This window comes from Shewanella inventionis (assembly GCF_014641855.1).
Taxonomy (GTDB): domain Bacteria; phylum Pseudomonadota; class Gammaproteobacteria; order Enterobacterales; family Shewanellaceae; genus Shewanella; species Shewanella inventionis.
On record NZ_BMII01000010.1, the window covers coordinates 1 to 115343 of the forward strand.

At 43.2% G+C, this 115343-nt stretch carries 100 protein-coding genes, 1 pseudogene and 1 riboswitch; of the genes and pseudogenes, 51 read left to right on the top strand and 50 right to left on the bottom strand.

The annotated features are described in order from the left end of the window. Positions 1-218, top strand: a 218-nt coding sequence (locus IEW93_RS07085) for a transposase (RefSeq protein ID WP_373284890.1), incomplete at its 5' end; no start/stop codon positions are given. Positions 219-329: 111 nt separating this feature from the next. Here IEW93_RS07085 and IEW93_RS07090 read toward each other — a convergent pair. Together IEW93_RS07090 and pbpG are read right to left on the bottom strand one after the other, a co-directional pair. Then, a complete protein-coding gene (locus IEW93_RS07090; RefSeq protein ID WP_188738413.1) occupies positions 330-974 on the bottom strand; it encodes a cupin domain-containing protein in 645 nt (214 codons plus the stop codon). Positions 975-1154: 180 nt separating this feature from the next. Beyond that, a complete protein-coding gene (gene pbpG, locus IEW93_RS07095) occupies positions 1155-2063 on the bottom strand; it encodes a D-alanyl-D-alanine endopeptidase (protein ID WP_188738415.1) in 909 nt (302 codons plus the stop codon). A 290-nt stretch (positions 2064-2353) separates the two neighbouring features. On the opposite strand from pbpG, the gene IEW93_RS07100 reads away from it, so the two are divergent. From IEW93_RS07100 to IEW93_RS07125, 6 genes are all read left to right on the top strand, one after another. Continuing rightward, a complete protein-coding gene (locus tag IEW93_RS07100) occupies positions 2354-3694 on the top strand; it encodes a P-loop NTPase family protein (RefSeq protein ID WP_188738417.1) in 1341 nt (446 codons plus the stop codon). Between the two features lie 11 nt (positions 3695-3705). Continuing rightward, positions 3706-4500, top strand: coding sequence for a mechanosensitive ion channel family protein (locus IEW93_RS07105; RefSeq protein WP_188738420.1), 795 nt, complete (start codon positions 3706-3708; stop codon positions 4498-4500). 81 nt (positions 4501-4581) lie between these two features. Beyond that, entirely contained in the window at positions 4582-5241 is a 660-nt protein-coding gene (gene rpiA / locus IEW93_RS07110; protein ID WP_188738421.1) for a ribose-5-phosphate isomerase RpiA, read from the top strand. Positions 5242-5518: 277 nt separating this feature from the next. Then, entirely contained in the window at positions 5519-6073 is a 555-nt protein-coding gene (locus tag IEW93_RS07115) for an RNA polymerase sigma factor (protein WP_188738613.1), read from the top strand. Continuing rightward, positions 6070-6666: a hypothetical protein gene (locus tag IEW93_RS07120; RefSeq protein ID WP_188738423.1), complete on the top strand. Its 597-nt coding sequence runs from the start codon at positions 6070-6072 to the stop codon at positions 6664-6666. Before IEW93_RS07115 ends, IEW93_RS07120 begins: the two co-directional genes overlap by 4 nt. After that, on the top strand, positions 6663-7598 hold the full coding sequence (locus IEW93_RS07125; protein WP_188738425.1) for a DUF4097 family beta strand repeat-containing protein: 936 nt from the start codon (positions 6663-6665) through the stop codon (positions 7596-7598). Before IEW93_RS07120 ends, IEW93_RS07125 begins: the two co-directional genes overlap by 4 nt. A gap of 164 nt (positions 7599-7762) precedes the next feature. Here the strand turns inward: IEW93_RS07125 and rsuA are convergent, their stop codons facing one another. Next, positions 7763-8455: a 16S rRNA pseudouridine(516) synthase RsuA gene (gene rsuA / locus IEW93_RS07130; protein WP_188738427.1), complete on the bottom strand. Its 693-nt coding sequence runs from the start codon at positions 8453-8455 to the stop codon at positions 7763-7765. A 328-nt stretch (positions 8456-8783) separates the two neighbouring features. Between rsuA and IEW93_RS07135 the strand changes: the two genes are divergently transcribed. From IEW93_RS07135 to IEW93_RS07150, 4 genes are all read left to right on the top strand, one after another. Then, on the top strand, positions 8784-10871 hold the full coding sequence (locus IEW93_RS07135; protein WP_188738429.1) for a M13 family metallopeptidase: 2088 nt from the start codon (positions 8784-8786) through the stop codon (positions 10869-10871). Positions 10872-11090: 219 nt separating this feature from the next. Then, a complete protein-coding gene (locus IEW93_RS07140) occupies positions 11091-11867 on the top strand; it encodes a nucleotidyltransferase family protein (protein WP_188738431.1) in 777 nt (258 codons plus the stop codon). A 124-nt stretch (positions 11868-11991) separates the two neighbouring features. After that, a complete protein-coding gene (locus tag IEW93_RS07145; RefSeq protein ID WP_188738433.1) occupies positions 11992-12393 on the top strand; it encodes an SMI1/KNR4 family protein in 402 nt (133 codons plus the stop codon). Between the two features lie 54 nt (positions 12394-12447). Then, positions 12448-12951, top strand: a complete 504-nt coding sequence (locus IEW93_RS07150) for a DUF4447 family protein (protein WP_188738435.1) — start codon at positions 12448-12450, stop codon at positions 12949-12951. An 81-nt stretch (positions 12952-13032) separates the two neighbouring features. On the opposite strand, the gene IEW93_RS07155 is transcribed toward IEW93_RS07150, so the two are convergent. Then, positions 13033-14514, bottom strand: coding sequence for a hypothetical protein (locus IEW93_RS07155; protein ID WP_188738436.1), 1482 nt, complete (start codon positions 14512-14514; stop codon positions 13033-13035). 228 nt (positions 14515-14742) lie between these two features. After that, positions 14743-17307 (bottom strand): TonB-dependent receptor, encoded by a 2565-nt coding sequence (locus IEW93_RS07160; protein WP_188738437.1) that lies wholly within the window; start codon positions 17305-17307, stop codon positions 14743-14745. 235 nt (positions 17308-17542) lie between these two features. Here IEW93_RS07160 and IEW93_RS07165 point away from each other — a divergent pair, with 235 nt between their 5' ends. The 5 genes from IEW93_RS07165 (at position 17543) to IEW93_RS07185 (ending at position 22897) form a co-directional block, all read left to right on the top strand. Then, the gene (locus IEW93_RS07165) at positions 17543-18082 is read left to right on the top strand and encodes a PH domain-containing protein (RefSeq protein WP_188738439.1); all 540 of its coding nucleotides are present in this window, start codon (positions 17543-17545) and stop codon (positions 18080-18082) included. A gap of 16 nt (positions 18083-18098) precedes the next feature. Further along, positions 18099-19358 (top strand): Nramp family divalent metal transporter, encoded by a 1260-nt coding sequence (locus IEW93_RS07170; protein WP_188738441.1) that lies wholly within the window; start codon positions 18099-18101, stop codon positions 19356-19358. Between the two features lie 10 nt (positions 19359-19368). Continuing rightward, the gene (locus IEW93_RS07175) at positions 19369-20412 is read left to right on the top strand and encodes a serine hydrolase domain-containing protein (protein ID WP_188738443.1); all 1044 of its coding nucleotides are present in this window, start codon (positions 19369-19371) and stop codon (positions 20410-20412) included. An 84-nt stretch (positions 20413-20496) separates the two neighbouring features. Next, complete coding sequence (locus tag IEW93_RS07180; RefSeq protein ID WP_188738445.1) at positions 20497-20961, top strand: YehS family protein; 465 nt, start codon at positions 20497-20499, stop codon at positions 20959-20961. A 247-nt stretch (positions 20962-21208) separates the two neighbouring features. Continuing rightward, positions 21209-22897 (top strand): NAD-dependent malic enzyme, encoded by a 1689-nt coding sequence (locus IEW93_RS07185; RefSeq protein ID WP_188738447.1) that lies wholly within the window; start codon positions 21209-21211, stop codon positions 22895-22897. A 94-nt stretch (positions 22898-22991) separates the two neighbouring features. Here IEW93_RS07185 and IEW93_RS07190 read toward each other — a convergent pair whose 3' ends face one another. Next, on the bottom strand, positions 22992-23411 hold the full coding sequence (locus IEW93_RS07190) for a DUF3069 domain-containing protein (protein ID WP_188738449.1): 420 nt from the start codon (positions 23409-23411) through the stop codon (positions 22992-22994). A gap of 401 nt (positions 23412-23812) precedes the next feature. On the opposite strand from IEW93_RS07190, the gene IEW93_RS07195 reads away from it, so the two are divergent. Both IEW93_RS07195 and queG read left to right on the top strand, forming a co-directional pair. Then, positions 23813-25651, top strand: coding sequence for a tetratricopeptide repeat-containing diguanylate cyclase (locus IEW93_RS07195; protein ID WP_188738451.1), 1839 nt, complete (start codon positions 23813-23815; stop codon positions 25649-25651). A 41-nt stretch (positions 25652-25692) separates the two neighbouring features. Next, on the top strand, positions 25693-26907 hold the full coding sequence (queG, locus tag IEW93_RS07200) for a tRNA epoxyqueuosine(34) reductase QueG (protein WP_188738453.1): 1215 nt from the start codon (positions 25693-25695) through the stop codon (positions 26905-26907). A 56-nt stretch (positions 26908-26963) separates the two neighbouring features. Here the strand turns inward: queG and IEW93_RS07205 are convergent, their stop codons facing one another. After that, positions 26964-27170: a dodecin gene (locus IEW93_RS07205; protein WP_188738455.1), complete on the bottom strand. Its 207-nt coding sequence runs from the start codon at positions 27168-27170 to the stop codon at positions 26964-26966. A gap of 328 nt (positions 27171-27498) precedes the next feature. On the opposite strand from IEW93_RS07205, the gene IEW93_RS07210 reads away from it, so the two are divergent. Next, positions 27499-28404, top strand: coding sequence for a LysR family transcriptional regulator (locus IEW93_RS07210; RefSeq protein WP_188738457.1), 906 nt, complete (start codon positions 27499-27501; stop codon positions 28402-28404). On the opposite strand, the gene IEW93_RS07215 is transcribed toward IEW93_RS07210, so the two are convergent. From IEW93_RS07215 to IEW93_RS07240, 6 genes are all read right to left on the bottom strand, one after another. Then, a complete protein-coding gene (locus IEW93_RS07215; RefSeq protein WP_188738615.1) occupies positions 28384-29124 on the bottom strand; it encodes an HDOD domain-containing protein in 741 nt (246 codons plus the stop codon). The two genes, IEW93_RS07210 and IEW93_RS07215, sit on opposite strands and share 21 nt — an antisense overlap. Positions 29125-29229: 105 nt before the next feature. Beyond that, positions 29230-31206: a TonB-dependent receptor gene (locus IEW93_RS07220; protein WP_188738459.1), complete on the bottom strand. Its 1977-nt coding sequence runs from the start codon at positions 31204-31206 to the stop codon at positions 29230-29232. A gap of 131 nt (positions 31207-31337) precedes the next feature. Beyond that, positions 31338-31529, bottom strand: a riboswitch (cobalamin riboswitch). A 129-nt stretch (positions 31530-31658) separates the two neighbouring features. Next, complete coding sequence (locus tag IEW93_RS07225; protein WP_188738462.1) at positions 31659-32324, bottom strand: hypothetical protein; 666 nt, start codon at positions 32322-32324, stop codon at positions 31659-31661. Between the two features lie 151 nt (positions 32325-32475). Next, positions 32476-32781: a DUF3622 domain-containing protein gene (locus IEW93_RS07230; RefSeq protein ID WP_188738464.1), complete on the bottom strand. Its 306-nt coding sequence runs from the start codon at positions 32779-32781 to the stop codon at positions 32476-32478. Between the two features lie 126 nt (positions 32782-32907). After that, the gene (locus IEW93_RS07235; RefSeq protein ID WP_188738617.1) at positions 32908-34824 is read right to left on the bottom strand and encodes a peptidase U32 family protein; all 1917 of its coding nucleotides are present in this window, start codon (positions 34822-34824) and stop codon (positions 32908-32910) included. Between the two features lie 176 nt (positions 34825-35000). Then, positions 35001-35567: a phosphoribosyltransferase gene (locus IEW93_RS07240; RefSeq protein WP_188738466.1), complete on the bottom strand. Its 567-nt coding sequence runs from the start codon at positions 35565-35567 to the stop codon at positions 35001-35003. A gap of 246 nt (positions 35568-35813) precedes the next feature. Here IEW93_RS07240 and IEW93_RS07245 point away from each other — a divergent pair, with 246 nt between their 5' ends. After that, positions 35814-36473, top strand: coding sequence for a DNA-J related domain-containing protein (locus IEW93_RS07245; RefSeq protein ID WP_188738468.1), 660 nt, complete (start codon positions 35814-35816; stop codon positions 36471-36473). Between the two features lie 127 nt (positions 36474-36600). Continuing rightward, positions 36601-37257 (top strand): thiol:disulfide interchange protein DsbA/DsbL, encoded by a 657-nt coding sequence (locus IEW93_RS07250; protein ID WP_188738470.1) that lies wholly within the window; start codon positions 36601-36603, stop codon positions 37255-37257. A 101-nt stretch (positions 37258-37358) separates the two neighbouring features. Here the strand turns inward: IEW93_RS07250 and IEW93_RS07255 are convergent, their stop codons facing one another. After that, positions 37359-39164 carry an alpha-amylase family glycosyl hydrolase gene (locus IEW93_RS07255; RefSeq protein ID WP_188738472.1) on the bottom strand — a complete coding sequence of 602 codons (1806 nt, stop codon included), beginning with the start codon at positions 39162-39164 and terminating at the stop codon, positions 37359-37361. Between the two features lie 63 nt (positions 39165-39227). After that, a complete protein-coding gene (locus IEW93_RS07260) occupies positions 39228-40199 on the bottom strand; it encodes an aldo/keto reductase (RefSeq protein WP_188738474.1) in 972 nt (323 codons plus the stop codon). 145 nt (positions 40200-40344) lie between these two features. On the opposite strand from IEW93_RS07260, the gene IEW93_RS07265 reads away from it, so the two are divergent. After that, positions 40345-41223 (top strand): LysR family transcriptional regulator, encoded by an 879-nt coding sequence (locus IEW93_RS07265; protein ID WP_188738476.1) that lies wholly within the window; start codon positions 40345-40347, stop codon positions 41221-41223. Between the two features lies 1 nt (position 41224). Here the strand turns inward: IEW93_RS07265 and IEW93_RS07270 are convergent, their stop codons facing one another. Together IEW93_RS07270 and hemG are read right to left on the bottom strand one after the other, a co-directional pair. Then, a complete protein-coding gene (locus tag IEW93_RS07270) occupies positions 41225-41740 on the bottom strand; it encodes a cytochrome b/b6 domain-containing protein (RefSeq protein ID WP_188738478.1) in 516 nt (171 codons plus the stop codon). Next, on the bottom strand, positions 41737-42264 hold the full coding sequence (gene hemG / locus IEW93_RS07275) for a menaquinone-dependent protoporphyrinogen IX dehydrogenase (RefSeq protein ID WP_188738480.1): 528 nt from the start codon (positions 42262-42264) through the stop codon (positions 41737-41739). Before hemG ends, IEW93_RS07270 begins: the two co-directional genes overlap by 4 nt. A gap of 567 nt (positions 42265-42831) precedes the next feature. Between hemG and IEW93_RS07280 the strand changes: the two genes are divergently transcribed. Beyond that, positions 42832-43665 (top strand): TIGR03899 family protein, encoded by an 834-nt coding sequence (locus IEW93_RS07280; RefSeq protein ID WP_188738482.1) that lies wholly within the window; start codon positions 42832-42834, stop codon positions 43663-43665. Here IEW93_RS07280 and IEW93_RS07285 read toward each other — a convergent pair. From IEW93_RS07285 to IEW93_RS07295, 3 genes are all read right to left on the bottom strand, one after another. After that, complete coding sequence (locus tag IEW93_RS07285; RefSeq protein ID WP_188738484.1) at positions 43655-44260, bottom strand: hypothetical protein; 606 nt, start codon at positions 44258-44260, stop codon at positions 43655-43657. The two genes, IEW93_RS07280 and IEW93_RS07285, sit on opposite strands and share 11 nt — an antisense overlap. Before the next feature lie 181 nt (positions 44261-44441). After that, the gene (locus tag IEW93_RS07290; RefSeq protein WP_188738486.1) at positions 44442-45056 is read right to left on the bottom strand and encodes a glutathione S-transferase family protein; all 615 of its coding nucleotides are present in this window, start codon (positions 45054-45056) and stop codon (positions 44442-44444) included. 153 nt (positions 45057-45209) lie between these two features. Next, positions 45210-45887, bottom strand: coding sequence for a type 1 glutamine amidotransferase domain-containing protein (locus IEW93_RS07295; protein WP_188738488.1), 678 nt, complete (start codon positions 45885-45887; stop codon positions 45210-45212). 304 nt (positions 45888-46191) lie between these two features. Here IEW93_RS07295 and IEW93_RS07300 point away from each other — a divergent pair, with 304 nt between their 5' ends. After that, the gene (locus tag IEW93_RS07300; RefSeq protein ID WP_188738490.1) at positions 46192-46638 is read left to right on the top strand and encodes a MarR family winged helix-turn-helix transcriptional regulator; all 447 of its coding nucleotides are present in this window, start codon (positions 46192-46194) and stop codon (positions 46636-46638) included. 109 nt (positions 46639-46747) lie between these two features. Here IEW93_RS07300 and IEW93_RS07305 read toward each other — a convergent pair whose 3' ends face one another. Together IEW93_RS07305 and IEW93_RS07310 are read right to left on the bottom strand one after the other, a co-directional pair. Further along, positions 46748-47719, bottom strand: coding sequence for a sensor domain-containing diguanylate cyclase (locus IEW93_RS07305; RefSeq protein ID WP_188738493.1), 972 nt, complete (start codon positions 47717-47719; stop codon positions 46748-46750). A gap of 226 nt (positions 47720-47945) precedes the next feature. Next, positions 47946-49250 (bottom strand): metal-dependent hydrolase family protein, encoded by a 1305-nt coding sequence (locus IEW93_RS07310; protein ID WP_188738495.1) that lies wholly within the window; start codon positions 49248-49250, stop codon positions 47946-47948. 142 nt (positions 49251-49392) lie between these two features. Between IEW93_RS07310 and IEW93_RS07315 the strand changes: the two genes are divergently transcribed. Next, positions 49393-50358, top strand: coding sequence for a 2-dehydropantoate 2-reductase (locus IEW93_RS07315; RefSeq protein ID WP_188738497.1), 966 nt, complete (start codon positions 49393-49395; stop codon positions 50356-50358). Between the two features lie 92 nt (positions 50359-50450). Here IEW93_RS07315 and IEW93_RS07320 read toward each other — a convergent pair whose 3' ends face one another. After that, positions 50451-51341 (bottom strand): bile acid:sodium symporter family protein, encoded by an 891-nt coding sequence (locus IEW93_RS07320; protein ID WP_188738500.1) that lies wholly within the window; start codon positions 51339-51341, stop codon positions 50451-50453. A gap of 65 nt (positions 51342-51406) precedes the next feature. Beyond that, on the bottom strand, positions 51407-52216 hold the full coding sequence (locus tag IEW93_RS07325) for a class II aldolase/adducin family protein (RefSeq protein ID WP_188738503.1): 810 nt from the start codon (positions 52214-52216) through the stop codon (positions 51407-51409). 91 nt (positions 52217-52307) lie between these two features. On the opposite strand from IEW93_RS07325, the gene IEW93_RS07330 reads away from it, so the two are divergent. The 3 genes from IEW93_RS07330 (at position 52308) to fdhF (ending at position 58680) form a co-directional block, all read left to right on the top strand. Then, positions 52308-53216, top strand: coding sequence for a LysR family transcriptional regulator (locus tag IEW93_RS07330; protein WP_188738505.1), 909 nt, complete (start codon positions 52308-52310; stop codon positions 53214-53216). 111 nt (positions 53217-53327) lie between these two features. Further along, positions 53328-54044: an oxidative stress defense protein gene (locus tag IEW93_RS07335; protein WP_188738507.1), complete on the top strand. Its 717-nt coding sequence runs from the start codon at positions 53328-53330 to the stop codon at positions 54042-54044. 412 nt (positions 54045-54456) lie between these two features. Beyond that, positions 54457-58680 (top strand): formate dehydrogenase subunit alpha, encoded by a 4224-nt coding sequence (gene fdhF / locus IEW93_RS07340; RefSeq protein ID WP_188738508.1) that lies wholly within the window; start codon positions 54457-54459, stop codon positions 58678-58680. 124 nt (positions 58681-58804) lie between these two features. Here the strand turns inward: fdhF and IEW93_RS07345 are convergent, their stop codons facing one another. After that, positions 58805-59026, bottom strand: coding sequence for a hypothetical protein (locus tag IEW93_RS07345; RefSeq protein ID WP_188738510.1), 222 nt, complete (start codon positions 59024-59026; stop codon positions 58805-58807). Between the two features lie 238 nt (positions 59027-59264). Between IEW93_RS07345 and IEW93_RS07350 the strand changes: the two genes are divergently transcribed. Then, positions 59265-60107, top strand: a complete 843-nt coding sequence (locus IEW93_RS07350) for a sulfotransferase domain-containing protein (RefSeq protein ID WP_188738512.1) — start codon at positions 59265-59267, stop codon at positions 60105-60107. Positions 60108-60180: 73 nt separating this feature from the next. Here IEW93_RS07350 and lgt read toward each other — a convergent pair whose 3' ends face one another. Beyond that, positions 60181-60957: a prolipoprotein diacylglyceryl transferase gene (gene lgt / locus IEW93_RS07355; RefSeq protein WP_188738514.1), complete on the bottom strand. Its 777-nt coding sequence runs from the start codon at positions 60955-60957 to the stop codon at positions 60181-60183. 187 nt (positions 60958-61144) lie between these two features. Between lgt and IEW93_RS07360 the strand changes: the two genes are divergently transcribed. Next, entirely contained in the window at positions 61145-61984 is an 840-nt protein-coding gene (locus IEW93_RS07360; protein WP_188738516.1) for a pseudouridine synthase family protein, read from the top strand. A gap of 47 nt (positions 61985-62031) precedes the next feature. Continuing rightward, positions 62032-62691: a DUF2057 domain-containing protein gene (locus tag IEW93_RS07365; protein ID WP_188738518.1), complete on the top strand. Its 660-nt coding sequence runs from the start codon at positions 62032-62034 to the stop codon at positions 62689-62691. Positions 62692-62734: 43 nt separating this feature from the next. Here IEW93_RS07365 and ybaK read toward each other — a convergent pair whose 3' ends face one another. Further along, positions 62735-63202, bottom strand: coding sequence for a Cys-tRNA(Pro) deacylase (gene ybaK / locus IEW93_RS07370; RefSeq protein ID WP_188738520.1), 468 nt, complete (start codon positions 63200-63202; stop codon positions 62735-62737). A 10-nt stretch (positions 63203-63212) separates the two neighbouring features. Further along, positions 63213-64175 carry a TDT family transporter gene (locus IEW93_RS07375; RefSeq protein ID WP_188738522.1) on the bottom strand — a complete coding sequence of 321 codons (963 nt, stop codon included), beginning with the start codon at positions 64173-64175 and terminating at the stop codon, positions 63213-63215. Between the two features lie 135 nt (positions 64176-64310). On the opposite strand from IEW93_RS07375, the gene IEW93_RS07380 reads away from it, so the two are divergent. Both IEW93_RS07380 and IEW93_RS07385 read left to right on the top strand, forming a co-directional pair. Then, positions 64311-65213 (top strand): LysR substrate-binding domain-containing protein, encoded by a 903-nt coding sequence (locus IEW93_RS07380; RefSeq protein WP_188738523.1) that lies wholly within the window; start codon positions 64311-64313, stop codon positions 65211-65213. Positions 65214-65561: 348 nt separating this feature from the next. Next, positions 65562-67412, top strand: coding sequence for an SLC13 family permease (locus tag IEW93_RS07385; protein WP_229706635.1), 1851 nt, complete (start codon positions 65562-65564; stop codon positions 67410-67412). A 204-nt stretch (positions 67413-67616) separates the two neighbouring features. Here the strand turns inward: IEW93_RS07385 and IEW93_RS07390 are convergent, their stop codons facing one another. The 3 genes from IEW93_RS07390 to IEW93_RS07400 form a co-directional block, all read right to left on the bottom strand. Then, positions 67617-68126 carry a hypothetical protein gene (locus tag IEW93_RS07390; protein ID WP_188738528.1) on the bottom strand — a complete coding sequence of 170 codons (510 nt, stop codon included), beginning with the start codon at positions 68124-68126 and terminating at the stop codon, positions 67617-67619. Between the two features lie 299 nt (positions 68127-68425). Then, positions 68426-69151, bottom strand: a complete 726-nt coding sequence (locus IEW93_RS07395; RefSeq protein ID WP_188738530.1) for a hypothetical protein — start codon at positions 69149-69151, stop codon at positions 68426-68428. Positions 69152-69225: 74 nt separating this feature from the next. Continuing rightward, entirely contained in the window at positions 69226-69924 is a 699-nt protein-coding gene (locus tag IEW93_RS07400) for a hypothetical protein (protein ID WP_188738532.1), read from the bottom strand. A 216-nt stretch (positions 69925-70140) separates the two neighbouring features. Here IEW93_RS07400 and IEW93_RS07405 point away from each other — a divergent pair, with 216 nt between their 5' ends. Further along, entirely contained in the window at positions 70141-71031 is an 891-nt protein-coding gene (locus tag IEW93_RS07405) for a tyrosine-type recombinase/integrase (RefSeq protein ID WP_188738534.1), read from the top strand. Continuing rightward, positions 71028-72095 (top strand): IS91 family transposase, encoded by a 1068-nt coding sequence (locus tag IEW93_RS07410; RefSeq protein ID WP_188738536.1) that lies wholly within the window; start codon positions 71028-71030, stop codon positions 72093-72095. Before IEW93_RS07405 ends, IEW93_RS07410 begins: the two co-directional genes overlap by 4 nt. Before the next feature lie 267 nt (positions 72096-72362). Here IEW93_RS07410 and IEW93_RS07415 read toward each other — a convergent pair whose 3' ends face one another. The 6 genes from IEW93_RS07415 to IEW93_RS07440 form a co-directional block, all read right to left on the bottom strand. Further along, positions 72363-72605 (bottom strand): hypothetical protein, encoded by a 243-nt coding sequence (locus IEW93_RS07415; RefSeq protein ID WP_188738538.1) that lies wholly within the window; start codon positions 72603-72605, stop codon positions 72363-72365. 198 nt (positions 72606-72803) lie between these two features. Next, positions 72804-73136, bottom strand: coding sequence for a hypothetical protein (locus IEW93_RS07420; RefSeq protein ID WP_188738541.1), 333 nt, complete (start codon positions 73134-73136; stop codon positions 72804-72806). Between the two features lie 1373 nt (positions 73137-74509). Continuing rightward, entirely contained in the window at positions 74510-75421 is a 912-nt protein-coding gene (locus IEW93_RS07425) for a 2OG-Fe(II) oxygenase family protein (RefSeq protein ID WP_188738543.1), read from the bottom strand. Positions 75422-75926: 505 nt separating this feature from the next. Then, positions 75927-76229: a hypothetical protein gene (locus tag IEW93_RS07430; RefSeq protein ID WP_188738545.1), complete on the bottom strand. Its 303-nt coding sequence runs from the start codon at positions 76227-76229 to the stop codon at positions 75927-75929. A gap of 75 nt (positions 76230-76304) precedes the next feature. Continuing rightward, positions 76305-77006, bottom strand: a complete 702-nt coding sequence (locus tag IEW93_RS07435; protein ID WP_229706636.1) for a fibrobacter succinogenes major paralogous domain-containing protein — start codon at positions 77004-77006, stop codon at positions 76305-76307. A 94-nt stretch (positions 77007-77100) separates the two neighbouring features. Further along, positions 77101-78000, bottom strand: coding sequence for an AraC family transcriptional regulator (locus tag IEW93_RS07440; protein ID WP_283104354.1), 900 nt, complete (start codon positions 77998-78000; stop codon positions 77101-77103). Positions 78001-78175: 175 nt separating this feature from the next. Here IEW93_RS07440 and IEW93_RS07445 point away from each other — a divergent pair, with 175 nt between their 5' ends. Further along, positions 78176-79129 (top strand): SDR family oxidoreductase, encoded by a 954-nt coding sequence (locus IEW93_RS07445; protein WP_229706637.1) that lies wholly within the window; start codon positions 78176-78178, stop codon positions 79127-79129. A gap of 44 nt (positions 79130-79173) precedes the next feature. Further along, positions 79174-80061 carry a patatin-like phospholipase family protein gene (locus IEW93_RS07450; protein ID WP_229706638.1) on the top strand — a complete coding sequence of 296 codons (888 nt, stop codon included), beginning with the start codon at positions 79174-79176 and terminating at the stop codon, positions 80059-80061. Between the two features lie 153 nt (positions 80062-80214). Here IEW93_RS07450 and IEW93_RS07455 read toward each other — a convergent pair. Further along, positions 80215-80531: pseudogene (locus tag IEW93_RS07455) on the bottom strand (amidase); the annotation flags it as partial. A gap of 231 nt (positions 80532-80762) precedes the next feature. After that, positions 80763-83852, bottom strand: coding sequence for a choice-of-anchor O protein (locus IEW93_RS07460; RefSeq protein WP_188738549.1), 3090 nt, complete (start codon positions 83850-83852; stop codon positions 80763-80765). Between the two features lie 245 nt (positions 83853-84097). Here IEW93_RS07460 and IEW93_RS07465 point away from each other — a divergent pair, with 245 nt between their 5' ends. Then, positions 84098-85393, top strand: a complete 1296-nt coding sequence (locus IEW93_RS07465) for a sigma-54 interaction domain-containing protein (RefSeq protein ID WP_229706641.1) — start codon at positions 84098-84100, stop codon at positions 85391-85393. A gap of 56 nt (positions 85394-85449) precedes the next feature. On the opposite strand, the gene IEW93_RS07470 is transcribed toward IEW93_RS07465, so the two are convergent. Further along, positions 85450-86088, bottom strand: a complete 639-nt coding sequence (locus tag IEW93_RS07470) for an NAD(P)-dependent oxidoreductase (RefSeq protein ID WP_188738552.1) — start codon at positions 86086-86088, stop codon at positions 85450-85452. 191 nt (positions 86089-86279) lie between these two features. Between IEW93_RS07470 and IEW93_RS07475 the strand changes: the two genes are divergently transcribed. From IEW93_RS07475 to IEW93_RS07490, 4 genes are read left to right on the top strand one after another with little or no spacing between them, the layout of a single operon-like run. Further along, a complete protein-coding gene (locus IEW93_RS07475; protein WP_188738554.1) occupies positions 86280-87794 on the top strand; it encodes a cryptochrome/deoxyribodipyrimidine photo-lyase family protein in 1515 nt (504 codons plus the stop codon). After that, the gene (locus tag IEW93_RS07480) at positions 87784-87918 is read left to right on the top strand and encodes a DUF2256 domain-containing protein (RefSeq protein ID WP_188738556.1); all 135 of its coding nucleotides are present in this window, start codon (positions 87784-87786) and stop codon (positions 87916-87918) included. Before IEW93_RS07475 ends, IEW93_RS07480 begins: the two co-directional genes overlap by 11 nt. A 15-nt stretch (positions 87919-87933) precedes the next feature. Next, positions 87934-89520 (top strand): cryptochrome/photolyase family protein, encoded by a 1587-nt coding sequence (locus IEW93_RS07485; protein WP_188738558.1) that lies wholly within the window; start codon positions 87934-87936, stop codon positions 89518-89520. A 28-nt stretch (positions 89521-89548) separates the two neighbouring features. Further along, positions 89549-90454: a LysR family transcriptional regulator gene (locus tag IEW93_RS07490; RefSeq protein WP_188738560.1), complete on the top strand. Its 906-nt coding sequence runs from the start codon at positions 89549-89551 to the stop codon at positions 90452-90454. On the opposite strand, the gene IEW93_RS07495 is transcribed toward IEW93_RS07490, so the two are convergent. Together IEW93_RS07495 and IEW93_RS07500 are read right to left on the bottom strand one after the other, a co-directional pair. Beyond that, positions 90451-91257, bottom strand: coding sequence for an alpha/beta fold hydrolase (locus IEW93_RS07495; RefSeq protein ID WP_188738562.1), 807 nt, complete (start codon positions 91255-91257; stop codon positions 90451-90453). The genes IEW93_RS07490 and IEW93_RS07495 overlap by 4 nt on opposite strands. Before the next feature lie 3 nt (positions 91258-91260). Beyond that, positions 91261-92280 (bottom strand): DUF2817 domain-containing protein, encoded by a 1020-nt coding sequence (locus tag IEW93_RS07500; protein WP_188738564.1) that lies wholly within the window; start codon positions 92278-92280, stop codon positions 91261-91263. Between the two features lie 241 nt (positions 92281-92521). On the opposite strand from IEW93_RS07500, the gene IEW93_RS07505 reads away from it, so the two are divergent. Continuing rightward, on the top strand, positions 92522-93736 hold the full coding sequence (locus tag IEW93_RS07505) for a 4Fe-4S binding protein (protein WP_188738565.1): 1215 nt from the start codon (positions 92522-92524) through the stop codon (positions 93734-93736). Between the two features lie 87 nt (positions 93737-93823). Here IEW93_RS07505 and IEW93_RS07510 read toward each other — a convergent pair whose 3' ends face one another. Continuing rightward, entirely contained in the window at positions 93824-95293 is a 1470-nt protein-coding gene (locus IEW93_RS07510) for a carbon starvation CstA family protein (protein WP_188738568.1), read from the bottom strand. 225 nt (positions 95294-95518) lie between these two features. Next, a complete protein-coding gene (locus tag IEW93_RS07515; RefSeq protein ID WP_188738571.1) occupies positions 95519-98107 on the bottom strand; it encodes an acylase in 2589 nt (862 codons plus the stop codon). Positions 98108-98568: 461 nt separating this feature from the next. Between IEW93_RS07515 and IEW93_RS07520 the strand changes: the two genes are divergently transcribed. The 3 genes from IEW93_RS07520 to IEW93_RS07530 are packed head-to-tail and all read left to right on the top strand — an operon-like array spanning position 98569 to position 103233. Continuing rightward, positions 98569-100632, top strand: a complete 2064-nt coding sequence (locus tag IEW93_RS07520) for a TonB-dependent receptor plug domain-containing protein (RefSeq protein WP_373284892.1) — start codon at positions 98569-98571, stop codon at positions 100630-100632. 17 nt (positions 100633-100649) lie between these two features. Continuing rightward, positions 100650-101171, top strand: coding sequence for a YfiR family protein (locus IEW93_RS07525; RefSeq protein ID WP_487250664.1), 522 nt, complete (start codon positions 100650-100652; stop codon positions 101169-101171). A 4-nt stretch (positions 101172-101175) separates the two neighbouring features. Next, positions 101176-103233: an EAL domain-containing protein gene (locus IEW93_RS07530; RefSeq protein ID WP_188738575.1), complete on the top strand. Its 2058-nt coding sequence runs from the start codon at positions 101176-101178 to the stop codon at positions 103231-103233. On the opposite strand, the gene acuI is transcribed toward IEW93_RS07530, so the two are convergent. Together acuI and acuR are read right to left on the bottom strand one after the other, a co-directional pair. Continuing rightward, the gene (acuI, locus tag IEW93_RS07535) at positions 103223-104206 is read right to left on the bottom strand and encodes an acrylyl-CoA reductase (NADPH) (protein ID WP_188738577.1); all 984 of its coding nucleotides are present in this window, start codon (positions 104204-104206) and stop codon (positions 103223-103225) included. The two genes, IEW93_RS07530 and acuI, sit on opposite strands and share 11 nt — an antisense overlap. 108 nt (positions 104207-104314) lie before the next feature. Beyond that, positions 104315-104947: an acrylate utilization transcriptional regulator AcuR gene (acuR, locus tag IEW93_RS07540; RefSeq protein ID WP_188738579.1), complete on the bottom strand. Its 633-nt coding sequence runs from the start codon at positions 104945-104947 to the stop codon at positions 104315-104317. A 589-nt stretch (positions 104948-105536) separates the two neighbouring features. On the opposite strand from acuR, the gene IEW93_RS07545 reads away from it, so the two are divergent. The 4 genes from IEW93_RS07545 to IEW93_RS07560 are packed head-to-tail and all read left to right on the top strand — an operon-like array spanning position 105537 to position 109577. Continuing rightward, entirely contained in the window at positions 105537-105713 is a 177-nt protein-coding gene (locus tag IEW93_RS07545; protein WP_188738581.1) for a hypothetical protein, read from the top strand. 3 nt (positions 105714-105716) lie between these two features. Beyond that, positions 105717-107213 (top strand): sodium/proline symporter PutP, encoded by a 1497-nt coding sequence (gene putP / locus IEW93_RS07550; RefSeq protein ID WP_188738583.1) that lies wholly within the window; start codon positions 105717-105719, stop codon positions 107211-107213. Positions 107214-107226: 13 nt separating this feature from the next. Next, a complete protein-coding gene (gene proB, locus IEW93_RS07555; RefSeq protein ID WP_188738585.1) occupies positions 107227-108333 on the top strand; it encodes a glutamate 5-kinase in 1107 nt (368 codons plus the stop codon). Further along, entirely contained in the window at positions 108330-109577 is a 1248-nt protein-coding gene (locus IEW93_RS07560; protein WP_188738587.1) for a glutamate-5-semialdehyde dehydrogenase, read from the top strand. Before proB ends, IEW93_RS07560 begins: the two co-directional genes overlap by 4 nt. Before the next feature lie 58 nt (positions 109578-109635). Here the strand turns inward: IEW93_RS07560 and IEW93_RS07565 are convergent, their stop codons facing one another. The 3 genes from IEW93_RS07565 to IEW93_RS07575 form a co-directional block, all read right to left on the bottom strand. After that, positions 109636-110166, bottom strand: coding sequence for an NUDIX hydrolase (locus IEW93_RS07565; protein ID WP_188738588.1), 531 nt, complete (start codon positions 110164-110166; stop codon positions 109636-109638). Positions 110167-110476: 310 nt separating this feature from the next. Then, positions 110477-111691 (bottom strand): dicarboxylate/amino acid:cation symporter, encoded by a 1215-nt coding sequence (locus tag IEW93_RS07570; RefSeq protein WP_188738589.1) that lies wholly within the window; start codon positions 111689-111691, stop codon positions 110477-110479. Between the two features lie 290 nt (positions 111692-111981). Beyond that, positions 111982-112527, bottom strand: a complete 546-nt coding sequence (locus IEW93_RS07575; protein ID WP_188738630.1) for a carboxymuconolactone decarboxylase family protein — start codon at positions 112525-112527, stop codon at positions 111982-111984. A 360-nt stretch (positions 112528-112887) separates the two neighbouring features. Here IEW93_RS07575 and IEW93_RS07580 point away from each other — a divergent pair, with 360 nt between their 5' ends. After that, on the top strand, positions 112888-113982 hold the full coding sequence (locus IEW93_RS07580; RefSeq protein WP_188738591.1) for a PepSY-associated TM helix domain-containing protein: 1095 nt from the start codon (positions 112888-112890) through the stop codon (positions 113980-113982). A gap of 87 nt (positions 113983-114069) precedes the next feature. Here the strand turns inward: IEW93_RS07580 and IEW93_RS07585 are convergent, their stop codons facing one another. Next, entirely contained in the window at positions 114070-115239 is a 1170-nt protein-coding gene (locus IEW93_RS07585) for a lipid-transfer protein (protein ID WP_188738592.1), read from the bottom strand. Between the last annotated feature and the right edge of the window lie 104 nt (positions 115240-115343).

A 115343-nucleotide genomic window follows, 5' to 3' on the forward strand; every position in this document is an offset into this window, starting at 1 on the left:
ACTGGGTTTTGGATGCTTCAATGGGTGAAGACCATTGCCAGATTTATCAAAATCATGCAGCAGAGAATTGGTCATTATTACGCAAACTATCGTTAAATATGCTCCGCTCAGAATCATCTAAGGGAAGCATCCCGATGAAACAAAAACGAGCATGGATGAAACCTGAGTATTTAGAAGAAGTGTTAAGGGCAGGATTTACCAGTTTGCTTGAAATTTAATCACTCATGCGGTCGCCCTGTGTTAAGTACCCATTGATGCATTAATCGCATAAAAATAAATAACATTGAGCCGCGCCAAATAGGGCGTATTAACAATATTAACGCGTAAAATTACAAATGCCCGACTTTCACTAAAATCAGCGTGTCTTGTTCAACATACGGGTTATGCTGACTTAAATGCGGGCTGCGGATCCAGGTACCTGCAGGATAGCGGCCAAACTCATCAATAAACTCACCGCTGATGACGTAAATTTCTTCACCACCAAAATGACGATGCGGTTGAAAATGAGTTCCAGCAGGCCACATTACTAGTGCGGTCGACTCTGTACCATGCTGATGCAATGGCATTACCTTTAATTGACCATGCCCAGGCAGCCATTTGGCGCTATGAGTATCAATGTTCACTTGTTGCGAGTCAGTAGGTTGAAACTGATGCAACTTAACCAATAATGTACAACCGCCTACACTAAATGGCGCATGGACAACCCCCTCTGGATTACGTAAATACGTACCGACACCGTAATCGCCCGTTTCATCCGAAAACACCCCATCGAGCACTAAAATCTCTTCACCTAATGGGTGAGGATGAGAGTTAAACTTAGCGCCAGCCTCATATTTAACAATACTGGTCGCATGGCCTCGCTCGGCCTCTTCACGCGCAAGGCGTTTACGAAACACACCTGGTGCGGGGCTTTTTTGCCACTCAAGCTCATGAGTGTTTATCACCACTCGCTGACTAAAATCCATGTTTAACATGTTAACCTCCCACTCTTTCAATCGTTGCAGTGTAAGGCTTTCACTATCAATAAAAAAGTAGGTACTTTTCTGTAGTTTGCCGGCCTAATCATTGATATTGGCCATATCAGCAAGTTGACGGGATTGTTAATAAAAAAAAGCCCAGTCAGTAAAATGACTGGGCTTTTTTGCTAATCGTCGTTAAATTCTGTTTTGTTGCGCGGCTTGACGCTGTTTTTTGTACGCTTTTGCCGACTCAGGGATTGGCGTTGTTCGTCCTGTTTCTAGCCAATTTTTTAATCGGCTCGCATCTGCCATATGGGTGTACTTACCAAATGAGTCCAACACCACAAACGCCACTTTACGTTTATTCATTTCAGTTAGCATAACTAAACAGTGCCCAGCTTTGTTAGTAAAGCCTGTTTTGGTTAAGGCAATATTCCAATTGTTTTTAAACACCAGCTTATTGGTATTTTGAAAATCTAACGCATAGCGAGGCGACTCAAAAATCACATGCTTTTTTGGGGTAGAACTAAGCTTGCCTAACATGGGGTAAGTTTGGCTTTCTTTTAATAATATAATCAGGTCATTGGCACTTGATACGTTATCAGGAGATAAACCTGTTGGCTCGACATAATGGGTTTGTTTCATTCCAAGTGCTGCCGCTTTGTCATTCATTGCGCGCACAAATGCTTTAAATCCACCAGGATAATGATGAGCAAGCGAAGTCGCAGCACGGTTTTCAGACGACATTAACGTCAATAACAGCATTGTCTCTCGAGTCACTACACTGCCTAAACGCACTCGCGAATACACATTGCGCATTACAGGTGAGTCGGTGATCTTAACCGATATTTTTTCATTTAAGGGTAATTTGGCATCTAACGTCACCATTGCTGCCATTAATTTTGTAACCGAAGCAATTGGGACCGGTTGATGAGGATTACTGGCATATAACACTTCGTTGGTGGCTAAATCAACTAACATAGCGCTACTTGAGGCTAATTCTTGTTGTGGGCTACCTTGTACTGCTGTGGCTGCAAAAGATGCAGAACTGCTTAACGTAGTTGAACACAATAAAGCACAGGCTAAAAAGAAACGGAGCTTCATGACTCTCACTTGAAAAAAACAAACCTTATAATGCATTGAGTATACGATAAAGGCTTAGCTCAACAATAGATAAATAGTCATTATGAATGGGTTTTTAGTAATTTTTTTGCAAGTTATTAACACAGATCAAAGCAAAAGCATTAGCTATGGCTAATATTTATTCGTTTCAGCAACCACAGCTTGTTCGACAACGTTAATTGATACATGACTTAATTCCATTATCGCCACACATAACGCTTTTTGTTTACTTCATGTTAAGATTAAATCACGCGATAAAAAAGAGAGTGTAAATGGATATTAACTTACGTTTTTTAAATAAATTGAGCCAATGGTTCAATACACTTCGCGCCCCAAAAGCAAGCCTTAAAACTGAGTCAGATGACGCACAAAATGGGCTGATTTCACTGTTAACTATCGCCAATCAATATCAAGGGCAAGCAACCCCAAAAAACCTTGATAGCACAGTGTCATCCATGCCTGTGTTCACAGAGCAAGGCTTCATTGGCCGCAGTTCCCAAATAGCACAACTCACTGACGTGATTAATTTATGGCGTAATCATCACGGTGAAATAAGTGCCATTGTAGCGCCCTCAGGCGCAGGGTTGTCTACATTATTAGGTCAATTACCTAGCCTAGTGCAATCTAACAGTGTTGAGCCCGAAAACCCAGAATCAACAGCGAAACCCTTGCCTAAAAATGGGCTAATCATGAGCTTTTATCTTGCTCCACTAACGGCAAGCGACGCAATTGCAAATGTGTGTTATTGCTTTGGTATAAAGCCCCCCACAACACTAACAGACACCAGTATTACCGATATTATTTTCGCCATCAACCAGCTACCTGCACAGTTAATTGTTATCGATGATTTACACAAGCTGATGCTGAGGATGATGGGCAATGCGCAAGCATTAGTGACCTTTGCCACCATAGTAATGGAAACACGCAAACATCACTGTTGGATTTTGGGTTGTGAAAAATTTGCCTGGCAACGACTCAGTGCGCAATATCAAATAACCCAATTTATTAAGCACGTTATCACTGTCGACTATTTCAGCGCCAAAGAACTGGCCAGCATACAAACAAAACAGTTGGTCAACCTAGGGTTAATTAGCAAAGACGATACACAAGTCGCTCCCCCTGCAGAGCATCGTCTTGCTAAAACATCATCTAAAAACTCTCACACAGCACATGAAACAGATGAAGCCATGAATCCGTTTGATGATCAACTAAAGCAGTTGCACACCATCAGTCAGGGACATCCGACGCTCGCAATATTATTATTGCAATATTCGTTTCAACAACAAACCAATACTGAGTCGAGTAACGGCGACAGCAGTACACACTGTATTTGTAAAATCAATTCATCGGCATTGCAGTTGTGTCAAGACAATGACTTGTTTTCATTGGCTGAGATATACGTTCATGGCGGATTGCGGGTCGCACAACACGCGCATATTTTTGCCCAAACAATTGAACAAAGCAGTTTACAACTGGCTTACCTGGCACGTCAGGGCTTAATTATTGCTCAATATTCACAACAAGACTTTGCCCAGCACTTTTATTTTATTACACCTGCATTATCAAAAATTATCGCCAGTCACCTAGTCAATAACAATAAACTGTTTAATTAAACGAGGCCAACATGGACGACTCACGCGAAGCTCTACAAGCATTTCTAGCCATCATATCGTTTGACCGAATTGCCAGCATTATCTTGTTGTGTCTGTTTGCCTGGTTATTGTTAGTTGCTATCGAGTTTTTATTAAACCAATTAAGCAAAGCACTGCCTAAATACCGCTTAATTTGGAATAGAGCTTACCCATTTGTGCGTTTATTTGTGTGGTTGTCGGTAATTATTTACTCCATTGTTGGCATCATAAACCCTCACGAAAACCTTATTCTCGCCGTGGTTGGCTCTATTAGTATTGTGGTGGGATTAGCTACTCAAGAACCCGCTAAAAATATGATTGCGGGCTTTATTATTATGATTAATCCGCCTTATCGGGTGGGCGATATGGTAACTCTAGCAGGCCATTACGGCGAAGTAATAAAACTAGAATGGAGCGTCACATGGCTACGTACATTTGACGACAACACCATTATGGTTCCTAACGCTGAAGCGTTAAAAACAGCCGTGTCTAATGCAAATAGCGGTGCCCTAGATGAAATGGTCGTGGTTAAATTTACCCTGCCTATCCTTGTTGATCACAAAAAAGCCATTGCACTTGCAAGGGAGGCAACCCAATGCTCTCCTTATACTTTTTTAAATAAGCCCATCATAGTTAATTTAGGCAATGACTTCTCGTTTGGCCAATACCAACAAACCATTACCGTTAAGGCTTATGTAATGGATGTAAGGTTAGAAAAAAAATTCATCAGCGACATTAACATAAGGGTATTAAGCGCATACAAAAATGCACATTTTTATGATGCATAGCAAATGCCTAAACACTAATGTGCGCTATAATCGCGCCAATTCAATTAAGATTTCTGACTATCAAGCAACAGGAACCACATAATGACACAAGATGAAATGAAAAAAGCAGCAGGCTGGGCAGCGTTGCAATATGTCAAACCAGACACCATCGTCGGTGTTGGCACAGGCTCAACCGTAAATCACTTCATTGATGCGCTTGCCACGATGAAAGACGACATCGAAGGCGCAGTATCAAGCTCAGAAGCATCAACCAAAAAACTCAAAGAACTCGGCATTGAAGTGTTCGACCTAAACAGTGTTGACTCTATTGACGTATACGTAGACGGCGCAGATGAAATTAACGACCGCATGGACATGATTAAAGGCGGTGGAGCGGCATTAACTCGCGAAAAAATTGTTGCAGCCGTGGCTAAACAATTTATTTGTATTGTTGATAACACCAAACAGGTGCCTATTTTAGGCAACTTCCCTTTACCTGTTGAGGTTATCCCTATGGCTCGCTCTTATGTGGCACGCGAGTTAGTTAAGCTAGGTGGCGACCCAGTCTACCGCCAAGGCGTTATTACCGATAACGGTAACGTGATTTTAGATGTTTACAACATGCAAATTTTAGATCCAAAAGTGATGGAAACTAAAATTAACGCCATTGTTGGTGTAGTAACAAACGGCTTATTTGCAAACCGCGGCGCAGACGTATTACTCGTTGGCACACCAGATGGTGTAAATACCGTTACCTTGTAATTACCCCGCATACTTTCAAATAGCCTCTGCTATTACTTAAGAATGGTGAAAAATGGTGAAAAATGGCCTCGCAAATTTGCTAGGCCATTTTTTTAACTGCTATAAGCCTTAAATCACCATCTCTTCAAGGTTGTTCACGGTGTCAAAAAATTCTGGCATTCGCTATATATCCACACTGAAGAAAAAACTTTACCTCCATATAAACCTTTTACCGACTTGCACCTGTCAAATAACTACACAATCATAATCGACAGTTTGGAACATTAAGGATGCCGGTATCAATCAGCACAATTCACAGCCAATAAATCACCTTGCGCAGCTAGACGACAATCAACTTGTCGCCATTGCAACTACCGGGTGTCAGCAGGCCTTTGAACAACTGTATCGCCGGCACCACCAGCGAGTGTACGCCATTTGTTTTCGGCTCAGTGGCCAATCCAGTTTGGCTGACGATATGACCCAGGCATGTTTTATTCGCTTATGGAAAAAGTTGGCGCAATTTAACGGCGATAGCCAATTTACCACCTGGCTGCATCGATTATGTGTTCGCCAGGCGATTAATGATCTCAAGGCACAACAATCGTTATGGCGACGCTTTTTACCTGCAGAAGATGTCGCCCATCTAGACGTGCCCATCGTCGAGTTAACCGATCATCATTTGCTCGACAAATGTATCGCCAGATTACCGCAACGAACCCGCATTGTGTTTGTGTTATGTGCCATTGAAGGTTATCAACACAACGAAATAGCAGCACTATTGAACATTGCCGTCGGCACCAGTAAGGCGCAATATCACAATGCCAAACATTTACTACAGGAGATGCTTGCATGAGCGCTAAAAAGCATGACCTAGACCATTTAATTGGCACGTTACCACCTGAGATTGCGCCAACCACTGACTTATGGAATGGCATACAGCCACACTTAACGCCGCCACAAACGCATCATAACAGTGTCGTTCGCCCCTTATGGGCCATAGCTGCAACACTGGTAGTGTGTTCAATATTATGGTTAACGCAATGGCGCGACCATACAGAGCCAACTCAGGTGCAAACGGCAAATGTCAGCATGGCGACAACAGGCACCGCTGCATCAGTTGAAGTCGATAATCACTTAATAGACTTGATAAACCAAATTGCCCAAACTCATCAAAGTCAGTTAGATGGCTTTATAAGCAATCAATATACCGTGAGCTGGCAGTTATCAGCAGACCAAAATGAACATATTCAAACTGACATTGCCAAGGCGCTTGCAGAGCTAGAAAGTGCCTCAGTTCAAGTGCAAGCAGCCTTAATCCAACAGCCGACTAACCAACAACTTTGGCAATTATGGCGCTGGATAATGCAGCGTCAAATCACCTTATTACAACAAGGGCAAAAATTGCCTTTTACCCACACACGCCCATCACAAGGAAATACCCTATGAGCAGCATTAAATACGCATTGTTAGCGCCACTAATGGCCATAAGCGCTTTAACGATTGCAGCAGAGCCGGTCGACCAACAGCAAGATGTTTCAGCTAACCCCAACGTCAGTATCAAAGTACAACGTGGCAATGTGGCGTTTGTGAGTTGGGACAAAAACAGCATCCAAGTTAAAGGCGAACTTGATGAACTAAGCGAAGGCTTTATATTTGATGTAAAAGACAATTCAGTCGTGATTGAAGACAAGCTGCCGCGCAGTTATCAAGGCAATAATAAACCAGGCTCACAATTAACCATCTATTTGCCCGCACAGCTAAATTTAGACGCACAAGGCGTATCTGCCGACTTTACCCTGTCTAAACTCAGCGGCCAAATCGCCATCGCATTAGTCAGCGGTAATATCGAGGCCAAACAACTGAGTGGCAGCAACAAGTTGACCACGGTATCGGGCAACATTAATAGCGAACAATTAAGCGGAAAAATCAATCTAGAAACCGTATCAGGGGATATAAACGACAACAAAAGCCAGGGAGAGGCAGAATTTAGACTAGTCAGTGGCGAATTAGAGACTCACAGCGACTTTACACAAGTGAGCATTGATCAGGTTTCTGGCGATATCGAGGCGACGCTAAAGCAATTAAACCAGATTAATCTGGTCACCATCAGTGGCGATGCAAATCTCAACCTCGGCGCACAGCTCAGTAAAGGCAGTCTCGAAACCATTAGCGGCAACGTTACAATGGCTTTTAACGCAGCTCCCAATATTCATTTTATGATAGACGGCGGCCCAGGCGGCAAAATTGACAATCAATTAACAGACGACAAACCATTAAAACAAAAATACTCTTCAAGCCAAAGTTTACAATTTAAAAGCTTATCAGGAGACGGCCAGGTCAATATCAACACCATCAGCGGCCGCATTAGCGTGAAGTAATACCATTACATCCGTTGACTAATGCCATACAGTAAAATGCCCAGTGACATCGCTATCGCTGGGCATCGCTCTCGCAGGGCATAGTACATGACACTAATATCGCTGAGCAACGCTGTTACAGATTAAGATTAACCTTAACGAGAGTTCGCTTAACCAGGCTAGCATTACTTTACTGAACTCACTTCATCATCGGTTAAATAACGCCATTCTCCGGGCGCTAAATCAGCATCTAATTCAATACTGCCTACCGCTTCACGGTGCAGGTTAACCACTTTATTGCCAACGGCAGCAAACATGCGTTTTACTTGGTGATACTTACCCTCACTAATGGTTAAACGCACCTGAGTCGGCGTAATAATATCAAGCAATGCAGGCTTAGTGAGTCCTTCTTCATTACGCAGTTCAATGCCGTTCGCAAACACCGAAACTAAACTGTTATCGATAGGATCGGCAAGCTCCACTAAATACCGTTTACCACAGTCTTTCTTGGGCGAAGTAATTTTATGCGACCATTGGCCGTCACTGGTAATAAGCACCAACCCCGTGGTATCGGCATCAAGTCGCCCCGCAATATGTAATGTGTCGACTTTTTCAATGTCCATCAAACTTAATACCGATGGGTATTGCTCATCAATGGTTGAGCAAATGGTATCCACGGGTTTATTCATCATCACATAACGCTCACCCACAATGCTAATAGACTGCCCCTCTAAGCGCACATCCATATGTGGTGACACCTTAAAACCAGAATCTTTAACCACCTCGCCATCACAGGTTACATCACCACGATGCAGGGCTCTTTTGGCCAATGAACGGGTTAACTCGGTACTTTCACAGATAAATTTGTCTAAACGCACAATACACACTCACTTTTTGATAATGGCGCTATTATGCGGCCTATTAAGGTTAAATAGAAATCAATCCACGCTTTTTTTGCCCTATACGTAATTTTTAGTTACACATCCCCTTACCATATCAGGCAAAAACGACCAAAAGTGCCTTGTTTTATAGGCAAGTATGGCCGTAACATAGTCTTCACAAAAAATCGTCAGCGATATAGGTGACAAAATCACCACAAAAAATGGTAAGCACAAATCCCCATTTTAAAGCTAACGACATAATAAAAATACAATATGCTCACACGCCTGAACCCGAGGCGCCTAAATTTAAAGCAAAGGAAACACAATGAAAAAATTAGTAATTGGAGGTTTATGTGCCTCGTTAATTGCAGGCCTAAGTGCTTGTAGTGATGACAAAGCCGTAGTCGCCCCAGCAGCAGACGTGGCCAAAACAGCTGCAGCCGTTGCCGTTGAAAAAGCACTTACCTCAGGCATTACTTTTGACAACATCGACAAGTCAGTTCGCCCTCAAGACGACTTTTACATGTATGTAAACGGCGCATGGATGAAGAATGCTGAAATCCCAGGCGATCGCACTAACATTGGTGCATTTTATGACTTACGTGAACACGCTCGTGATGATGTTAAAGCTATTATCGAAGATTTAAGTGCAACCCCTGATTTAGCAGACGGCACTGATGAGCAAAAAGTGGCTGACTTATATCGCTCATTTATGGACGTTGAAACCTTAAATAAACTAGGTATTGCACCAATCCAGGCAGAGTTAGACAAAATTGCTGCATTAAAAGACAAAAACGAATTAACCGCATTTTTTGGTGAAAACCAAGCCAACGGCGGCGGCACTCCATTAGCATTCTATGTTGAAGTCGATGCCAAAAATTCTAGCCGTTATGCCACTCACATCTGGCAATATGGTTTAAGCCTGCCTGAAAAAGACTACTATTTTAACCAAGAAGAGCGCTTTGTTAGCATCCGTAAAGCCTACGTTGAACACATTGAAAAAATGTACAACCTAGCAGGTTTACCTAACGCTAAGGCTAATGCAGAAGCCATTCTTGCACTCGAAACCCAAATTGCTGAAAAACATTGGGACGTAGTTGAAACCCGCGACAGCACCAAAACCTATAACCTATACCAGGTTAAAGACTTGCCTACATTGGCACCAGAGATTAACTGGGATGGCTATTTAGCAGCTGTGGGTGGTGATAAGCAAACAGATATCATTATTAACCAACCAAGCTATGTTCAAGGGTTAAGCGAAGTGATCAAGAACAACAGTCTTGATAGCTGGAAAAACTACCTAACCTGGATGACCTTAACTCACAATGCGAGCAACATGTCTGAAGCATTAGACAATGAAAACTTTTCCTTTTTCTCTAAAACCTTAAATGGTCAAGCAGAACAAGAGCCGCGTTGGAAGCGTGGTGTGAGCACAGTAAGTGACACCCTAGGCGAAGTAGTAGGTAAAGTGTACGTCAAGCGTCACTTTGCTCCAGAAGCAAAAGTTCGCATGGAGCAGTTAGTTGAAAATCTTCGTAGCGCTTATGGTTCAAGCATTGACTCACTAGACTGGATGAGCGCTGACACCAAAGTAGCTGCAAAAGACAAATTAGCTAAGTTTAACCCAAAAATTGGTTACCCAAACAAATGGGATGACTACAGCAAACTCAGCATTAAAGCAGATGATTTAGTGGGTAACGCTAAACGTGCAGCTATATTTGAGCACAACAAAAACCTCGCTAAATTGGGTCAACCAATTGATAAAGACGAGTGGCACATGACGCCACAAACCGTAAACGCTTACTACAACCCAACCATGAACGAAATCGTGTTCCCTGCTGCGATTTTACAACCGCCATTCTTTAACCTAGAAGCGGATGACGCAGTAAACTACGGTGGTATTGGTGCGGTGATCGGTCACGAAATGGGCCACGGTTTTGACGACCAAGGTGCTAAGTTTGACGGCGAAGGCAACTTACGCGACTGGTGGACTGAGTCTGATTTAAAAGCATTTGAATCAAAAGGCAAAGCCCTAATTGAACAATACAACGGCTACCAAGTATTTGACGATCTACACGTTAACGGAAGCCTAACATTAGGTGAAAACATTGGTGACTTATCAGGCGTAACCATCGCTTATAAAGCTTACAAAATGTCACTTAACGGTAAAGAAGCACCAGTAATTGATGGCTTAACTGGCGACCAACGTTTCTTTATGGGCTTTACTCAAATTTGGCGAGTAAAAATGAAAGAAGAAGCCATGCGTAACCGCGTAGCGACTGATCCGCACTCACCAGGCCACTTCCGTGCACTTGGCGCATTGTCAAATATGCCTGAGTTCTATACCACTTACGACGTGAAAGAAGGCGACAAGATGTACATCGCTCCAGAAAACCGCGTTAAAATCTGGTAATCAACCATGTAAAAGCTGACCTAGGTCACACTTACACACAACAAGGGCATCGTTTGATGCCCTTTTTTTATAACAAAATAAATTAAACCACTGATATATATGTACATACACCCATAATCGCTAACCATATCCTCGGTATAATTAAACCTTGTTCATTTAGCCCCTATTCAGCCAAAAAACGGTAAAGTGGTTCCACAGACATTACGCTGGAGCTATTCAATGAATAAGTTATTTCGTACTTTTTTTATCTTCTTAATTTTACTGTCTACCCGCGGCGCAATTGCTCAACCCAATGAGATTAAATATAACAAGCTCGCCGAGCCCTCAGACTTCAGCCAAAAATCACACAATGACATTGAGCAATTAATTAACCTAAGCGAGCAAACCACCGGGCTTGCACAACAAGACACTCAAAACTTAGACAGCTTAATGGCACGGGCTCCAGCAGCCCAGCAAGAACTAATCGAACTGCTCACGCATATCAACCAAACCAGCTATACCTCTGCGATTATTCCTGCAACCAAAAGTTATGCTCGCGCAGCCCAAAAAGTGCAATTAAAGTTTAACGGCGATGCCAGCCTATTAACCGATATCGCACGTGCAAGTGTGATCGCCAATGATGTCAATAGCTTACTAACCAGTTACCAACAATTGCGCAAATCGACCGATGTCGTGCAGTTAAAAAACCGTTTTGCTGAGCCAAAAACCTCAGGGTATCGCGACTTAAACGTGCTGGTAAAACTCCCAAAAAGCCAAATGGTGGTTGAGGTACAGTTTCATTTAAATGATATCGCCGAGATTAAAAGTGGCCCAGAGCACCAGGTATATGAGCAAATTCAAGCCATTGAACTACAGGCCAAAACAGAGCAAAGAGCATTAAACGACATTGAGCATGCCAGTATTGCTAAATTGCGCCAAGATTCACATAAGCAATATCATAAAGCCTGGTTGTACTATAAACGCCAAAGCGCTGCTCCATCGACTCAAGCAGCTTAACCACCCCCATGGCTTACCGTTTCCACCCTTTAGCGCTCATTGAGCGCTTTTTTTTATCCGAAAAAACTCAGTGTCTTCCACATCTGCTATACTCGCGCAAAAGAGCTTCCTGCCGGACATAGACATGAACGAAATTATTGATCAATTGCAAGAATTAAGCGAAACCGTACCCGTTCCGCTTGAGCTGCCCACATTTGAACAAATTGTTGAAGTTGAAGAACAAATTCTTATTGGCCTACCCAATGATTTAAAAGAATACCTGCTATACGCCAGTGACGTAATTTACGGCACCCTAGAGCCCGTCACCGTTGCCGATCCATACTCACACACCTACCTACCAGAGGTCACCAGTTATGCCTGGTCAATTGGTATGCCGCGCGACCAAATCGCCATTTGTCAGGTTGGCGAAAGTTTTTATTGCATCAATGAAGAAGGTGAAGTGCAGTTTTGGGAAGATGGCGACTTTAGCGAAGAAGGCTGGGAGTCACTGTGGGATTGGATAGAAGATGTTTGGCTAGAACAATAACCAAACGGCCACCACGCCAAAAACATACACAATATAATGAATACGAGAATAAACATGTCTAAAAATACTGGCCTGAACGCCATTGAAATGCAATATTTACGCTTATCTTTGGGCCTAACCACTGAGCAAGTTGCTAGCATCACAAGTACCACTCACCAAGACGTATTAGCATGGGAAGCCGGTGAAACAGACACGCCAGTACCTGTGCAAAAAAAGCTACTCGACATAGATGACATCATCGAAATGCAAGTACTCAACACCACAGACGGCATTGAAGAGCTGTTCAAAAAAGAGCCTAAACGCCGTTTAGCCTTTGTGGTATACCCAACTCAAGCGGTTTACACCCAGTATAATCCTGAGTTTTTAAGCACACTGCCATTAACAGAGCTCTATAGCACAGCTGCATGGCGCATTAAAAAAGAGTGTAAATTAGTACTTGAGGTTGACGTAAGTTTAGTGGCACTTGATGCCGAAGCCTATAAAGCTTACCGCGCAGACAACGGCATGAGCGAGAGTCGTGAAAGCCGTGCAAAATGGGCTGCAACTCAATTAGTGTAACGTTTAGCTACGCCATAAAATAAAAAAGGAAACCATAGGTTTTCCTTTTTTATTGGCCGCTAAATATTGGATGTAATCCGCTTAATGTAATCCAAAGGTCTCACGTAAAATACCTGCTATTTCAATAGCATCTGCAGGTTCTCCCCAAGCATTACCATTAACCGAATTATTGCCTGCACTACCATCTACATTGACATCAAAAAACACAGGGATACAGCTAGGTTGTATATCAATACTGCCTAAATGTGCGCCCCAATCTTCTATATCCAATAGGATTATTGCAATCTGTTGCATCACACTTTGCGCACCTTGTTGATGCAATACAACAAACATATCTTGGCAAGGTTCACACCAAGGTGCTGATAAACAAATCAATGGTATTCTGCCTAACGCTAAAGCATTGTTAGCTTGTTCTGCCACGCTATTTTTCAACGATGTTTTACTTACCTCAAGAGGAATAATCATCACGCCAGATTGAGCAGTATCTTGTTTTAAAATTGGGTAATCTGTCGGAAATTCACTAATTAATCCCTTCTCAGTCGCCATCGCTTTGGCTTCATCAAGCGACTTTTTCACCGCTGCGGCATAATCATCGGCTATGTGCCGAATAGCTTGTCCATTCAACGATAGTCGCTTAAATAACCCGAGCGTATTGTCGACATCTTCATCAGCTACGACAAAACCGAAATAGGTATCGCCATTTTCAATCAAAATAAATGATCGCCCAAATTGGCTCAGCCATAAATCAAATCCAGACAAGGCATGCAAACAGGCAGAGTCGGCCAGCAAATCATTTTTACCGCGCTCATCATCAATGAACTCGCCTAAATCTAACGTTTTTGCAATAGCCTTGGCTTGCCATAACACTTCATTATGATCGCGCACATCTACTTGTAACCATACCCACTGCTTTTGGCCATTTAACTGCGCATCTAATGATGACAACACATCATGAAAAGCATCCTCAACGCCATGCTCAACTAACTTAGGCTGAATTTTGGCCCAAAGCTGCTGACGTAACATTAACGGTAGTGGTGCAACAATCAGTTCGAATAAACACTTGCTGTCATCAATAAGCTGAGAGTTACCCCTGCCGATAACTTGATCGCGATAACGCTGCCAAGCAGTAAACGAGGTAGATAAGTAATCGTATAGCATGACTTTATTTTCAAGTACGCAACGCGGTGAATGATAATCACTAGGAAGGTGTTCAACGTCTGCTTGAGACAGCACAAAGATAATTGGGTGTTCATCTTCATTATTTGATGTTTTAACATCACCTTGTACATCAATCAGCACTAATTGCCATTGTTGTTGTAGCTCAAATAAGTAATCGGTTAACCCTTTAGTCAGCTGAAAAACAGTAACATCAATACTCGACACGTTTTCGTCGGCCGCGATGCTAAATAAAGCACGGCCGCCGTCTTCATGCTGATAGTCAAAACGCCTTGCTTCAACGATATTAATATTTTCATGCGCCGACAGCGTACTGGCTAACTCGTCACCATTGCGATAATCAACTTGATGATGTTTAAAGGCAAATAGATACAAACTAAAACGCATTGCACGACTCCTCCATGATTAAGCTCAAGACCATGTTCTACAAGTTTGACTATGGAAAATAATGTGTCACTTGAACTCACAATCATACTCGCCTGAAAGTTAAGTGCTGCACAAGTAATACCACTGCAAATGATGGTGTTATTTTTAATTCAACAGATTAAAACCAATAAAAAAGCCACATTACACGGCATGTGTTATGTGGCTTTTATCAGTAAAGTGGTTTTACATTTAGAAGTTCATCGAGACTTTAGTATAAATGAAACGTCCTAGTGGGTTATGTACACCCATTGCATAACCGTAAAGGTCAGCATCACCATCGCCGATAGCAAATGATGGGTCTTCATCAAACACGTTGTTAACACCCACGGTCAACTTAACCATGTCACTAAAGCGATACGAACCAGACATATCCACTAACAATTGCGAGTCAACGGTACGAGTTTGGTTGTAGTCTTCAAACTCACCAATGTAACTTAGGTTTAGGTTGGCGGCAAAGTCATCCATCATCCAGTTAGTTGTTGCTAACCAACGGTGCTCTGGGTACTCATACTCGCCAGTGTAATCAATCGTTGTGCCATCGACTTCTTTTTCGAAGCTGATTAAATAGCTGTACTCTAAACCAAACTTAACATCACCATAGCTATTTAACTCAAGGCCATAATGAGTTGATAAATCAAGGCCTTGAACCTCTTGCGAACCAATGTTAACAAAGCCTGAGTTGATTACATCAATCGTACCAAAGGTTTCACCTGCTTGTGGAGCATTACGCACACAAACAGTACTGTTTTGGTCACCACAGTGCTCATCATAAATATCTTGGTTTTGCAGTGAGTCAATTTTGTTATCTTGAACAATATTGAATAAATCAAACCCAATATCAAATTGCTGACTTGGTGCCCAAATCATACCCACGTTCCAAGTTTCAGACTCTTCAGCCTCAAGATCGGGGTTTCCAGCAAAGATAAAGTTGTAATCTAATAACTCACAATCAACGTTGTCAGCGGCACAGCGATAGCTATCAACTAAAAAATCACTCTTTTCAGATGGGCCTAAACCGATTTGCGCAAGTGAAGGAGCACGGAATCCAGTTGACCAAGAACCACGAGCGGTTAACTCGTCACTAATACCCCATTGGAAAGCAATTTTAGGGTTAGTCGTTGAGCCAAAGTCACTGTAACTGTCGTAACGGCCAGCAAGTTGTAACTCAAAGTTATCAGCAACAGGGATAGATAACTCAACATAAGCTGCATGTTGATCGCGTGAACCAAACGCCGAAATGGCCTCAGTACCAAAAATCAAACCACGTTGGAACTGCTCATCCGGAATATCGCTAACGCTTTCTTCACGGTATTCAGCACCAGCGGCCATCATAATATCGCGATCGCCAATAGAAAATGCATGACCAGAAATGCTGGCATCATAAGAGGTAATGTTCGACTCACCTTGTCTAACTAGGCTGGTTGTAATACGGTCAATCACATCTTGTGAGTTAATGGTGCCGCCAAATGGGTTGTAGTTACCAGCATCAATCTCAGCTTGTAGGTAATCTGTTCTTATCCAGCCTTGTGAACGGTCACCTGTTTGGGTTGATTCGCTGCGGCCACGTTGAGCTGACACTTCCCAGTCCCAATCGTTTACCACACCGCGAAGACCAGCAACAATACGCATAGTATCTGACTCGATATCCCAACGACGTGCGCCAGCATCTACCGTACGATAACGGCCAATATCAATATCTTGTCCAAATGGGTTATCTGGGTGGGTACCTGGAACGGTTAAACCGGCATCTTCATCTAACGGCGTTGGTGCACCGCCCGCTTCAGAGGTATTGTGCTGTACCGACAACTCTAAAAATGCCGTTAAATCTTCACCCAACATATAATCAAATTGACCAATAGCTCCAACACGCTCAGCCGTTGGGATGGTTAAATTGTATGGGCCGTAATCAAACAAACAACTACCACTTGCCGTTGCGCTGTCGGCTGGGCAATCAGGGTCAATGGTTTTTACGCCATTTACATAAAAATACCCAGGGAATCCGCGTGATGAACGGTAATCTTCACCACCATAAGGTGATTGATTAGCGGTACCAAAACGGCCCATGTCTTCGGCAGACAAAGTACCGTTAGTAAAATAATCTAAAATAACTGATGCACTACCTTTATCAGCTTTTACGCCCCATACAAGGCTTGCTGTGGTTTCGTCATAACCTGTGCCGCTGTCATCGCCGTAGCCTAGGTTAACTTCAAGACCTTCAATGTCTTTTTTCAATACAATGTTAACCACACCGGCAATAGCGTCAGAACCATAAATAGCTGACGCACCATCTTTTAAAATATCGATACGCTCAATGGCAGACACTGGAATGTTGTTAATATCAACAAACGAGTTTGAAATACCTTCAGCAAAGGCACTTGCACCAACTCGGCGACCATTAATTAATACCAATGTCGCATCAGGCCCTAAGCCACGTAAACTGATAGACGCGCCACCGTTTGCGGTAGAGTCTTGGCTGTTACCACGAGTAGAAAATGCGCCAGAGCCGTTAGCAGGCATGCGCTCAAGTAATTGCTGTAGGTTGTCAAAGCCCATGTTAGCAATGTCTTCTTTGTTTAACGATTGTACTGGCGAAGGGCCTTCAATATCAGTCCGTTTGATACGAGATCCCGTCACTTCGATACGTTCAACTTTTGCCTGAGCTTCATCAGCAGCTTGTGCAACAAGTGAAATAGGGGCTAAAGAAAGTGAAACAGCGATAGCGCAAGCGCTGCGTAATAGGTTAGGTTTTTTCATGATCATCCTTAACGTTAATTTATTGTTTTATATCCATGACTACTGCAAACTGCGGTATCTAAATTACCGCATACGACTTTGTTGGATTTTTTTATTTGCATATTCATGTTAAGTTATATTTTAACAATGTCAACACATTGTCAAAACAAGGCTGTAATGTAAATGTAACCAAATACTTAATCAAGAATATTTAAGTAAAAAAAGTGAATTTTAATTCTTACCTCAAGAAGGCTTTATGGCAGACGAACAGCAAGTTAGTGCACACTTTCATGCAAACCTAGGCCTATACTGGCTGGTGTCTGGTGCAGTGTTTTTTACCGTCAGTATTGTTGGCATTCCCTTGTTATTATTGTGGTTTCCTTTGGGTTTATGGGCGGTCAGACGGTATATTGCCAACATGAGCGCCGAATTAACCGAACAAAAACTCATTGTGCGCAAAGGTTTATTAACCCGAACTGAAAACACCATACCCTTGGATAAAATCACCGACATGGCGCTGATTCAAGGCCCTTTAATGCGCTTATTTGGCATACACAAGTTAACCGTTGAAACCGCAGGGCAATCTGGCCATGGTGCATTAATTAATCTGGTAGGTGTGGTTGATGTGCAGGCATTTAGAGAGCGGGTGTTATATCAAAAATCATTATTAAATCAGCGCAAAGAAAACGTTTCGCAGCCACCCGCTTTAGATGCTTTATTAGTGGAAAATCTACAACAAATAAACGCCACTCTATTGCGAATTGAACAAGCATTAACACCTAAAAACCGACAATAGGCATTTGCTATTAATCATGAATCACAACAAAAATTCCCTTTCATTTTTTGCACAAATGCAGAGTCTTTTGCAAGCAACCGGCCCTGGTATTTTAATGGCAGCAGCCGCCATTGGGGCATCACATCTAGTCGCATCGACACGTGCAGGGGCTGAGTTTGGCTGGCAATTAGCCTGGCTAATATTGTTGGTCAACATTCTAAAATATCCCTTTTTTGCCGCAGGCGCTCGCTATACCGCCGCAACAGGGGAAAGCTTACTCCAGGGTTACCAAAAACAAGGCCGAGGGTATTTAATGCTGTTTACTGGGTTAAACATCATAGCCGCTATCGCCAGCACAGCAGGGGTATGCATGCTCACGGCCGCCATGCTAACTCAGTTTATTCCGCTCTCAATTGATGTATTAGCCCTAATCGTATTGCTAAGTTCGCTGGCGTTACTGATATTTGGCCATTACAAACTGCTCGATAAACTCACAAAAGTGATTATGCTTGCCCTCACGCTCACCACACTCATCGCCGTTGCATTAGCATTTAATCACCAAACCGGCTTTGCTACGCCATCGGTCAGTGAGTCTCCCTGGCAATGGGCTTATGTCGGTTTTTTAGTGGCAATGATGGGCTGGATGCCAGCCCCAATTGAAGTCAGTGCTTGGAACTCCTTATGGCTAGTTGAAAAACGCAAAAGCCAAACCGTAACAGCAAAACAGGCAATTTTCGACTTCAACCTAGGGTATGTCACCACCGCAATATTGGCGATTGTGTTTTTAGCCCTGGGCGCATTAGTGATGCACGGCAGTGGCGAGCGCTTCTCAGATTCTGGGGCGGTATTTGCCTCACAACTCATCACCCTCTATAGCCAGGTGATGGGCAACGAAACCCGCTACTTGATTGGAATTGTGGCGTTTTTATGTATTTTTAGCACCACAGTCACTGTTATCGATGGCTACAGCCGCACCCTGGATATGGGGTGGAAATTGCTATCTAATAGCCAATCGCCACGCAACTACTTAACCCCAGTCATGCTAGCGGTGAGTGCTTTAGGCTTGTTACTGATTTTATTTTTTAAAGGCGCGTTACTGCCACTGCTTGAGTTTGTGATGATCCTAGCCTTTATGACCACAGTGATTTTTGCCTGGTTAAACTTCCGCTTAATGGTGAGTGATAACCTCCCAAAACAACATCGCTATGGCTCAGCAATGGTGGCACTATCCTGGCTTGGCCTAGTGTATTTAGTCGGTTTTGCCTTACTGTTTATTTATTGGTATTTAACAAAGTGATGTTTTTAAAATGATGGTTATAAACCGCGTCAAACAAAGGTTAAAGCAAGCTGCGGTATTACTCAGCCTAAACCTGTTACCTTTATCTGCTTTGGGGTTAACCCTAACTAATGCCGATGTGCAAACAATAGTCGATCAGGGCTCAAGACCCTTTACAGGCAATATATTAATCCGCGACAGCCAGCAAACTTATGTCGACTTGGCCAAAGGAGATGGCATTCGCGCTGACAGCCGCTTTCTCATTGGCTCCATCTCTAAAACCATTACTGCCACGCTAATTATGCGCGCGGTTGATCAACAAAAATTATCATTAAGCGATAACATTAGCGATCACCTTAATATCACCACCAAACAACCGATCACTGTCGCGCAATTACTTAATCACACCTCAGGCATACTCCCGCCAACATCTGCGGAGCAACATGCACAATTGCAATTTACACCAGGCAGCCAGTTTAGTTACTCAAATTACGGCTACAAACTGCTTGGCGATATACTGAGCCAGCGCTATCAAATGCCCTACTCTGACCTGGTAAACCAATTTGCTAAGCAATATCAGCTCGATATAAGCGCTGACGTAGGTGAAATCACTGAACTATATGCAAAGCAGCCACGACTCGTGCCCGGATTGATGGAGCAGCAACAGCAACAAGTGCTGTTAGATGAGCTCACCATAGATAATGGCTTAATTGCTTTTGGCGCCATGCAGGCCACTAGCCAAGGGATTGCTGCATTTATTTCAGGCTTACCCCAGTTTTTATCTTCTGCCAGCATAAAAGCAATGACATCACCTAGTGCCAAAAGGCCACATCGATGGGGCGAACTTGGTTACGGGTATGGTTTACAAATTAGCCAGAATGCAGGCCTGGTTGAATACAGCCATACAGGTTACCTGCCCGGCTACATTAGCCTGATGCTCTACTACCCACAAACGCAATTAAGCGTAGTGATTTTAGAAAACACCTCATGGGACCTAAACAACATGGAGCGCGTATTTGGTTTGCATGACAAAATCCGCTTTGCCATAAGAAATCAATTAAAAACTGACGAATAATCTGACGCTTCGCGCATAACTCGTTATAATAGTCATTCGTCACTTGACCTAAACCAAACATGCGCAGCCGCGCCAGAGAACCTTATGATTAACAATGATATTCTTCGCCGTATTCGTTTTGTGTTTGACTACTCAAACGCCAAAATGATTAACATTTTCAGCCAAGCTAATACCGAAATCACCTCAGATCAAATTATTGCCTTACTGAAAAAAGAGGACGAAGAAGGTTATCAAGCGTGTAATGACAAATTAATGTGTCAGTTTTTAGATGGATTGATTATCAATAATCGTGGTCTAAAACCCGGTACTGAAGTGCCAGCACCATTAAAGCAATTAACCAATAACTTAATATTTAAAAAATTACGCGTTGCCCTAGAAATGCGTGAAGAAGACATCATAGCCACCTTAGCCCTAGCCGATTTTGCCATGTCAAAATCTGAGCTTGGCGCACTATTTCGTAACCCTGACCACAAAAACTATAAAACCTGCGGCGATCAAGTGTTACGTAATTTTGTAAAAGGGTTATCGATTAAACATCGTGGTAAGTAATATACAGTAACCTTATTATATTAATGCGTAGCTTAGGCTGCGCATTTTTGTTTCTGATATTTGTCACTCATATTTGTCCCTAGGGATATGCATTCAAACAACACACTTGAGTCAACTGAATAAAAGTACAAGATAAAAAAGGTGATTTTAGTCACTTAACAGACCACAAAAAATACCAGACGTGATAATCTATAATGATAAATATTTTAATAACGATCAAATACGATCTCACACATTAAGGTTCCCCATGGACGATAATAAACGCCCCCTATATCTTCCTTTCGCTGGCCCTGCGATCCTTGAATCACCACTGCTTAACAAAGGCACTGCATTTAGTGAAGAAGAACGCATTTACTTTAACCTCGAAGGCCTATTGCCTTGGGTGATTGAAACCATCGACGAGCAAGCATCACGCGCTTACGATCAATTCAAAAGTTTCAACAACGACCTTGATAAGCATATTTATTTACGCAACATCCAGGACACCAACGAAACCTTATTTTACCGTTTACTGCGTAATCACATCAGCGAAATGATGCCGATTATCTACACCCCAACAGTAGGCTTAGCCTGTGAGCGTTTCTCTAAAAACTATCGCCGTAACCGTGGGTTATTTATTTCTTACCCAAACAAAGACCGCATTGACGACATTTTAAATAACTCTACTCGTCATAAAGTGAAGGTGATTGTTGTTACCGACGGCGAGCGTATTTTAGGCCTTGGCGATCAGGGTATTGGCGGCATGGGGATCCCCATTGGTAAATTATCGCTTTATACCAGCTGTGGTGGTATCAGCCCTGCATACTGTTTAGCTGTTACCCTAGACGTGGGCACAGATAACCCGCACTTACTCGAAGACCCAATGTACATGGGCTGGCGCCACCAGCGTATTGGTGGCGACGAATACGCAGAATTTGTTGAAGAATTTATGCAAGCGGTGAATCGTCGCTGGCCAGATGCGTTAATCCAATTTGAAGATTTTGCACAAAAAAATGCCATGCCATTGCTTGAGCGTTACAAAGATCAATATTGCAGCTTTAATGACGATATTCAGGGCACTGCAGCCGTTACCGTTGGGTCATTGCTAGCCGCTTGTAAAGCCGCTAACAGCAAATTAAGCCAGCAGCGAGTCACCTTTTTAGGTGCCGGTAGTGCCGGTTGTGGTATAGCCGAAGCCATTGTGGCGCAAATGGTTGCAGAGGGCATTAGCGACGAACAAGCTCGCTCGCAAGTCTTTATGGTAGACCGTTGGGGCTTACTACTGGACAACATGCCTAACCTATTGCCATTTCAGCAAAAGTTAGCTCAGCAAAGCAAACGTGTAAACACTTGGGACAACTACAGCGATAACATTTCATTACTCGATGTTGTCAACAATGCCAAACCAACCGTATTAATTGGCGTGTCTGGTGCACCTGGGCTGTTTACCGAAGAAATCATTCGCGCCATGCACAGCCACTGTGAACGCCCGATTGTGTTTCCATTATCAAACCCAACAAGCCGTGTTGAAGCAACACCAAAAGACATTTTGCACTGGACATCTGGCCAAGCATTAGTGGCAACAGGTAGCCCATTTGAGCCCGTTGTGGTTAATGGTCAAACCTATGAAATTGCCCAATGTAATAACAGCTTTATTTTCCCGGGTATTGGTTTAGGCGTACTCTCATGTGGCGCCAAACGCGTGTCAGATGAAATGCTTATGGCGTCTAGCCAAGCATTATCAGAATGCTCGCCATTGGGTAAAAGTGGTACAGGCTCGTTACTGCCAAAACTTGAAGATATTCAAGAAGTCAGCAAATACATTGCCTTTGCAGTAGCCCGAACCGCAATTGACCAAGGGTTAGCACTGCCATGTACCGATGAGCTGCTAAAACAATCGATAGAGGCCAACTTCTGGGAACCAGAATATCGCCGCTATAGACGCACCTCGTTTTAATTAATATTAAGCGCCTTAAAACAAAAAATCCCAGCTAGGCTGGGATTTTTTATGTTTGCTTACAATGGTTGAGTAAACATTAAGCCGACATTACCTACTTAAAACTGTTAAACATTGAGCGATCTGTACGGGCTTTTTTAAGCTTGCGAATGCACTCTTTAAGCGACTGCTCAGCTAAACGGCCAAATACGCCATCGTATTCATTGTTTTGCATTTCTTCTTCAGAATCGGCACTGTCTGCAATTTCTTGCGCAACGCGGCTAAGTTGCATCCACGCATTGGCAATATAAAAACCATGAAACTCAGCTTTAGTCATTAACTTTTGTGCACTACCTGGTAAAGCATCCCAAGCTTGAGCAAACACATTGGCATTGTCTGCTACCAACTCATTAAATAAGCCTTCGTAAGCCTCTAATAGTGTTTCAGGTAATTTGTCCATGGGTAACACTTTATTAGCCACATTATATGAAATTTGCTTTGCTACTTTTTCATATTCTTGATCAACTTTGCTCATGATACTCTCTCTACTTTAGCAATAATTTACATGATGTTTGGCCAACGCTCAGGCGCTTGTCTGCCAACTCTGCAAGGCTAAGTGAATAAAGCCAAGTGTATATACCCAAACAACCTGAACACGCAGAACCTCGTATCATCAAGTTGATTGGGTATACAAACCAACATCACAAAGGCGTCTTTATACCCGGGTGTTAAACCGAATGCAAACATGCTTTAGCGTCACAATGACTGCCCAGCTAAGGTGTAACAAAAAATCAACATCCATGGTTGCATTGCATTGTTTGTATACAAGACATTTGTTTAAAAAAACGCTAATCTAAACAATAATAATTAAAATGAGACTCAGTCGCTTTGTTTAAATCAATATTCTCAACAATCATTTATTGCCTAATAGTGCTGTTGTTAATAACAATAACTGGCAAAGCAAATGCCACCCCTAGCGACAACCCGCGGGCGGATGAAATTTATCGATTGTTTGACAGTGGTGAATTTTTACCCGAAGAAAGAGTAAACAAGCTACTAGCAGAGTATAAAAGTACATTAGCTGCCAACGATTCAATTAGGCAACAATTACACATTAGATTAACTTGCTGGAACTTACCCGCAGAGACCCCAGAGCAACTCAACGCAGCGGTAGATTATGCCAATGAGTACCTCAAGATTTACAGCCAACCTAGCCCATCACTCATTCAGGTAGACTTACAATATTGCAAAGCGTGGTACTTGCATTACCTTAACAAAAACAATGTGCTTTTTGACGATTTAAACACCGCTATCGAAAATGCCTATTTACTAGAAGACCCACGCCTAATTGCCGATGGCCGCAGTATCCGAGGCACCATTTTATCTTATAAAGGGCACTTTTCTGCCGCACTAGAAGATCTCATCAAAGCACAAAATCTGTATGACACGCTCAATACCCCTTATTGGGCCAACGTCAATTTGGGCGAGCTGGCTAACACTTACCGACGCTTTGGCGATGCCAAAACAGCGCTAAAATACCAATTAAAAATTGAACAGTACTACCGTAAAAATAAGCAACTCTTTGCCGCTACACAAATTAATACCGACATTGCTTATTCACTTGAAGAGCTAGGCCAATATCAGCAAGCCATTGACAGATTTAAACAAAGTCATGCATTTTGGCTTAACGAAAAAGAACCCGCAGCCGCGGCAAACATGTCTGTAAACATTGGCGGTAACTTAATTAAATTACGCCGCTTTACACAGGCACAAAAACAACTCGAACAAGCCGAAAAGTTCATCACATCAAACAATAATGGCAGTTACGGCTACTTAAATTTATATCTGGCTGAAGTTCATCATCAACTTGGTCAGCACAAAATCGCGTTAACATACACCCAAAAAGCACAAAGCGCATTTAGAGAAAGCGAAAACACTCGGGGCCTTAATCAAGCCTTAATGCTAACAAGCACAATCTATGAAGCGTTAGCGCAATGGTCCGACGCATACTACTCGTTATCTGCCTATGTTGACTCACACCTAGCACTCGACAAACAATCCATTTCAGATCGCAACGCAGAAATGCAAACTCGATTTGACACAAACAAAATACAATCAGAAAACGAATGGTTAGTACAACGAGACAAAGACAAAGAGCAGCAACTACAAATACTGCAACGCAATGAACAAATGCAAATTATTATTATTGTTCTCGTGGCCATTATTTTAGCCATTGTATCGGTATTTGCATACAGACAAGTTATGCGAAAACAACAATTTAAAGCTTTAGCATTAACCGACGAACTAACCAACCTATCAAACCGTCGCGACACCTACACACAAGGCCAGCGCTTTTTAAAAACGGCCAAACAGTCTGGTAAACCCTTTTCTATCATTTCATTTGATGCAGACCACTTTAAAAAAGTGAATGACAATTTAGGCCACGAAATCGGCGACAAAGTACTAATCAAATTAGCCTCAATTTGCTCAAGTATGATGCGCGAAACCGATGTGGTAGGCCGAGTAGGCGGCGAAGAGTTTTTAATTTTGCTTCCTAATATCGACAAGCAACAGGCAATCGACATCGCGACTCGTTTAATTGACACCATCGCCAATTATGATTGGTGCCAAATTTCGCCTAACTTAGTGCAAACCGTCAGTGCCGGAGTGGCAAGCTACAGTAACGAAACAGAATTATCCCCCTTATTACTCAAAGCCGATAAAGCACTCTATTCAGCTAAGGCTGCCGGCAGAAACTGTGTCAAAGCCGAGTAAAATGCGTATAATTTGCGGTGAGTTTACTAAATGACAACACCATGACAGCCACAACCCCAGCACCAAACACCGCCGCTACGACTATAACAACTGAGCCATGCCCATTAACACAGGCCCAGCTTGATGCGCTTAGCAGACAAATAAAACACTGGGGAAAAGCACTTGGCTTTGCTCATATCGGCGTGGCCGATATTGATTTAAGCCAACACGAAGCTGATTTACAAAACTGGTTAAACAAAGGCTACCACGGCGAAATGAATTACATGGCCAGCCATGGGATGATGCGAGCTAGACCTCACGAACTCCACCCCGGCACCTTAAGAGTCATTTGTGCCCGAATGGATTACCTGCCACCAGATGCAGGTTTTGCCAGTAACTTAACCGACCCCAACCTAGCCTACATCTCGCGATATGCTGGCGGCCGTGATTACCATAAAATGATCCGCCAACGGCTCAAAAAGCTTGGCGATCAAATCACCGAACACTGTAAAACCTTAGGGTTTAATGACACAGACTTTAGGCCATTTGTCGACTCAGCCCCCGTACTAGAGCGGCCATTAGCCGACAAAGCAGGCATAGGCTGGACAGGTAAACACTCGCTGATTTTACATCCAGATGCAGGCAGCTGGTTTTTTTTAGGTGAGTTACTCGTAAACTTGCCACTGCCTTTAGACATCCCAATCAAAGAAGGCTGCAACACCTGTGTAGCCTGCATAAAATCGTGCCCAACCAATGCCATAGTCGAGCCTTACGTGGTCGACGCGCGCCGCTGTATATCGTATTTAACCATCGAACTACAAGGCGCCATTCCTGAAGAATTTAGGCCGTTAATAGGCAACCGCATATACGGCTGCGACGACTGCCAACTCGTTTGCCCAGTTAACAGCCAGGCACCAGTAACAGCCGAAACCGACTTTCATACCCGCCCAGCACTGTTCCAGCCAGAACTCATCACGTTATTTAACTGGTCAGAAGCGCTTTTTTTGCGCCAAACTGAAGGCAGCGCCATTAGGCGAATAGGCCACAAACGCTGGCTACGCAATATCGCCATAGCATTAGGCAATGCCCCAGCAAACCCAAATATCATCAACGCACTCGAGCAACGTAAACACAGCGACGAAGTCGACGACATGGTACTCGAACATATCGACTGGGCCATAACCCAACAAAAGCAAAAAGCGCCACAAGAAGCACTTTCACGCAAAACCCAACGGGTTATAAGAGCAATACAAAAAGGCCTACCAAGAGATGCATAATGGCGATAAATCGTAAGACTAAACATAACTAGTCATCACAATTCATATCACTCGTGTTACTTATCTAAAGTAAACCCCACTTTTATGGTGACTTGCCAATGTGCAACCAACCCTTCTTCTAGATGACCGCGAGTTTCTACAACTTCAAACCAGCGTAAATGCTTTAGGGTTTTATTGGCTGACGCTATGGCATTTTTAACGGCGTCATCTGAGCTAATGGGTGATGACCCTACAAGTTCGATAATTTTGTATGTGTGGCTCATGCTCGGCTCCTGTTATTTATCTGTTAGCACCTATTCTCAGTATAGTATTAATACCATTGCGCGTTAGTAATTGATCTCTCAGCGATTTATTTTTTGCCTATTAAACGTAACCTCATGTTTAACCTAGTAAAGCCTTTGCCTGACGATAATTCAATAACTGTCAATCTTTAAGATTCACCCACCCCTTTCATTAACTAAAATTAATAGTTAAATATGTAAAAAAACTCATACAGGCGTCTGGACGTCTAGAAGTTTATTGTGGTACTCTGCTGCTATGCAACAGAATTGATTTCATCAGCTAGTTGAGCAAGATTCATGTGGAGAGAAAATGATAGAGCTTAGACACCTTCGCACCTTGATGGCGTTAAAAGAGAGTGGCAGTTTGGCTGGTGCGGCTAAAAAGCGGTTTGTAACCCAGTCGGCGCTTTCTCATCAAATTAAAGAGTTAGAGACTCGTATTAACTCGGCTATTTTTGTGCGTAAAAGTAAACCGTTAACTTTCACTCACGAAGGTGCGCGACTACTGAATTTAGCAGAAGAAATCTTACCTAAGGTGATAGCCACTGAGTCAGATCTTAAACGGGGTCTTGAAGGGGAAAGCCAACAGCTTAAATTGGGCATTGAGTGCCATAGCTGTTTTCGTTGGTTAATGCCGGTGATTGAGCAGTTTAAGCAACATGCTCCTGCGGCGCAGATTGATATTTCAAGCCGTCATTTGTTTGATTCGCTTAATGCATTAGAAACGGGCGGATTAGACATAGTGTTGACCTCAGATCCTGTGCCTGGTCACAGTGTGGCATATCAACATTTGTTTGATTTTGAAGTTAAATTAGTCACAGCAAGTGAGAGCCCATTAGCTAAAAAGGCTTATGTCACCCCAACTGATTTAGCAAAACAAACGTTAATTAGTTACCCTGTACCCTTAGCTCGATTAGACATCTACAAGCACTTTTTAGAACCCGCAGGTGTTGAGCCTGGTGAGCAAAAACAGTGTGAGTTAACCTCAATGTTACTGCAACGAGTGGCCTGTAATGATGGCGTTGCAACACTACCGACTTGGTCAATTCGTGAAAGTCAGGGGTTAAGTTTAACGGCAGTAAAATTAGGTGCAGAAGGACTAAAGCGCCCGTTATTTGGCGCTTATCGCCGCGATGCCACCAATGCTAATTTGATCCAAAAGTGGCTTGAGCTTGTTGCAAGCGAAGGCTTAGCGTTACAGCGGATTAATCAATAAATTGCGTTTAGATAACACACGTCGAAGCACAAGTCCTGCTGAGTCAGGATTTTGTGTTTGACGTAAGTTATGCGCAACCATGAACTCTACTCGTAAATCATCGTCTAGCCCTAGCGATTCAAACGCCTCTAAAGACAGTTTTTGTTGCTGCTGTTCAATTAACGATTTAAGCACTTTTAACGACACAGGTCTGGGCAACTCAGCGTTTAAATAGGCAAATGCTGTTAATGCAATAACCTGCCCAAACACACTAAAAAGCGCTAAGGTTTGCACTTCATCTGCGTCAACGTTTGTGCCTGCGCCTGCGTCGTTATCTTGGCGTAGTAATTCTATACAATCTTGGGCAATTGCTTCATTTAACGCCCAGTAACCTTGCACTAGCTTTTTGTAGGGTTCGGCTAGCTCATCTAGGCGCTCTTTTAAGTAAAACGAAAAAGCGTAACGGTAAATGTTCACCTGCCCTAGGCGGATTAAGGCATCTTTAACACTGCGGCTTTTGGTAGACACCACACCGGCTGCTTGAGCCGTATTGCTGCGCTGCAACAGGTGCGCTGCAAGGGCTGGGTCGGCTGAAACTGTATCAATTACAATACGAATATCGGCTTCGTTAATTAGCGCCTTTTTTAATGGGATCAAAATACCACGACGACCAATGACTTGTTCTTCATTGCCAATAATAGCTTGAACTTGAGTCAGTACTTGTTGTTCAAGGTTTGTCATATGCATCAGTTACCTTAGGTGAATGATTCATTAATTTAACGATATATCAAAATGAAAGCCAGTAATAGTTACTGGCTTTAATGTGCATACCGTTGGCTTTACCTTTTAAAAGCGGTAACCGGCAGTGATCCTAAATGAGCGACCCGTACCTGAGTAATAACCGTTGCCATATAAAGAGTAATAGCCTGTTCCAACATAGTCTTCATCGGCGACATTGTCTACACGCACGCTCGCGGTCCATGCATCACGATGATAAGTTAATGCTAGATTAGTCAGTACATAGCTGTCGAGTTTATCACCGGCATTACTATTATCACCTTCCATATAACGCTCACCTGTGTATACGGCTTCTACAAAGGTTTGCCAATTATCGGCAAAGTCGTAGCTAATAAACGCTTTGCCTGAGTGCTCAGCCACCCATGACAATGCTTTACCATCGTTTTCGCCTTGGGTAAATTCAGCGTCGATATAGTCATACGATGCCCCCATTAACCAATCTTTAGATAACTGCACTTCGTAACTGGTATTGACACCAAAACGGCGAGACTCGTCGGCGTTAATGTTAGCACCACCACCATATGGGCCGTCGGTGAGGCTAGCGTCATAAACGATTTCGTCTTCTAATTCGAGTTGATATGCATTTATTTTTAACATTTGGGTGGCTGTGGTGTAATCCCAGCCGGCCTCGTATGAGCGACCTGTTTGTGGGTCTAATCCTTGCACATCTAATGGCGTGTATGCTTGCTCATCGACTTTAGCAAAACGGAAGTTATCACTAGCGCGAACATAAAAACGATGCTCAGCACTTGGGCGATAATTAAGCCCAAGTTCAAGTGCGTGAGCGTCGTTGTCGAGCTCTATGCCATTGCTGTACAGCAGTTGATCCGTTAAATCATCGCTGACCTCAGAATAACGGCCACCAACAACATAAAATAAGCTCGATGTTAACGGCACACTGGCCTGTACATAGGCGCTTTGCATGGTTTGTTGGTTATTGCGTTGTAGATACAGGGTGTCAAAATCGGCTTCGCCGCGGCTCACATCAATCCCTGTTACTAGGGCAAGTTCGCCATTAGGTAGTTGATAGTGTGCGGTTGCTTTTGGTGAAAAACTCAATAAATCACGCTCAATGCGCCCTGCACTGCCATACAAAAAACTGTTTGTTGCGCTATCTGAGTAAGTTAAATCAGCACCAAGCGCCCATACATTGGTGAGCTGGTATTGGTAGCCACTGCGCAGCGCTGTGGTGATTTCATGCGCGTATTCGCCCGCAGAAAACGAGGCCACCTGGCGAGGGTTATCTTGATATTGTGCAAGGGTTAATGCACCTGGTGTTTGGCGATCATTATCATAATGGTTTACCTCAATGAAAAAGTCTTCAACGTCTGTTTGGTACTGAATACGGCCTAAAATTGAGCCGGTTTCATTTTCATTGTTGTCACGATAATTATCGCTTTTGTTATAGCTACCCGCTAAAAAGTAGCGCCAAGCCTCATTTATTGAACCAGAAACATCGCCTTTGGCTTCATAGGTATCAAAACTGCCGCCACTGACTTGCAAGCCGCCTGCGGTTTCGGTTGGCGCTTTGGTGATAATGTTAATCACTCCGCCTACGGCTTGATCGCCATATAATACCCCTGCACTACCAGATAAAATTTCAACGCGTTCAATTAAGTTAAGCGGAATAGACTCAACGCTTGGTGCTGAAATATCGATATTATTGAGTCGACGACCATCAACCAAAATTAAGGTGTTGTTGACCGCTTGTGAGGCCGAAAAACCGCGCATTGAAAAAACTGCACCAGAATTGTTATCAGAAACTTGTATCCCTGACTGGCCACGGAGTAAATCGGTTAAATTATTGGCGCCGCTCATTTCAATGTCGGCTGCATCAATAACGTTTACATTGGCAGCAATATTAAGCGGATTGGTTTGATTACGACCGATAACCACTATGGTTTCATCCATGGTTACGCCAGACGCGGAAGATTTTACTGATGTAGGTGCGGCATTAGCATTAACGCTAGTGGCACAAAAAATTGCACTTAATAATAGTGCGATTGTAGTTGGTTTAGTACCCATTTACCTTTAACTCCTAAAAGGAAAAATGGGGCAGTAGCGCCGCAATATTGAGCACCACTTTAGGGGGAACACTCTGTTTGAGCACCCTAAAACGGCATAACATCACATCTCGAGATCTGCCCACCGAAATCTTCGAAATCACCTTTATGGCCGGTCTCCGGACTGAGGTTGCGGTACTTAACTGTACACTCGAGCGAAGATGGATTTTCATCAAGGCTCTCACCAATCACCGTTGCGGGGGCAGTACCAGACTTTCACTGGTTTCCCGATTCTCCAATTGAGCTAATAACACTCACCTTGGCACCGTAAAGATTGACTAAACGTTTAAATATAAAATAAAAATGGCTTCATGTAGCACAGCCGTAAACACCGGCAGGATTATAACGGAATAGTCGTTTAGCTGATAGGTTAAAAGCAGGAAAACAACGCGCGTATTATTCACGTTAACAGCGTTAATGCTCTGCCATAAAATCGCGATAATTGCTTTGGGTAATAGGCACTGTTTCTTTGGTGAACACCGCGGTACGAATCGACTTATGCACCAGGTATATGTTTTCATTATCGCTGATGACCGTAAAGTAGCCCATTTCACCACGCGGGCTGGTAATGTAAGAGGCCGATACCACTGCTGAAGCATTATGGATATTGGGCATACTGGTGCAGCCTAACAATCCGTGCACGGCTTCATAACCTTCTACTTTCATGCTACCTAATGGTTGGTAAATCACTTCGCCCTGGCAATGTTCTTTGTAGGTGTCGGCCATTGAATCTAAAAATTCTGCGGGTTCAATGTCTTCTGCAAGCCCATTAAATCCTTGCATGCACATTAGGTTAGACCAATCATTTAGGGTTTCGTTGATGGGGATAAATTCGGCCATGGTCATGTCGCCGCGTTTTTCGTCAAACGCCAACTTCCATGAAAGAGGAGGTAAAAAGCCGAAAGTTTTAGATACTGTGGTGAGGCGTTTTACATCGCTAGACATAACAAGCACGCCAGATGAGTCACTTTGAGGTTCCAAGGTAACCCATGCTGGTGAAGATGCGTACGCGGTGTGAGGCAATAGACTAGCTATTCCTGAGCACCCCGCGTAGCAGATAAATGCTGCGATTTTGTTCATCCCAATAACATCCTTGCAAGGAATTAGTGTGTTTAAAAATCATTCTAATTAAGTATATCCTATCCTGAACATACCGTAATTAAAACATATCCATAACATTTAGCTATTTCTAGCCGAGCATATCTATAGCATTTACCTATTAAAGCAGCATTTAGTTGAAGTCGTCTTCTTCGTCAACGATTTCGTCTTCATCTACAGCAGATTCTGCAGCGATAGCAGCCGCTAAGCTTTTTGCCTTAAGGTGTTTTTCAGTTTTACGCTTGTTACGGTCAGCCTGCTTTGACAAAAAACCTTGTAAAGCCTGTTCGCCCCATGCAATGGCTTCTGCTTCTGTGGCAAAACCATCTTGGCTTTTAGACACTATGGTTTTTGTCGCTGTCATACGACGAGTGATTTCGGTTTTCCACGTGTTTTCAACTTGTGTTACACGTAAACCATACTTTTTGCTATCGCTCATAATCTTTTCAATCCTACTTTGGGTATCACGGGACAAAACCCATGAAATTTCAGCCGCGCAGTGTACTCGATACTCACGAGTTTGGGCAGCTATTTTGGTTATTTTTAACGCTTTTTTGTGATGGCGTTATTGCTGCTTCACTAACTGGTTAGAACCGACAATCATCATTTCACATTTGTAGCAGTCAAACACCAGTTTTAACTTATCTTTACCTACATCTAAAAACATTGGCTCTGCTTTAATGCCTTCAACTTCTTTAGGGCATAAATTAAAGCTGTAACGCAAACAGTGTTTAGTGACCATTAATGGCGCGTCATGCAGTACGGTGTTTTTTTCGTAGGTGTCTTCGATTTGAATAACACCATGTTGCTCGTAAAACGATTTGGCTTTTTCGTTGGCCACGTTAGATAAAAAGCTCAATGCTTTTTGTGGAAAACGGGCCGTTTTATCATGCACCCAGCGCTCAGGACGTTGATAAGCGGCAACCCTTGCGGCCATTAATGCGCTTACTGCATCGCGGCGAAGTTCGTTTACCATTGAGGCCGGTAAAAACCACATTTGCTCGGTTTGTAAGTTAATTTTATTGAGTACAAAGTCACTGCTACCTAATTTGCCTAATTGCTTTTTAAGGTTGTCAGCGGTTTTAGCTTGATCGTTTGCAGGCGCTTTATCGCAGGCGAGCGTTACGGTTGCGCTAATATTATGCACATCGGTAATGGTTAATCCTACGCCATCATCGGTATCAAAAAACTGCATATCAACGGCAATTTTACGGCTTGCTGAGTCTTTGTTTAGTGTGGCTTCAAATTTATGGTCGAAGTTACGAAACATCATTACACCGACTTTTAAATCTTTTGGCACCTCAGTTAAAAACAGAGTATTGCCGTCGGCACGATTAACACGCAAACCAGACAACTTGTCGTCTGACAAACGCTGAGTTTCGTAATGTTCAACGAAGTAACATAAGCCATCACCGTTGTTAAACTGAATGTCTTTGCCGCTCTCTTTGGTGTCAATTTTGATAAAGTCTTTACCGACCTGGCTAATACGACCGATTTTTTCGCCAATAAATTTAGGCGAGCTAAAATGCTCAATGGCTTCGGTGCGCTCGTTAACAAAGTAATCAGTTTTACCGCGGTTAAAGCTTTTATCTGGGTCGGGCGTAAAGTTAAACTCGCAGCGACCATGAGATATAGATTCTAAATCATTGCGTTTGGCAATAATGGCATCTAATTGCTGACGATAATGCGCTGTGACGTTTTTAAGATAGGTAATGTCTTTTAAGCGCCCTTCAATTTTAAACGAGCTAATACCAGCATTGATTAAGGCTTCTAGGTTATCGGTTTGGTTGTTGTCTTTAAGTGACAATAAATGCTGGTTTTCAGCTAATACATCACCGTCACGCGTGGTTAAATTACACGGTAATCGACACATTTGTGAGCATTCGCCACGGTTAGCACTGCGGTTTGAGTACGCGTGGCTTAAATTACATAATCCACTGTAGCTTACACATAAAGCACCATGAATAAAGAACTCTAGCTTCATTTTAGTGCTGGCGGCAATATCACGAATTTGCGGAATGTTCAGCTCGCGAGCCAACACCACCTGCGAAAACCCAACCTGCTCTAAAAAGACGGTTTTTTCAGGGCTGCGGTTATCGGTTTGCGTACTGGCATGCAAAGCAATTGGCGGTAAATCTAGCTGTAAAACGCCCATGTCTTGAATGATCAAGGCATCAACGCCGGCTTCGTAGAGTTCCCATATGAGTTTTTGCGCTTTTTCTATCTCGTTGTCCATTAAAATGGTGTTTAATGCCACAAACACCTGGGCATGGTAACGATGTGCAAACTCAGCCAGGCGAGCAATATCTTCAACACTGTTACCAGCATTGTGACGTGCGCCAAACGCTGGGCCACCAATATAAACTGCGTCAGCACCATGACGGATAGCTTCAATGCCGTAATCAGCATTTTTGGCTGGGGCTAGCAGTTCAAGTTGGCGCTTTACAGGTGCCTCTGGGGTAAACAATTCTACAGAAACCATAATGTTAACTAAATTTCGCTCAATTCTGATAAAAAAGTGCGCCAACATACTGATATTGTCTCATTGACATTAGTATGTTGACGCACTCGCATTGTTTTGTATTTTAGCAAACTTTAAACAAAGTTCTAAGTAAAATCGTGTTTATATAAGCCGCAGGCTTGAGATAACTATGGGGCTTATAAAAACAGGTCTTGAATGTTTTTAAAGTCAGATTTGCCTTCGGCGATTTCTTTAGGATCCAACCCCGATACCTCATGCGGAAACACTAACCAGTCTTCAGATGAATGAATAAAATAGTCAGGTTTTAAATCCACTTTGGTGTTTTTAGGTTTGTAATAGGGACAAGCTATGCGAATGTCGTTGGGTACGTTTAAGCGCATGAACTTTTTAAGCTTACCAATCAGTGCATCAATACTGCGGCCCGAGTCAAACACGTCATCAACAATGAGCAAGCCATCGCTGGCATTAGCATTTTCAATAATATAATGCAGGCCGTGCACTTTAATGTTTTTATCTTGCTTGTCGGTACCGATGCCGTAATAAGATGAGGTGCGCACCGCAATGTGGTCAGTTTCGACTTTTTTAAAGTCGTAATACTCTTGCACAGCAATACCAATTGGAGCTCCGCCGCGCCAAATACCAACTATAAACTGAGGTCTAAAACCACTGTCATACACTTGCGCAGCCAGTCTAAATGAATCTTCTAAAAGTTGTTGTGCGCTAATATAGTGTTTATCGGTCATTACTGAAGCCCCCTGTTAATTTGTTGTCGGGAATTTTATACCAAATAAAAATATCTTGCCTGTAAGAATCAGAATTAATTGATCAAAGTCTTAAATGGCTGATTTAACGCAACAGTTTACAGCCTAAATATGACCAACCTCCCCTGCTATAGTTGGTAAAATCTGCTTGTCATTCACGGGGGCTATGGCATAGTGTTTTTTAACCATTCGTTAACGATATCGCCAGTTTAGGATGAATTAACCGTTATGTTGCTCGACAAAAACTTACAAAATCATTCACAAACGACCTTGTCTGATGCGGCATCCGCTCGCGAACTCAATGCGCCAAAAAGCGACAATCCATTGATTTGGCCTGTATTAACCTTATTAAAATCCTCTAATCAAAGCTGGAAAGTGCACCATTTAGCCAGTGAGTTGCAAATTAAAGGCTTAATGCATGACCTTGATCCATTACCAGAAAAGGATCTGTTTAAGCGTAACTTTTTATTAATGAATGCACTCTACGAATTACAAGATATGTTAATGCCAAGGCAATGGTTGCAAGTAAAAGCCATGGATATACAAATTTTTAGAATTATTCCAGCTAACGCTGATATCGAACATGTTAGAGACGGCGCCTTGCGTGATTACTACCTTGATTGGAGTAATTACGATGCCAGTGTCAATGTGGTGCGCGAGATGTTGGAGTCGTTCTGGTCAAGCTATCAGCAATACATTGGTGTTAATGTTAAATTAATGAACAAGGGCCATGCGTTAAAAGTGTTTGAGCTTGATGAAACGGCCACCGACAGAGAGATCCGTAAACAGTGGCGTAAACTCGCCCTTAAATGGCACCCAGATAGAGACGAAGGTGATGTGGAGCGATTTCGTCAGGTATGCGAAGCCTGGCAAACGCTGCGAGAATAACCGTTATCACTGAAGTTTTTTTCGTAAATCACAACTCGATCACACTAATTTTCCCGTTGCGGCCGAGCATTTATGACATCATTAGTTAACGCGTTTTCAAGTCAATTATCTCCGTTTTGAGGTTTTCATGTTTAAATATTTAGTTTTAGCCGCCACCTTAGCGATGACTCCAATCACCAGTTTTGCTGCGCAGTTTGTTGAAGGTAAACACTACACTCAAATATCAAATATCATGGTACCAACTGAGCCAAAAGTGACCGAGTTTTTCTCTTTTTATTGCCATAACTGCTTCAATATGGAAAGCCAGTACCTACCAGAAATCAAAAAAGGCTTAGACAAAAAAATCGCCTTTGACACTAAGCACGTCGACTTTATGAACAGTGATTTGGGTACTGAAGTGATGCGTTCTTTAGCGGTAATTCACGAACTCGATAACAAAGAAGCACTAAAAATTGCCATGTTTGGTGCTATTCAAGGTAAAGACAATAATGCTGGCCATGATCATAGCGCTGCAGGCCATGAACATAAGTCGCTGATTAACAGCCGTGATGACATTAAAAAGGTATTTGCCGACTTTGGCGTTGATGCTAAACAATATGATGATATTGCCGACAGCGACGCAACCGATAACAAACTCAGTTTATGGCGTCAGCAGCAGGTCATGTACGCAGTGCAAAGTGTGCCTGCTTTTATTGTTAACGATAAATACGCAATTAACTTAAATGAAATGCGCTCTCTTGATGACATTATTGGCTTGATTAACTACCTAGCATTAAAGCAATAATTAGCTTCAATAAATCAATAAAAATGGCTATCTGATGATAGCCATTTTTTTATCTACTTTGCGCTAAGTTTTAGTATTAATTCTTGAGCTTTATACCTAAATCATGGCTGATTCGTGTAAATAGCGTAGCTTAATCTTGGCAGAGTAATGCTCAAGCCTGTCCCGCTATCATTTATCTCAGGCTGTTGCTGACCCCAACTGTGAAGTAACCGATAAGACAATGCCGTACTGGGTAATTCTATACTCTGTGCTTGCTCGCCACTATTTAACACTATCAAGATTTCAGCACCGGTTGCTTTATCAACGCGCGCAAAGGCAAACATGGGTGAATCGGTTTGATAAAAACGGTCTTGATACTCACCACGGCGCAGTAAAATATGCTGCTTTCGTAACGCACTCAATTGTGCAATGGCCTGATATAGCGGGTGTTGAGTGTCAAAGTTATCGTTTGCGGTTGTGGCCTTTGTGCCTAATAAGATATTGTCATTATAGCTAGCCACTTGCGAGGCAAACATGTCTTCTCGAGCGTGTATATCATTGCCGTCACCAGTGAAGCCCTGCTCATCACCATAATAAATCACTGGTATGCCACGAGATAAAAACATAAATGCATGCGATAAAATACTGCGTTGCAGTTTGTCTTCAGCTGGCATATCTGGGTTAGCTTGGTTAATAAAATACCCCGTACGCCCCATGTCGTGATTGCCTAAAAAGGTCATTAACAAATCAGCCTGGCTGTCGTGATCTTGATAAAGACTGTCTTGGGCAAATAATTGCTGGGCTAATTCTGGGCTTTTTTTACGGTAGAAAATATCTGCCGCAGCTTGCTGAAATGCAAAATCGAGTACTGACGGCAGCTTGCCCTCAGTAGTGTACAAGCTTAATACTTTTGGGTCTGGTGCATAGACTTCGCCAAAAACATGAAACTGTGGGATGCCCTGTGCTTTAGCAAAATTAACAATTTCTGGGCTAAAGGTTTGCCAAAATGATAAATCGACATGTTTAACCGTGTCGATCCTAAAACCATCTGGCTTAAATTCTTTAATCAAGTTTTGGTAAATCTCAATCATGCCACTTAGCACTTCTGGGTCGGCAGTGTTTAGGTCATCGAGTCCATTAAAATCGCCATTTAATGAACTCTCGCCTTTAAAGGTACTGTCGCCCTGATTATGATAAAAATGTGGATCATTTAACCACTTTGGCACCTTAACCTCGGCCTCACCTGCTGGAATAAATGGCGTGTAATTGTCACCTTTTGCGAGTTGATCTAACGATTTATATTCACATTGTGTATTGGGGGTAATAAATTCGCCCGACGCTTGGTGACACTCTTGATATTTGATCACATCAGCGGTGTGGTTAGTAATAATGTCGAAAAATACTTTAATACCACGTTGATGCGCTGCGTTAATAAGCTGCTTTAAATCGGCATTACTACCAAAATGTGGGTCGATTTCAGTAAAGTCGACAATCCAGTAGCCGTGATGGGCAATGCCGTCTGTTTGAATGGCTTTATTGCGCAATAACGGCGTCATCCAAATGGCTGTAATGCCGAGGTTTTGTAAGTAATCGAGTTTTTGCTCAATGCCAGTTATGTCGCCACCATGAAAGCCGCGAGGATGAGTTAAGTCCAATCCACCCGCCGATATTTTGTGGCTTAACGAGCCATTATCATTTTTGCTGTTGCCGTTATAAAAGCGATCGGGCAACACAAAATAAAAAATATCGTCGCGTACATCTCGATGTAAATAATCTTGGTAAATGTCTGGCGCTGTTTGCCCTTTGAGCTCTGCGTTACCCGATTTTACGTCGGCAAGTTGCGGAGCATGTTCGGTGTCAATGTGCGACGGCTGACAAGCGGATAGCAGTAGTACTGCTGTAACAAGTGTGGCTATTTTTGTATCCATACGGCCTCTTATAGTTATTATTTGTGCTGATTAACGGGTAACACCCTATCGATACAGCAATAATTAAGGTAACTCTTGTCCCTTAGCGCTGACATACAATGCGTACCAGTGCTCACGACTTAGCGATACGTTTGCAACTTGCGCACAAGCCTTAATGCGCTCAAGGTTAGTGGTACCAATAACGGGTTGAATTTGACTTGGATGTAACATCAACCAACTGAGTAAAATGGCTTCTGGGCTGACACTATAGTCAGCGGCTAACCTTGCCACAAGTTGGCTGGTTTGCTTTACCGCTGCAGAGGGAGTTGAGCTTGCATTGCCCGTGTAAATCCCCTGGCATAAACTGCCCCAGGCCTGAAGCTGAATATGATGTTGATTGCAATATTCGATAGTACCTGCGGTGAAATTAATGTCTTTACCATCTTGATTACCAGCATAAACGGTTTCGTCTACCCAGGCATGTTTTTGCAAGCTCATTTCAATTTGGTTGACCACTAAGGGCTCATCTAGCACTCGTTGTAAGGCATTCATTTGATGTTGCTGCATATTAGACACACCAAGAAAACGCACTTTGCCCGCAGCTTTAAGCTGATGAAATGTCTCTGCAATTTCGGTTACTTGCATTAATGGATCTGGTCGATGAAGCAGTAAAACGTCGATATAGTCTGTGTGTAATTCAGTTAGGCTTTTTTCAACACTGTGGTTGATCCAGGCTGAGGATAAATCGTAACGTTTAGGCCCCTTGTTGTCTTCAAACCTGATACCACATTTAGTTTGCAAATACAGTTTATCGCGTAGCGCAGTATGCTGCTTTAACACTTGACCAAATACGGTTTCGGCTTTGCCAAAGGTATAGATGTCGGCATGGTCAAAATAATTAATCTGGTTATCTAATGCGGTATCAATAACCTGGTGAGCTTGTTTAATATCGTCAGCGCAAATAGCGTTATTGTTCCAACCGCCACCTAGGCCCATGCAGCCATACACGAGTGAACTGACGTTAGGTAATACATTTTGTAAGGGTAAACGAGACATGTTAGTGCTCTTATTTTTGCATTGGTGACTGATAGTTTATGAGATGTAGAATAAAAATGAAGAGCAAAAAACAAAATCATTGTTTGATATAGCTACCAATTAAAGATTACAGTTCTTTATAAATTACTATCTTGAGTGAGTACGCATGAGTAGAGAACACAAAAAATTTGAGCGATTATTTTTGTTCAGTGAGGTGGCTAAACAACTTAGCTTTACCGAAGCGGCAGCGACATTAGGGATCTCAAGAGGCTACCTTTCAGAGCAAATAAGGCAACTCGAAAAAGAGATGGGGCGGGCATTGCTCATCCGCACTACTCGCAGTGTTAGGCTAACGGCTCAAGGTGAAATGATTTTAGCCAGCATGAGCCAGGTAAAAGCAGACTTACTGATGCTTGGTAAACAAATTCGCCACGATAATGAGGATATTGTCGGGCGGATCCGCATCACCGCGCCGAGCCAATTTACCCAACGATATTTATTAGACATTTGCCACGAGTTTACTGTGCGCCATCCACAAGTGCATTTCAGTATTGATTGCAGCTATACCTTATTTGATCTGGCCAAAAACGATTTTGATCTGGCTTTTAGAGCCACTCAAAATCCACCACAAAATATGGTCGCTAAAAAGTTATTTGATTATCAGCAAGTGTGCTGTGCGGCGCCTGAGTATCTTAAAAAAGCGGGCATTCCTAATAAAATTGATGATTTACACCAGCACCAGTGCTTAACGTCGGCAGAACAAAGTCAGTGGTGCTTTAGCAATAAAAACATCGCCATTAATAGCTTTATGAGTGTCAACGATAATCATATGCTAAAAACCCAAGCCTTACTGGGTAGAGGAATTATCTTAGGTCCTCATTATCTTGTTGATAAAGAGTTACAACAAGGCACATTGCAGGCAATTTTGACCCATGAAACCATGAGCCAATCGGCCACTTATATTGTGCATCCGCAAATAATTAATCAGTCAGCCAGATTGAGCAGCTTTATTAAATTTACCCTTGAGTGGTTTGGAACAGCGTAAATTAGTCAAAAAACGCTCTAATGTGCAGCAGTGCTAATAAGCAATGCACAACAATAAAACCAATAAAAGCATGAACAAAAACAATATGGTAATGACGCCAGGCTAATGCATTTGCAGGCTCTGCTACAAACCATGCAACGCCGGTCATTGCCACCAGCAGTAATATTATAACGCCAAGCCCTTCTATCACGCTGATTAGCCCTTTACCGCCAGAATGAGGTAATTGGCCGCGTAGCAACCCACGCACATCAGCCAGTAGTGGTTTAATATCACGCGTTAACCAGGGGAAAAACAATCGCCATTGCCCGCCGTTACATACTTTGATCAAAAATAGCACGGCCAATATGGCGGTCAACAGGCCGCCATAAACATGAAATAAATCCCAAAAACCCGCGCGTTCGGTTAACTGTCTGCCAATGAGTATCCAGGGGCTGGTAAAAATCAACAATAAAGACATCAATAACACTAATGCATGTAATATAGCCTCAACACCTTGCCAAACGCGCTTTATGGTCATAACTTGGCCTCAATCATTTGTTGGGCAAATTGATCCACTTTACTCCAATCAGTAAATTCTACTTTAGTGTTGGGATCGGTCGGGCCTTTGGTTATCCACATAATAAAGCGAATGATATTACGGTCCATGGCACCATAACCTTGATAATCTAAATTACCACCAAACACTTGTAGTAGTTTAGGTTGCCACACACTCTGACTTAAAAACTGCTGCATATAGGTGTTTGTTTCTGGGGTATTTTTAAGCGGTTTACGCGCCACTAAACTCACCGAAAAGAAGCCACTGGGTTTGCTTTCTAGCTCTGCGCGGTGATCGGCAATAAATTGATATAACGCAGGACGATGCTTACCGTGGCGAATGCTGGCACCAATAAAGACTTTATCGAACTCGGCTAGATCGGGCACCTCTGATAACGCTGCTATGGTGACTTGTTGCTGCTGTGCTTCTAGCTTGGCTTTAAGGTATTGGCAAATTTTTTGAGTGTAACCATGGACACTAGAGTGGATCAGTAAAATATGACTCATGCTGACCTCAAATCGAATCATTTAAAAGTAATACAATATCTTAGCCCACTGAATTAAAAATTTACATGAAACTGATCACGGCATGAGTATCGTTATATAAGCTAATTTCAAAATCTCTTAACAAAATAGATATCGCCATGTCGTGTGATACCAATTCCACTAATTATCTGGTCATTCAGCGGGAATTCTGTGCCTTCTAGGCAAGTAATAGGATTGTAGGCATAGTTGCTCTCGGCAACTGCTCCTGCGTTGCTCTACCTCCTGCATCCATGCAGTCGTACGTCAAAATACTATTAAGCAGCATAGAAGGCACAGAAACCCGCCTTGTAGGAGACGCTCAGACAGTCCATTTCTTTGTTGCATTGCCTTAGAAGGGAATAACCATTATTTCAACAATGCGCCTCAAACTGAACAGTCTGAGCGACTCTGATTGGTCACATAATTAATGGAAATGGTATGAATAGGTATAAGGCACCGAATTGATATATGATTATTTATCTGCAAAGCTTTCATCTGTTTTAGTATTTCATTTAAACAATCAACTTACTGCTAAGAGTCTGACAATATATGGCTGATATCGATGTAATGGAAATGCCCGATGACAATGCACAGGTGTCTGCGCGAAAAAAAGCGCTATTACTTGGCCGCGTGATTGGTTTAGCCAGTGAAGATGACTATCGCCCGTCAACGGCTTCAATTGCGGAACGTGCCGAACACCGACAACGTAAACAACTTAGTCAACATCAAGCAAACCTTGAGAGTATTTTTGCACTAGCGCTCAATTACACGCCGTCTGATGTGACCGGTATTGAACTCGATCCAGACTGGCGCTATCAGTATTTCCAAATGGCAGAGCAAATTCATAATCGAAAAATGCAAGATTTGTGGGCGAGAATTTTAGCCAGTGAAATCGTTAACCCAGGCAACTTTAGCCTGCGTACTTTAGCCGTATTAAAGCAGCTGACTTTACGTGAAGCGCAAATATTTGAAAAAGCTCTCGGGATGTCGGTCAAAATCAATACCGAACCCAGATTTAAGCTATTAAGTGGATATAGAGTTAATGGCGGGCTGACACAGTATTTTCGCAAACACAATCAAACCAATTTTGGCTTGTCGCAATTTGGTTTGCCTTATTCAAATATTTTAACACTGGTCGATGCGGGGATTTTACATAAAAGCGAATTTGAAACAGGGCTGTTAACCCGTAATGAAGATATACAACTCAATTTGTGTCATGCCAACATTAACCTAAAACCCAAAGGGCAGCACTTATTGTTTACTTATTATCGATTTACCACGGTAGGAGATGAGTTGTGTCAGCTAATACACGCCAAAAATGATCTCGACTTTATTAATGCAATTAAAACACTGTTAGCCAGAGACTTTTCTATTAACGGTTAACGTCTTCGTAAAGGTGCGAGTATTTAGCTTTGTGTTGATTAAATAAAAATTGCCTTAGTATTTGCCGTGATTCGCCTTCAGCGCTAATTTTAGCCGCCATGATGCCGTTTTCAGTTCTCACTGGCTCAAACTCTAACTCCACATGGTTGCCATTAGGCAAAATAAGCTGTGTGTGCCTTTGTGATTGAGTATCAAGCTCTTTAGGCACCTTGATAGTGATGCCAGAGCTAGAAAGAGACAATACCTCAACAAACTTTGAGGTTTCATTGTCCATCACCTTTACATTTTTTAAGTCATCGATTCGCCAACTGCGTTCAACGCCACGCATATCAACCACTTCTGGCGTGCCAAGCTCAGGTGTAAACTGGCCAAATTCATCTTGTTTTAACTGCAACGGAAACCACAATCGGTAATAGCTGATTTCAGCCAATAAAGTGAGTTTGGCATTACCCAGTATATGCGACAGTATTTGAGGGATTTCAGTGGCAACGCTTAGCGAGTGTTTAGTGAGTACATTATCCGCAGAATTGTCAGACTGCTCTGGCGAAAATACATCGCTAAAGTAAGCTAATTCTTCATCAGATAACGTTGCCATGGATAGTCCTAAACAAAAGTATTGATTGATGGTGCATTCTAGCACCTTAGTATTAAACAGAACAAATTTTAGACAGCACATTTACCTGCTTTTACCGTGTAAATGAATTGTTTATTTTTTAAACACAAAGGTGAACCATGTTCACCTTTATGTTGATCAAAAAAGCGACACAAACCGTCGGTTAATTTTCAGCTTCGATTTGTAATGCTTTTTTAAAGGCATTATGAGTTAATAATTGTTGGTAGTATTTGGCAATATTTGGGTACTTTTCAAACTCACCGTTTTGGCCAACAAGCTCAGTGATAAATGACATCATAATATCTGCCCCAGACAGGCTGTCGCCCACAAGATAACGCTTACCATCTAGCCTGTGATTAACATAACTGAGCACTTTTGCCGTTTCTGCATCAGCATACCCCCCAATAAAGCGGGTATCTGCACCTTCCATTTTGACAAAAATTTTCAACAATAACGGTAGTGCGGCCGAGCTTTCGGCAAAATGCATCCATTGTAAATAATCAACATAATCTGCACTGCCTTTGGCTGGCATTAACTTGTCCGCGCCATGGGTTTGGATAAGGTATTGTGTAATCGCGCCCGACTCGGCAATGGTAAAACCGTCCGCCTCAAGCACAGGTGATTTACCTAACGGGTGGATTTTTTTGAGCGAGTCTGGCGCTAAAAAGGTTTTAGCATCTCGTTGGTAAGCAACTAACTCATACTCCACACCGAGCTCTTCTAATAACCAAATAATGCGTTTTGAACGTGATTTATTTAAATGATGTAATTTAATCATGTGTCATCCATTCCTATTATAACAACCAGTTTAATGGGCCCAACGACCTATCATTGAGCACCATTTTTATCCATTCTCTGAGCAGCAAACGTGTATTGTTGTCACTGCTAAACGTGCATTAGAGCTTGATTGACCAAATAATTGATGTTGAGATTAGTTAAGTAGCGCCAACATTTTTTCAGCGACGAGCTCTGAAGATGCAGGGTTTTGACCGGTAATAAGTTTACCGTCGACAACCACATATGGGTGCCAATCATCACCTTTTGAATAAACTGCGCCATTGTGTTGCAGCATATCTTCAACTAAAAAAGGCACGACATGGGTTAACTGTACAGCGTCTTCTTCGCTGTTGGTAAACCCGGTGACATTTTTACCTGCAACCAAAGGTGAACCATCTGCTTTTTTAGGGTACTTAAGCACGCCGGGGGCATGACAGACAAGCCCAAGTAACTTATCAGCCTGGTAACATTGCTCAATCAGTGCAATTGAATCTTTGTCGTTGGTTAAGTCCCATAAAGGCCCATGGCCACCTGGGTAAAACACGGCATCATAATCAGCAACATTGATTGCCGCGAGCTTGTGAGTGTTGGCCAATAATGCTTGCGCTTTTGTATCGCCAGCAAATCGGCGGGTTGCATCAGTTTGAAAATCGGCTTCATCACTTTTAGGGTCAAGCGGCGGTAAGCCACCTTTTGGTGATGCTAAAACCACTTCAATGCCTTTATCTGCAAATGTATAATAAGGGGCTGCAAGCTCCTCTAACCAAAAACCTGTTTTATGGCCTGTGTCACCAAGTTTATCGTGCGAAGTTAATACCATTAATACTTTCATTTTGTGTCCTTTATTTTGGTCAATATTTGGCTTGCGGTTAATTGTCACGGTTAATGATGTAGTTGCTTGTGATTAGAGCAAAAAATAGAATCGAAAGTGACTTAGCTGTGCGTATGCTTTTAACTCTACTCAATAACAATCAAAAACCCATGTCGACTTGTACATAAAAACAGCATGGTCTTTAGTGGTATATACAAGTACACTACTCGAGTCCTTATTAATTCTTAAGCCGTGTTGTACGAAAATATGACTTAGGTTGATCAGATTACATTAATAACCATTTTGAATCGCTGAGCGTCAAATTATGAATGAGCATCCACCTATTCGTCTTAATAATCAGTTTTGCTTTGCCGTTTACTCTACTTCGCTAGCAATTATTCAACTCTATAAGCCTTTGCTTGAATCTATTGGGTTAACCTACACCCAATACTTGGTCATGCTGATTTTGTGGGAGCAAGACGGCATAAGTTTAAAAAGTGTCGCCACACAACTTGGCCAAAAATCTGGGGCTCTCACGCCGGTAATTAAACGTTTAGAATCCGACGGCCTACTCAAGCGGATCCGAATGACTAATGACGAACGTAAACTGTGTTTACAATTGACTGATTTAGGTCGAGACAAACAGCCACAGGCGCAAGCGATTCATAACAATATTGTGGAACAATGCGGAGTGAGTGTAGAGGAAATGGATCAACTTAAGTTGTTGCTCGATAAATTTAAGGCAAAATTGGTTGATCACATTGATTTTTAATCGTCAACGTTGGCAGCACAATTCTGACTCACATCATAACAACAATACATTGCACGCACGTTAAATTAGCAAATATTTAAGTCGGCATTTTGCTTTTTATGCTTTACGTCTAGGCAACATTAACGCTATTTCGGCCGACATGCTTGGACAAATAGAGCGCCTTGTCTGCACGAGCAAACATATCGTTAAAGGAGTTATCATTGTTCTGTAAAGATGAAACCCCAATACTAATAGTGATACTAGGCAAGTCATCATCTTCCGCTTTATGGGTTTGCTGAGCAACCCTAAGTCGCTCTGCAAGCTTAAATGCGGACTCGATATCGGTATCGGGTAATAAAATAGCAAATTCTTCACCGCCGATCCGCGCTAAGATGTCGGTTTCTCGGATATGTTTGTCACAAATCGAAGCGACTCGTTTTATCACTTCATCGCCCACCAAATGGCCAAAGGTATCGTTTACGTTTTTAAACAAGTCGATATCGATAATCATCATGGATAAAGGGCTAGAGATACGCTTTGCTTTAGTAAATTCATGTTCACTAAACACACTGTATGAGCGTCGGTTGTATAAATCAGTGAGTGGATCGCTATTCGCAAGCTGCTCAAGTTCAGAGCGTAAATTAAACTCATCGGTAATTTCTGTCGAAATACCAATTAATCCAATCAACTTACCTTTCTCATCAAATAATGGCTGCTTTACCTCATGAAATACTTTATGTAGGCCATTATTATCAACAAAAATATCATCAGACATTTTTTGTTGCTGTGATAAGACTTTGCGATCATTGCGTTGCAAAATTTCAGCAACAACAGGAGAAAAATAATAATTATCTGTCGTCCCCTTTAACTGCTCTAGGGTTACGCCAAAATAATCTAAAGTGAGTTGGTTACCATATACATAACGGCCTTTAACATCTTTTACATAGATGTATGCGCCAACTTGATCGAGGATTTTTTCGTAGGAATTTAATTGTTGCTTTTTTGCCCGATCTTTTCGATTTTCACTTAAATGAACGGCCAACAGCAAGGCAACTAAACCTAGCAACACCGCCAATAACAAAACAATATTATCAATCGACATAAGCATTCCTTAGCAAAAATTCACATCCGTGTGTGCTCACTATTTTGCTACAACATAAAAAAGGCGTTGATTATGGCTTGATAGTAAACAGTACTCTATACGCACAACGGCCAAGTATGTGAAAATTGCCATTAAAAATCAAACTAATAATCAACCAAATGCACAAAAATTGTGTGATTTATATTAATCAGGCAGCAAGCTATTTTGCTGCCATCAAAAAATACCATTAACCTTTATAGATAACTCCGGCTTTCATCACAAAAGGCACACTCAATAATGTGTCTATTTGCTCAAGAGGATTCGTTGTTAATCCTATAATATCGGCTTGTTTACCCACCTCTAATGACCCTAAAGAATCAGACATATCAATCAATTTTGCCGCGTTAATGGTGGCACTTTTCAAAATGTCGCTGTTGCTCATTCCAGCTTTGCTCATTAACACCGCTTCTTTGGCGTTATCACCATGATGCGATACCCCGCTGTCGGTACCATAAGCAATATTGACTCCTGCTTTATAGGCAGCGGTAAAGTTTTTCAGCATATCGCCGCCGACTCTTATGGCTTTGACTTTAATTGCTGGTGACATAAAATCAGCACCGGCGGCATTGGCCATCGCAACCACAGTGTCGCCTGCTAATAATGTTGGCACTAAATACGCGCCACTTTGCTTCATTAACTTAATGCTTTCTTTGTCGGCATAACTGCCATGTTCAATACTGTCGACTCCAGCACGCAACGCGGCATTAATTCCTTGCGCTGCATGAGCATGGCTTGCCACCTTACGACCTAGCGCATGGGCGGTTTGAATCACCTCACGCAGTTCATCGTCATCCATTTGCTGACCAGTCCCCGTATTAGTGTCAGATAATACTCCACCAGTAGAGGTGATTTTTATCACGTCAGCGCCAAATTTAATTGCCCTGCGAGTCGCTCGGCGGCAATCATAAGGCCCATCACAAATGGTTTTAGAGGTGTATTTATCCAGTAAATCAGGGCTCATGCCATCAACATCACCATGTCCCCCGGTTACCGACACACCGCCTGATGCAATAATACGCGGTCCATCTATCCAGCCTTTATTGATACCGTCACGTAAAGCATAAATTTGCTCAGGTTTGGCGCCTAAATCCCGTACCGTGGTAAAGCCTGCAAGCAAGGTTTTTTTAGCAAAATAAACACTTTGCATAGCGACATCCGCATCTGACATCCGTAATGCCTGGCTGTCATTTTTAGGCCCAAGTTCGCCTTGTAAATGCACATGCATATCCATAAGACCTGCCATCACAAAACGATTTTTTAAATCGACAATTTCAACGGTGTCTTGCGAGGTAGATATCGGCCCTGCGGTATAACCGCTCTGAATTGCACTAATGACGCCATCGGTTATCACTAGAGTTTGCTCTACTAACGGGGCTTTTCCTGCAACGGTTAATAAGGTACCCGCATGGATAACTTTAATGTCTGCAGCATTAGCGGATACAGACAGTGCGATACAACTCAAGGCGAGCGCAGTAATGTAATGATTTTTCATTTTTATAATTATCCGAATGTTAAAGTTCTACACTGGCAAAAAGGCTGATATGTTACAAGTATTGATATGTTACAACTAATAACAAACTCCCCTTAAATGGCACAAATTGATCGCGGAGTTGATAATAAAGAGAAACGACATAATGAAAATTGCCATCTTTGGTGCGGGGTCGACAGGCTGTTATTTAGCAGGACAACTTTGTTTATCTGGTTTTGATGTCAGCCTCATTTGTAGACCAGCGATGAAGCAAACCATCCTCGCAAATAATGGTATTACCATAAGCGACTATCAAGGTTTATTAAAAACCGTTATGCCTCAGGCCATGATCACAGATATAGAGCAAGCGCCAACAGCATATGCTGCGTTTGATGTCATTTTTGTTACCTTAAAATGCCATCAAATCAGCAGTATCGCCAACACCTTAATTGCCATCACCCACAGCAACAGCAGCATTATTTTTATGCAAAATGGTCTAGGCAGTTTCGAAACCATCAAAGATGCTCTGAGCCATTGCCATTTACTGCAAGGCATTACGCCCTTTAACGTTTTACAACAAGCAAGCGGCCGATTTCATAAAGGCACTGAAGGCGTGTTCACCTTTCAACAAAATAACCACACTCAAACGATACAAGCAGCTATGCAAGCACAAGGGTTTGGTTGCGATTTTTACCAAGACATAACACCTGTAATTTACGGTAAACTCTTGTTAAATCTCAATAACGCATTAAATGCGATTGCCGATCTCCCCATTAAACAACAACTCAGTCAGCGAGCGTGTCGCTGTCAACTTGCTGGAGCAATGAAAGAATGGTTAGCCGTGTGCAAAGCCGCTGATATAAAGTTACACCAATTCACCAAAGTAAAACCCCAATGGCTGCCAGTGATTTTATCCTTACCCGATATGCTATTTAACTTGCTAGCCAAACAGATGCTCGATATTGACCCGCAAGCACGCTCATCAATGTGGGAAGACATTCAAGCTAAACGTAAAACAGAAATTGAATATATTAATGGGGCAGTCGTTCGATTAGGTGAGCAATACGGTATTAAAACCCCAGTGAATAGCGCTATCGTGACGAGCATCCATCAGCTAGAACAATCAATTTGACCCTAGTTTTACATGTGAACATGGTGACCAATATCGCATGTAACAACGTTTGAGGTTTGCATCGACACCTAAAATTAATGTTCATTGATGCACTACATTGATGCGCTATTGTGATGAGTAAGCTGTTGTTTTTGCATATAACCGGCATACGCAATAAGCAGCCCTGCCCCAAAGTACATGGTTAAACTGTACACGCCAGCAACCACAGCATAGCTAGGCATTTGCAATAAGCTGATGCAAATGAGCATCGCCATAGTCGAGTTTTGCAAACCAATCTCAATAGCTAGGGTTAAACCATCTTTATGGCTCAGCGACAACCATTTAGCACTCAACACACCAATTAACATGGCGCCAAAGTTTAGCAATAAGCAGGCAATAAACACTTCGTTAAAGGCTTCAACAATAATGGCATGTTCCTGGATCACCACCCCGGCGATCATCAAAAGCAAAAACACTAATGCAAAACGCCTAAAGTACACTTCAACCTTAATGGCCCACTCTCGGTAATAACTGCGCACAAGCATACCAAACAGAATGGGCAGTAACGTTATCACTAACAAGCCCAAAGAAATGCTGGTTAACGACACATCAATGGGAGCGCCATTGGCAAAGTAGCCAACAGCAAATTGAATCACAAAAGGGGCGGTAAACACACAAACGATACTGCTGATGGCGGTCAGACTCACCGACAAGGCTAAATTGGCTTTGGCTAAATGGCTCACCACATTAGAGGTAGTGCCTCCCGGGCATGCGGCTAAAATCATCAAACCTATCGCCATCGGTGTCGAGAGCTCCATAGCTAAACAAATCCCCAGCGCGAGTAAAGGCAGTGCAATAATTTGCCCCACAAACCCAGTAACAATTGGTGCAGGTGTCTGCCAAAGGCGTAAAAAATCAAATCGAGTTAAACTCAAGCCCATACCAAACATGATAAAGGCGAGCGCAAGTGGCAGCAAAATTTCGGTAATTATAGAGCCTGTCATAGATGCATCCTTGCTCGCCAAGCCAAACGGCTTAGCGAGTGTGGTTAAGCTATCAGCTATAGAGACTAATCTAAAAAGCTGTTGTCTTGTGCCAGTACCACTTGATACATAGGTTGGAAATTGCCCCAGGTCACGAGATCAGATCCATTCATTTGGCGGGTTTTGGTGGCAATATCATGGCCAATAAGTTTAAGTTCTCCAGCCGCTTGTGCCAGTAACTGACTGTGACAGCAACTGTCTAGCATGACAAAATTTGCCGTCGCGGCATCAACAGACTTACCGACAGTTAATAAACCATGATTTTGTAAAATAACCGCAGCATGGCCTTGTAGTGCCTCGGCAATCATATCGCCTTCAGACAAGTCAGCCACCACACCGGTAAAGGTGTCAAATACGCTGTGGTTTTCATAAAACATACAGGCATCTTGCGAAATCGGCTTAAGCAGCTCGCCTAATGCTGAAAATGCACGGCCATAAGTGGTATGGGCATGAGCCACAGCATTCACATCAGGTCGAGCATGGTGAATACGAGAATGAATCGCAAATGCGGCATTATTAATCGGGTGCTTGCCCTCCATAATGTTGCCTTTATGGTCAACGCGCACTAAATCAGATGCTTTAATTTTAGAAAAATGCACTGCTAATGGGTTAACCCAAAAGGTGTCTGGGTCAATACAATCTCGTAGGGTAATGTGGCCTGCTAAGCCTTCGTCAAACCGGTAATGGGCAAATACCCTAAAGGCTGCGGCTAAACGCTGCTTTTCGTATTGCTGTTGCTGTTGAGGAGTATCGAATTTAGGCGGTAATGGCATAGGGTATTTGTCGGTACCAATAGTCATTTTTTTAATTTGTAATGCTTCTTGTGATGTAGTCATGTTGAGTCTGCTTTTATTAGTTTAGTTTGACTTTAATTTAACCAAGCCTAAAATTAATTCAAATGATACTAAATCATAGATAACTATAAATATGCTGCATAGTACAATTGATCTAAACTTATTTCTCATCATGACTACTGTTTACCAACAAGGCAGTATCACCAGCGCTGCTAGCAAGCTGCATCTAACACAACCCGCAGTAAGTCATGCCATCGCTAGGTTGCGTGCCAAGTTTAACGACCCACTGTTTGTGCGTCATGGGCGTAAAATGATACCCACGCCCCTATGCCAAAAAATCATTCCCGATGTGCTACAAGCCATGGATTTACTCAATCACACCCTATCAACCCCAGCCAATTTCGATATCCAGCAGCACAAACGTGAAATTAAATTGGGGTTAAGAGACATATTAGAGTCGATGTTTTTTCCGGTTTTGGTGCCCGATTTACTCAACAACACACCAAACCTCACCTTAAACAGCCGCCAAATAAAACGCACTGAGCTTGAACCGTCATTGGCCCAACAAAGCTTAGACATAGTGATTGATGTGCTTATGCCCACTCATAAAGACATCAGGAGTAGCTTGATTTGCCACGAATCATTCTCGCTAGTTTGCCGTAAAAACCACCCAATATTGCAGCAACTTACCCTAGATAATTACGCCACAGCATCACATGCGTTAGTCAGCTTAAAAGACTTTACCATCGACACCGTCGACATGGCGCTCGCCACTCAGGGCATTACCCGCAACATTGCCTTGCGCTGCGAACACTACTTTGCCGCCATTAATGTGGTGAGCCAGTCAGACATGATCATGACCATGCCAAATAGTTACGCCATGTTGTTGCAACAATCTATGCCTATTGTGGTATCACCCTTACCCTTTGAGGTACCCGATTTGGCGGTGCACATGTACTGGCACAAACAAGCCGATGACGACCCGGTGAATCAATGGATAAGACAAAAGCTCTTAACGATTTCAGCGCAATTGTTTGACTAAAAAAATAAAACCCTTTTTAGGTTTTGCCACGTTTACACAGATTAACAACACGCTTTTAATCAACATAAGCGTACACACCTGAGCTAGTAATAAGAAACCGCGGAGTTATTAATGAATAAACTATTACTCACCAGCCTCATTTCAAGCACATTTTTTGCCTTAACCGCCACCAGCAGTGTAGCGACAATACAAGCAGCTGAGCTTAATTTTGCCCACATTGAAACGGTAGGCACCAGTACCATTGAAGCCGCAGCAGATATGGCGATTATTAATGTTCAAGTATCTATAGAGGCAGCCAGCGCTAAAAAAGCCAAACAAAAAGCCGACGAGGCCGTCAGCCAATTTATGCAGCGTTTGCTTGACGCCGGTGTCGACAAAAAACACATCCAAAGCGCTAATTTACAACTTAACCCTCAGTATGAATATGTACAAAATAAACCGCGAAAATTGACTGGCTATAGCGCAAATCGTCAAATCACTGTGACGATCATTGAGCTCAGTAACTTAAATGAATTACTGGACAGCGCGCTAGTTGAAGGCATTAATCAAGTCAATAATATTGAGCTTAAATCAAGCAAAGAAGCCGAGATGATGGCCCAGGCTCGCCAGGCTGCCATTAAAGACGCTAAGCAAAAAGCAGAGTCATTAGCCAAGGGATTTGGTGAGCAAGTGGCCGGGGTATGGCAAGTAAGGTATTTTCCAAGTCAATCTCATCAACCAGAAATGTACCGCGCTAGCATGAAAATGAATGCCGATGTTGCGCAAACTTATCAACAAGGTCAAGTGAGTGTTAGTGACAGTGTCGAAGCGATATTTAGGCTTAAGTAACACAGTAATACACACAGACAGGGCCTAGCTGGGCGAGCCAGTCAGTTCTGTCTGTGAGAGTTTAAACAACATAAACCCGCCATTTTACTGTCCATAATCATAAACAATGGTGAAAAATTGTGACTTAGCAGGTCTTACCATCGCTATTTTCATATTCATAACGCAATGTTAAATATGAAATAAATTCAAACATGCTTTTTAATTACTACAAAAATGATCTAAATCACGTCTGAACAACCCCTAGCCAATTAAACTGAATTTATCAACAGTGGGTGCAGAAGCAACACCAAGGTTATCAAACGCAACCTGCAGAGCAGCATATCCACGCTAAAAATCTCCGCTTTTTGCAGCTATAACTGAGTATCGTCCAGCTTGTACGCCCCATTTAATGCAGACTTAAAAAGGCTTTGTAATGATTGACATCACCATAGACGGCGTAACCCTATCACTGCCTAAAGCAGATAGCTTGCTCAAAGCCGCCACAGATGCCGGTATTAACATCCCTAGCTTGTGTGACTTTTCCCACAATCAAGCCAAGCAGCACTGTAACTTATGCCAAGTACAAATCAAAAACCATGATGGTAGTTTACGCTGTGCTCGTGCATGTGAAACCGCTCTAGAAACAGGCTTGGATGTGATTACCCAGTCGAGCTATTTAAGTAAAGTGCGCCAGCAAGCACTTAACGACATCTTAAGCGACCACTTTGCCGACTGTGAAGCACCATGCCAAACAGCCTGCCCTGCGGGTGTAGATGTGCAATCTTACCTTTACCACATTGGCAAGGGCGACCATCACGAAGCCGTTAAAGTCATCAAACAAACCTTGCCATTACCCTTATCGATTGGCCGTGTTTGCCCAGCATTTTGTGAAGCACAGTGTCGCCGAGGGCTAGTTGATGAACCTGTCGCCATTAGGCAGCTCAAGCGTCATGCTGCTGATTTAGACTTAAATGATCTTGAGTCTTACGTACCACCCAAAGCACCCGCGACCAACAAGCGCGTTGCCATTATTGGTAGCGGCCCAGCAGGCTTAACCGCTGGGTATTACCTGTCAAATAACGGCCACGATGTCACCATTATGGAGTCTGCCCCAAAAGCAGGTGGCTGGCTGCGTTATGGTATTCCCGAGTACCGTTTGCCCAAAGCGATTTTAGATAAAGAAATTGAACTACTGACTCGCAATGGCCTTAAGATTAAAACGGGTTGTGCATTGGGCCGCGATACTAACTTAACTGAGTTAGTAGCTAATTATGATGCCGTTTGTCTGGCCATTGGCGCGCAAAAAGCGGTGCCAATGAACTACCCAGGTAGCGACTTACAAGGCTGCTATTTAGGTGTCGATTACTTACGCGATTATTGCACCGACAAAACATTAATCACAGGTAAAAAAGTGGCCGTCATTGGTGGCGGAAATACCGCTATCGATTGTGCCCGCACCGCACTTAGAGATGGCGCCGATGTCACCTTAATCTATCGTCGTAGCCGCGAAGAAATGCCCGCCGAACCTTACGAAATCCACGAGGCTGAAGTTGAAGGGGTTAAGTTTCATTTTCTGACAAATCCAATCGAAAACCACAGCGACAACCAGGGCCGTGTCTGTGCCGTCACGTTTGCAAAAATGGCATTGGGCGAACCAGATGCCTCAGGCAGACGTTCGCCTAAAGCTACTGGCGAAACCTTTAAAGAAGCCTTCGACACCGTGATCCCTGCGGTATCTCAACAAGTCGATTTAGACTTTTTAGAACAACCCGAAAATCAAATAGACACTGGCCACATCGCTCTGAGCCGTTGGCACACTTTCTTGGGGTGTGAGCAAACCATGTCTGCTGGGGTTGAAAAACTGTTTGTTATTGGTGATTCTCGCACCGGCCCAGGTACCGCTGTAGCCGCGGTTGCAGACGGCCGCAAAGCCGCTGAAGCCATTGAAGGTTTACTTAAAGAAGGCCTAACCTGCCATTTAGAGCCACAACAATTTAACTCACGCAAAGCAAAAAAAACCGCATCGTTAGCGGCAAATACTTACCCTGAATTATACCCAGACACCTCGAAACGCCCGCGTTTGAAAATGCCCGAGCTAAACCAGCTCACACGCACGGTTAACTTTGCAGAAGTTGAACTCGGTTTTAAACCAGACAAAGCAATGCAAGAAGCAATGCGTTGCCTAGAATGTGCCTGCCAAGCCAACACCGACTGTAAATTACGCGACTATGCCACCGAATATAAAGTCGATAGTAATAGTATTGAACAGCCCCGAGCCCGTAAATTTAAAGTCGATAATAGCGCCCCGTTTATCACCTTTGATGCCAATCGCTGCATCAGTTGTGGTGCCTGCGTTGAAGCTTGCCATCAGCAAAGTGGCCATAATGTGATTAGCTTTGCGCCCAATAGTTACCAAGCACTACCCGATGCAGCAGGCACAACAGACAGTCGCCGAAATGCACCACGCGTCGGCTTTAGCGCATCAATGAACGACAGCGATTGTGTGCAGTGTGGTAACTGTGTACAAGTGTGCCCAACGGGTGCATTAGTCGATGCCAGAGATAAAACTCAAGGTACACACCGAGCGCTAACCAAAACCTCAACAGTATGTACTTATTGTGGTGTAGGATGCCGGGTTGAGCTTCATGTTGATCAAGCCAAAAACCGCGTAATGCGCGTCACTGGCGACAACAACTCACTGGTTAATGAAGGGATGTTATGCGTAAAAGGCCGCTCTGGTTTTGACTTTTTAAACAGCCCTAAGCGTCTTACCACGCCGTTAATCCGTAAAAATGGTCAGTTACAACCGGCAAGCTGGAGCGAAGCCATTAACTACATTGCCGAGCAACTTAAGCCGATTAAAGAGGCCGCTGGGCCAAGTAAATTTGCCGCGTTATCTTCAGCAAAATGCACCAACGAAGAAAACTATTTAATGCAAAAGTTTACTCGTAGCATTATGGGCACTAACAGCATAGATCACTGCGCAAGATTGTGTCATTCATCATCAGTTGCAGGCTTGTTCGACACCATTGGTGGTGGGGCAATGACCAATGATATTCCAAGCATAAAAGAGTCTGATGTTATTTTTATTATCGGCTCAGATACCACCAGCGCTCACCCTATTATTGCCTCTCACATTAAACGTGCTGTCAACCAACATGGTGCGCGCTTAATTGTCGCAGACCCTAAAAAAACCACCATAGCAGACAGCGCCACCCTCTATGTCTCCCATAAACCCGGCACAGACGTTATGCTGCTCAATGCCATCATGCAGCAAATTATTCTTAATAATTGGCAAGACCAAGATTACATTGATAATCGGGTTGAATATTACGAATTGCTTAAGCAAGAAGTGCTCAAACCTGCTTACAATCTAAAAAATGCGGCATTACTTACCGGTGTCAGTGCTGAAGACATTGCCAAGATGGCAAAAATGATTGGTACCGCAACCAAAACAGCCATGTACTATGCAATGGGGATCACCCAACATACCACCGGCTATGACAACGTAGTCTCGACCTCTAATTTACAATTACTCTGTGGCAACATAGGCGTGGTCGGCGGCGGATTAAACCCACTGCGTGGCCAAAGTAACGTGCAAGGCGCTTGCGATATGGGCGCGTTACCCGATTTTTATCCGGGTTATCAAAAAATTAATAACCCCGCCAATAACGCCAAATTTGCCCATGCATGGGGTAACAACTCATTGCCTTCGACACCCGGTTATGCCGCTACAGAAATCATGCATGCCATCGTCAAAAATAAAATCGATGCCTTGTATATATTGGGCGAAAACCCAGTACTGAGCGACCCAGATCAGGCCCATGTGATTGCCGCACTCGAAAAAATTAACTTTATGGTCGTGCAAGATATTTTCTTAACCGAAACCGCCCAAATGGCGCATGTAGTATTGCCTGCCAGCGCCTTTGCAGAAAAACAAGGTCACGTCACCAACACCGAACGCCGCGTGCAACAACTTCGGGTAGCATTAACCCCACCGGGTGATGCAATGCTCGACTGGCAAGTCATCCAAATGATCGCCAATAAACTCGATGCCAATTGGCAATATCAAAGCGCCAAGGATATTTGGCACGAAATCAACCAGGTTACCCCGCAATATCAAGGCTTAACTTGGCAACGTCTCGAGCATAAAGTGGATGGTTTGCAATGGCCATGTTTTGATGAGAACCATCCCGGCACACCGGTTTTACATAGCGAAACCTTTTTACGCGGTAAAGGCCGCATGATCCCTGTCAGTTATCAATTCCCGGCTGAAATGCCCGATAGTGATTACCCACTAATCTTGTCTACAGGGCGTTTATTGGAGCAGTTCCATACCGGCACCATGACCCGGAAAACCCCAGAACTTGATATTAAAGGGGCGCCAAGAGTGATGATTTCGGTATATGACGCCGAGCAACTCGGGGTGAAAAATGGTGATATGTTAACCCTCAGCACGCGCCGAGGCGCCATTGAAATCGCAGCTTTTGTTACTAAACGAGCGCAAGTCGGGGTATTATTTTTACCCTTCCACTTTGCCGAATCTGCCGCAAATAAACTGACAATTAATGCATTAGACCCTATTGCAAAAATCCCTGAGTTTAAGGTGTGTTCAGTTAAAGCAGAAAAGTCACAACACACAATGACAATGGCATAGTTTTAATTATGAACGAAAAATGCCTCGTCCTAATTAGGACGAGGCATTTTGGTTTTGTATCACGTTACAGTTAACCATTATTTACACTAAAAACGATTAGCGATTAGCGATTAGCGATTAGCGATTATCCATTAACCACTGTTGGCGCGATCTCGATATCTTTTTTAAGCACAAGCACAACCAGGTAAACCAAACCTAAAATAGGCACTATCGATAACCCTGCACCAATCACACCGGCTAAAACCGGCGTTTGCGTTTTACGACGACCTAAGTAATAACAAATACAGCCCATAATTAACGCAAAAACAATAATCAATTGGCCGACCAAAGTTGCATTAACATCCATTTACCCTCTCCTCATTAACCAGATACAACAAGCTAGCGCTCGGTATTTAACCACATTTAACATTAATATTACATCCATATATTACCCACAGTAATGTGGAGTATTATTATTCGTTAAACAAGCGATGTTATTTGCAACCTTAACCCACTCAGCTTCCGCACTAAACTTGCCATTTTGCTGAATTATCGGTAGTTTTAACCGCATTGAAAGACGTAAAAATAACAACAAAGGATTACGAATGGGAAACATACTTTGGGTGGCCTCTTACCCTAAATCGGGTAACACTTGGGTACGCGCGTTTTTAGAGAACTACATTCAAAATCAAGATCAGCCTATCGACATTAATACGATGCACACCATTTCGACAGCCGAATCAGCAGCGCATCGTTATCAAGCTTATTTACCAAAAGATAAAGCCGCAACCACAGAGCTTACCTTAGAAGAAGTCAGTGTTTTACGCCCTCAAGTGCAAGCCGACATCGCCCATCAGGCACAAGGCACCACATTTGTAAAAACCCACAACTATTTAGGCGAGTACAACGGCCAACCATTGCATAACTCTTCTGTTACCTCTGGGGCGATTTATGTTGTGCGTAATCCACTTGATGTGGTGATTTCGATGGCTAATTACTTTGATTACACCATAGATGAAGCCATTGCCTACATGGCAGAAGAAATGACAGGTACCCCAAACGAGGCAGCGCATGTTCCACAAATTATTACCTCGTGGTCGATGCATGTATCGAGCTGGACAAGCGACGATACCTCAAAGCTCATTTTACGTTACGAAGACATGCTAGATGATCCTAAAAAAGCCTTTCGTAAAGTTGAGTCATTTTTAGGCTTAAAGAAAGATCCTGCAAGGCTTAAAAATGCCATTAAGCATTCATCATTTGCCCAATTAAAAGCCCAAGAAGCCAAACGTGGATTTGTTGAAAAGCATGAAAATGCCAATGCCTTCTTTAGAAAAGGCGGTAAGCATCAATGGCAATCACAGCTCACACCAGAGCAAGTCAAACGCATTGTTGATACCCATTACGAACAAATGAAGCGCTTTAAGTATTTACCTGCTGGGATGTAACTTAAAACAGCTAATATAAAAAAACGTCCTATTGCCGCTGCAATGGGACGTTTTTATTAGCGATGTTCATCAGTTAGCGTTGCTTACGATAAGCCATCACTAACAACACCACACCAGTTAATAAAAATGGCAAACTTAGCCATTGGCCAGCACTTAACATCGACTCATGGTAAGCAGCCTGGCTGACTTTAACGCTTTCTATTGCAATACGCGCACTAAATACCGACACTAAAAACACCCCAAAAATGGCACCGTGTTTTTGCTTCATATTGGTGTATTTGTAAATGGCGTAAAGACCAATAAAAATCACTAAGTATGCGAGTGATTCATACAGCTGCGCCGGGTGGCGCGGCAACATATCAACCCGTTTAAAAATAATGCCCCAAGGCTGAGTGGTCGGCTCGCCTAAAATTTCAGAGTTAGCAAAGTTAGCCATACGCACAAAAAAGCCAAATATTGCTGTTGCTATGGCTAGACGATCAAGCAAAAACAAAAACGGCAACTTCACTTGGCGTTGATAATAATACAAGGCCAATATGGCACCTAAACCGCCACCATGGCTGGCTAGACCGCCCTCCCAAATAGCCAGAATTTTAAGTGGATTAGCAAAGTAGTAAGCAGGATCATAAAAAACACAGTGGGCTAAACGTGCACCAACAATAATACCCACAACGCAATACACTAATAAATTATCAAGTGACTCAAGATCTAAGCCTTCTTTTTTATAAAAGTGCTTCATCACTTGAAAACCCGTCGCAATGGCTAACGCAAACAGTGCACCGTACCAATGTACAGTTAATCCCATAAACGAGACCAAAACAGGATTAAGATCCCAAACCAAGTGTTCCAAATTTCCTACTCCAAATGAATGCTATGCGTTAACACATTATGCTAAAACAACTTAACCACAGATGATACGTAACTGTAGAGAAAGTTTCATCAATCTGAGTGAGGTAAATTAACAATGAGGCAGTAAATAAGGTAACATTTCATGTTACCGATGCTAAACATCCAGATTGTTAGAGTTAACCCAATTAATGACCAATAAAACCGAATTCCATATTGATATCCTTGAGCAAACTACGGATGCCATTGAGCTTTTGGCGCAAGCAAGTGGTTTAGGTAAGCAAGTATTAAAAGATGCCATGCAAAAAGGCGCTATTTGGCACAGCCATGGTAAACAAACCAACCGTATTCGGCGGGCAAAAAAACCACTGCAAGCGGGCGATAAACTGCATCTTTATTACAATCAACACATACTCGATGAACAAGTCACACCTGCAGAGCTGTTATTTGATGAAACTGACTACAGTGTATGGTACAAGCCTTACGGCATGCGCTGCCAGGGGTCAAAGTGGAGCGACCACACCACCATTAATCGTTTTGCCGAGCTAAACATGCAGCCCCAGCGCAATGCATTTATAATTCATCGTCTTGACCGTGCTGCCACAGGGCTATTAATTCTCGGACACAGTAAAAAAGCCACTGCCGCTATCGCTAAATTATTTGAAACGCGCGCATTAGAAAAACACTACGAAGTAATTGTTCACGGCAAGTTTTCCAGTGAAACAGTACAAATTGACACCCCTGTCGATAACAAGCCAGCGCTGTCTCATGCAACATTAATAACCTATCATTCAGGGCTCAATCAATCTAAAGTGCAGGTCAAAATCGACACGGGGCGAAAGCATCAAATTCGCATTCATATGGCCAGCTTAGGCCATCCGGTGGTGGGTGACCGATTACACGGCGAGGCTGATAACACTTCGCCCGACCTTAAATTAACCTCGTGTTATTTTACATTTCAATGCCCGTTAACGGCTAAGCAGAAAGTCTTTGAACTGCCTGAAAAGTATCGCCCCCAATTTGCAGAATAATCTGCAATACAGCCAAAGCATTACACCACAAAACCAGGACGCTATTTATGCGATTACTCATTAGTTTAATAATCTTGTTAATTTGCACAAACACATCTGCCGCCACATTACTGTTACCTGACAATGCCAATACGGTATTGGTAAATGGTGTTGCGACTGAGCAGCAACAAGTTGCCTTAGACATCAACACTCCACAGGGGCTGCAACAAATCGCTTTTCGCTATCATGCCCGCTTTAGAGATCAAGGTAGTCAACATAGCTTTAGCTCAGACGTAATTATTTTGCGTTTTGCCGCGAGTGACCAAGATTATCAATTATCACTACCCAGCATCCGCTCACAAAGCAATGCGACACAATTTAATCAACAACCACAGATAACCTTAACCAATCAAGCAGGCCAAGTAATTGAGTTTACGCAAGATAAATTGATGAAATCTGGCCTTCAAATAGGCCGTGATTTTGAAACTGAAATAGCTAAGTATAATGCCTCTGGCGCCATCGCAGCCTGGAATGCAGCCTCTGTTGCACTCAAGCCGACAGCGACAACAAACACAAACGCATCGGCAATAGCAGAATCTACAGCACAAGAACTGCATAAAACAGATGCCGTAGTAGATCAACAAGAAGTGAATAATATGCTTGATTACTGGTACCAAAAAGCAAGCCCACAAACTCAAGCTGAGTTTAAGGCCAGAATAAATCAGTAATGTGCTTTTTATTGGAGGTGTAAAGGGATATATCGCTTTCTATCTAGGTGCAAATATCGGCAAATGTCGCATTGAGTAGGCGTTGTAAATCATCGGGTTTAAGTGAAATATCTAAACCCCTTTTGCCGGCGCTGACATAAATGTGCTCAAATTGCAGTGCAGAAGCATCAATCACCGTGGCTAAGCGTCTTTTTTGCCCTAATGGGCTTACACCTCCAAGTACATAACCGCTGGAACGCTCAACCGCTATTGCCTCAGCCATATGGGCTTTTTTAGCCCCCGCGGCTTTGGCCATTAACTTCATGCTCAACATCGAAGACACTGGCACAACTGCCACAGCTAACTTTTGATTATCAAGGCTCACCACCAAGGTTTTAAAGACTTGCTCGACTGGCAACGCTAATTTTTGTGCAGCCTCTAAGCCATAGGACTCACTACTGGCATCATGTTGATACTCGTGCACCTTAAAATCAATCTTATGCTTTTTGGCTATATCAATGGCTGGGGTCATAACCACTCACTTATGCAGAAACTAGTTTTCTGGGCTGATAAAAATGTAAATAACGCATACAAACATAACTGACAACCACAGTTGCAACAACTAATTCAAACTCAGCTAACCCTCGCACCTGGGCAATATATTCTGCGCCAACATCCATGCTTTGCATCCAAGCTGCCACTTTAAATAATGCCGTAGCCCCTATCACCATCGGGAAGGTAAATGCAGCATAACCAGGGCTAAACGGTAAACGCATCAGTTTAAAAAATGACAAATAAATAATACTGGTCATCAACACACCAATACCAAATAACAAACCAATAATCACCGGCGACGGCTGCGAGCTAATGGTTAAATAGCATGCTAACGATAAACTTGCTGGCGCGGCTAAAACGGCTAGTGTCGGCTTAGCCGCATCGGGGATTTGCTCAGTAAAAATAAGTCGATAAATCATCATAGGTAACATCACTGCATAGCTCAGCATACCAAAAATCAACGCGCTATCGGCTATCCACAATAAATGCGCATTACCTGAAAAAGATACATCGGCAACCACAATACCAATCGGCGGAATAAACCAACTGGGTATCATTTGGCATAATGAAAACTGCTTACTGCGATGATAAATAAACCCGACTAAAAAAATGATGTGCAGTATGACCGCAAAGCACCACAATAAATCGCCGGCCATGGCTGAGGCATAACCCAGCGAATTAGACACCACCATCAATGCCATGGCAAAAGTCGGCACCACACTGCCCACCACCGGATGGGCAACATCCTGGCGCAGTAGATCATGATGTAATACAAATTTACTGGCTAAGATCAGCAATAACACACTGGCAATCGCGGCGCTAATCCATTGGCCATAGTGTTGTAAATCAACAGCGTTCTCCCAGCTCCAGCCTAAACTGGCAATACCTAACGCTAGCCCCGCCACAGGTGTAGGCACACCCACTATTTTTCGTTTTACTCTGTTTACCATAACAACCTCAACGGCACTGTCCGCGACATACCGTTATATTACGCTTGCACTTTGTTTACATATATCCAATTATATAAAACATATGTTCAGTAAAACTAAACATTCAGCCCACTATTATTTACCCAAACCAATATTATGAATATCTCACTCAAACAACTTAACGTGTTTAGCAGCATTACACAGCACAACACTTTAACGGCCGCAGCCGAGGCTTTGTATTTATCTAAGGCGGCAGTGAGTATGGCGCTCGCTGAATTAGAAAAGCAGTTGGGCCATCCGCTGTTTGACCGGGTCAATAACCGCTTAATTCTCAACCAAGAAGGTCACAAGCTATTACCACTTGCTGATGAGCTGCTTAGTAGAGCAAATAACATCAGCCAATTGTTTGATGCAGACCACGCTTTTTCAGGTCAGTTGAAAATCGGTGCCAGTGATACCGTCGGTAATCATGTGGTTCCGGGGTTGCTAAGCCAATTTAGGCAACAATCACAGCATTTTTCGCAAAGCGTGGTGATTTCTAACTCACGATTAATTTGTCAAAAGCTGCTCGATTACGAGTTAGACATTGGCCTTATTGAAGGTAAAAGCCATCACCCAGAATTAGTTGCCCATCAGTTTAGTCACGATCAAATGTGCATTATTGCTGCACCTCATATAGCTATAAGTCAGCAAACGCAATGTGTATTCAGCGATTTAGAACAATCACAATGGGTATTACGCGAGGCGGGCTCAGGCTCAAGGGAGTTTTTTTTACGCACTATTGCACCGCACATTGAGGCTTGGCATGAGGTGTTTGAGCTCAATACCACTGAAGCGCTTATTAACAGTGTCGCGGCTGGATTAGGGTTGGGGTGCTTATCGACGTTAGCCGCGCAGTACGCCATTAATGATGGCCGAGTCACTCAACTGCAATTACCTCACAATAATAATACGCTCAATATGCAACGCCCCTTTTGGCTAGTAGTGCACAAAGACAAATACCACAGCCCGTTGTTAACAAGCTTTATTGCCTTTTGCCATCAATGGGGTAATACATAATGCGGTTGTTTCTAGGGTTCTAGCTCTATGATTTATGGCCAAAGTTGAATTTGTACATTTGAAACTAATACCAATTCCACTAAAGCTTGTGATCCCACTATTGCTTGAGCCATGGCTATAACGGTGAATTGACAAAATATCCTTGGTATCCATCAACTTATTATCAATTGCTTCCAGCTAATTTGGCTAAATAGATTATACTTAGTGTGATTGTAATTGTAGCCGGTAAGGAGACAGAGCATTGAAACAACTCAATAGGTGTTGTCTTACAACTCGAGCACAGCAGAATTGTTGCGCTGTGTTGCAACCAACCAAATGTAAGCCGTGTTCATGACAAATGACCAGCTAATGATTCTGCTGATTTTGTTCGCCACTGTAGGCCTGTTCCTATGGGGACGTTGGCGCCATGACATGGTGGCGATCTGCTCTCTGGCTGCGTGTGTACTCACTGGGCTTGTGCCATCAAGTGATGCTTTTGTTGGTTTTAGTCACCCAGCCGTAGTCACTGTGGCTTGTGTTCTTGTGCTCAGTCGAGGGCTTCAAACCTCAGGGGCAGTTGACGCACTATCACGAGCCGTATTACCTGCCCGCGCAGGCGTGCTACTTAGCATGTCAACGCTTTGTGCACTTGGTGCGGTGCTTTCCGGTTTTATGAACAACGTTGGCGCAATGGCGTTGCTGATGCCTGTTGCGGTGCAACTCGCTGGTCGTCTAAATCTGACGCCAGGACAACTTTTAATGCCGCTGGCATTTAGCACGATTCTTGGCGGCATGACCACAATGATAGGCACACCGCCTAACCTGATAGTCTCTAGTTTTCGCGATCAAACAGGCACAGGCAGCTTCGCCATGTTCGACTTTCTGCCGGTCGGGCTTGCCGTTGCAGCAGCCGGTGTCAGCTTCATCACTCTGATAGGCTGGCGACTGGTGCCAGCACGTAAGCAGTCTGGGGTAAAAGGCTTTGAATCAGAGGCTTACATAACCGAAGCCCGTGTACTCGAAAACAGCAACGTTGCAGGCATAAGCCTGCGCGATATTGATAAAATGATCGACGAAATAGATGCCCAGATCATCGGTATGGTTCACAATGATGTCCGTATGATGGCACCTAGTGCTTGGCGTAAGGTTCGTGCTGGCGACATTCTCGTTATCGAGGCTGAAGCCAAATCACTGGCAGTTACACTCTCTACACTTGGTCTAGAGCTTGAGGAAGCTATCGAGCAAGAAAAGGCCGACCAGAACAAGGCTAATGACGCAGTAGAAAACCAAGAAAATGCGCCAAATAATGACGTTGATGAACCGCTCGACAAGAGTAAAGAACAAGATCAAACTAAAACCTCAGACCATAACGTACTGATGGAGCTTGCTGTATTACCTGGGTCTCCTTTACTTGGACGTTCGGCCACCGATATTATGCTGCGCACGCGCTACGGCATGAACCTGTTAGCAGTATCACGCTATGGTAAGCCTTCATTGTCACGATTACGTTCACGGCCTTTTCGTTCAGGCGACTTGCTATTAATGCAGGGTTCCCCTGAGGCAATAGCTGAATTTGCCAGTGATAACAACTGTGTCCCCCTAGCCAAACGGGAACTGCGCATACCAAGCAAACGTAAAGCTTGGGAAGCAGGGATCATCATGACTTTGGCCGTAGGTGCTGCAGCCTTTGGTTTACTTCCGGCAGCAATATCATTTGCTCTTGGCGTACTCGCCTCTATGGTATTGCGAACCGTACCACCACGCTCAGTTTACAATGCTATCGACTGGCCAGTGATTGTACTTCTCGGCGCGCTGATCCCCGTTGCTGGCGCAATGGAGTCCAGCGGTACAGCAGACCTAATGGCACGGTTTTTACTCAACAATATGGCACAAGGAAATGCTGTACTTGGGTTAACGCTTATTCTGGTTGTCAGCATGTTCCTCTCCGACTTGATGAACAATACAGCAACCGCAGCCGTGATGTGTCCCATAGCTATTGCCACCGCAGCCGCGCTTGGGGTCAGCACCGACCCCTTCCTGATGGCTGTAGCTATCGGTGCCTCTTGTGCTTTTCTCACCCCCATAGGCCACCAAAACAATACTTTGATTTTGGGGCCTGGAGGCTTTGGTTTTGGTGATTACTGGAAGCTAGGCATCCCGCTAGAGTTACTTGTGATCGCTATCAGCCTTCCCACGCTGCTTTGGGTGTGGCCGCTGTAAGTGTTAACACACCTAACTGATTTGCGCCCCGCGTTTTTCAACTTCGCAAGAAAAATGAGTGGAATAGTTATTTTGTATAACGATTAAATAAAAATACAGCGTTTCTCGAACTGCTATTTACCTCATAAAGAGCCACTCTAGGGTCTTCGGGTTAATTAAAAGAGTAGACTTGGGATAAGGGCGCGGCTTATCCTTTTTGTATGTTTACTTTTCAAAAAAGCCTAATTCAGCACTACCATTAACTTCAATTTTATTTTTAATGACTTCACCGGTATCTTTTAATTCAATCCAAACAGCGGAGTAGCTCTCACCAAGAATACCTTTAACAATATACTCTTTATTAGGTTCAGGTTTAAAAACAATATTCCCTTTTACTTCATAAACTTTATCAGCAAATGCCTGCATTGGTGCAGCATGTTCAGTTCTACCTATAATATTAAAAGTTGCTTCTTGAGATGGCACATCAGTTTTAAGTAATTCTGTGGTTAAATTAAAACCCTGACCATATGTAGCATTCCTAGTCGCACTTAACGTGTTATATATCTCTTTACCATTAACCTTACTTAGATAAAACAGATCTGATTTGCCATTGGAATGCCTTTTTTCAGAGCTATCAATTTTTGAAATTTCTCCTTGATAGTTTTCTGGCACTGGTGAATAAGTAGAAGCACAACCTGTAAGTACTAACGCGAAGCATGTAAACAATATTTTCATTTAATTTCCCTATTTGGTTAACACTTAAAGCTTGAGTAAACATAACGAACCTAAAGAATTACTCGTTTTAAAACTTATCTTGATTAACGAACAAACAATATCTGAGTTTGCATTTTGATTCAATTGTTTAGTGGTACTTAGATTGTTATTTAAGATGCAGTTTTGCTAGGGTTTTTAGTACGCTTTTTTGAAGTAAAAAGGTATACCCCTTTTTAATCAGGGGCTGATAATTGTTTGCTAAAATGTGTAGCGGAGCGGAACCGAACAAACTGTTAGCAGTCCCATGCTTGATGAGCTTGTTAAATGTTTTTGCTCGAATACTGTGCAACGATGCCAATCCATGTTTTCTCCATTTCAGGTAGTAGTTTCTGGAAGGCTGCTTTTTCGGTGGTGACACACATATCATCCACAGCGTCTGAGGTACTCCAGACACTGGAGTTTTTGCTCTCCTTCGCAGTAGCCTCCGATAGGCCATAGAGGTACTCGGTGCGGACATCAAAGAAAGCAGAAGAAACTGTTGTGGTAACAGTAACCTCCTTGTTCTTGAGGAAGCCTAGTGAAATGACATTGAGTGGTGCAAACTTTTGCTCCCCCGCGTGTAACGATGTATCAAAGGTATAAATTAGCAGTATGTCTGCTTTCAGTCGGGCCGATGCCTCACGAAGAGATTTGATTGAATCGAGGTTTTCGGGGAGCAGAATTCTATTTAGTGGAGCAATTCCCTCTACTTTAGGTAGATGGGATAGCCTATTGAAATCTTCTTCTGTTTCAACCTCGCGCGTGGTGACTACGCTGTAGCGGCCTGTACCAAAGCTATTTACTTTGTAAGATTCGTAGCCAGGTGCTTGGATGCGAGCTACAGAAATATTTGCGGGGAAGTTGGCTGCTGGCTCTTTGGCCATTAACTCTTTGATGTCAGTGTCACCAAGTTCACTTAGTTGAACGCTGCCACCAGGCGTAGTGTAGGAGGCGCAGCCGCTCAATATCACCAATAATCCAATTAGTACTGCTCCATATAATCTCATGTTTTCTCCGATCTTGATGTTTAGTGGAATTTAACGCCTAGCTCACCGCGCGAGCGATAGCGAATCCGGTGCAGTTACTTGTTAAATTTCGATTCATGATGCTTGTAATATGTTGAACTGCCTGCCCAATTTTCCACGGTATTGCCCTCGATTTTCCTAATGAGCATATCCAATGCTGGGGTTGTAGAACGCTTTTCATTTTTCTTGACGACCCCGCCTGAGACAAAAACATAACCTTTTTCAAACATATCATCACAACCTGCCTTACACATTAAGGCAGCGATATTATCGAAGTCGAGTTTCTCTGACTTAGAACACTCCGATCTTTTCTTAATGTGTGCAGCGACTAAGAACTCTAATGGGTACTCGTTTTCACAAAGTACGCACTTAGCTATTGTCCGACCGCGCGAAATGTGAGAGCGAAGAAATGCTTGCTCCTTTCTTGATTTTGAAATCGAATCAACATCTAACTCCACTTCCTCGCTCAATTTTGGAAGTACACTTTTTGTCGTGACTGGCGGTGAGCTGGAATCAGTAAATTTGATGTTATCGGCTGTAATTAATGATGCTGCCTGCTTGATATCAGGACTGGACATTCTTGCCCCTAGGCCAGATCGTACTAATGCTTCAAGCTCTTCCTCTGTATCCACATGAACATAATCAACTTCAAATCGCGATGGGCTAGCGACATATCTTCCGTCATTATGTTTGTGCGGATATATAGGCTCACCTTTGTATTCGCCTCTGGACTTGTAAGCTATCAGTTTACTCACAGACTCTCCCTTGAAATTCAACGCCCAAATAAGGGGCTGATTAATAGTTGGCTAAAATGTGAAGCGGAGCGAAACCGAGCCAACTGTTAGCAGTCCCGCTTAATTTTCTTGTTGAACGAAGCCGCTCTGCGGCAGAAAAGATAAAAGCCCATCTTTCTCACCATCATAAATACTTACTAGACCCTGCCTACCTTGGCATTACCTAGGAGTATCACCATGGAAACTCATGAACAACAACGCTTTGATTTTCTTTATCAACAACATCTTACCAATTTAACCCTGCAAGGCAAGCGACCTGCTACCATCGATGCGTACAGTCGCGCCGTTAGGCGCATTAGTGCTTATTTTGACTGTTGCCCTGATAACCTTTCAACCGATGATTTGAAGCGTTATTTTGCTGATTTAATTGCCTCTCACTCCTGGAGTACCGTAAAACTCGACCGTAATGGATTACAGTTTTTCTACCGGTATGTCCTTAATCAATCTTGGGAGTGGCTCAACATTGTTAAGCCGCCGCAGGTCAAACGCCTACCGGATATTCTAACCCCTGCCGAAGTCTCAATCGTCATTAGCCTCACCCATAAGCTGCGATATCAAGTGTGCTTTTTAACCTTATACAGTATGGGGCTGCGCCTCGGTGAAGCAATTTCATTGCAGGTTGGCGATATCGATTCAGCGTTGATGCAGGTGCATATTCGTGACGCCAAAGGCGGCAAGGATAGGCTAGTACCTTTACCGCAACGCACATTGTTAGCGCTGCGGTATTACTGGCAAACCCATCGCCATCCTCGGCATGTATTTCCCGGTAAAGACGGTAAACCAGACTCGCTGATGGACCGCGGTGGTATTCAAAAGGCCATGAAAAAGGTGATTTCTGAGTGCAACATTCACAAATCTATCAGTCCACATAATTTACGTCACAGCTATGCGACTCATTTGCTAGAGCAAGGATTAGATTTACGCTCAGTACAACACCTGCTCGGTCACAACAGCCTAAACACCACAGCAAGGTATACACGTCTCACTCAAATTACCCGTAAGAACACGGCCTTGTCGGTTAACCAGCTCACTAATAATTTGGTGTTGAAGTGGGAGTGTGACATATGAAGTTTATCGATATTTTACGTGACCATCTTGATGTGTTTAATCAAGCTTATGACGGCCAAATAACAACATCAATGCGTCAAGCGATTAATGCCATGCTGAGTTGCCGCACTCATACCCAACGCGCCAGCCTCTGGACTTGTCAGGGGTGTACTCATACAGCTGATTTTCCGCTGTCATGTGGTCATCGCAGTTGTCCCCAGTGTCAGTACAACACCACGGCAGATTGGTTAGCGAAGCAGCAGACCAAACTGTTACCTGTCGATTACTTTATGGTGACATTTACGTTGCCATATGAACTGCATGTGGCGGCTAAATATCAACCGGAATCACTCTATCCAGCCATGTTTTCAGTGGCTGCCAGTGTGCTCAAAGACTTTGCGCTTAATTCACCAAAGCTTAGCGGTGATATTGGTTTTACCGGCGTATTGCATACTCACAGCCGGCGGCGTGATTTACATCCGCATATTCACTTTATTATTCCAGCGGGCAGTTTCAACAAAACCCAACAACACTGGAAAAAGAATAAGGGCAAATACCTGTTCAACGCTTTCAATTTAGCTAAAGTGTGGCGCGCACGTTTACTGGAACAGTTGGTAAAACTGAATCTCAAACTGCCAACCTCACTGCCGAAAAAATGGGTGGTTGACTGCCAGCATGTGGGCAAAGGGTTGCCTGCACTGCAATATCTATCACGCTATCTTTATCGTGGTGTACTGCCTGACAAAAACATCAAAAGGCTCGTCGATGACAATGTGAGTTTCGAGTATGAAGACAGCCAAACAAAGTCAACAAAAGTCCGCACTTTACCCACCATAGAATTTCTCTGGTTAATACTGCAACACGTATTACCGAAGGGATTAAGACGAGTGCGCGACTATGGATTACTCAGAGGCAATGCCAAAAAACTCAGGCTACAAATACAACTGATGCTGGCGGTTGCTGGGGCTGTATTTCCAATCATTCCAGAGATAAAGCGCAGATTAGCGACGCGCCGTTGCCCCTGTTGTCAGCAACCAATGCGCTTTATGGGCATAGTGAAACGACCGACAAACTTAATACCCTGACCCTAATGTTGAAAATGATAATAAGGATAATGGCTTAACTGAATACCGTGGAGGGTTAATTTAAGATACTGAAATATAGCGAGTTAACTAATTAGCAAAGAGGCTAAGGGAACTTGCTGCCTACTGAAAAGTAGCGAGCTAACAATCACATCAAACAGCGCGTTTTCTCGAACTGTTAATTACATAATAAAGAGTCACATCTCACGTGTTCGGGCTTGTTCAACACTTGGGATAAGGACGCGGCTTCGCGCGGCCTATCCTTATTAGTTATGCTTTACGTTTAAGTGAAACAGGTAAAACAAAGAACACTGTAATGATTATTATCAAATCTGCAATGCTAGCAACCACATCAAACGCCTCTTTGAATACTTCTATATCTCCGGCCTTAGTTTGTTCATAAGCATTAAATATGTGTACTAGATCTTCTCTGCTTTCGGACTTACTCAAAAAAGACTCTGTTACGGCTTTAGTACCTGCATCACTATGAGAAATAATTTCGTTAGTTGACATGAACTCACCATTTACGTCTATAAATGGTATAGATAAAAAAAATCTTATGATTAATGCCAATATAATTATTATGACGGGATGAATTATTGCTTTAATGCTCGCCACGGACTCTCCTGTAAAACATAACGCCGCCATAAAACGCGCGACGATAGGAGCGTCGTAGGCCGCGTTTTTTGCGGCCGATTTTTCATGGCCTTGTTAGCTGTATACAACGAACACGTCCTGTAGTTTAGTTTTATTTGTTGCTGAAATCTCGCACCAGTAGATTCCGAAAGGTATACCAAAGTAATATGGCTTTAACTTCAGTTTGAATAAGCCTGGGGTATACGGCTTGAAAGACATTCTCAACTTTAATATGCCTTTCTTTATGAGAAGCTCATTTTCTTCATTCTTTAATACCTCTATCTTCGATAATGGTGCATTGAGATAGAAGTTTGTGCTCATACCAAATATTGGCGTGATTGTGTAGTAAGTCTCACCGTTTTTCTCGTAGAGCTTCGAATTCAATGTCCCTAAAGGTATTTCCTGCATACTCTTCCCAGCAGCTAACGCTTATTGAAGGGCAAATGAAAATTAAAGTCGCCCTTTAAGTTATTGATTAATAACATCCTACATTTACTATCTTATTGTTGTAAAGCAGTTTTCTTTGACGTCACTTACAAATAAAAGCGGGCTTGCGCGTTAAAAGTGGGCTCTATATTCGCTAGAAAATTATAATTTATTAATTTCAATGCATTAAGAAAACCTCTATTTATTTTTAGTACAACTTTAGCTTGATTATTAGCCGATTTAGCTTGGAAAGTTACTAAACACCATTACAACACCTGTAAAGCTTGCCCCCCCTTATTATCCTTTAGGTAAACCAAGAATTTTCGTAAATAGGTTTCAATGAAACAGCCTAAATTCATCTTTGAACTTGAGGACGTTGAAGACTTTTTACAAAAGAATACGTGAGCTGGCCAACGCATGCACCTCACTAAACGATTCTTTAAAACTTGCTGATAAGACAAACATTAACAGCTTCATCATGGTGGCTTGCGAGCCGACCGTCCGACCCTCGGCCGCTCTTTGGCATCTGACCCATATGGATATGGGAAATGTCACCCTGATGTAGGGAACATCATTGACCATGCCATCGCGGCATTTGTGAGTCCTTCACATCAGAGTGTCGGTCGAGCTACATGGATGTACTAGTGCGTGTCGGTAAGTGAATGCCATGTTGAAGCCAAATAAAACCTTGCAGTTATATGCTTTGCAATAGGCGAGGCGCCACGACGTTAGTGGCCGCAGGCCATAAGTACAAAAGTACAAGCAAACACCTGGATCCCGGCTTAAAAGCACTGCCGGGACGACGAGAAAATAGCTAACAAGCTTCTATCCAAAATACGTTAGATCTTTCAATTTCAAACAAGGTTGAATCGAAGATCACTATACGGCGGATGTAATCGCGGCTATGACCTTCGAAAACATGGATGTTTTCGCAGAGCGCCCATGGATGGGTTTACCGCGTGTCATAGAAGTGATTTCATTTGAGTATCGTTGCCTAACCCCTCAATTTAGCCTGATTTGAGTTTTTATAAATTTCCATCCAAAAATGCGTTAGATAGCATCTAAAGTAGCGGCTTACTTTCATTGGACACGCTTACTCTGGTGGGCGAAGCGCCACTATGCTAGTGGCCGCAGGCCATAAGTACAAAAGTAAAAGCAAACACCTGGATCCCGGCTCAAAAGCATTGCCGGGACGACGATTAAATTAACCTGCGTTAGTTGGTCATTTACGACCCTTATCTGGTGTGGGCGAAGCGCCACGACGCTAGTGGCCGCAGGCCATAAAAAAGAGTCCCGGCTCAAAGTAATGCCGGGACAAAGTGAGGGGGTATATTTAACCTTTTGCCATAAACTAGTTAAAACGGGGCAAAACTATCTAGTGCAGCCGTTGGTGTTGTCCAACGTTCGCTTGCATCTATATCTGTGCGCTTAGCGTCTTGTGGTGGTATTTGGCCTCGATCGCCATATAGCCACAACACAAAGTTAGTGCGCTCGCCACTTGTTATTGGCTGAGCTGCATGAACCACATTGCCACGGTGGATCATCGCAGTACCTGGTTTAAAGGTTAAGCTATGTTTTTGCCCTGAAGCCAAATCAAAAAAGTCGACCGCAGAACCGGTAAAGGCTTCGTCTGGCAAATTTAAGTTAATGTTTAATGTGACCGCCGATGCATCCGTATGAGGACGAATAGAGCTGTCAGTATTTGGCTGATAATGAATCGAAAAACCAAATGTTTGCGTGTCGTACCCCATGATTTCAGGAAATAGCATCCGCGCGATTGGGCGCATATAGGTATTTAACATTTCACGATAAAATGCTTGGAAATTTGGTGCGGCAAGGTAGCCTTCTGAGCGGCTGTCGAGCATAGCACCACGGCGATTAAGCACAATGCCATAAGGTGGACGCAATGGAATTTGTGCATCCCATACGCGCTCTAAATATTCACGCAAATCCGCTAGGCGCTCAGGGTCGAAAAACTGCAACTCAAATACGCCAGGTGCCACTTCTTGCAGCAGCTCTTTAACTGCCACGTCTTTACTTGGGTCTTGCCATGCTTGAGTGACCGCATCACGTAAACGTTTATCAAGTAATGAACTGTCGAGTGTAAGTAAGTTATCTTGCTCGGTTTGTTGCCACTCGTTCCAGGCATCACTGAACAATGCTTTATGGGTATGCCAAAACTGATGTACTGATGGATCGCGGCGTAACATGGCTTCTCTTGACGGTAATGCAATGGCACGCGCTTGCTGTAATTGATTAAATGACATAATGAGTAACACTCCTATTCTGTGGCTCGGTGATCACTATCACCTTGCGAGGAGCTCAATTTATTACATCTATTTACATGAATAAATAACACGTTCAAGCAAACAGAATTAAGATTTTATTTATAATAGCGTTAATATAGGCCTTGGTTTTAACTGTTTTTCTAGCTCGAACTCCATTACTCGTGAGCTTTCAAGGTGTTAACCTCCAGAGAAAATGCGTCAAATGCACGGTGAACAGGCTCAAATAACCCAATAATATTTTCGAACTCAGAATTAGCCAGGATTGTGTCTGTAAGTAATTAACCACATCACACTAAATTTGGGGTATCTATACCCAATCAGGATAAATAAGTTATCAAAGATTGCGTAGAAAATCGCTTAGAATAAGGCAGAATTGCAGCGTGCGTGTTCTACCTTCAACATTTCTAACGACGTTAAAAGCGGTTTTAACCAGCAAGAATGATCACATTTTTGTGCTGATTATTAATTAGTCTAAATGCGCTTGCTAGCCGGCAGGAGTCAATAGACTCATCCACTCATCCGTATTCGCTAAAATGAATGTTTTTATCTGGTTATCTGTAAACGTTAACTCAATCGCATCAGTAGAGAGAGGTAAAATCCCAGCACCTTTGGCCATAGATTTTTTAACCTTGATGATGTGAGAGAGTTCAAATGTGTATGGGCCAAGGCCAAGCTGTTTATTGTATGGTTCGAAATTGATATGTGATGTGGTCAGAGTGAGTTTACCATCTGACTTAGCAACCCCAGCTTGTAGTGTTGCTGTAACAGACTTAATTACATTTTCCATGTCATCCTCCTCAAAGCGCTAAAGCTTGATGTGTTTGCGCTTCTCACAAAGCTTCTGGTTTAACGTAAACCCACATTAAATTCTGACACACCTCACCGAAAACATATACTCTTTTGAGCTGGTCGCACGGCGGATTTCAGTTTTATGCGCATTCCACCACGAGTATGCAAGTGTGCGAATAATAGCTTGGTTATCGGTTGCACTGGTTGCGGTCCAAAACTCGGTGTACGCCCCCTGAGTAATGTAAAACCCGTTCCATTTTACGCCTGCAGGTCTTGCAAAAAACTGCTGCTTATTAACTAGTGATGGTTCGAATTTAGTCAATAGCCCATCAGCTTGAACCTCTTTTAACTGTAAACCAATATGTTGCTCACCGCCGCGCCAACCGTTTTTGTGCACCTCTGCTTCAGGCATGCCTAAGGTGCGCTCTTGGACTTTCCAATCTTCATCGGTGGCAACTCGCCAGCCCGCAGGGCAAAGGTTTCGTTCATCTGACACATCATGCCAGTTGTACAAGCGGCCATATGTTAATAGGTTTGCCGCATCATCATTTGGCACTGCGCCCGAGCGCACCGCTGAGCCATCTTGAAACTGAGTACTGCGAAGGTTTTCAGCAAGCCAAACTTGATCGCCAATACTCACAGTGAGGTACACATTACCTTCTCTGTCTTGAACTGTATTGTCGAGTTTATGTAACTCGCTGTTGATACCGCTGGCCGATGCCGCTGTTGATGCCATGACCATGCTTACTCCTATCGATAAGATGAGTTGTTTCATAATGAGTCCCCTGCATTACCTTTAAGCAAACAACTTTAACGCTCAAATCAGTATCAAACTAGGCGATATACTGTCTAAAACATGCCTATTTATATCAATGTGCGATTTTAGCTTCTAACTCGAGTAAGGGGGTTGAATGACTCCATTGCTTAGGCGACTTGCCATACATACGCTTAAATTCTCGACTAAATTGCGACGAGCTGACATAACCTACCTTCATCGCAGCTTCACTGACATTCATACCGGTGGCGATTCTCATGGCGGCATTGTTAAGGCGCATCGATTTCATAAATTGAATAGGCGACATTCTGGTGGCTTGTTTAAATTTACGATGAAAAACCGCCCGGCTCATACCCACTAACGAAGCTAAATTATCTATGGTGACATTTTTATCCAGGTTAACAGATAAATAATCAATAGAGCGCGCAATCTCATTACCCACACCAAACGCCCGTCTGGCTGAAATCCCTGCGTCCCCTTTTAATACGGCGTAGTACAGCTCTCGCAATCGGCTTTCGCCTAGTATTGAGGCATCTGAGGTGCCATCAAGTTGCAATAGTCTCAGTAGCGCATCCGCAAAGGCGTCATCCCAGTTTGCAAGAGAAAGCCCTTGTGGCTGTGTGCTGCTTTTAGGTTGCTTAATGGTACCAATGGTATTTTCCATTTCGATAGCAAGCTCTGTCATTACTTTAGTATTCAGTGAGATGTAAACACCCAGTAGTGGCTCATCGACTGAGGCTTCTGGCGTGCCTGACTCTACGGGCAAAGAAACGGTGCAACACATGTACTGGCTGTTGTCGTAGATATACCTTTCGCCTTCAAGAATCGCCTCTTTTTTGCCATTCAAAATGACGATGATGGTGGGATCATAAACCGCTGGCGAGCATGGAATGGCCTGAGTGACCCTGAACAAACTCACCCCCTTTATACTGGTTTCAATCATACCCTCACCAGTAATGCGTTTTTCGACTAACTGCTTTATTTTTTGTCTCATCACTTTTACCTAAAAACAAAATTGATACAAATAGGCATATTTTAGACACTAATACGCCTATTTTAAGCCAAAATTGAGAGATATAGTACATTCAAGATAACGATACTACCGCAAAAAGCAACATGCAAATGAATTAACGGTGATATCGCAAGGCATCACAACACTGGTAACGATTATGACAAATATGCTAACAAAACAATTTGGTAAAAAAGGTTGGACCCCAGAGCGTATTGGCTCACTTAAGGGGAAAACCTATGTGATCACTGGCGCTAACAGCGGCGCAGGCTTTGAGGCATCTCGCATTTTGCTGAGTAAAGGTGCCAAGGTTGTGATGATGAACCGAAACCCTGATAAGTCAGCAACGGCCATTGAGGCGCTAAAATTGTCTCTAGGCCAGCACATTGATGTAAGCTTTATTCAGGTCGATTTAGGTGAGCTAGGCTCGGTGCGCACTGCGGCAAACGAGTTACTTAACTTAACGCCGTCAATCGATGCGCTGATCTGTAATGGCGCCATTGCACAGGTCGCAAAACAACAAATAACCGTTGATGGTTTTGAAAGCCAACTCGGGGTCAATCACTTTGGTCACTTTTTGCTTTGCGGGCTGTTGTTTGATCGTATCAATGAGTCAAAGGGTCGCATTGTGATGGTGGGTAGCAACGCTTACAAGATGGGCCTTAAGCGCATTAAATTTGAAGACCTCAATTTTGACAACAAATACACCGCTTGGGACTCATACGCACAAAGCAAACTGGCACAAATGATGTTTGGTTACGAACTGCAGCGTCGTATAAAAGCGGCAGGCAAAAACGTAGAGGTACAAGTGTGTCACCCTGGCGCTTCTCGCACAAACTTGCTAAAAGATACTGCCAGTACTTTTAACAAGATTTTATGGGCGGTGATGTCTCGGGTTATAGCACAATCTGCAGAAAAAGGCGCATGGCCAGAGGTGATGTGTGCAACAGAGCAAGGGCTGCAATCGGCTGCGCTTTATGGCCCAACTAAACGCGCCAATACTGTTGGGCCGGTGGATCAAAATAAACTCGATAGCATCGCACTTAATCAAGACATGGCAGCCAAACTGTGGACGCTATCGTTAGACAAAACATCACTAAACTGGTTGCTTTAATCTAAAAACGATCGCATAAAGCGCTTGGAGAAAATGATTTGCACATGTCTTTCAATATGTTTAACACCATAGTGCTAGCCGTTGTCACTGTGTTTTTAATGGCTTGCGCATCACCTAATGTCTATAACGATCTTAATGCCACTTCACCAAAAATACATACACAGCATAAGCTGGGCATTGCTTTTGGTGGTGGCGGTGTGCGCGGCTTTATGCATTTAGGGGTGATAAAAGCGTTAGAGGAAGAAGGAATAAAACCCGATGTAGTCAGTGGCACATCTGCAGGCTCCATCGCCGCCATTTTATACGCATCAGGAATGAGCAATGATGCGATGCAAGCGGCCATTGAAGACATAGAAATATCTGATATTGCTGATTTTGTGTTGTCGTCAAAGGGGCTAGTTAACGGCAAAAGACTATCCGATTGGGTTAACGCACAAGTCGACTATGACAATCTTGCCGATATGCCGATGCCCGTTGCGGTTACCGCAACCAACATGACCACACACAAAACGGTGATCATTCGCTCTGGCGATCCAGGCCATGCAGCACAAACTTCATCAACGATCCCGGGAGTGTTTATTCCGGTTGAGCACAAGGGGGATATTTTGATCGACGGTGGGGTTTTCAGTGTTGTGCCGGTTTATGCTGCAAAAGCATTAGGTGCAAAAAAAGTGATAGCCATAGACATTTATTGTCACAACCAAACTCAAGGCCAAAGTGAAACATCGGCAACTCAGTTAACCCTCGCCGTATTTAGAATGCAAAGCTGTAGACTGTCGAAGCAAGAAATAAAGAGCGCAGACATCATAATAGCCCCAACTTATGAACCTAATGGCAGTGCAGCATTTGATGATAAAGCCGCTGCGATTCATGCTGGTTACACGGCAACTAAGGCAGTGATACCGCAGATAAAAGCATTACTCTTAAATTAAGCGATAACCGTCACAGCTCATTGAGTTGTTAAGTCATTAGTAAAAGATGCGATAAACCTGAACTCTAGATAATAAAAACGGGATGGCTTTATCAAAGCCCATCCCGTTTTTGTATCAATGCTAAGAGTTTAATTTAGCACTTAACTTTAATGCTTATTGACCAATCTCTGGTGTGCGAGGTGGAATAATGCGCTTGTTGTCATCATAAGCTCGGCCTGCAAATGTTAACCCAACAGGCATGCCAATATCAGCTGAAGCGGGATTGACGTGCGCATCTGCGGTGCCAACATCTGCAACGGCAGGGAACAACACGGCATCGAGTTTGAGCTCGTCCATCCAGTCTTCTAGATCCAACTTGCGGGTTTTTCTAAACAGCGTAAACCATCGGGTACACTGTCGATTTGGTTATAAGGTTTAAGTCCTCTTTTGGCCATGTTGACGTATTCATCCATGCCAGCAGCTAAATCACCTATGGTGCTCTGGACGTAAACCTGGAACGATCCATAAAAAGCTGCAAAACCTTAGGGAGAATGGAAAGCGATTAATCCTACCGAAAAAAGAAAGCGAAAACCATTTCCAAGACAACTGCTGTATAAAGCACCACGCTCCCCCCCCATAAAAAGAGCCGCTCACTGTTAAGCGAGCGGCATTACTTTGTCGAAGGAGGCTTACGCTAACCATTAAATCAATCTAATGATTCGTTAGTTTTTGCTTATGCGGGTTAATAGCCCAAGTCCAAAGACACCCAATAGCAACTCAAGTAACCCTACGCTACCACCGCTGCTACTACCAGATGTGGTAGTCGCTGTAGAAGTCAGTACCCCAACCGTGACTGGGTCGACAATAGTTCCATTAGCTTCGCCATCTTCATCAAGCTCTCCCCCATCTGTAATACTCACTTGTATCAAGTTATCACCAATGAGCTGCCAGTCTGCTTCATCAACTTCAACCGTACTGCCATCTGCTTTTACTTTAAGCAGCACAATATCTGTCGGTAATGCACTGCCAAAATTAATGGTTACGGCAATCGTACTCCCCTCAACAAGGCCTGTGACGTTGTAGCTAAATTGCGGCATAGGATAAGTATAATCGGTCCCTGTTGCTGTTGTTGAAGACACCACAAGGCCGGTGACACTACCCTGGTCAACCGTAATAGGCTGGCTATAGTTGTAAATGTAGGTGCCATCATCAAGTAACGTCATAGGAGCGCCTGCATCTTCAAGGTCAGCTTCAGCACGATACCTCACCACGGTATCTTGATAACCAGCTTCATCTGTTGAAGTTTCCATCCATACCGCATACAAATTATCACCGTTAGGCTTCATTCTAAGTTGTGATTCAAAGTCTGGTTCGCCTTCTGGATCTAATGGCACGGTAATATTGGCAGATAACAATTTAAGTGGTTCGTAAGTGCGGCCGCCATCTCTGGTTTTGGTGACAAACACATCAAGCTCAGTACCCGTACCAATATGCGCTAAGGTATTTTTGATAGAACCCCAAGCAACAATAAAGGCATTAGGATCTTGGCAATTATCCCCATCAGGATCATTAACAACATCGCATGCAGAGGTACTATTAGGCGCCCCCACAATACGTGGTTCTTTAATGTCTACTTCTAATTCAGGTAGATAGTTAGTCAAGTTTTGGGTACCTGTCCAGGTATGGCCTCCGTCATAGCTACGACGTGTAAAGAAGTTGTAGTTATCTTCGGTTGTGTACTTGGCCAGTGCCCAGTCTGATGTGTAACTGTAACCAAATAGAATGATATCACCGTTGATCGCACCACGATGTGCTCGGGCGTCTTCAAGATTATTATTCTCAGTTGTGATGGTTAAGGCTTCAATGGTCTTAGTTGAGTCATCTGTGGTGACTTCTGCAAATGCATTAGTACTTAAGTTAATGGCACCTGGGTTGCTAATACGATCTGACAGTGTGATAGGGGGAATGTGGTCTCTATCAGCATCAGTTAAAAAGTAATTACAACCACCCGCTTCTTCATAGGTGACATCTAAAACCGCATCACCGTCGGCAACCTCAACAACATTACCTATACCGTCTACATAACCACCAACACCATCAGGATAAACAACAGTTCCAGTCGATGTCAGTACATAACGGGTAAAGGTTGTAAAGCTGGTATCGACAGCAGGGGTAAAATCAAACGGGGTTAAACCTGTGTTAGTGGCATCCTCTCCCACTACGCCAATGCGGCCCATGATGTCAGAAGGGCCACCCTGGTCATACGCCCCTTCTTTCCAGAAAACCATCAACTTGGTACCACTTTGATTAATGGTTTCATCCATGCCTGCAACTTGATTGTAAAAGAAGCGTACGCGTCGAGCATTTTCTGTAGGATTACTCAGCACACATCCTATACGTGCAGGGTCTTCCCAATCAGGAGACTGATAAACATCACTGACGACGCCTTCAGTATCTGAATAGGATACTTGTACATCTTCACCATTGTAAACGGTGTCATCATCGGTAAAGTTGCCTTTAGCACCAGGTTGATTCTGGTTTTGAGAATTCCCCGTTGAACTGCCACCTTTTTGCAAACCTGAGCTAAAAGCGACATTAATATAACTTGCGGGTGGTTGGTCAAACGTAAAGCGGTGATAACGTATAACCTTACCAAAATCAACACCTTCACCGCCACCTTTGGTTTCTTCATAGGCAATAATCGTCACAGGTTTTTCACCAGGTACTTGCACCAAACCTAAATTGGCACGTGATGCACCTTCTTTACCGGTTTCGACAAGTAATGGCTGAGTATCTAAACAATCTGATGAGGCCGCACAGATTGGGTCAAGGTAGCCCGTTAGCTCTGTAACAACGTCATCCCCTTCACGCTTTTTGAATGTTTTAAAGTTGTTGGTCACACGAGACACATTGGCCGCAAATGAAATATCAGCAAGCGCGGGCGCTTTCATGTCCTCAATATAGGTGTACCAAATATCGGTACATTTATTGACATTTGCCCCACTGGCACCATCACCGGGACCATCGGCATCTCCTGTTTTTAAGCCTTCAGGATCTTCTTGCCAGGAAACATTCCACGCCACTTTAGCCCCGTCACTGTAAGTGGTTGCATGCGGTGTATTTTGCTTAGCATCACGTTCACCAAAGCTCAATTGTTCCCGTTTCCATGTCCCACCAGTAGGATTACTGTCAGCATCAACAGCACTAGGGTTTTTAGTATAGGCAATGTATGTACAACTAAAAGGAAGCTGCCTTCCCTCACGATCAATATAAGTAGAAGCACCCTGATGATAATTATAATCAGGTATATCATCGTTAATACTTGCATCATCCGTACCTATTGCTGGGCAGTATTTATCATCCCATGTCACAGCGACATAACCACTCGCGGCAAAGATACTCGGTTTACCAGAGTCACCGTAAAAGTCAGCGAGAGAAACCCCACCATTACCATCAGTTACCCAATAGCTTTGCTTTGATATTTTGCGTGCCGTATCAGAAATGTTGACCGCTTGTCCCCAGGTCGCACCGTCATCTTTTGATACACGTATAAAAATATCCTGCGCAGGGTGCTCTTTTTGCGCTTTAACGTCATAAACAGTCTGATTTTGACTATTTCCATAAGCATAGGTACTGACTAAATCACCGTTGGGCAAACGGATTATTTTACCTTTAGACGCTAAATCTTCTGTGAGTACCCCACCGTCATCATGAGGAGATATAGCCGTGACATCACTTGCTAAGGCAATTGAACACGTTGCTGTTGAAAAGTAAGCGGCGGCCATACAATAGAGTAGTTTTTTAAATTTCATAATAAAATTTCCTTATTGTCATTATTCAATGAAAAATCTTATTGTTAATTTCCTATCATCAAATCCCAAATGAATTGGATAATTTATATACAGCAATGACCGCGCCATAATGATAGCCGCACAAAAAATTTTCGATAAACACTGATAAATATCAAGTTTATGTGTTTGATTGATATACATAGTTTTTGTTTTTGTTAACATAATTGTCATAAGTGACAATTTTGTTGACAAAAATGGAGTCAGTTATGCAGATTAGCCAAAACCAAGGCAATGAAGATTTTGCCATTATGCTAAATGCTTATGATTGCCCAGCAATATTGGTCACACCGCAATACCAAATATTGGCAACGAATAAACACTATCTTGAAAGTTACGGGGCAATCGATCAAAGCCAAGCAGCTTATTGTTTCAAGGTGTCACATTCTAATGATGTCCCTTGTGAGCAAGCAGGACAGGCCTGTCCTTTATTTGCCGCGTGTGCTTCTGGCAAAAAAGAACGTGCACTGCATATTCACCACTCTCCCCGCGGTAAAGAGCATATCGACATTGAAATTCTGCCTATTTTAGACCACAAAGGTGAGGTCAAATATTGTGTTGAATTGTTAAAATCAGTCACCCAGACCAACCCTAAAATTGGCAATAATGAAATGGTGGGTGCCAGCCCTGCATTTAATCAATTGGTTGAAAACATTACTCGCGTGGCACCGACAGATGCATCGGTGCTATTAGTGGGAGAAACCGGAAGCGGTAAAGAAATCGCGGCTGCAGCTGTGCATCTCGCCAGTAATAGAAAAGAGCATCCTATGGTGATACTAGAATGCTCAGGGCTGACTGAACCATTATTTGAAAGTGAGTTATTTGGCCACATAAAAGGTGCTTTTACTGGCGCACTGTACAATAAACAAGGCCTAGTTGAAGTGGCACACGGCGGAACATTGTTTTTAGATGAAATTGGCGACGTGCCTTATGAATTACAAATCAAATTATTACGACTTATTGAAACCGGCACATATCGCCCCGTAGGTAGTAGAGAAACCAAGCGGTCAGACTTCAGACTCATTTGCGCAACAAACCAAGATATTATTAGCATGGTAGAACGGGGCGAATTTAGGCGAGACTTATACTATCGTATCAACGTATTTCCGATTCATATCCCCTCTTTAAAGGAGCGAAAACAAGATATTCCACTGTTAACAAAAACTCTTCTTCAACGAATTGATCAAAGCGGTCAATATAGCGTGACAGATTGCGCCATCGACTTGCTCAAAAAGCATAACTTTATGGGCAATATTAGGGAGCTACGTAATATTTTGTCACGGGCATTAGTGTTATCAAACACGCCAAGAATTGATCGGCATGTGATTAAAACCTGCCTTGAGATAGATCGTGAAATTAGTGGGGATTCAGGTTCGGCAACAGACTTGAAAAACAATGAGCTTAACTACCTAAGGCGACTTATTGACAGTGTCGATGGCGATAAAGATAAAGCCGCTGCACTGGCCGGTATTAGCACTCGCTCATTATACCGGAAGTTACAATAAACTCATGCAAAAAGCACAAAACAGGCCTCTTAGGCCTGTTTTGATTAAGCATCCACTTAGTAAGCAACACTTATACGTTGGTTAATATGCTTGGCATTTTCGGCTTCATCAACCATGGCTTTAGCAAAGTCCACAACGGAAACGCGGCTTTGACCCGCGGCATCGGTAAAGAATTCATCACCGCCTAAACGATATGGAGCTTCAGACTCACCCGGGAAAATCATTGCTGCTGGGCTAACAAAGGTCCAGCTTATCGCAGACTTGGTTGCACGAAATGCAGCTAATGCTTCACCTTGCGCAATGGCTTCAGCCTTGTATTCCTCAGGAAACTCAGGTGTTGATACCAACGTCACCCCTGGTGCCACTTCTAGGCTACCTGCTCCACCAACCCACAATAAACGTGGCGAGCCTGCTTGCGGTAAATATTGCAATAACTGCGCTGCAGTTTGAGCTACAACGTCATGATTTTGTGCTGCACGGCCACTGACCGAGGCGATGACCACATCAACATCAGCAAAAGCAGTTGCAACGTTTTGTGCTGTCATTTGAGTAATATCAAGGGTTCGCACGTTAATATCTTGGATCACTTTGCTGGCGTCACGAACAACGGCAACCACGTCATGACCACGACCAATCGCTTCCCGGGTAATTGTGCCACCAATCCAACCTGTTGCGCCTAATACTGCTAGTTTCATGTTTTGTCTCACTCTATTAATTAACGATGGAGCCAGTTTATAAGCAATCATTAACGAGATAAATAACACCTATTGCGCATGATTGTTTCAAATAGAGACACAAACAAAACTATATTTGCCCACCTAAAAGCAATCTAAACCCCGAGTTAACACGTATCTCATTACTCATTCAGCATGAGATTTTTGCCACCATGGCCGACACGACCAAACAAGCTATTAATATCGTCTGGTTTAAACGCGACTTGCGTTTGTCTGATCATCAGCCGCTTGTCGATGCGTTTAATCATGATTTACCCTGTTTGCTGATTTATACCTTTGAGCCATTTATGTTAGCCGACGCCCATTACAACGAACGCCATTGGCGTTTTGTGTGGCAGTCATTGCAGGATATGAATCAACAGCTAAATCGATTTAAAGGCCAGATCTACATCTTTGACCTGCCGATCATCGACCTGCTGCAAGCGTTGCATCAACAGTTTGAAATAAAAAATATTTATAGTCATCAAGAGATAGGTTTGCACAACAGTTTTGAGCGCGATAAAGCTGTAGCACACTGGTGTAATCAACAACATATTCATTGGCAACAATCACCCACTGGCGCCGTGGTTCGGGGGCGTAAACATCGCATTGCCTGGGATCAACATTGGCAACAAGTCATGAACAGCCCTATTGCGATCCCTCAATGGCAGCAATGCCAGATACAAACACTCAATCACTATCAAGCTCCCACGCTTGATGATGCCATCATAACCGCCAATGACCAGTTTCAATCTGGAGGACCTAAGGCGGCCAGAGCAATACTGAGCAGTTTTTTGACTCACAGAGGTAAAAACTACCAGCGCAGCATTTCTAGCCCGAGCTTAAGCCGTACTCATTGCTCACGCTTATCGCCGTATTTAGCTTGGGGAAACATCAGTTTAAAGCAGGTATATCAAGCCACATTAACACGCTACAACGAGGCTAAAAATACAAACAAGGCGTGGAGAAAACCCTTACTCGCCATGATGTCGCGCCTGCACTGGCATTGTCATTTTATGCAAAAATTTGAAAGCCAATGCAGTATGGAATTTACCCCAGTAAATCCTGGATATCTTGATTATCCCTATCGCACAGATAGCCAAGTACAACAGGATCTTCAGCGCTGGGCAGAAGGTCAAACCGGCATTCCGATTATTGATGCCTGCATGCGTTGTTTACGCCAAACTGGCTACATTAACTTTAGAATGCGCGCCATGTTGATTAGTTTTGTGACCCACCATCTTAATATTGCTTGGCAACATGCAAGCTTACCTTTGGCTAATTATTTTCTCGATTTTGAGCCAGGTATTCACTACCCACAACTGCAAATGCAGGCTTCTGTCACAGGCATTAACACCATCAGGCTGTATAACCCCATTAAACAATCACAGGATCAGGACCCTAACGGTGAGTTTATTCGTCAGTGGTGCCCCGAGCTTAACAATTTACCCAATGACTATATCCACCAGCCATGGTTACAGCCGCCCATGGAGGCGATTTTTAACGACATAGTTTTAGGCCGTGACTACCCCGAACCTATGATTGATTTAACTGTGGCATCACAAGTTGCCCGCGATCGCTTATGGTCATATCGTGAACAACCACAAGTTAAACAATATATTGCGGCAGTGTTAAATCGCCATGTGCGCCCCAAAGCCAAACGCACGAGCCATCGCCATGACACATAAAAAACCTCATCTGCCACACAAAGTCTGTGTTGTGTGCCAACGACCTTTTGCCTGGCGTAAAAAATGGGCTAAAGACTGGGAAAACGTTAAATATTGTTCTGAACGCTGTCGCCGGCACCAATAATTAAAGGTAATGACTATGACAACGCTTTTTAAAAATGCTTCACCAACATTGCTGCCGCAAACCACCACATTAAGACTCATTTTGGGCGACCAACTTAATGCATCTCACAGTTGGTTTAAGCAAGTTAGCCCAAATACAGTGTATTTGATTGCCGAACTAGGCCAGGAAGCCACCTACACCACTCACCATGTGCAAAAAGTTTGTGCCTTTTTTAGCGCCATGGCCGAATTCGCCAACGCCCTAGCTAATTGCGGCCACCAAGTGATTTACCTTACGCTAGATGAGACACAACACTACTCAGACTTGCCTGCATTGCTTGAGCACATCATTACCAGCAAACAGCTCACGGCATTTGAGTACCAACAGCCAGATGAATATCGCCTAGCACAACAGTTAGCTGAGTTGGCCTGGCCAAATGTGACCAAAAACAAGTATGACAGCGAGCATTTTTTATTGCCGTTTGACGATATCAAGGCGCAATTTGCAGCTAACAAACACGTTAAAATGGAATTTTTTTATCGGCGTATGCGCAAACGCTTTAATGTGCTGATGAAAGACGATGAGCCTTTAGGCGGACAATGGAATTTTGACTCGCAAAACCGCGAGCATTTTAAACAACAAGACCTCGCCGACATTCCCTCGCCATTATTATTTGCTAACGATGTCAGCGCTATTTTAGCCCGGCTAAAACGGCACAATATCAATACGATTGGTAAAGCACAAAGCCAATTATTGTGGCCGGTTAATCGCCGTCAATCTCGGCAGTTACTTGATTATTTTTGCCAGCACTTACTCATTCGTTTTGGGCGTTTTCAAGATGCGATGACCGAAAACAGCCGTGCCGATTGGAGCCTATATCATTCACGCCTTTCATTTGCCATTAATGCAAAAATGATTTCTCCCAGTGAAGTAATTAATAAAGTGATTCAATACTGGCAAGCCAATCAACAAGAAATATCACTCACCCAAGTTGAAGGGTTTGTGAGGCAAATACTGGGCTGGCGTGAATATGTACGCGGTATTTATTGGGGCAACATGCCCAAATATGCCACTAAAAATGCCTTACAAGCCCAAAGGCCATTGCCAAATTATTTTTGGACCGCCAACACCAAAATGAATTGCATGCACCAAGCCATCAAGCAGTCACTCGACTATGCCTACGCTCACCACATTCAACGGTTAATGGTCACGGGTTGTTTTAGTTTGCTTGCGGGGCTACACCCAGATGAGGTAGACCAATGGTATTTAGGCATTTACATTGACGCCATTGAATGGGTCGAAATGCCCAACACCCGCGGTATGACTCAATTTGCCGACGGCGGTATTGTCGCCACGAAACCTTACGCCGCCAGTGGCAACTACCTGAATAAAATGAGCGACTATTGCAAAAGCTGTCATTACAATGTCAAACTCAAAACAGAAGACAACGCTTGCCCATTCAACAGTTTATATTGGCACTTTATTCAGCGTCATCAGCAACACTTTAACCGTAATCCACGCATGACGATGGTGTATAAAAACTGGCAAAAAATGGATGAACACACCCAACAAGCCATTATTAATAAAGCCAATAACCTGTTGGAAAACATAGAAAGCTTATAGCCATTGGCTGTCGAGATAGGACGATGTGATGGACAAAATATCTGCAATACGCAGCTTTGTTGAAGTAGCAAGCTGCGGCAGTTTTACCCAAGCGGCGGAGCAACTGGGTTTAAGCCGATTACAGGTTTCTCGGCACATAAAAGAAGTTGAACAATGGCTGGCGTTACGCTTACTGCACCGCACTACACGCCGAGTGAGTCTTACCTTGCAAGGTGAAGAGGCGCTTAATTACTGCCAACGTATTTTAAGCGAAGTCACCGCCATGGAAGCGCGCGCCCACAGCCACAATACTGAACTGGTTGGTACAATTAGAATCGCCACCCCTATCGGCCTTGGACAGCAAAAACTGTACGATGTAGTAGAGGCTTTTTGCCGTCTTCATCCTCAGGTCAATATTCAATTATTACTGTCAGATAATGTCTCGCAGTTAGTCAACGACAGGGTCGATATCGCTCTGCGTTACACCCACCAACCAGATGAAAGCTTAATTGCTAGACGTTTAATGCACATCGACAACGTCATCTGCGCCTCGCCAGACTACTTGGCGCAACATGCCGCCATTTTGGCGCCTAATGATTTGCTACAACACAATTGCTTACGACACTCGAGCCAACAACGTTGGGAGGTTATTGCCGACTCACACTCGCATTTATTGGATATCTCAGGCAATTTACAGGCTAACGATATGGGAGTATTAATCAATGCTGCTCTGCGTGGAAATGGCATAGTGTGCTTGCCTACCGATTTGGCAAACCATTATCTAAGCCGCGCTGAACTAATCGAAGTTCTGCCCAATACCACGGCGCCGGGTAAAACCTTATGGGCGGTATACCTGTCACGCAGTTACCAACAAACCGTTGTTAGAGCCTTTATCGACTTTACCGCCAATGCCTGGCAGCAAGATATAAAAAAATGGCAAGGCTCATCCCGTTAAACAAGCGTATCAATTAACAGCTGTTGTAATTGCTGTGGTTTATCGAGGCTTGCATCATGACCACAGTCTTCCAGTTTGTGTAACTGAGTGCGATAAAACAGTGCTAATTGCTCACTGCATTTAGGATGAGCGAGTTTGTCTTGATTACTCACCACCACCACAACCCGTACCCCAGTTAATTTAGGACACTGAAAACGCGCCGAGGCATAGAGTTGGCGCAAGCCATTACCAAAAGAGGTGTGACATTGCTGGCGCAGTTTGCTCCAGGCTGTAATCACTTGAGGATGTATTGCTAACTGTTGACTGGTAAACCTTAACACTGTGGCTTCTAACCAGTGATACGGTTTTGGGGGTTGACTGCCCGATACACGGTTTTGCATCGCATTGGTCAATACCTTTACTAACGCGCCCAATAATCCCCCCACTTGAAAACGCTGATACCAGGGCGATAAGTTTGCCGCGCTACTGTTAATCAGTACAACCTGCTTAATTCGCTCAGGACATTGAGCCGCCAAGGTTAAAGCCAACATGCCGCCCATCGACAACCCCACCAGTAGCAATGGCGAATGTTCTAAAGACTTATGTTGGGCGATTAAGGCGGCGTCTATTTGTTGCCAAACTGCCGCGCAGTAATCTTGCAACGCCATCGGGCTCTTTTGTCCGGCCAAAGTGCCATTACCGGGTAAATCCACGCATATCACATTAAACAAAGGGGGGGCTGTTCGCTGGCTCAATCGCTCATCAAATCCATACCAATGGCGACTGTCACGCATAAGCCCTCTTAATAACACGATGGTAGTCATGATTTAGCCTTTTTTAGACCAAAAACGATTAGCTTGTTGCGTCAAGTGTATCAACTGTGCGGGCGTTGTCTGCTCAATAATTTGAGCGTAAGCGGCATCAATCAAAAACTGCATTAATACAACATGGCGGCGTAAAATACGCTGATGGCGATGGGATTGTTGTGGATTAAAATAACCTGGAAAGTTAAACAGTTGACGCGGATTTTTACGCACCCATGCCCAAGAGCCCATTTCTAAAGTGAGCGGAATTAACGGTTTTTCACTCGAGTTAGTGGCCACTAAATAGTCCCAAATATCTCCATGAGTGCGATAAAATTGGCTTTGCGGCGCTAAACGATAATGCCCATGATGAGGATAGCCTGACTCAAACAACTGCATTAATCGATATATGTAGCCCATACCCTCAAATGGTTGGCGTGTATGCGCATGGGGAAACCACACATGGTCTAACAAGCCAAAACCAGAATGGGCATCAAGTGCAATCACGCTGCTACTTTGGTGCTGTAGTTGTTTGACGTAATTAACAAGTGCTTCGGTTTCAAGTTCCATCCCTGCTTTGCCTCGATACCAGGGCAGTTTGGAGGATATGCGTTGCCCACCGACTAAAAATGTCACGTCCTCGTCAGAGTCAATCGGCGCATTACGCATTAAATCAACATTATTACCGTTGCCACGGCTGCCACGTAAAAAACCCACCGGATTCGCCACAGGCACAAACGCTAAGCGCACATGTTGCAACAATTGCTGTAAATGCGTGTCCCAAGGGAGTCGATTTAATAAGCTGGTTAAAAATGCCAACACCACTTGAGCACCAATACGCTCTACACCGTGAACGCCACCCACAAATAACACCGTAGGACAGTTTTGTTGTTGCTGGCCAAGCTCAATGGCTGTTACCGATAACTTTTCACCTCGATAATATAAATCGGCTAAAGATTGATGTCTAAACAGGTGCTGATGCTGGGCAATTAACCGCTTTAACGTATCGATTTCGAAACAATGCTCAAATGAAAATTTACCCATTCATCCTAATTCACAGGCCAAATAATCGTCTTAAGTTAACTCGTAATTAAGACAACTTGATGACATAAGCACCTAACCTATTTTTGCTAAACAACTGAGTTACATCATTTACAAAAATAGAACAAAACAATATAGATCAAAGAATTACAAAACAGCAGGTCTTTATCGATCGAGCTCACAACACTCATAACACTCACTATTTATCATGTACCGAGTTCCATTCATTTACAGGAATGTATCCATGAGCACAATAGAATCGATAACCTTAATGCTGGCATTAGTTTATAGCACCAGCTTGCTTTATTGGAGCGGCAAAAAATGGGGCGCACTGATCAGCGGAACATTATTAGTTGGCGCCACCCTTGCGAGTTTTTTTTGGCCTTTACTATTAATTTTATTACTTTGTGTTTTGCTCGTAACCCTTATAGGGCAGTACCAACCAGCATTTGCCACTGCCGAAGGTAGACCCAATACCATTAGAGAGTTCAGCCAACACTTTTTTGCCCTTTCAATGTTGTTAGTGGGTGTACAGTACGCCATTAATGCCGGGCTTTTGTACGCAGGTGAAACGCCCTGGTTAATGCGACCCGATGTGGGCGACGCCTTTTTACCTATTGCAGGCGGCATTGAGTTAAAAGCCATTTTAACCTTAGGATTATGGGACCAAAACCATCCAGCTGCCGTGGTGATGCTCTGTGTGGTATTGCTTACTGGCGTGCTGTGTAAGCGTGCATTTTGCGGTTGGGCATGCCCATTAGGATTAGCAGGAGAGTATCTTTATAAACTCAGAAAACGCGTTATTAAGGCAGAGCTATTACCACCAGCATGGTTAGATTGGCCATTAAGAATGCTTAAATACCTGTTATTGGCCGCGCTATTGGCTTTAGTTATTTCAATGCCTTCAAACAGTATTCCACATTATTTATCAGGTAATTATCACAAAGTCGCCGACCTCAAAATGGCTGCATTTTTCCTTATGCCATCAATGGTGGCATTAATCTGCTTTGGGATGATTTTTATGTTAGCCGCCTGGCGCCGTCAGGGATTTTGTCGTTATATTTGCCCATATGGTGCACTACTTGGTTTAATGAGCTTTTTAAGCCCGTTTAAAATTCGCCGAGACAGCCAACATTGTTTAATTGAAACAAAAGGCATGAAATGCGACAAATGCACTCGAGCCTGCCCTGCTAATATTTCGGTGCATACTCAAAAAGATATTCGCTCAGATGAATGCCAGGCCTGTATGCGCTGCGTATCAGCCTGCCCTAAAAAAGAGGCGTTACAACTTAGTACTCGCAACGGTATCAAGCTGTCTACTAGAGGGGTATTAATTATCTTACTGACGGTGATGTTTATGTTGCCGTTGTTTGCTTACGTGGGTGGATACTGGCACAGCCAAACACCAGACAACATCAAAATGGAGCTTATTCAAAAACTCGACCGTATCGGGCATTAGCATCCAAGGCGTTTTCAACAACGCTCACTAAAAAAACAATAAAAAGGGCTGCAAATTGCAGCCCTTTTATATCAATCATTTAAACAATTATGCAGCGGGTGCCGCTTTACGTTTGTTATGTGCAATCAACAAACCAATAAAGGCGACCACACCAACAGCAACACCAACAGGCTGGCTTAACTCTTGTGGTAAGCCAAAACCAATACCGGCAGTCATAATGTACGACACGGTTACACAGGTACCAATAATGGCAGGAATACTCACAATCCAATGAATGGTGCCACGGTCAAACAAGTACTTAGTTGCTAACCACAACACGCTGGTAGACAACAACATGTTTGAGAACGCGAAGTAGCGCCAGATAAGCGTAAAGTCAATTTTTGTCATAAAGTACGCAATGATCAATACAGGTACTGCCACTAATAAGCGGTTAGTCATGCTTTGTGGGATCTTAAACGCATCAATAATGGTAAGACGAAGCGATCTAAACGCAGTATCGCCCGAGGTAATTGGGAATACAGCAACCGCAATAATCGCCATAATACCACCTGCAACACCTAGGTAAGTGGTGGCCACTTGGTTAACCACCATGCCAGGGCCGCCTAGCGCAAGAATTTCCTTAAGCTCAACATAACCACCAGGGAACGCAGCAATACCCGCTGTTGCCCATACACATGCCACAATACCTTCAGAAACCATTGCACCATAATAAACAGGGCGCACGTATTTTTCGTTGGTTAAACAACGCGCCATAATCGGTGCTTGAGTTGAGTGGAAACCACTAATTGCACCACAGGTAATAGTCACAAATAATAATGGCCATACTGGTAATCCATCTGGGTTAGGCTCTAACAAGTCATTGTTGTAATGGCTATGGTCAAAGTAAGCAAAAACGTCGCCAAACTCAGGTAACTGAGGTGCATTAATCAACAATGCCACTGCTATAGACGTGGTCATTACAATCATTAGCAAACCAAAAAATGGATATAGCTTGGTGATAATCTTGTCAATTGGCAATAATGTTGCAAAGAAGTAGTAGGCGAGAATCACTAACACCCAAAAGGTGTTGCTAGCAAAAATAGTGTCTTTAAAGTAGTCAAGGTTACTTAACAACCCCGCAGGACTCATGATAAATACTACGCCAACAAAAAACAGTAGCATTGCAGTAAATACCAACATGGCGGCTTTAAAGTAGATGTTAAAATAGTGGCCGGCGATTTCAGGTAAGCTTTTACCGTCTTCTTTGATACTCATTACCCCAGAGAAGTAATCGTGTACCGCACCACCTAAAATGTTACCCAACACAATCCACACTAACGCAATCGGGCCGTATAACGCACCTAAAATAGGGCCAAAAATAGGGCCAACACCAGCCACGTTTAAAAATTGAATTAAAAACGCTTTTGCAGGGTGAACAGGCACATAATCAACACCGTCGTTAAACCGTGTCTGTGGAGTGGGTAAGTTAGGGTCAATACCGGCTTGTTTCTCAACAAACGGACTATAGAGTTTGTATGCGAGCAATAACAGCGCAATACAAATGAGGAAGATCAGCATGGTTTTATCATCCCATTAATTATAAATATAAGAATATAGGGCGAGTTTGTTGCACTTGTTTATATAGGTCAAGCAAGACCGTATTATACCAAAGTAGGGGTTGCCAAGCTCAACAGCTTATGAAGCCTAGCAATTTGGATACATTTATGTGACTTAATCAGAGGCTTAGTCAACTCATCATTAAAAAACGACCCATCATTTATGAGTCGTTTTTAGTCAGTTTTATCACTCGTTATTTCGTTGGAAACTCAGCTCAGTGGTCGATTCAAGCGATGCTTGAATGTCTGCCTCGGTAAACAACAATGGCCGAAGTTGTTTTTGAGTCGAGTAAAATTCACTTTGATCGTTAAAGCTTGGACTTAATGCATTACTTGATTGCGAGTAACTCAATATGCCCTTAGCAACCGGCCCATCATCGGTAAAGCTGACCGTCATCATCCAACTTGAACCATAGCGAATTTGATAACCTTGCGCAGTTAACCCCGACGAAGCCGCCTTACCTGATAATACATCCATAACAGCGGCATAACTATGCTGAGGAATTAATGTATCGTCGCCCGACAAGCTGGTCGAAAACACATTAAAGCCACCTTCAGCGTTATGGCTGCCCGGCCAAGGTAATTTAACCCCTGATGCGCTGCCATCTGGTAGCGACTTTTCAACAAACTGCACTTCCCCAAGGCTTGCATCAACACTAAACCCTGCGGCTTCTAGGTTAAGCGCTGCATGAGCTAAAGCAACGAGCGCGCTACCATCGCTGGCAAGTGTGTTGGGTGTAGAGGCAGCATTGGTGTAATCAAATGCCTGAGTCAACATGGTGTCTTGATTAAATTGATGCGCAAACTCACGAATTAATGCCCCGCCGACACTGTCGTTATCTTGTTTACCATTCCACGCAGTTAGCGCCGCGCAAGATGCACTAAGATCTTTAGACAAGCTTGCACTAACAACAACAGGCGTGTCACCTTGTTCAGCACATTGCGCTAATAAATCAGCAAGTACTAACTCAGGTAAATAAGCACGGTTAGACAACAATGCGGTCTCTAATTCAGCTAACGAAAACTTACCGTCATCACCAGCAGCATCATCCATTAAGGTTAACCCCATACGAGTTCGCAACGATAATTGACCGCGCTCAGGTCCGTATAACGGTGAGAAATTTTCTAATGGCTGGGCTAAGTTAGTTGACCAAAATGAATTATTGGAGTTTTGCACAAAGTCAGTTCGCTCAAGCTTGGGTGCACGCTCATATGGCATAGGTTCGCTAAAACTAAACGTTGAAGTGTTACCCGGCAATATTGTAAATCCCGCTTGGGCTTTAGCCGCAATGATCTCTGGGGTGGTTTTAAGGACACCGATAATAAAATCAGAAAAACCCGGCACCGTTGAATCATCAATATAAAACGCATTACCGTCTTTATCGGCATACATGGTGTTATTAAAAATCACGCCATCATAATCTTTAAAGGCTTGCTGAAACTCATCAAGATTGCTGGCACGGTTCATGGCTAACCAATGGTCAAGCGGATCTTTATTCGCCATGTTGGCATCTTGGATCATAAACGCCTGGCCGTCATCCCAGCCAAAGGGAGCTAACGCAGGTGGCGCTTCAACCATTGGGCCTTTAGCTGTGGTGTATATGTCTTTTTCAGCAACCAGCATTCCCGCCGCACCTGCATTGACGAACACCGAAACGGTTTCTTTAGTGATTGGCATGGCTTCGCCGTCGAACATGTATTGCAATCTGTCACCGGCCATCAGTTCAAGGTTGTACATCACAAAATGCTCAGCCGTTGAAAAGGTATGCGTCCAGGCAACATCTTTGTTAAAACCAATATTAACCAGGCCAGGCATGCCGACTAGCGATCCGCCCATCACATCAATTTGGCCAGGAATGGTTAAGTGCGACTGCCAAAAACGTAAATTACCAGTATGCGGAAAATGTGGATTTCCCAATACCATGCCTTTACCATTTTCGGTTTTATCTTTGCCTAGGCCCCAGCCATTGGAGCCTAAATCCCGTGGGTTGGTGTCAGGTGTAGTGATATTTGCCGCTCGAGCTATCAGTTTGCGGTTCATGTCGCTAACAAAGGCCGTTTGCACCGATGAACCCGCGGGGCCAACAATGCGCGGTAAGTATTCTTCGCCATCGCCAGGGTTTGCATAAAAGATTAAATCTAAAAAGTTAGCCGCGCCCGGTAGCAGCGCGACCGAAAATAAATAGTTAGCTACATCAACCCCAGTGATGGGTTTAACCCAAGGTTGGCCGGCGCAAAAAGGCTCAGCGGTTTGTTCACCGGCTTCAACGTCAGCTAAAAATTGATTGTAGCCGGCGCTGAAACCTTCCATTAACGCGCGCGAGTTATAACTAAACTGGCTGTATTGCGTTTCAGCAAGCTCTCTGATTTTTAATGCTTTGTAGGCAAAGTCAGAAATTAAGTTGCCGTTATCTTCGCTGGTGGGCAACCCCGTTGAAAAGTCGATTGAGGCATGCGGGCCAAAATACATTGAACGCTCAGAATTGGCTTTAACAAAACCATCGGCCATAACACAAAGATTATCTTGCGCTTGAGCGTAACCACTACCAAAGCCCAAGCTTTCTAAATTGTCTGCGGTAATATGCGGTACACCATATTGGGTGCGGCGGATCTGCGCCTTAAGCGCGCCATTTGGAGCAAAAGCTTGCAGCAGAGGTGTGACTTCGGGTTCTGGTGTAGGTTGAGTGGTTTTTGTGAAATCGGTATCGTCGCCGCAACCGACAATAAACATTGTCGACGCCATGCCCATCGCGAGCAGGAGTTTATTGAAATCCATTATTATTATCCTTGTTGTTACCCTGTATTTGGGGATCCTTTATGTCTCAATTCAGAACAATATTTGTAGTCACAACCCCAGTTGTCACCACTAAAAATATCAACATAAATACAACAAAGACATGAGTGATATTTAAGCAACCAATTAAACATCTGTATATATGCAGAAATAATTACATACAATTTATCTAATGCTTTAAGAGTAAACCACAACAAGGAGTAGAGCCTTGTTTGCTATAAAGTTAATGATTTAGTTATCAAAGTAGCGATAAAGTAGTTACCAAGCAGTCATAAAGTAGCTATAAAGTATTACACCAATGCAGCATTCTTCTTTATCTCAAACAGTTAACTGATACAATGCAATAAAAAAGCATTATAAATTTAAATAATCACGTTAACCGCTACAACAGCTGCTTCTAAAGCTAACCAGAGCTTAACAATAAGTGCATTAAGGGTAATACATTGAAGATGGTAAAAAGATTACTAATAGGGTCTCTGCTCGTGACACCTTGCGTTATCGCACAAGAGCCTCTTAGCAACCTTGACTTAGACCTAGATTCGTTAATGGCAATGGATGTACAAGTCACTTCGGCAATGAAACGAGCCCAATCCGCATTCGATACCGCATCTTCTATTTATGTGTTAACCAAAGAACAAATTACCCGTTCTGGTGCAACCTCGATCCCTGAGGCACTCAAAATGGTCCCAGGGCTTGCGGTTAGGCAACTTGACAACAACCAATGGGCAATTACCTCTCGCGGTGTCGCTTCACGGTTTTCAGCTAAATTATTAGTCATGATAGATGGCCAAAGCTTTTATACCCCTAAGTTTGCTGCCGTATACTGGGAAACCCTAAATGTGCCGCTATACGACATTGAAAGAATTGAAGTCATACGTGGTCAAGGTGGCTTATTGTGGGGCAGTAATGCCAACAATGGGGTCATCAACATTATTACCAAAAACAGCATAGATACTCGAGGCCTGCATGCAGACATTAGCAGTGGTAGCCAAATAAACCATGATGCTAATTTGCGCTATGGTGGAGATCTTGGCAATAAAGGCAGTTTTCGTGTTTATGGGCATGTAAGAGATGGTGATGAGTCAGACAAAGGCATCCATCTTGAACCAGCTGACTTTACTGAGCAACATTCTGCTGGGGCACGATTTGATTTTACCCCAAGTGATGAATGGTCAGGGTTAGTACAGGGTAATATTACTGAGTCGACTTTAGGACAAAACTTTCGTGGCGTAATTGACGAAACCAATCGCAATGTGTCTTTTTCTGGCCATTTAGATCGCACTGACTCACGTATTATGGCTCGTATAGAAAACCGCATATCAGACGATGCAAACCAAATGCTACAAACTTCCTGGTTAAAACAATCGGGCAGCCAAACCTTTCTTCAAGAAGATTTTTCATCATTTGATGTCGATTACCAAATGAACTTTTTGTATGGCGATCTTAAATTCGATTGGGGATTAAATTACCGCTATAACGATATTTTATTCGCTGAAAGTTCCTTTGTGCGCAGCGATGGTGGTTACAACACTTTAGAGCAATACGGCGCGTTAGTTCAGGCACAATATACCCTTATCGACAATGAGTTAGACGTTATTCTTGGCGCAAAAATTGAGCATAACGATTTAACCGGCTGGGAAAACCAACCCCTAGCAAGATTGGTCTGGAAATTACAGCCAAATCAGGTGTTATGGACATCAATATCTAAAAGTGTCCGTGTGCCCTCGTTAATTGAATTTAACGACGACTTTACGATTGACGGCCAACGTGTAGAAGAAGTGTCACCCATTACCACTGGCATTGACATGATAGACAAGTACTACATTAAGACATACCTAAACGGTAACAATAATGTTAAGTCTGAAGAGTCAGTATCATACGAGTTAGGCTATCGCTTATCTCAAGGCCACTGGGGTCTAGATGTATCGCTTTACCATACCGAAGTGAGCGACGTATTAGCGGTTGAAGTTGATGCAAACGCAGAGCAATTTTTACCGATTTTTGCCTTATTACAACAGGGCGAAATAGCGTTGGCGATGCAAAGCCTAACGACGACATCAATAAACTTTGATTTAGTGTCAAATGCCGAGGTAACCACTAATGGTGGTGATATTATTTTAACCTGGCAGCCCTCAGACATATTCAATGCAGAGCTGGGCTACAGCTACAATACCTTTGACGATAATTTGGCTGAAAACACATTCAGGGCAATTGGATACGATTCAACAAGCCGTCAATTATTTGCCAAATCAGACATCAAAATTTTTGAGCAACACCGTCTCTATGCGTTAATACGGGTTGAGAATAGTGATGCTTACAATGTCGATAATTACACTGCACTAGACTTAACTTGGCAATGGGCTTTCCATAAAAACTGGTCAGCCGCGGTTATAGGTAAAAACCTGTTTGCAGGTTCACACATTGAGTACAACAATACGAGAGAAACATACACCATACCCAATTACATCGATGAAAGCGTCACTTTTAAATTAACAGCGAAGTTTTAACTCACGTAATGCTAAAGATAAAACGAGTATTTATGGTGTTGATGCTACCGTTTTTGCTTATGTTAAGCCAAAACGCGCATGCTATTGACACCGAGTACGCACTCAAAGCGGGGTTTTTATATAATTTTGCGCGTTACAGCGAATGGACAAACTCGCCCACAACATTGAGCCGTTTTTCACTTTGTAGCCCCGACAGCAATTTCATCGACGTCGCCAGTACGGTATTAAAAAATAGAGCCGTCAATAACACTCCCATTACAACACTCACGGTATCTTTAACCGAAACCGACTTAAACCAGTGCCAAGTCCTGTTTATTACTTCAGGTACGCTAACGTTATGGAACAACGCATCATTAAACGAGCTAAAAAATGTGATGATTGTTGGAGAAACAGAAGACTTTATCGCTCAAGGTGGACAAATACGGTTCTTTTTATCCGGTGGTAAAGTTCGTTTTGAAGTCTCACCCGAAAAGCTTTTATCAGCCAACATTACCATGAGCTCAAAAGTGTTGCGTCTTGGTCGAGTGATGGAACAATAATTCGATGAAATCATTACTACGCATAGACACAATAAGTAAAAAAGTATTATTGATGCTAATGAGTGTGGCCATAGTATCGACCGTCTCTGTGGCGTTAGTTTTTAGTGCTTATGAGCTGAACTCAGCAAAACGCGAACAAATCGAAAGCCTTGAAAGCGTATCCAACATGCTGTCGCCCAATATCACTGCGGCATTATTATTTGACGACCAAGACACCATTGCCGAACTCATCAAACCGGTATTATCACGATCAGACATTGTTTTAGTCTCGGTAACGAACATTAACGGTGACGTTTTAGCCGAATCGACTGCGCCAAACATTGATAAAACCAGTTTGAATGAAACAAGTAACGTCACCAAAGTAAGCACCCTTTTAACATTAGACAACCAAAAATATGGTGAATTATCCATCACGGCCAATGACAGTTATATTAAGGATAGAATTCAATTTTACGGTAAATTTTTGCTGTTATTGTTGCTTTCCACCTTTGCGCTGAGTCTCTTTTTGTCACTAGTATTACGTCGAATATTTTTAAGCCCAATTTTATATCTTGCCGATACGGCTGATAAAATCACCAAATCAAACGACTATAGCCTACGGGCAAAACAGCACTCAAAAGATGAAATAGGCCAACTAGCAACTTGCTTTAACAGCATGCTAGACACCATAGAACAGCGAGATATTTTACTAGAAAGTCAGGTAGCATTACGTACTAAAGAGCTCGAAAACGCCAACACTCAATTGCATGAATATGCCTACCAAGACGGTTTAACCGACTTACCAAACAGACGCTACTTTTATAAAAAATTACAGTCACTAATTGATATTGATAATATGCAATTTGCATTAATTTTTATCGATTTAGATGGTTTTAAAGAAGTAAACGACACATTGGGTCACGATTACGGTGATCTACTTTTACATCAAGTGGCAAAGCGCTTACGAAGTTGTGTACGAAGTAACGATACCGTTGCCAGACTTGGCGGTGATGAGTTTACCTTGATCATTGAAGGTATCAACGATGTTGAACGTGCCAGTGATATTGCCCAAAAAGTAAAACAAAGCCTCATGCAATGCATTAGCATCAATGGCTCTCAAGTGTATGTGACTGGGAGTATAGGGCTAACCTTTTACCCAACCGATGGCCGTAGCGTAGAAGACTTAGTCAAACATGCCGATCAAGCCATGTACTTATCAAAAAGCAAAGGCCGCAATCGCTATGAGTTTTTCTCTTACGTGATAGAAGAGCAAGCCATTGAAAAACGTCGAAAACTAGAAGAGATCCGCGTTGCACTTAAAACAGATCAGTTTGTACTATATTACCAACCCATTTTTGACATAGACGGCATCAATGTTGGCAAAGCAGAAGCCCTCATCCGTTGGCAACATCCACAGCTCGGGCTTGTGGGCCCAAATGAATTTATTCCACTGGCAGAACAAAATGGATTAATTGAAGACATAGGGAATTGGGTAAGAGAGCAGGCGATAAAAGATGCTGCCCACTGGTTTAGATTAACCGGCAAAGTGACTCAGGTAAGTGTAAATACATCACCTTTGCAAATCGATCACGCCGGTAAATGGGTCGATGAGTGGCTGGCAACGTGTAACAAGTTCGGCCTACCTAGAGATACCATGATCATTGAAGTCACTGAAAATACCTTAATGGATCCTGACTCTCCTATTCAGCAGCAAATGCATCGATTAAATCAATATGGTATCGACATCGCCATTGACGATTTTGGTGTTGGCTATTCGTCTTTAGCCTATCTTCAAAGGCTAGATATCGATATCCTCAAAATTGATCGCTCGTTTATTCAGCACATGGAAACCAATGAAAGTAGCATTGCCTTAGTCAGAGCGATTATTACCATGGCCAGTCACTTAAACGTAAAAGTGGTTGCCGAAGGTGTTGAAACCAAAGGACAACACCAAATATTACAGCAATTATCGTGTGATTATTTACAAGGGTATTTGTTCGCTAAGCCTATGCCTGCTAAAGACTTTATACAAACTTACATAAAGCCTTTAGAGGCACAACATAATCCATTAGTTATCGATTAACATCAACAACCACGCGGCCTCGCACTTTACCGCTCATCAAATCATTCGCCACAGTTTGCGCTTCAGCCAAGCTCACTTCTTGAACAATATCATCAAATACTGATGGTTCAATAATATCGGCCAAACGTTGCCATGCTTCTACTCTATCGGCAATCGGACGCATTACGCTGTCTACACCGGCAAGGGTAATACCGCGTAAAATAAATGGCGCTACACTCGCAGGTAAATCCATGCCTTGAGCCAAACCACAAGCAGCAACAGTACCGCCATATTTAGTACTGGCACATACGTTAGCTAACGTGTGACTGCCAACCGAATCGACCGCACCAGCCCAACGCTCTTTAGCTAAAGGACGACCCGGTTCTGATAGCGTTGCTCTATCAATAATCTCGCTGGCACCAAGCTTTTTAAGGTAATCGCTTTCATCGACGCGACCTGTAGACGCAACAACGGTATAACCAAGTTTAGCTAAAATAGCGATAGCAAAACTGCCAACCCCACCATTAGCGCCGGTCACTAAAATGTCGCCTTTATCTGGCGTGACACCATTTTTTTCAAGGGCGATAACACACAACATGGCAGTATAACCTGCGGTGCCAATCGCCATTGCTTCACGAGGAGTAAAGGCACTCGGCAGGGCAATTAACCAATCACTTTTTAAACGTGCTTTTGTCGCAAGTCCACCGCAGTGCACCTCGCCCACGCCAAACCCATTTAGTAACACAGTATCGCCAACGCTAAATTTATCGCTGTCGCTTTGCTCAACAATACCAACCAAATCAATACCTGGCACCATAGGAAAACTACGAACTACAGGTGCTTTACCTGTTATTGCAAGCGCATCTTTATAGTTTAAGGTGCTATATAACACCTTAACAGTGACATCACCTTCAGGCAGTGCAGACTCATCAACAGACTTGACTGTAGTGCGGTAACCTTGATCATCTTTTTCTATTAACATGGCATTAAACATGACTTACTCCTAATTTAGACCGATCGTCTATTAATGGTTAACATTTTTAATCAGATTAAAACTCATTGATCTCGTAGCAGAGTCATAACGCTATCATTCTGTATTTAGCTATTTAGGTAGTGCTGCAATAAACAAATCGCAAAAATTATCCAGGGGGGATCCATTTTCCACTAACTTTGCCCGGCTTACTGCGCCTTCCCAGGCAACCCAAAAGTTTTCTGCTAACAATTGGCAGTCTGCATCGGCCGCAATTTGCCCTTGTGCAGCGGCATCAGCAAGGCAATGTGCTAAGCAATCTTGCCAACGTTCAAATATGGCTATCAACTGCGGTCTGAAGCTTTCAGGTAACATACCAACCTCCTGACCTAAATTACCCACTAAACAACCACGTTTAAAATGGTGACGAGTCATACCCGCTTTAGCGTCTGCCACAAAATGACGGATCCGAGTTAAAGGGGCTGTAGTCTCATCCTGTAAATGAGTGGTTAATTTAGCCAAAAAGTAATCGGCATAATGTTGTAACACAACCTGCCCAAAGGCTTCTTTACTAGCAAAATAATGATAAAAGGACCCCTTAGGTACGCCAACCTTTTTTAAAATAGGCTCAATACCTGACGCGGCAAATCCATGCTCTGTTAATTGTTCAAGGCCACTGCGGATTAATGCAGCGCGGGTATCTGGATTTTCTCGAGATACTTTTGGGGGCCTACCTCTTCGAGGTTTTGTATTGGGTAAATTCATTAAACATATATTAGACCGAGCGTCTAATAAATAGCAATATTGAAAATGAAAAATCATGCAATGGTGCAATAAAGCGAACCGTTTCGTGAGTAATCTGCATTTCAATCCTTACAAACTAACACACAGATCACAGTACCCCATAACATGCTGTCAACCTCCGCACAATGGTTTGATGTGTAATCAATTTGCTAAAAGGAAACAATAACGATTAAGCCAAGGTGCACCGTACATAGCAGTAACAAAAGTGCTAACGTCATACTTAACCGCAAATCAATTAAGACCATAATGAAGCCAGCAACTTAAGCAATTTTGTTGTAAAACCCCCATTTAACAGCCAAAAATCTATAGATGTAAAAAATTCATTTATAAAATTTAATCAGGCGCTTGCCCCTACAGGCTATGGGATCTGAGCTAACTCGCCCCCCCTAACTTAACCCCAAACCTGAGGTTCAGGGCGTTTTAGATTGGAATCTAACAGGCAAACAGTGTTATTATAGTTAGACCACTAACTAAATTAGTGGTTTTTTTATTGCTATTTTTTAACGATTTATTGCAAACACACCTAAATTTACACGCTCAGGAGGGCACAATGTCAGCAGACATTCAGACGGAAGAAAATCTCATTACGCAAATTTGGCACAAAACAGTCTTAAAACTGAAAGATGCGACCGAATTACTGTGCTTATTTGCCATATTAAGTACCTATCTCTTTGTCATGTTGAAACCTAATGGGATTCAAAATAACAAAGCGTTAGAGGGCCAGTAGTTCATGCATTATTTAACCTATGTTTCATTAGCAATTTATTTTCTGGTCATGCTTGGCATTGGATTGTTTGCCTATAAACAGTCTACCAGTGATGTATCTGGATATATTCTTGGCGGCCGTAAGGTTAGCCCACAGGTTACAGCTCTTTCAGCTGGCGCCTCAGACATGAGTGGCTGGATGCTAATGGGCTTACCTGGTGCGATGTTTTTAGTGGGGTTTGAAACCATCTATATTGCACTTGGTTTATTAATTGGTGCACTGGTGAACTACCTTATTGTGGCACCTAAACTAAGGGTATACACCGAAGTCGCAAACAACGCACTCACAATACCTGAGTTTTTTGCTAAACGTTTTCATGCACCTAATAGCAACGTTCGTATTATCGCCGCGGTGATTATTGTCATTTTCTTTACTTTATATACCTCAGCTGGTTTAGTGGCTGGCGGTAAATTATTTGTTTCAGCATTTGACTTAAATTATGAGCTTGGGCTAGCCGTGACGTTGGGCGTGGTTGTTTCATACACTTTACTCGGCGGCTTTTTGGCCGTGAGCCTGACAGACTTTGTTCAGGGCTGCATTATGTTTGTCGCGTTAGTTTTGGTGCCTGTAGTGGCTTACCAAGAATTTACCACAGCAGACAAAATGATGAACTTTGCCTATGAATCAATTCCGCATTTTTCTGAAGGCATGCAAAACGTCACCCTTTTAGGATTAATTTCGAGTTTATCTTGGGGTTTAGGTTACTTTGGTCAGCCACACATTATTGTTCGTTTTATGGCGATCCGCTCTGTTTCAGACATCAAAATAGCACGTCGTATTGGCATGAGCTGGATGACAGTAACCATCGTTGGCGCACTGGCAACAGGCCTTGTCGGCATTGCTTACGCTAATAAGTTCGACATGAAATTAAGCGATCCTGAAACCATTTTTATCGTATTTTCAGAATTACTGTTCCACCCGATGATCAGCGGCTTTTTATTAGCAGCAATTTTAGCAGCAATCATGAGCACCATTTCATCACAGCTATTGGTGTCTTCAAGCTCGCTAACCGAAGATATTTATCGCGTGATCTCAAAGAAAGAAGCCACTGAACAAGAAATGGTGAAAATGGGCCGTTTCGGGGTTGCTGGCGTTGCAGTTGTGGCCAGTTTATTAGCGCTTGATCGCTCAAACAGCATTTTATCATTAGTGAGTAATGCTTGGGCAGGATTTGGCGCAGCGTTTGGTCCCTTAATCTTATTTAGTCTATACAAACACAACCTCACCCACAAAGCGGCCATGGCTGGTATTGTCTCAGGTGCTGCTACAGTTCTATTTTGGATATATGCCCCTGTCCTTGCCGATGGCAAAGTATTATCGAGCATGATGTACGAAATGATCCCAGGCTTTATTGTCAGCAGTGTGGTGATTTGGGTCACGAGTGCTATTGATACTGAACCTTGCGAAAAAACAGTTGATACCTTCCACGAAGCCGGCCGCGTACTAGCTGAGCAGAAATAATCGAGAGAATATAATGTCAACGTCACATTGGAAACGCATTGTCGTTAAAGTAGGCAGTGCACTTATTGCGCCTCATCAACAGGGGTGCAGCAGTCATTATCTATTGGGTATTGCACAATTTATTGCAAATTGCCGCGCTCAAGGTTGTCAGGTGGTACTCGTGTCATCGGGTTCGGTTGCAGCCGGGAAACACCGCTTTGCTGATGTAGAAGAGCTCAGTGTACCGCTGAAAAAGGCAATGGCTGCTGCAGGACAAGCTGACATGATGGCCACTTGGGACAAACTATTTGATTTCCCATCGGCACAGCTACTAGTTACCCACGGCGATCTTCGGGATCGTGAACGTTATGTGAGTATTAAAGAAACCATTTTTACATTATTAGACCATGGTTTACTGCCAATCATTAATGAAAATGATGCCGTTACAACTGACAAATTACGTGTCGGCGATAACGACAATTTATCTGCGATGGTTGCTGCGGCCTCTGATGCTGATGCACTTATTATTTGTTCTGATGTAAAAGGGTTATACACCAAAAACCCTAACTTGCATGACGATGCCAAGTTGATCAAACAGGTAACCGATATCAACCCAGACATATTTGCAATGGCTGGCGGTGCAACCAGCAGCGTGGGTACTGGCGGCATGCGCACAAAAATACAAGCAGCAGAAAAAGCCATCTCACACGGAATTGAAACCATGATTGTTGATGGTTTTGATGCAGATACGTTTAACCAACTGCTAAAAGGTCAAAACCCAGGAACCTTATTCACCCCGTATGACGAACCAATGCAAGAACACTTACATTGGATGACGCATACCTCTCAAGTACAAGGTGAGTTAATCGTTGAAAACGATTTCAACGCAGACCTTGAAGAACAAGATACGCAACTAACAAGTGACGATGTAGTCGCCGTTAAAGGTAACTTTTCCGTTGGAGATACTGTTTTAGTGCGCAAAGGCGATGGCACTAAATTGGCAAAAGCCAAATCAAATTACAGTAGTTGCTTACTTCATTTTATATCTGATCAAGATGACCGCGAGTTTGCAAATAATGCACAGCAAAAAACCGGGCCCTTGATTTCAGATAAAGACATCGCCATTTTGGAGCAAATATGAGTTTAATTAAGACGTTATCTCAAAACGCAGCCATTGCAGCGCAAACATTAGCAGTGGTAGATGAACAAGTGAAAAACACCATTTTGCTTGATATGGCAAAGGCGCTTCGCGCTCATAGTGATGAAATTATTAAAGCCAACTTACTTGATTTAGCCAATGCACAAAGCGCCAATATGGGCGCAGCAATGTTAGATCGCTTAACGTTAAACAATGAACGTATTGAATCGATGGCTGCAGGTATTGAAACCGTAGCATCACTGCCCGATCCAGTGGGTATTCAACGGGATTTAGGTGACAGACCCAATGGCTTAAGTATTCGTAAAATGCGCGTTCCACTTGGTGTGGTATGTATGATTTATGAAGCGCGCCCAAATGTCACTGCCGATGCCGGTGCCTTATGCTTTAAATCAGGTAATGCGGTCATTTTGCGTGGCGGTAAAGAAGCGCTGCACTCAAGTAAAATGATTGCCTCTATTTTGCAAAAAGTGCTCGAAGTATATCAGTTACCACCAGCGCTCATTACAGTGGTACCCGATCCTGATCGCGGCTTAATGATGGAGCTGATGCAGCAACGTGACTATATTGATGTCATTATTCCACGTGGCGGTGAAGGGTTAATTAACTTTGTCACCGACAACAGTAAGGTGCCAGTAATTCAACACTTTAAAGGTGTTTGTCATTTATACATAGACAAAGAAGCCGATCTTGATATTGCGCTATCACTGCTACTTAATGGCAAAACCCAACGAACAGGCGTATGCAATGCACTCGAAGGTTTGATTGTGCATAAAGACATTGCAGGAGCATTTTTACCAAAAGCGGCCAACGCACTAGCAGAGCATAACGTGAGAATAAATGCCTGCCAGCAAGCAAAAGCGTATTTTGACACCTGCAATGTGATGGGCGATGACGATTTTGGTCAAGAGTACCTAGACCTTGAAATCGCCATTAAGCAAGTGGATGACTTTGACGGTGCGATTAATCATATCCGTCGTTTTGGTAGCCATCACACTGAAGTGATTTGTACTCAAAATGAATTGACTGCAGCACGCTTTCAACGCACTGTTGATGCCTCTGTAGTGATGGTGAATGCATCATCTCGCTTCTCTGATGGTAGCGAGCTAGGTCTTGGCGCTGAAATTGGTATTGCCACCAGCAAATTACATGCTTACGGCCCAATGGGGCTTGAGTCGCTCACTACTGAAAAGTATCTGGTGAGTGGTGTTGGCCAGGTGCGCGCATAACCCTATTTAGCCAATGAACAAAAGCTGATTAATGCGAACCGGTGAAGGGGTGATAACCCTATAACAACTCTTTTTTAATCAGCTTTAATATAAAGGTCTCTCGTTCTATCGAGAGGCCTTTTTTGTTGCTATTTGCCATGGTGTCGAGGTTATGTTGAATCGCGGCATCAATATCCATCCAAACGGGCACCATGCCATTATTGATTTCATGGGCTTCAAATTGGGGCTCAGCGAGTTCGTCAGCAATATTGCATACATAGCAGTAAGACAGCATGTTTACCGACTCAAAGCCATCTCTGCGCCATGGGCGATACTCTTGATATAAGCCAAACGGAATGATATCGCCCACCACTTGCGCGCCGGTTTCTTCTTGTAACTCGCGAATTAAGCCCTGCTCTATATGCTCACCATCATCAACACCGCCACCAGGCAATGAATAGTCATGATAGCGTTGGGTATACAACATCAATATCTCATTACCACGCAGCACAATCGCTCGCGCCGCTAAACGCGTTAGCATGGTCGCTTGAATATTTTCGATAAACTCTTGAGGCGTATCAGGATGATAACTAGTAGTTAAATGGCGCATAGTATTTGAATTGAGACTTGGGGGGTTAAATCAAAAAACGCATCATACGTTGCTAGGCTCTGCGATTCAACAATCAGGCTTGTTGAACCCGAGATTGCTTCTCTTAAGTCTTAGTCGTCACAAGCCCAATGACAAAACTAATTGAAAGCAAGCGAATCCTGGGCGACCAAAAAAGCCCTATCGGTAAAACCGACTACCACACCATGGGCGCATGCTTTGACGTGCTTGCACTGAGCGAAGCGCAATAAGACTTCCCCCCGAAGCATAGCCGCCTAAGTAAATACAAATACTGTGGCGGCTATTTTAAGGTTTATTCGTGCTCAACCGCCTGATAATACTTGCCATTAATCCGCTCAATAATTTGCGTTGCGGTTAAGTCATGTACCACATTTATCACTGTTGATGCGGCATCAGTAATTGCCCCTATCACCACTAAAATCGGGATCACCTCCATAGGTAGCCCTAATGTCGTCACAATAAAAATCTCACCTAAAAACGCCCCACCTGGCACGCCACCAATCACAAAGGCCGACAACACCGAAATCAAAATGGTCAGCATAAATACGTCGGTAGTGAAATCGAGCCCTAATAACGAATAGATAAACACAATCTTTAACGCGGTAATTGCAGCGGCGCCACCTTTGTTTAAATTAACCAGTAACGGCAGGCTAATTTCAGCAATCTGCTCATTCAAGCCCATCTTTGCGGCACTGCGAATGGTCACAGGCAAAGTGGCTAAAGATGAACTGGTGCCCAAAGCGGTAACGGCAGGCTCAAGCATGTGCTGCCAAAATTGTTTAACTCCTTTTACCCCACCGCCAATCCAGGCATATAGCGTTGACCCCACGGTTAAATACAGCGCCATGGCAACAAAGAACAACCCCACAGCACGGGCAAAAGTGCCCATTAATTCTGTATCTTGGCTGGCCATGGTGGCAGCAAAATATGCCCCCAAGCCGATGGGGGCAACATACATTAAGATTGAAATGACTTTCATAATAACCGTATTCACGCTATCTAAAAGCCGACTGACTACCTGGCCATCTTCACCAGATTGACCAATGGCAACACCGCCAATCACCGACATGATGATTAACGCTAAAATATTCGACTTAGACAACAGCCCAACAAAATCATTGGTGGTTAATAAGCTCACAAAATCCATACTGCCTGATGCCGCATCGACCGTATTAGCCAAATCTAAGGTCACCCCCTGAGCCGGATCGTAAGCGAGCGCTAATAGCACGACGCCAACAGATGGCACAATCGCCATCACAATCGACACCGCCATAATCGACACTAATAAGGCACCTAACTTTTTTAAATCTGTCATATGAGCAATCGACGACATCACGCTCACTGCCACTAATGGCACGATGATCATAAACAGCAAATTTAAAAATATTTGCCCAATGGGTTTGAGTTTAATCGCCCACTCAGGAAACAAGCCTCCAAATAAGCCGCCAATTAACAGCGCACTTAATAAAATGATCGACGAGCGATAAGCACGCAAGCTACTGAACATATGATTTCCTAACATCAGATAATTAAGCCCTACTCATTTAAGTTAAGGCATTCAACAACACCGTTGCTTTAAAATATGGCACACAACCCATGAGATACCAATCGAAATAAATTCATTCACTTAGCCGCCCATAAAAACCAAATAAAAAAACCAATGCTTGTCAGAAACATTGGTTTAATAAAAGCATGAACGAGTTAAGAGCTGAGTCAATCTCGTTAAGTCGATCGACCTTTAGACCTTACATTCAAAATTGAAGCTTGCCTTGTTATCGAGCAAACCGCTGTTTATGCTTACTTCCAAGCAAATGGTTTAAATGCGTCATCTGTTGGAGTATGAGCAACATGGTTTGTGTAGTTACTGATCACTTTTTGTGACAGGCCTAAAATGATTTCTAACACTTGTTGCTGGCCGTAACCCGCGGCATAAAAGGCTTCAAGTTCAGCTGCCGAAATATTACCGCGGTTACGCACAATGCTTAATGTCGCATCGTGTAGCGCCTGTAATTTAGCATTAGGCAAGGCGGTTTTGTTACGTAATGCTTGAGTGATAGCTGGGTCAACATTCATTGAATTGGCAATCGCAGTATGCGCAGGAACACAATAAGTACATTCATGCTCAACGTTAATGGTTTGCCAAACTACAGTGAGTTCTTCTGCGTTAAATGACGACTCTGAAAAAGCCTGATGCAACTGTTGATAGGCCTTTAATGTGCTGGGTGATTGGGCTAATACGCCAAACAAATTAGGTACCATACCCATTTGTTTTTTAGCACCCTCAAGCATGGCTTTGCTTTCTTGCGGGGCGCTTTCTACGGTATGAATAGTAAATGAAGTCATCATGATCTCTCTTATCAAATATTAATTAAGCAACAACACTGTTGAATTGCGTTAACTATACAATAAATTGAACAATCGCTCAAATACATTCTGAACAATCGTTCACATTTAAATGTACAACAAAGAAAGAATAAAAATTAAGCGATATACTTCAGTTAATTAAAACAAAAAACATTCAAATAGGATAAGTAAGGCTTAAGATATCGAACCCTGTATTACTGAGTTAATCTCCATCTTTACACTTCTTTAATTGAACAATTAATTGAGATTAATTATCATTGCCGCCATTTCTATTTACTATCATCACAATATAAAAGCACAATAAAATCAGCTTTTTGTAATGTAATTTGAGCAAACAACATGAATATGGTTTCGGCACTAAAATGGATACATAACTGGGTCGGCTTTACTATTAGCATTACAATGTTAATTGTACTGACAACAGGGGTTTATTTAGGCAGCGTAGATTTATTAAAACGCACTGACAGTTTAGGGCAAACCTTTGTCCCGCTAACCCTAGAACAAAAAGCCGAAACGTTAGCAAGGGTGTTTGAGCGATACCCTGAAATGAGCACGGTACGTTTTCCCACAGAATACACCCCTTATATTCAAGCCACTGCGCGCGGTAAAGCCATCGCATTAGACAGCGAGTTAAACGAGCTTGCTAGCCGCGCTTCATTCGACCTACCTTTTTATGAAACCGCCTTTTGGTTGCATCGTAATTTTTTAATCGACAACGGCGGTAAATACATCAATGCTTGGGCCTCTTTGGCTGGCGGTATTGTCACATTAATTGGGATTTATTTATGGTGGCGAGTGCGTAATGGCTTTCGCTTAAAACAAACATTTCCTAAAAACACTCGCTCAAGCAGTTTGCTTAAAAGCCACATTCAATTAGGGCTGTTTGTCTCAATACCGTTATTTATATTATGTGTTAGCGGCTTTTTAATTACTTACAACAGTTTATGGACTGGGGCGCTAAATCAAAAGCCTGTTGCTCAGTCGTTTGCGGTTAGCCAGGGCAATGATTGGTTAAGTCAGCTCACTAACGCCCAACAGGTGTGGCCAAACTCAGAATTAGTTTCAGTAAGCAAGCCACGCACTAAGCCAGGGAAAAAACCAACCGCGGCCCCTCAAGGCGAAAACCAAAAACCAAAGGCACAAATGTTTACGATTCAATTTGATGAACATCCAGGCGTTTGGTTAAGAGAAGCCGACCGCATTAGCATCAACCATACTACGGGTGTTATCGAGTCGGCATTAAAACACAGCGACAGACCATTATCGGGCAGGGTTGCCAGCTTTGTACGCCCACTTCACGATGGTCTGAACATGCCAGCCAGTTATGTGGCATTAATTACGCTTGTGTCATTGATTGGCACCGGCATTTTATCATTCAGCCTAGTGACATTTTGTCGCCGCACTTTTGGTGGTAAAACGAAAAAAACGGCTTAACAGCAGTATCGCATCAAATATATAGCACCCAATGCAGTGTGAAACAGTCGCACTGTATTGAGTATCGCTACCGCACATCATCTTCGTCTAAATCCCGTATAAGGTCACCACAACGGCGCCGCCAAGGCCAACATTGTGTTGTAATGCCAGTCTTGCACCTTCTACCTGCCTGTTACCTGCTTGGCCACGTAAATGCCAGGTTAATTCGGTGCATTGAGCAAGCCCCGTTGCTCCAATGGGATGGCCTTTTGACATCAAACCGCCCGATGGCCCAATCACATACCGACCGCCATAGGTGTTGTCACCATCGGCAATAAATTGCGCTGCACCACCTTCTGGGCAAAGCCCAAGCGCCTCATAAGTAATCACCTCATTTGGGGTAAAACAATCATGCAACTCAATCACATCAATATCATTTGGGCTAATACCTGCATCATGGTAAACCTGCTGAGCCGCTTGTTGAGTCATGGCCTTACCAACTGCATAAATGGGGTCTTGCCACGATATTTCGGTGTCGGTTGCCATGGATTGTGCAAGTATTTTTACCTGAGAAGCAATACCATGTTGGCGAGCAAATTGTTCACTACATACTATGGTGGCAGCTGCGCCACAAGTTGGCGGACACGCCATTAAGCGCGTGAGGTAATTGTCGTATATTACTTTATCGTCGAGCACTTGCTGATAAATGAGTGGCGAAGAAAACATCGAATACGGGTTATTAATGGCATGTCTACGTGACTTTTCAGCCACCTTAGCAAAGATTTCTGCGCCGACATGGTATTTGTCCATATAATGGCGCCCTGCCGCGCCAAAAGCACGTAATGCAATCGGCCCCTGTGGTGCATTAAATTGTTGTAATACAGGATTAAGCCGCTCGAATGGGCTTTCTCTGTCTTGCCAGTGTGAACCTAACGCACCTGGCTGCATTTCTTCAAATCCAAATGCTAATGCACACTCAACCTGACCAGACAACACTGCTTGGCGAGCCAAAAACAACGCCGTTGAGCCACTCGAACAATTATTATTGACGTTAATAACAGGGATACCGCTTTGGCATACATCATAAAAAGCGTGCTGTGCGCAGGTACTGTCACCATAAATATAGGCACCATAAGCCTGGCCAATGGATTTAGCATCAAGCCCAGCATCGGTTAATGCAAGCCTTATTGCTTTAGCCGCCATAACACGGTAAGGCTCATGATGACCCGGCTTGCAAAAGGGGATCATACCTACCCCAGCGACTCTTACATTTGTCATACTTCCCCCTAAATACAGCGACTACGCCACCTAAATCATCACACTTAGCAATGCTAACCTCAGCTGTGACTAACCCAGTAAACAACATGTAAACCCTTACTAAA

Excerpts from the sequence above, each read along its gene's own strand:
- IEW93_RS07565 (WP_188738588.1), bottom strand. The coding sequence starts at position 110,166 with ATGCGCCATTTAACTACTAGTTATCATCCTGATACGCCTCAAGAGTTT.
- IEW93_RS07425 (WP_188738543.1), bottom strand. The coding sequence starts at position 75,421 with ATGTCATTTAATCAATTACAGCAAGCGCGTGCCATTGCATTACCGTCA.
- IEW93_RS07290 (WP_188738486.1), bottom strand. The coding sequence starts at position 45,056 with ATGATTAAATTACATCATTTAAATAAATCACGTTCAAAACGCATTATT.
- IEW93_RS07255 (WP_188738472.1), bottom strand. The coding sequence starts at position 39,164 with ATGGATACAAAAATAGCCACACTTGTTACAGCAGTACTACTGCTATCC.
- IEW93_RS07185 (WP_188738447.1), top strand. The coding sequence starts at position 21,209 with ATGGACGATAATAAACGCCCCCTATATCTTCCTTTCGCTGGCCCTGCG.
- IEW93_RS07380 (WP_188738523.1), top strand. The coding sequence starts at position 64,311 with ATGAATATCTCACTCAAACAACTTAACGTGTTTAGCAGCATTACACAG.
- IEW93_RS07145 (WP_188738433.1), top strand. The coding sequence starts at position 11,992 with ATGAACGAAATTATTGATCAATTGCAAGAATTAAGCGAAACCGTACCC.
- IEW93_RS07345 (WP_188738510.1), bottom strand. The coding sequence starts at position 59,026 with ATGGATGTTAATGCAACTTTGGTCGGCCAATTGATTATTGTTTTTGCG.
- IEW93_RS07375 (WP_188738522.1), bottom strand. The coding sequence starts at position 64,175 with ATGGTAAACAGAGTAAAACGAAAAATAGTGGGTGTGCCTACACCTGTG.
- IEW93_RS07560 (WP_188738587.1), top strand. The coding sequence starts at position 108,330 with ATGAGTTTAATTAAGACGTTATCTCAAAACGCAGCCATTGCAGCGCAA.
- IEW93_RS07460 (WP_188738549.1), bottom strand. The coding sequence starts at position 83,852 with ATGAAATTTAAAAAACTACTCTATTGTATGGCCGCCGCTTACTTTTCA.
- queG (WP_188738453.1), top strand. The coding sequence starts at position 25,693 with ATGACAGCCACAACCCCAGCACCAAACACCGCCGCTACGACTATAACA.
- putP (WP_188738583.1), top strand. The coding sequence starts at position 105,717 with ATGCATTATTTAACCTATGTTTCATTAGCAATTTATTTTCTGGTCATG.
- IEW93_RS07575 (WP_188738630.1), bottom strand. The coding sequence starts at position 112,527 with ATGACTTCATTTACTATTCATACCGTAGAAAGCGCCCCGCAAGAAAGC.
- IEW93_RS07510 (WP_188738568.1), bottom strand. The coding sequence starts at position 95,293 with ATGCTGATCTTCCTCATTTGTATTGCGCTGTTATTGCTCGCATACAAA.
- IEW93_RS07280 (WP_188738482.1), top strand. The coding sequence starts at position 42,832 with ATGGCTGATATCGATGTAATGGAAATGCCCGATGACAATGCACAGGTG.
- IEW93_RS07430 (WP_188738545.1), bottom strand. The coding sequence starts at position 76,229 with ATGGAAAATGTAATTAAGTCTGTTACAGCAACACTACAAGCTGGGGTT.
- IEW93_RS07440 (WP_283104354.1), bottom strand. The coding sequence starts at position 78,000 with ATGAGACAAAAAATAAAGCAGTTAGTCGAAAAACGCATTACTGGTGAG.
- IEW93_RS07270 (WP_188738478.1), bottom strand. The coding sequence starts at position 41,740 with ATGACCATAAAGCGCGTTTGGCAAGGTGTTGAGGCTATATTACATGCA.
- IEW93_RS07310 (WP_188738495.1), bottom strand. The coding sequence starts at position 49,250 with ATGAAAAATCATTACATTACTGCGCTCGCCTTGAGTTGTATCGCACTG.
- IEW93_RS07300 (WP_188738490.1), top strand. The coding sequence starts at position 46,192 with ATGAATGAGCATCCACCTATTCGTCTTAATAATCAGTTTTGCTTTGCC.
- IEW93_RS07265 (WP_188738476.1), top strand. The coding sequence starts at position 40,345 with ATGAGTAGAGAACACAAAAAATTTGAGCGATTATTTTTGTTCAGTGAG.
- IEW93_RS07230 (WP_188738464.1), bottom strand. The coding sequence starts at position 32,781 with ATGAGCGATAGCAAAAAGTATGGTTTACGTGTAACACAAGTTGAAAAC.
- IEW93_RS07410 (WP_188738536.1), top strand. The coding sequence starts at position 71,028 with ATGAAGTTTATCGATATTTTACGTGACCATCTTGATGTGTTTAATCAA.
- IEW93_RS07435 (WP_229706636.1), bottom strand. The coding sequence starts at position 77,006 with ATGAAACAACTCATCTTATCGATAGGAGTAAGCATGGTCATGGCATCA.
- IEW93_RS07260 (WP_188738474.1), bottom strand. The coding sequence starts at position 40,199 with ATGTCTCGTTTACCCTTACAAAATGTATTACCTAACGTCAGTTCACTC.
- IEW93_RS07325 (WP_188738503.1), bottom strand. The coding sequence starts at position 52,216 with ATGACTACATCACAAGAAGCATTACAAATTAAAAAAATGACTATTGGT.
- IEW93_RS07415 (WP_188738538.1), bottom strand. The coding sequence starts at position 72,605 with ATGTCAACTAACGAAATTATTTCTCATAGTGATGCAGGTACTAAAGCC.
- acuI (WP_188738577.1), bottom strand. The coding sequence starts at position 104,206 with ATGTTTAATGCCATGTTAATAGAAAAAGATGATCAAGGTTACCGCACT.
- IEW93_RS07320 (WP_188738500.1), bottom strand. The coding sequence starts at position 51,341 with ATGACAGGCTCTATAATTACCGAAATTTTGCTGCCACTTGCGCTCGCC.
- IEW93_RS07585 (WP_188738592.1), bottom strand. The coding sequence starts at position 115,239 with ATGACAAATGTAAGAGTCGCTGGGGTAGGTATGATCCCCTTTTGCAAG.
- IEW93_RS07580 (WP_188738591.1), top strand. The coding sequence starts at position 112,888 with ATGAATATGGTTTCGGCACTAAAATGGATACATAACTGGGTCGGCTTT.
- IEW93_RS07125 (WP_188738425.1), top strand. The coding sequence starts at position 6,663 with ATGAGCAGCATTAAATACGCATTGTTAGCGCCACTAATGGCCATAAGC.
- pbpG (WP_188738415.1), bottom strand. The coding sequence starts at position 2,063 with ATGAAGCTCCGTTTCTTTTTAGCCTGTGCTTTATTGTGTTCAACTACG.
- IEW93_RS07100 (WP_188738417.1), top strand. The coding sequence starts at position 2,354 with ATGGATATTAACTTACGTTTTTTAAATAAATTGAGCCAATGGTTCAAT.
- IEW93_RS07350 (WP_188738512.1), top strand. The coding sequence starts at position 59,265 with ATGGGAAACATACTTTGGGTGGCCTCTTACCCTAAATCGGGTAACACT.
- IEW93_RS07405 (WP_188738534.1), top strand. The coding sequence starts at position 70,141 with ATGGAAACTCATGAACAACAACGCTTTGATTTTCTTTATCAACAACAT.
- IEW93_RS07470 (WP_188738552.1), bottom strand. The coding sequence starts at position 86,088 with ATGAAACTAGCAGTATTAGGCGCAACAGGTTGGATTGGTGGCACAATT.
- IEW93_RS07500 (WP_188738564.1), bottom strand. The coding sequence starts at position 92,280 with ATGGGTAAATTTTCATTTGAGCATTGTTTCGAAATCGATACGTTAAAG.
- IEW93_RS07180 (WP_188738445.1), top strand. The coding sequence starts at position 20,497 with ATGATTAACAATGATATTCTTCGCCGTATTCGTTTTGTGTTTGACTAC.
- IEW93_RS07235 (WP_188738617.1), bottom strand. The coding sequence starts at position 34,824 with ATGGTTTCTGTAGAATTGTTTACCCCAGAGGCACCTGTAAAGCGCCAA.
- IEW93_RS07140 (WP_188738431.1), top strand. The coding sequence starts at position 11,091 with ATGAATAAGTTATTTCGTACTTTTTTTATCTTCTTAATTTTACTGTCT.
- IEW93_RS07420 (WP_188738541.1), bottom strand. The coding sequence starts at position 73,136 with ATGCAGGAAATACCTTTAGGGACATTGAATTCGAAGCTCTACGAGAAA.
- IEW93_RS07210 (WP_188738457.1), top strand. The coding sequence starts at position 27,499 with ATGATAGAGCTTAGACACCTTCGCACCTTGATGGCGTTAAAAGAGAGT.
- IEW93_RS07285 (WP_188738484.1), bottom strand. The coding sequence starts at position 44,260 with ATGGCAACGTTATCTGATGAAGAATTAGCTTACTTTAGCGATGTATTT.
- IEW93_RS07155 (WP_188738436.1), bottom strand. The coding sequence starts at position 14,514 with ATGCGTTTTAGTTTGTATCTATTTGCCTTTAAACATCATCAAGTTGAT.
- IEW93_RS07570 (WP_188738589.1), bottom strand. The coding sequence starts at position 111,691 with ATGTTCAGTAGCTTGCGTGCTTATCGCTCGTCGATCATTTTATTAAGT.
- IEW93_RS07390 (WP_188738528.1), bottom strand. The coding sequence starts at position 68,126 with ATGAAAATATTGTTTACATGCTTCGCGTTAGTACTTACAGGTTGTGCT.
- IEW93_RS07505 (WP_188738565.1), top strand. The coding sequence starts at position 92,522 with ATGAGCACAATAGAATCGATAACCTTAATGCTGGCATTAGTTTATAGC.
- rpiA (WP_188738421.1), top strand. The coding sequence starts at position 4,582 with ATGACACAAGATGAAATGAAAAAAGCAGCAGGCTGGGCAGCGTTGCAA.
- IEW93_RS07225 (WP_188738462.1), bottom strand. The coding sequence starts at position 32,324 with ATGAACAAAATCGCAGCATTTATCTGCTACGCGGGGTGCTCAGGAATA.
- IEW93_RS07105 (WP_188738420.1), top strand. The coding sequence starts at position 3,706 with ATGGACGACTCACGCGAAGCTCTACAAGCATTTCTAGCCATCATATCG.
- IEW93_RS07205 (WP_188738455.1), bottom strand. The coding sequence starts at position 27,170 with ATGAGCCACACATACAAAATTATCGAACTTGTAGGGTCATCACCCATT.
- IEW93_RS07090 (WP_188738413.1), bottom strand. The coding sequence starts at position 974 with ATGTTAAACATGGATTTTAGTCAGCGAGTGGTGATAAACACTCATGAG.
- IEW93_RS07240 (WP_188738466.1), bottom strand. The coding sequence starts at position 35,567 with ATGACCGATAAACACTATATTAGCGCACAACAACTTTTAGAAGATTCA.
- IEW93_RS07330 (WP_188738505.1), top strand. The coding sequence starts at position 52,308 with ATGCTGCATAGTACAATTGATCTAAACTTATTTCTCATCATGACTACT.
- IEW93_RS07220 (WP_188738459.1), bottom strand. The coding sequence starts at position 31,206 with ATGGGTACTAAACCAACTACAATCGCACTATTATTAAGTGCAATTTTT.
- ybaK (WP_188738520.1), bottom strand. The coding sequence starts at position 63,202 with ATGACCCCAGCCATTGATATAGCCAAAAAGCATAAGATTGATTTTAAG.
- IEW93_RS07305 (WP_188738493.1), bottom strand. The coding sequence starts at position 47,719 with ATGTCGATTGATAATATTGTTTTGTTATTGGCGGTGTTGCTAGGTTTA.
- IEW93_RS07160 (WP_188738437.1), bottom strand. The coding sequence starts at position 17,307 with ATGAAAAAACCTAACCTATTACGCAGCGCTTGCGCTATCGCTGTTTCA.
- IEW93_RS07385 (WP_229706635.1), top strand. The coding sequence starts at position 65,562 with ATGATTCTGCTGATTTTGTTCGCCACTGTAGGCCTGTTCCTATGGGGA.
- IEW93_RS07480 (WP_188738556.1), top strand. The coding sequence starts at position 87,784 with ATGACACATAAAAAACCTCATCTGCCACACAAAGTCTGTGTTGTGTGC.
- IEW93_RS07515 (WP_188738571.1), bottom strand. The coding sequence starts at position 98,107 with ATGGATTTCAATAAACTCCTGCTCGCGATGGGCATGGCGTCGACAATG.
- IEW93_RS07395 (WP_188738530.1), bottom strand. The coding sequence starts at position 69,151 with ATGAGATTATATGGAGCAGTACTAATTGGATTATTGGTGATATTGAGC.
- IEW93_RS07360 (WP_188738516.1), top strand. The coding sequence starts at position 61,145 with ATGACCAATAAAACCGAATTCCATATTGATATCCTTGAGCAAACTACG.
- fdhF (WP_188738508.1), top strand. The coding sequence starts at position 54,457 with ATGATTGACATCACCATAGACGGCGTAACCCTATCACTGCCTAAAGCA.
- IEW93_RS07215 (WP_188738615.1), bottom strand. The coding sequence starts at position 29,124 with ATGACAAACCTTGAACAACAAGTACTGACTCAAGTTCAAGCTATTATT.
- IEW93_RS07490 (WP_188738560.1), top strand. The coding sequence starts at position 89,549 with ATGGACAAAATATCTGCAATACGCAGCTTTGTTGAAGTAGCAAGCTGC.
- IEW93_RS07250 (WP_188738470.1), top strand. The coding sequence starts at position 36,601 with ATGTTTAAATATTTAGTTTTAGCCGCCACCTTAGCGATGACTCCAATC.
- IEW93_RS07335 (WP_188738507.1), top strand. The coding sequence starts at position 53,328 with ATGAATAAACTATTACTCACCAGCCTCATTTCAAGCACATTTTTTGCC.
- IEW93_RS07295 (WP_188738488.1), bottom strand. The coding sequence starts at position 45,887 with ATGAAAGTATTAATGGTATTAACTTCGCACGATAAACTTGGTGACACA.
- acuR (WP_188738579.1), bottom strand. The coding sequence starts at position 104,947 with ATGAATTTACCCAATACAAAACCTCGAAGAGGTAGGCCCCCAAAAGTA.
- IEW93_RS07485 (WP_188738558.1), top strand. The coding sequence starts at position 87,934 with ATGACAACGCTTTTTAAAAATGCTTCACCAACATTGCTGCCGCAAACC.
- IEW93_RS07135 (WP_188738429.1), top strand. The coding sequence starts at position 8,784 with ATGAAAAAATTAGTAATTGGAGGTTTATGTGCCTCGTTAATTGCAGGC.
- IEW93_RS07495 (WP_188738562.1), bottom strand. The coding sequence starts at position 91,257 with ATGACTACCATCGTGTTATTAAGAGGGCTTATGCGTGACAGTCGCCAT.
- IEW93_RS07475 (WP_188738554.1), top strand. The coding sequence starts at position 86,280 with ATGGCCGACACGACCAAACAAGCTATTAATATCGTCTGGTTTAAACGC.
- IEW93_RS07445 (WP_229706637.1), top strand. The coding sequence starts at position 78,176 with ATGACAAATATGCTAACAAAACAATTTGGTAAAAAAGGTTGGACCCCA.
- IEW93_RS07120 (WP_188738423.1), top strand. The coding sequence starts at position 6,070 with ATGAGCGCTAAAAAGCATGACCTAGACCATTTAATTGGCACGTTACCA.
- IEW93_RS07365 (WP_188738518.1), top strand. The coding sequence starts at position 62,032 with ATGCGATTACTCATTAGTTTAATAATCTTGTTAATTTGCACAAACACA.
- IEW93_RS07530 (WP_188738575.1), top strand. The coding sequence starts at position 101,176 with ATGAAATCATTACTACGCATAGACACAATAAGTAAAAAAGTATTATTG.
- IEW93_RS07190 (WP_188738449.1), bottom strand. The coding sequence starts at position 23,411 with ATGAGCAAAGTTGATCAAGAATATGAAAAAGTAGCAAAGCAAATTTCA.
- IEW93_RS07450 (WP_229706638.1), top strand. The coding sequence starts at position 79,174 with ATGTCTTTCAATATGTTTAACACCATAGTGCTAGCCGTTGTCACTGTG.
- proB (WP_188738585.1), top strand. The coding sequence starts at position 107,227 with ATGTCAACGTCACATTGGAAACGCATTGTCGTTAAAGTAGGCAGTGCA.
- IEW93_RS07245 (WP_188738468.1), top strand. The coding sequence starts at position 35,814 with ATGTTGCTCGACAAAAACTTACAAAATCATTCACAAACGACCTTGTCT.
- IEW93_RS07315 (WP_188738497.1), top strand. The coding sequence starts at position 49,393 with ATGAAAATTGCCATCTTTGGTGCGGGGTCGACAGGCTGTTATTTAGCA.
- IEW93_RS07170 (WP_188738441.1), top strand. The coding sequence starts at position 18,099 with ATGAATCACAACAAAAATTCCCTTTCATTTTTTGCACAAATGCAGAGT.
- hemG (WP_188738480.1), bottom strand. The coding sequence starts at position 42,264 with ATGAGTCATATTTTACTGATCCACTCTAGTGTCCATGGTTACACTCAA.
- IEW93_RS07545 (WP_188738581.1), top strand. The coding sequence starts at position 105,537 with ATGTCAGCAGACATTCAGACGGAAGAAAATCTCATTACGCAAATTTGG.
- IEW93_RS07150 (WP_188738435.1), top strand. The coding sequence starts at position 12,448 with ATGTCTAAAAATACTGGCCTGAACGCCATTGAAATGCAATATTTACGC.
- IEW93_RS07175 (WP_188738443.1), top strand. The coding sequence starts at position 19,369 with ATGATGGTTATAAACCGCGTCAAACAAAGGTTAAAGCAAGCTGCGGTA.
- IEW93_RS07465 (WP_229706641.1), top strand. The coding sequence starts at position 84,098 with ATGCAGATTAGCCAAAACCAAGGCAATGAAGATTTTGCCATTATGCTA.
- IEW93_RS07165 (WP_188738439.1), top strand. The coding sequence starts at position 17,543 with ATGGCAGACGAACAGCAAGTTAGTGCACACTTTCATGCAAACCTAGGC.